90 protein-coding genes and 1 tRNA gene (1 of these 91 cut by a window edge) are annotated in these 95,433 nt (G+C 44.4%); 47 read left to right on the top strand and 44 right to left on the bottom strand.

Annotated features, from left to right (window positions below; genetic code table 11):
* Together R7Z10_RS13640 and R7Z10_RS13635 are read left to right on the top strand one after the other, a co-directional pair.
* Positions 1-570: flagellin (locus R7Z10_RS13640; RefSeq protein ID WP_206958538.1), on the top strand; the 570-nt coding region annotated here is incomplete at its 5' end.
* 116 nt (positions 571-686) lie between these two features.
* Positions 687-1,811 carry a flagellin gene (locus tag R7Z10_RS13635; RefSeq protein WP_005382040.1) on the top strand — a complete coding sequence of 375 codons (1,125 nt, stop codon included), beginning with the start codon at positions 687-689 and terminating at the stop codon, positions 1,809-1,811.
* Positions 1,812-1,905: 94 nt separating this feature from the next.
* On the opposite strand, the gene crr is transcribed toward R7Z10_RS13635, so the two are convergent.
* The 5 genes from crr to cysZ form a co-directional block, all read right to left on the bottom strand.
* Positions 1,906-2,415 carry a PTS glucose transporter subunit IIA gene (gene crr / locus R7Z10_RS13630; RefSeq protein ID WP_005382041.1) on the bottom strand — a complete coding sequence of 170 codons (510 nt, stop codon included), beginning with the start codon at positions 2,413-2,415 and terminating at the stop codon, positions 1,906-1,908.
* A gap of 121 nt (positions 2,416-2,536) precedes the next feature.
* Positions 2,537-4,261 carry a phosphoenolpyruvate-protein phosphotransferase PtsI gene (gene ptsI / locus R7Z10_RS13625; protein WP_005389298.1) on the bottom strand — a complete coding sequence of 575 codons (1,725 nt, stop codon included), beginning with the start codon at positions 4,259-4,261 and terminating at the stop codon, positions 2,537-2,539.
* A gap of 140 nt (positions 4,262-4,401) precedes the next feature.
* Positions 4,402-4,659: an HPr family phosphocarrier protein gene (locus tag R7Z10_RS13620; protein ID WP_005382043.1), complete on the bottom strand. Its 258-nt coding sequence runs from the start codon at positions 4,657-4,659 to the stop codon at positions 4,402-4,404.
* Positions 4,660-4,959: 300 nt separating this feature from the next.
* The gene (gene cysK, locus R7Z10_RS13615; protein ID WP_005382045.1) at positions 4,960-5,928 is read right to left on the bottom strand and encodes a cysteine synthase A; all 969 of its coding nucleotides are present in this window, start codon (positions 5,926-5,928) and stop codon (positions 4,960-4,962) included.
* 164 nt (positions 5,929-6,092) lie between these two features.
* A complete protein-coding gene (gene cysZ / locus R7Z10_RS13610) occupies positions 6,093-6,836 on the bottom strand; it encodes a sulfate transporter CysZ (protein ID WP_318105053.1) in 744 nt (247 codons plus the stop codon).
* Between the two features lie 251 nt (positions 6,837-7,087).
* Between cysZ and zipA the strand changes: the two genes are divergently transcribed.
* The 3 genes from zipA (at position 7,088) to R7Z10_RS13595 (ending at position 12,071) form a co-directional block, all read left to right on the top strand.
* The gene (gene zipA / locus R7Z10_RS13605; RefSeq protein WP_042523140.1) at positions 7,088-8,044 is read left to right on the top strand and encodes a cell division protein ZipA; all 957 of its coding nucleotides are present in this window, start codon (positions 7,088-7,090) and stop codon (positions 8,042-8,044) included.
* Between the two features lie 90 nt (positions 8,045-8,134).
* On the top strand, positions 8,135-10,147 hold the full coding sequence (gene ligA / locus R7Z10_RS13600; RefSeq protein ID WP_017819968.1) for an NAD-dependent DNA ligase LigA: 2,013 nt from the start codon (positions 8,135-8,137) through the stop codon (positions 10,145-10,147).
* 514 nt (positions 10,148-10,661) lie between these two features.
* Positions 10,662-12,071, top strand: a complete 1,410-nt coding sequence (locus R7Z10_RS13595; RefSeq protein WP_005382055.1) for a hypothetical protein — start codon at positions 10,662-10,664, stop codon at positions 12,069-12,071.
* A gap of 40 nt (positions 12,072-12,111) precedes the next feature.
* On the opposite strand, the gene R7Z10_RS13590 is transcribed toward R7Z10_RS13595, so the two are convergent.
* The 6 genes from R7Z10_RS13590 to R7Z10_RS13565 all read right to left on the bottom strand — a co-directional run bounded on the left by R7Z10_RS13590 (position 12,112) and on the right by R7Z10_RS13565 (position 17,567).
* Complete coding sequence (locus R7Z10_RS13590) at positions 12,112-12,294, bottom strand: hypothetical protein (RefSeq protein ID WP_021707681.1); 183 nt, start codon at positions 12,292-12,294, stop codon at positions 12,112-12,114.
* 617 nt (positions 12,295-12,911) lie between these two features.
* On the bottom strand, positions 12,912-13,373 hold the full coding sequence (locus R7Z10_RS13585) for an NfeD family protein (protein ID WP_238966644.1): 462 nt from the start codon (positions 13,371-13,373) through the stop codon (positions 12,912-12,914).
* A 3-nt stretch (positions 13,374-13,376) separates the two neighbouring features.
* On the bottom strand, positions 13,377-14,294 hold the full coding sequence (locus R7Z10_RS13580) for an SPFH domain-containing protein (RefSeq protein ID WP_005382060.1): 918 nt from the start codon (positions 14,292-14,294) through the stop codon (positions 13,377-13,379).
* Between the two features lie 159 nt (positions 14,295-14,453).
* Complete coding sequence (locus tag R7Z10_RS13575; protein ID WP_318105050.1) at positions 14,454-15,308, bottom strand: co-chaperone YbbN; 855 nt, start codon at positions 15,306-15,308, stop codon at positions 14,454-14,456.
* 472 nt (positions 15,309-15,780) lie between these two features.
* Complete coding sequence (locus tag R7Z10_RS13570; protein ID WP_171344859.1) at positions 15,781-16,608, bottom strand: SDR family oxidoreductase; 828 nt, start codon at positions 16,606-16,608, stop codon at positions 15,781-15,783.
* Positions 16,609-16,652: 44 nt separating this feature from the next.
* On the bottom strand, positions 16,653-17,567 hold the full coding sequence (locus tag R7Z10_RS13565) for a TIGR01777 family oxidoreductase (protein ID WP_318105048.1): 915 nt from the start codon (positions 17,565-17,567) through the stop codon (positions 16,653-16,655).
* A 255-nt stretch (positions 17,568-17,822) separates the two neighbouring features.
* Between R7Z10_RS13565 and R7Z10_RS13560 the strand changes: the two genes are divergently transcribed.
* From R7Z10_RS13560 to yfcE, 6 genes are all read left to right on the top strand, one after another.
* Positions 17,823-18,557, top strand: a complete 735-nt coding sequence (locus R7Z10_RS13560; RefSeq protein ID WP_047102893.1) for a DUF1538 domain-containing protein — start codon at positions 17,823-17,825, stop codon at positions 18,555-18,557.
* Positions 18,554-19,345 (top strand): DUF1538 domain-containing protein, encoded by a 792-nt coding sequence (locus R7Z10_RS13555; RefSeq protein WP_005382078.1) that lies wholly within the window; start codon positions 18,554-18,556, stop codon positions 19,343-19,345. Before R7Z10_RS13560 ends, R7Z10_RS13555 begins: the two co-directional genes overlap by 4 nt.
* The gene (locus R7Z10_RS13550) at positions 19,335-19,685 is read left to right on the top strand and encodes a P-II family nitrogen regulator (RefSeq protein WP_005382084.1); all 351 of its coding nucleotides are present in this window, start codon (positions 19,335-19,337) and stop codon (positions 19,683-19,685) included. The genes R7Z10_RS13555 and R7Z10_RS13550 overlap by 11 nt, the downstream gene beginning before the upstream one ends.
* Positions 19,682-20,089 carry a CBS domain-containing protein gene (locus R7Z10_RS13545; protein WP_031781352.1) on the top strand — a complete coding sequence of 136 codons (408 nt, stop codon included), beginning with the start codon at positions 19,682-19,684 and terminating at the stop codon, positions 20,087-20,089. The genes R7Z10_RS13550 and R7Z10_RS13545 overlap by 4 nt, the downstream gene beginning before the upstream one ends.
* Before the next feature lie 149 nt (positions 20,090-20,238).
* Positions 20,239-20,448 (top strand): hypothetical protein, encoded by a 210-nt coding sequence (locus R7Z10_RS13540; protein ID WP_005382086.1) that lies wholly within the window; start codon positions 20,239-20,241, stop codon positions 20,446-20,448.
* 75 nt (positions 20,449-20,523) lie between these two features.
* Positions 20,524-21,069, top strand: a complete 546-nt coding sequence (yfcE, locus tag R7Z10_RS13535) for a phosphodiesterase (RefSeq protein ID WP_005389637.1) — start codon at positions 20,524-20,526, stop codon at positions 21,067-21,069.
* Between the two features lie 39 nt (positions 21,070-21,108).
* On the opposite strand, the gene R7Z10_RS13530 is transcribed toward yfcE, so the two are convergent.
* Genes R7Z10_RS13530 through R7Z10_RS13515 form a run of 4 tightly spaced genes read right to left on the bottom strand, consistent with a single transcriptional unit; the run spans position 21,109 to position 23,616 of the window.
* Complete coding sequence (locus R7Z10_RS13530) at positions 21,109-21,387, bottom strand: SelT/SelW/SelH family protein (protein ID WP_318105045.1); 279 nt, start codon at positions 21,385-21,387, stop codon at positions 21,109-21,111.
* 21 nt (positions 21,388-21,408) lie between these two features.
* On the bottom strand, positions 21,409-22,164 hold the full coding sequence (locus tag R7Z10_RS13525) for a sulfite exporter TauE/SafE family protein (RefSeq protein ID WP_315956901.1): 756 nt from the start codon (positions 22,162-22,164) through the stop codon (positions 21,409-21,411).
* A 46-nt stretch (positions 22,165-22,210) separates the two neighbouring features.
* Entirely contained in the window at positions 22,211-22,726 is a 516-nt protein-coding gene (gene toxS, locus R7Z10_RS13520) for a transmembrane regulator ToxS (RefSeq protein WP_005382091.1), read from the bottom strand.
* Between the two features lie 11 nt (positions 22,727-22,737).
* Positions 22,738-23,616 carry a transcriptional regulator gene (locus R7Z10_RS13515; protein ID WP_017819958.1) on the bottom strand — a complete coding sequence of 293 codons (879 nt, stop codon included), beginning with the start codon at positions 23,614-23,616 and terminating at the stop codon, positions 22,738-22,740.
* Positions 23,617-23,887: 271 nt separating this feature from the next.
* On the opposite strand from R7Z10_RS13515, the gene htpG reads away from it, so the two are divergent.
* The 3 genes from htpG (at position 23,888) to hemH (ending at position 27,887) form a co-directional block, all read left to right on the top strand.
* A complete protein-coding gene (gene htpG, locus R7Z10_RS13510; protein ID WP_017819957.1) occupies positions 23,888-25,792 on the top strand; it encodes a molecular chaperone HtpG in 1,905 nt (634 codons plus the stop codon).
* A gap of 320 nt (positions 25,793-26,112) precedes the next feature.
* Entirely contained in the window at positions 26,113-26,757 is a 645-nt protein-coding gene (adk, locus tag R7Z10_RS13505) for an adenylate kinase (RefSeq protein WP_005382094.1), read from the top strand.
* A 167-nt stretch (positions 26,758-26,924) separates the two neighbouring features.
* Positions 26,925-27,887: a ferrochelatase gene (hemH, locus tag R7Z10_RS13500; RefSeq protein WP_213893637.1), complete on the top strand. Its 963-nt coding sequence runs from the start codon at positions 26,925-26,927 to the stop codon at positions 27,885-27,887.
* Between the two features lie 49 nt (positions 27,888-27,936).
* Here hemH and R7Z10_RS13495 read toward each other — a convergent pair whose 3' ends face one another.
* Positions 27,937-29,325 carry a peptide MFS transporter gene (locus tag R7Z10_RS13495; RefSeq protein WP_005382097.1) on the bottom strand — a complete coding sequence of 463 codons (1,389 nt, stop codon included), beginning with the start codon at positions 29,323-29,325 and terminating at the stop codon, positions 27,937-27,939.
* 333 nt (positions 29,326-29,658) lie between these two features.
* On the opposite strand from R7Z10_RS13495, the gene rfaH reads away from it, so the two are divergent.
* Entirely contained in the window at positions 29,659-30,159 is a 501-nt protein-coding gene (gene rfaH / locus R7Z10_RS13490; RefSeq protein ID WP_005382098.1) for a transcription/translation regulatory transformer protein RfaH, read from the top strand.
* A 129-nt stretch (positions 30,160-30,288) separates the two neighbouring features.
* Here rfaH and asnB read toward each other — a convergent pair whose 3' ends face one another.
* From asnB to nagA, 4 genes are all read right to left on the bottom strand, one after another.
* On the bottom strand, positions 30,289-31,953 hold the full coding sequence (gene asnB, locus R7Z10_RS13485) for an asparagine synthase B (protein WP_005382100.1): 1,665 nt from the start codon (positions 31,951-31,953) through the stop codon (positions 30,289-30,291).
* A 230-nt stretch (positions 31,954-32,183) separates the two neighbouring features.
* On the bottom strand, positions 32,184-33,773 hold the full coding sequence (locus R7Z10_RS13480) for a cation:proton antiporter family protein (RefSeq protein ID WP_005382102.1): 1,590 nt from the start codon (positions 33,771-33,773) through the stop codon (positions 32,184-32,186).
* An 81-nt stretch (positions 33,774-33,854) separates the two neighbouring features.
* Positions 33,855-35,069, bottom strand: coding sequence for an ROK family protein (locus R7Z10_RS13475; RefSeq protein WP_005382105.1), 1,215 nt, complete (start codon positions 35,067-35,069; stop codon positions 33,855-33,857).
* A 2-nt stretch (positions 35,070-35,071) separates the two neighbouring features.
* A complete protein-coding gene (gene nagA, locus R7Z10_RS13470; RefSeq protein ID WP_005384983.1) occupies positions 35,072-36,208 on the bottom strand; it encodes an N-acetylglucosamine-6-phosphate deacetylase in 1,137 nt (378 codons plus the stop codon).
* A 489-nt stretch (positions 36,209-36,697) separates the two neighbouring features.
* Here nagA and nagE point away from each other — a divergent pair, with 489 nt between their 5' ends.
* Complete coding sequence (nagE, locus tag R7Z10_RS13465; RefSeq protein WP_005384985.1) at positions 36,698-38,191, top strand: N-acetylglucosamine-specific PTS transporter subunit IIBC; 1,494 nt, start codon at positions 36,698-36,700, stop codon at positions 38,189-38,191.
* 276 nt (positions 38,192-38,467) lie between these two features.
* Complete coding sequence (glnS, locus tag R7Z10_RS13460; protein WP_005382124.1) at positions 38,468-40,138, top strand: glutamine--tRNA ligase; 1,671 nt, start codon at positions 38,468-38,470, stop codon at positions 40,136-40,138.
* Positions 40,139-40,360: 222 nt separating this feature from the next.
* Here glnS and fcrX read toward each other — a convergent pair whose 3' ends face one another.
* Positions 40,361-40,810: a ferric iron uptake transcriptional regulator FcrX gene (gene fcrX, locus R7Z10_RS13455; RefSeq protein WP_005382141.1), complete on the bottom strand. Its 450-nt coding sequence runs from the start codon at positions 40,808-40,810 to the stop codon at positions 40,361-40,363.
* A 200-nt stretch (positions 40,811-41,010) separates the two neighbouring features.
* On the opposite strand from fcrX, the gene R7Z10_RS13450 reads away from it, so the two are divergent.
* Complete coding sequence (locus tag R7Z10_RS13450) at positions 41,011-41,514, top strand: DUF4442 domain-containing protein (RefSeq protein ID WP_318105041.1); 504 nt, start codon at positions 41,011-41,013, stop codon at positions 41,512-41,514.
* Positions 41,515-41,566: 52 nt separating this feature from the next.
* On the opposite strand, the gene fldA is transcribed toward R7Z10_RS13450, so the two are convergent.
* The 3 genes from fldA to R7Z10_RS13435 all read right to left on the bottom strand — a co-directional run bounded on the left by fldA (position 41,567) and on the right by R7Z10_RS13435 (position 43,250).
* A complete protein-coding gene (gene fldA / locus R7Z10_RS13445; protein WP_005382146.1) occupies positions 41,567-42,100 on the bottom strand; it encodes a flavodoxin FldA in 534 nt (177 codons plus the stop codon).
* A 48-nt stretch (positions 42,101-42,148) separates the two neighbouring features.
* Positions 42,149-42,370: a DUF2788 domain-containing protein gene (locus R7Z10_RS13440; RefSeq protein ID WP_005393038.1), complete on the bottom strand. Its 222-nt coding sequence runs from the start codon at positions 42,368-42,370 to the stop codon at positions 42,149-42,151.
* A 112-nt stretch (positions 42,371-42,482) separates the two neighbouring features.
* Complete coding sequence (locus R7Z10_RS13435; protein ID WP_017819953.1) at positions 42,483-43,250, bottom strand: alpha/beta fold hydrolase; 768 nt, start codon at positions 43,248-43,250, stop codon at positions 42,483-42,485.
* Between the two features lie 92 nt (positions 43,251-43,342).
* Between R7Z10_RS13435 and seqA the strand changes: the two genes are divergently transcribed.
* Positions 43,343-43,885: a replication initiation negative regulator SeqA gene (gene seqA, locus R7Z10_RS13430; protein WP_005382149.1), complete on the top strand. Its 543-nt coding sequence runs from the start codon at positions 43,343-43,345 to the stop codon at positions 43,883-43,885.
* Between the two features lie 92 nt (positions 43,886-43,977).
* Complete coding sequence (gene pgm / locus R7Z10_RS13425; protein WP_318105039.1) at positions 43,978-45,624, top strand: phosphoglucomutase (alpha-D-glucose-1,6-bisphosphate-dependent); 1,647 nt, start codon at positions 43,978-43,980, stop codon at positions 45,622-45,624.
* A 61-nt stretch (positions 45,625-45,685) separates the two neighbouring features.
* Here the strand turns inward: pgm and R7Z10_RS13420 are convergent, their stop codons facing one another.
* Positions 45,686-46,459 (bottom strand): DUF1853 family protein, encoded by a 774-nt coding sequence (locus tag R7Z10_RS13420; protein WP_318105037.1) that lies wholly within the window; start codon positions 46,457-46,459, stop codon positions 45,686-45,688.
* A gap of 232 nt (positions 46,460-46,691) precedes the next feature.
* Here R7Z10_RS13420 and R7Z10_RS13415 point away from each other — a divergent pair, with 232 nt between their 5' ends.
* Complete coding sequence (locus R7Z10_RS13415; RefSeq protein ID WP_139060338.1) at positions 46,692-47,450, top strand: Nif3-like dinuclear metal center hexameric protein; 759 nt, start codon at positions 46,692-46,694, stop codon at positions 47,448-47,450.
* 92 nt (positions 47,451-47,542) lie between these two features.
* Here the strand turns inward: R7Z10_RS13415 and R7Z10_RS13410 are convergent, their stop codons facing one another.
* Positions 47,543-48,832, bottom strand: a complete 1,290-nt coding sequence (locus R7Z10_RS13410; protein WP_005382163.1) for a citrate synthase — start codon at positions 48,830-48,832, stop codon at positions 47,543-47,545.
* A 396-nt stretch (positions 48,833-49,228) separates the two neighbouring features.
* Between R7Z10_RS13410 and sdhC the strand changes: the two genes are divergently transcribed.
* The 8 genes from sdhC to sucD all read left to right on the top strand — a co-directional run bounded on the left by sdhC (position 49,229) and on the right by sucD (position 58,938).
* Positions 49,229-49,621: a succinate dehydrogenase cytochrome b556 subunit gene (sdhC, locus tag R7Z10_RS13405; protein WP_017634811.1), complete on the top strand. Its 393-nt coding sequence runs from the start codon at positions 49,229-49,231 to the stop codon at positions 49,619-49,621.
* Positions 49,615-49,959, top strand: a complete 345-nt coding sequence (gene sdhD, locus R7Z10_RS13400) for a succinate dehydrogenase, hydrophobic membrane anchor protein (RefSeq protein ID WP_005382169.1) — start codon at positions 49,615-49,617, stop codon at positions 49,957-49,959. Before sdhC ends, sdhD begins: the two co-directional genes overlap by 7 nt.
* Positions 49,960-51,726 carry a succinate dehydrogenase flavoprotein subunit gene (gene sdhA / locus R7Z10_RS13395; protein ID WP_005382172.1) on the top strand — a complete coding sequence of 589 codons (1,767 nt, stop codon included), beginning with the start codon at positions 49,960-49,962 and terminating at the stop codon, positions 51,724-51,726. It abuts the gene before it with no gap.
* A gap of 15 nt (positions 51,727-51,741) precedes the next feature.
* On the top strand, positions 51,742-52,452 hold the full coding sequence (locus R7Z10_RS13390; protein ID WP_005382174.1) for a succinate dehydrogenase iron-sulfur subunit: 711 nt from the start codon (positions 51,742-51,744) through the stop codon (positions 52,450-52,452).
* A 171-nt stretch (positions 52,453-52,623) separates the two neighbouring features.
* The gene (gene sucA, locus R7Z10_RS13385; protein WP_005382176.1) at positions 52,624-55,449 is read left to right on the top strand and encodes a 2-oxoglutarate dehydrogenase E1 component; all 2,826 of its coding nucleotides are present in this window, start codon (positions 52,624-52,626) and stop codon (positions 55,447-55,449) included.
* Between the two features lie 28 nt (positions 55,450-55,477).
* On the top strand, positions 55,478-56,686 hold the full coding sequence (gene odhB / locus R7Z10_RS13380) for a 2-oxoglutarate dehydrogenase complex dihydrolipoyllysine-residue succinyltransferase (RefSeq protein WP_005382177.1): 1,209 nt from the start codon (positions 55,478-55,480) through the stop codon (positions 56,684-56,686).
* Between the two features lie 213 nt (positions 56,687-56,899).
* Positions 56,900-58,066: an ADP-forming succinate--CoA ligase subunit beta gene (gene sucC, locus R7Z10_RS13375; RefSeq protein WP_005382179.1), complete on the top strand. Its 1,167-nt coding sequence runs from the start codon at positions 56,900-56,902 to the stop codon at positions 58,064-58,066.
* The gene (sucD, locus tag R7Z10_RS13370; RefSeq protein WP_005382181.1) at positions 58,066-58,938 is read left to right on the top strand and encodes a succinate--CoA ligase subunit alpha; all 873 of its coding nucleotides are present in this window, start codon (positions 58,066-58,068) and stop codon (positions 58,936-58,938) included. Before sucC ends, sucD begins: the two co-directional genes overlap by 1 nt.
* 119 nt (positions 58,939-59,057) lie before the next feature.
* Here sucD and znuB read toward each other — a convergent pair whose 3' ends face one another.
* Positions 59,058-59,843, bottom strand: coding sequence for a zinc ABC transporter permease subunit ZnuB (gene znuB, locus R7Z10_RS13365; protein WP_318105035.1), 786 nt, complete (start codon positions 59,841-59,843; stop codon positions 59,058-59,060).
* Positions 59,836-60,624: a zinc ABC transporter ATP-binding protein ZnuC gene (znuC, locus tag R7Z10_RS13360; RefSeq protein ID WP_017634809.1), complete on the bottom strand. Its 789-nt coding sequence runs from the start codon at positions 60,622-60,624 to the stop codon at positions 59,836-59,838. The genes znuB and znuC overlap by 8 nt, the downstream gene beginning before the upstream one ends.
* Before the next feature lie 78 nt (positions 60,625-60,702).
* Here znuC and znuA point away from each other — a divergent pair, with 78 nt between their 5' ends.
* The 5 genes from znuA to R7Z10_RS13335 all read left to right on the top strand — a co-directional run bounded on the left by znuA (position 60,703) and on the right by R7Z10_RS13335 (position 68,733).
* The gene (gene znuA / locus R7Z10_RS13355) at positions 60,703-61,590 is read left to right on the top strand and encodes a zinc ABC transporter substrate-binding protein ZnuA (RefSeq protein ID WP_176310841.1); all 888 of its coding nucleotides are present in this window, start codon (positions 60,703-60,705) and stop codon (positions 61,588-61,590) included.
* A 202-nt stretch (positions 61,591-61,792) separates the two neighbouring features.
* Complete coding sequence (locus R7Z10_RS13350; RefSeq protein ID WP_213893643.1) at positions 61,793-65,170, top strand: AraC family transcriptional regulator; 3,378 nt, start codon at positions 61,793-61,795, stop codon at positions 65,168-65,170.
* Between the two features lie 832 nt (positions 65,171-66,002).
* The gene (locus R7Z10_RS13345) at positions 66,003-66,230 is read left to right on the top strand and encodes a FeoA family protein (RefSeq protein WP_005382190.1); all 228 of its coding nucleotides are present in this window, start codon (positions 66,003-66,005) and stop codon (positions 66,228-66,230) included.
* Positions 66,230-68,506, top strand: a complete 2,277-nt coding sequence (gene feoB, locus R7Z10_RS13340; protein WP_318105029.1) for a Fe(2+) transporter permease subunit FeoB — start codon at positions 66,230-66,232, stop codon at positions 68,504-68,506. The genes R7Z10_RS13345 and feoB overlap by 1 nt, the downstream gene beginning before the upstream one ends.
* The gene (locus R7Z10_RS13335; RefSeq protein WP_005382192.1) at positions 68,503-68,733 is read left to right on the top strand and encodes a FeoC-like transcriptional regulator; all 231 of its coding nucleotides are present in this window, start codon (positions 68,503-68,505) and stop codon (positions 68,731-68,733) included. Before feoB ends, R7Z10_RS13335 begins: the two co-directional genes overlap by 4 nt.
* 108 nt (positions 68,734-68,841) lie before the next feature.
* Here the strand turns inward: R7Z10_RS13335 and R7Z10_RS13330 are convergent, their stop codons facing one another.
* The 3 genes from R7Z10_RS13330 to argS all read right to left on the bottom strand — a co-directional run bounded on the left by R7Z10_RS13330 (position 68,842) and on the right by argS (position 71,800).
* Entirely contained in the window at positions 68,842-69,363 is a 522-nt protein-coding gene (locus R7Z10_RS13330) for a YqhA family protein (protein ID WP_005382193.1), read from the bottom strand.
* Between the two features lie 150 nt (positions 69,364-69,513).
* On the bottom strand, positions 69,514-69,942 hold the full coding sequence (locus R7Z10_RS13325; RefSeq protein WP_318105026.1) for an HIT domain-containing protein: 429 nt from the start codon (positions 69,940-69,942) through the stop codon (positions 69,514-69,516).
* A gap of 124 nt (positions 69,943-70,066) precedes the next feature.
* Entirely contained in the window at positions 70,067-71,800 is a 1,734-nt protein-coding gene (argS, locus tag R7Z10_RS13320; protein WP_025517318.1) for an arginine--tRNA ligase, read from the bottom strand.
* A 220-nt stretch (positions 71,801-72,020) separates the two neighbouring features.
* Here argS and R7Z10_RS13315 point away from each other — a divergent pair, with 220 nt between their 5' ends.
* Positions 72,021-72,617 (top strand): VOC family protein, encoded by a 597-nt coding sequence (locus tag R7Z10_RS13315; protein ID WP_017819945.1) that lies wholly within the window; start codon positions 72,021-72,023, stop codon positions 72,615-72,617.
* A gap of 73 nt (positions 72,618-72,690) precedes the next feature.
* Here R7Z10_RS13315 and R7Z10_RS13310 read toward each other — a convergent pair whose 3' ends face one another.
* From R7Z10_RS13310 to purU, 3 genes are all read right to left on the bottom strand, one after another.
* Complete coding sequence (locus R7Z10_RS13310) at positions 72,691-73,059, bottom strand: hypothetical protein (RefSeq protein ID WP_171343123.1); 369 nt, start codon at positions 73,057-73,059, stop codon at positions 72,691-72,693.
* A gap of 4 nt (positions 73,060-73,063) precedes the next feature.
* Entirely contained in the window at positions 73,064-74,683 is a 1,620-nt protein-coding gene (locus R7Z10_RS13305; protein ID WP_262606971.1) for a serine protease, read from the bottom strand.
* 206 nt (positions 74,684-74,889) lie between these two features.
* Positions 74,890-75,723, bottom strand: coding sequence for a formyltetrahydrofolate deformylase (purU, locus tag R7Z10_RS13300; RefSeq protein WP_005382206.1), 834 nt, complete (start codon positions 75,721-75,723; stop codon positions 74,890-74,892).
* Between the two features lie 218 nt (positions 75,724-75,941).
* Between purU and R7Z10_RS13295 the strand changes: the two genes are divergently transcribed.
* The 7 genes from R7Z10_RS13295 (at position 75,942) to rnd (ending at position 83,434) form a co-directional block, all read left to right on the top strand.
* Positions 75,942-77,882, top strand: a complete 1,941-nt coding sequence (locus tag R7Z10_RS13295) for an ATP-dependent DNA helicase (protein ID WP_318105022.1) — start codon at positions 75,942-75,944, stop codon at positions 77,880-77,882.
* Between the two features lie 29 nt (positions 77,883-77,911).
* Entirely contained in the window at positions 77,912-78,613 is a 702-nt protein-coding gene (gene tsaB / locus R7Z10_RS13290) for a tRNA (adenosine(37)-N6)-threonylcarbamoyltransferase complex dimerization subunit type 1 TsaB (RefSeq protein WP_318105021.1), read from the top strand.
* Positions 78,614-78,673: 60 nt separating this feature from the next.
* Positions 78,674-78,979, top strand: a complete 306-nt coding sequence (locus R7Z10_RS13285) for a hypothetical protein (RefSeq protein ID WP_005382213.1) — start codon at positions 78,674-78,676, stop codon at positions 78,977-78,979.
* A 41-nt stretch (positions 78,980-79,020) separates the two neighbouring features.
* The gene (locus R7Z10_RS13280; protein WP_005382214.1) at positions 79,021-79,578 is read left to right on the top strand and encodes a Slp family lipoprotein; all 558 of its coding nucleotides are present in this window, start codon (positions 79,021-79,023) and stop codon (positions 79,576-79,578) included.
* Between the two features lie 6 nt (positions 79,579-79,584).
* Positions 79,585-80,439 (top strand): alpha/beta fold hydrolase, encoded by an 855-nt coding sequence (locus R7Z10_RS13275; RefSeq protein ID WP_005382215.1) that lies wholly within the window; start codon positions 79,585-79,587, stop codon positions 80,437-80,439.
* Between the two features lie 106 nt (positions 80,440-80,545).
* The gene (gene fadD, locus R7Z10_RS13270; RefSeq protein ID WP_005382216.1) at positions 80,546-82,237 is read left to right on the top strand and encodes a long-chain-fatty-acid--CoA ligase FadD; all 1,692 of its coding nucleotides are present in this window, start codon (positions 80,546-80,548) and stop codon (positions 82,235-82,237) included.
* 78 nt (positions 82,238-82,315) lie between these two features.
* On the top strand, positions 82,316-83,434 hold the full coding sequence (gene rnd / locus R7Z10_RS13265) for a ribonuclease D (protein WP_318105018.1): 1,119 nt from the start codon (positions 82,316-82,318) through the stop codon (positions 83,432-83,434).
* 77 nt (positions 83,435-83,511) lie between these two features.
* On the opposite strand, the gene minE is transcribed toward rnd, so the two are convergent.
* The 3 genes from minE to minC are packed head-to-tail and all read right to left on the bottom strand — an operon-like array spanning position 83,512 to position 85,270.
* A complete protein-coding gene (minE, locus tag R7Z10_RS13260) occupies positions 83,512-83,775 on the bottom strand; it encodes a cell division topological specificity factor MinE (protein ID WP_005388332.1) in 264 nt (87 codons plus the stop codon).
* 2 nt (positions 83,776-83,777) lie between these two features.
* Positions 83,778-84,590, bottom strand: a complete 813-nt coding sequence (minD, locus tag R7Z10_RS13255) for a septum site-determining protein MinD (RefSeq protein ID WP_005388331.1) — start codon at positions 84,588-84,590, stop codon at positions 83,778-83,780.
* A 17-nt stretch (positions 84,591-84,607) separates the two neighbouring features.
* A complete protein-coding gene (minC, locus tag R7Z10_RS13250; RefSeq protein ID WP_005382304.1) occupies positions 84,608-85,270 on the bottom strand; it encodes a septum site-determining protein MinC in 663 nt (220 codons plus the stop codon).
* Positions 85,271-85,467: 197 nt separating this feature from the next.
* Between minC and R7Z10_RS13245 the strand changes: the two genes are divergently transcribed.
* The 4 genes from R7Z10_RS13245 to R7Z10_RS13230 all read left to right on the top strand — a co-directional run bounded on the left by R7Z10_RS13245 (position 85,468) and on the right by R7Z10_RS13230 (position 89,259).
* Positions 85,468-85,749, top strand: coding sequence for a YcgL domain-containing protein (locus tag R7Z10_RS13245; protein ID WP_005382303.1), 282 nt, complete (start codon positions 85,468-85,470; stop codon positions 85,747-85,749).
* 48 nt (positions 85,750-85,797) lie between these two features.
* Entirely contained in the window at positions 85,798-86,769 is a 972-nt protein-coding gene (locus R7Z10_RS13240; RefSeq protein ID WP_017634802.1) for a lytic transglycosylase domain-containing protein, read from the top strand.
* An 88-nt stretch (positions 86,770-86,857) separates the two neighbouring features.
* A complete protein-coding gene (locus tag R7Z10_RS13235) occupies positions 86,858-87,802 on the top strand; it encodes a LysR family transcriptional regulator (RefSeq protein ID WP_017634801.1) in 945 nt (314 codons plus the stop codon).
* Between the two features lie 257 nt (positions 87,803-88,059).
* Positions 88,060-89,259 (top strand): NupC/NupG family nucleoside CNT transporter, encoded by a 1,200-nt coding sequence (locus R7Z10_RS13230; protein WP_005382298.1) that lies wholly within the window; start codon positions 88,060-88,062, stop codon positions 89,257-89,259.
* Between the two features lie 67 nt (positions 89,260-89,326).
* On the opposite strand, the gene folD is transcribed toward R7Z10_RS13230, so the two are convergent.
* Positions 89,327-90,187 (bottom strand): bifunctional methylenetetrahydrofolate dehydrogenase/methenyltetrahydrofolate cyclohydrolase FolD, encoded by an 861-nt coding sequence (gene folD / locus R7Z10_RS13225; RefSeq protein WP_005382297.1) that lies wholly within the window; start codon positions 90,185-90,187, stop codon positions 89,327-89,329.
* A 203-nt stretch (positions 90,188-90,390) separates the two neighbouring features.
* On the opposite strand from folD, the gene R7Z10_RS13220 reads away from it, so the two are divergent.
* Positions 90,391-90,467 (top strand) — tRNA-Arg (locus R7Z10_RS13220).
* A gap of 184 nt (positions 90,468-90,651) precedes the next feature.
* Here the strand turns inward: R7Z10_RS13220 and R7Z10_RS13215 are convergent.
* The 6 genes in view from R7Z10_RS13215 to R7Z10_RS13190 are tightly spaced (at most 20 nt apart) and all read right to left on the bottom strand, a layout consistent with a single transcriptional unit that may run on beyond the window.
* Positions 90,652-91,875 carry a beta-ketoacyl-ACP synthase gene (locus tag R7Z10_RS13215; RefSeq protein WP_025508283.1) on the bottom strand — a complete coding sequence of 408 codons (1,224 nt, stop codon included), beginning with the start codon at positions 91,873-91,875 and terminating at the stop codon, positions 90,652-90,654.
* Positions 91,872-92,597, bottom strand: coding sequence for a 3-oxoacyl-ACP reductase FabG (fabG, locus tag R7Z10_RS13210; RefSeq protein WP_005388326.1), 726 nt, complete (start codon positions 92,595-92,597; stop codon positions 91,872-91,874). Before fabG ends, R7Z10_RS13215 begins: the two co-directional genes overlap by 4 nt.
* On the bottom strand, positions 92,594-93,058 hold the full coding sequence (locus R7Z10_RS13205; RefSeq protein WP_005388322.1) for a hotdog family protein: 465 nt from the start codon (positions 93,056-93,058) through the stop codon (positions 92,594-92,596). The genes fabG and R7Z10_RS13205 overlap by 4 nt, the downstream gene beginning before the upstream one ends.
* Entirely contained in the window at positions 93,051-94,238 is a 1,188-nt protein-coding gene (locus R7Z10_RS13200; protein WP_318105016.1) for a beta-ketoacyl-[acyl-carrier-protein] synthase family protein, read from the bottom strand. The genes R7Z10_RS13205 and R7Z10_RS13200 overlap by 8 nt, the downstream gene beginning before the upstream one ends.
* A gap of 20 nt (positions 94,239-94,258) precedes the next feature.
* Positions 94,259-94,870 carry a DUF3261 domain-containing protein gene (locus R7Z10_RS13195; RefSeq protein ID WP_318105014.1) on the bottom strand — a complete coding sequence of 204 codons (612 nt, stop codon included), beginning with the start codon at positions 94,868-94,870 and terminating at the stop codon, positions 94,259-94,261.
* Positions 94,867-95,433: the final stretch of an MMPL family transporter gene (locus R7Z10_RS13190; RefSeq protein WP_318105012.1), read on the bottom strand. The gene runs 1,776 nt beyond the window's last position; 567 of the gene's 2,343 nt are visible here — the last part of the coding sequence; its start codon lies beyond the right edge, outside the window; its stop codon occupies positions 94,867-94,869. The genes R7Z10_RS13195 and R7Z10_RS13190 overlap by 4 nt, the downstream gene beginning before the upstream one ends.

Genomic DNA, 95,433 nt, shown 5'->3' with positions numbered 1-95,433 from the left:
GCTGAAGGTAAGAACGACCTAAAAATCAACCTAACGGACAGCTACGGCCAAGAGCAAGAAATCAACATCAGCGCAAAGGCGGGTGACGATATCGAAGAGCTTGCGACTTACATTAACGGCCAAACTGACCTAGTGAAAGCCTCAGTAGACCAAGACGGTAAACTGCAAATCTTCGCTGGCAACAACAAAGTTGAGGGCGAGGTCGAGTTTTCAGGCGGTCTATCTGGTGAACTAGGCTTAGGCGAAGGCAAAAAAGTAACAGTAGATACTATCGACGTAACCTCAGTTGGTGGCGCACAAGAATCTGTTGCTATCATCGATGCGGCACTGAAATACGTAGACAGCCACCGCGCAGAGCTAGGTGCATTCCAGAACCGTTTCAACCACGCAATCAGCAACTTGGACAACATTAACGAGAACGTGAATGCGTCGAAGAGCCGTATCAAAGATACAGATTTCGCGAAAGAAACGACGGCAATGACCAAATCACAAATTCTATCGCAAGCGTCAAGCTCAATCCTTGCGCAAGCGAAACAAGCGCCTAACTCAGCGCTAAGTCTGCTAGGTTAATCAATTTAACAAAGCAAGAAACCAAAGCCAGGCTCATCCCTGGCTTTTTGCTTATTGGCTATAACGATTCAGATGTGTCCTGACAGTATGTTCGATAAGGCATTCATATCGATTAGATGATCTCTTTAAATTCCAATGTTTCTGCGATGGTGGCGCAGAGACACCTGAGTCAAGCAGCTGCGCAAAATGTTGAGTCACAACGCAACCTAACTTCGGGGTTTCGAATCAACTCGGCGAGCGATGATGCGGCAGGTTTACAGATATCGAATACTCTCCATGTACAAACGAGAGGGCTTGATGTCGCCTTAAGAAATGCGCACGACGCTTTTTCTGTTGCTCAAACAGCGGAGGGAGCATTGCACGAAAGCAGTGACATATTGCAACGCTTACGCTCTCTGGGGCTTCAAGCAGCAAACGGCAGTTATGACTCAAGTGATCGGCAAAGTATTCAATATGAGGTCGTAGCGCTGCAAGATGAGCTTGATCGTGTCGCGATCACGACAACATTTGCGGATAAAAACCTGTTTGATGGATCTTACGGTTCACAAAGTTTCCATATTGGCGCGAACGCTAATTCAATCTCTTTGACGTTACGTAACATGCGTAGCCATATCCCAGAGATGGGAGGGCAGCATTATGTTGGTGATGCGGTCGATAAAGATTGGCGAGTCACTAAAGATAACCAAACCCTAAAAGTCGAATACCAAGACAGTAAAGGGCAAACCCAAACGGAATCCATTGGACTCAAATTGGGTGACCGCATAGAACAGGTCGCCACTTACATCAATGCTCAACAATCGATAGTGAATGCTTCAGTAACGGAAAACAACGAACTGCAATTCTTCGCTTCTACGATGAAGGCGCCAGAGGGTGTGGTTCTCGATGGGAGTTTAGCGGATGAGCTTGATGTGAGCGCTGGTCAATTAGTCACAATGGATGACATCGATATGTCGACGGCAGGTAAGGCGCAGCTTTCAATTGGGGTGATTGATGCAGCAATTAAGTATGTTGATTCGCACCGGAGTGAAATTGGCAGCTTTCAGAACCGTGTAAACGGCTCGATGGATAACTTAAATACTGTGAATCGGAGTGTTACAGAATCCAAGAGTCGAATAAGAGATACAGACTTCGCAAGAGAATCTACGGAAATGGTGCGTTCTCAAGTGCTCCAAGATGCGACAACTGCATTACTCGCTCAAGCGAAGCAAAGGCCGAGCTCAGCACTAGGCTTGCTCAGTTGAACGTGTTTCAGCGATGCACATCGCTCAGAAAAAAGTCAGATAATAAAAAACGCTGCCATTGGCAGCGTTTTTTTCGTGTTCGATTAAGTAAAAATTACTTAGTTACACGTAGAACTGGAGTTTCACCAACAGTTACAGAACCAGAAAGCTTGTTTAGCTCTTTGATTTCGTCCATGTTAGAGATAACAACTGGAGTTAGCGTTGACTTCGCTTTCTCTTCTAGAAGAGCTAGATCGAATTCAATTACAGTGTCGCCAGCTTTAACAGTTTGACCTTCTTCAGCGATACGCGTGAAGCCTTCGCCTTTTAGTTCAACTGTGTCGATACCGAAGTGAACGAAAAGCTCAACACCGTCGTCAGACTCGATAGAGAACGCATGGTTAGTTTCGAAGATCTTACCGATAGTACCGTTTACAGGAGCTACCATTTTGTTGCCTGCTGGCTTGATAGCAATACCGTCACCAACGATTTTCTCAGCGAAAACAACATCTGGCACGTCTTCGATGTTTACAATCTCACCAGAAAGTGGCGCGATGATTTCGATAGCACCAGCGTCAGCGCTGTCATCAGATACAAGCTTCTTAAGTTTGTCAAACAGACCCATTGTGTCATGCTCCTAAGGTTTGGTTTTATTCTGTCGAATTATAGTATACCAATATAGCTCATTAGACGACTTTTTTCGCCGTCTAATGGCCATTAAGTATTGAATTACTTGGTACTACCGATTACTGAGCTTTCTCAGCAATAAACTTTTCTACCACGGCTTCGATTTCTTCTGCTGTCGGTAGAGAAAGGGCTTCTTCAGCCATTGCTTTCACTTCTGCGAAGTTAGAGTTACGAACTACTTTCTTCACTTTAGGGATTGAAATACCGCTCATTGAGAACTCGTCCAGACCCATACCTAGAAGTAGAAGTGTTGCACGCTCGTCACCTGCAAGTTCACCACACATACCAGTCCATTTACCTTCTGCGTGAGATGCGTCGATAACTTGCTTGATCACTGTAAGTACAGCTGGTGATAGTGGGTTGTATAGGTGAGAAATCATCTCGTTACCACGGTCAACTGCTAGCGTGTACTGAGTTAGGTCGTTTGTACCGATAGAGAAGAAAGACACTTCCTTCGCTAAGTGGTGTGCGATCGCAGCAGCAGCAGGAGTTTCAACCATAACACCGATTTCGATGTTTTCGTCGAACGCGTGGCCTTCAGCGCGTAGCTCTTCTTTGTACTCTTCGATCGCTTTCTTAAGCTCACGGATTTCTTCGACAGAGATGATCATTGGGAACATGATACGCAGTTTGCCGTGTGCAGAAGCACGTAGAATGCCACGTAGCTGATCACGAAGGATTTCACGACGATCCAGACTGATACGTACAGCGCGCCAGCCTAGGAATGGGTTCATCTCTTTTGGAAGATCCATGTATGGGAGATCTTTATCGCCGCCGATATCCATAGTACGGATGATCACAGCTTGACCGTTCATTGCTTCCGCAACTTCTTTGTACGCTTGGTACTGTTCTTCTTCAGTTGGTAGCGCAGTACGGTCCATAAATAGGAATTCAGTACGGTACAGACCAACACCTTCACCGCCGTTACGAAGGATACCGTCACAGTCTTTCACTGTACCGATGTTACCGCAAACTTCTACACGGTGACCGTCAGTCGTTTCTGCGTGTAGGTCTTTCAGTTTCGCTAGCTCTTCTTTTTCAGCTAGGAATGCTGCTTTAACCGCTTTCGCTTCTTCTAGCTCAGCTTCTGATGGGTTAACAACAATCTTGTTGTTCATTGCGTCAAGAATCAGCATGTCGCCATTCTTAACTTTCTTCGTGATGTCGTTAGTACCAACGATAGCTGGAAGCTCAAGTGAGCGAGCCATGATTGAAGTGTGAGATGTACGACCGCCGATATCACAAGCAAAACCAAGCACGTAGTCTAGGTTGATTTGTGCAGTTTCAGATGGCGTTAGGTCGTAAGCAACAAGAATTACTTCTTCGTTGATATCGCTAAGCGAAACAATGTTGATGCCTAGTGCGTTCTTAACAAAACGAGAACCGATATCGCGGATGTCAGTTGCACGCTCTTTTAAGTATTCGTCGTCTAGAGACTCAAGAGCACATGCTTGCTCTTCGATCACTGAGTGGATAGCGTGATCAGCAGTCATCTTGTCGTTTTTGATAAGTGCTAGGATTTCCTCTTCTAGCTCTTCGTCTTCAAGAAGCATGATGTGACCTTCAAAGATCGCTTCTTTTTCTTCGCCAAACGTTTCAAGCGCTTTTTGCTTGATAGTTTCTAGCTGAGCTGCAGATTTGTTACGAGCGTCAAAGAAACGCTGAACTTCAGCTTCTACTTGATCGTCAGAAATAGTGTTTGTGTTTAGGACAATTTCATCTTCTTGAAGTAGTAGTGCTTTACCGATTGCAATACCAGGAGATGCTAGGATGCCTGAAATCATAGCCTTACCTTAAGTTTGGTCAACTTTATAAAACGGGAGAATAATGGGTGCGCTAACGAATAGTTTTAGCTTAGTTTTGAGCCTATTTCCAACGAAGCCATTTTGCTTTCACAAAATGGCTTCTGGAGTAGGAGACCGGATTAGTGTAGTTGGTCCATTAGAGCAACTAGGTGGTCAACTGCTTGCTGAGCTTGTGGGCCTTCAGCAGAAATAGTAACTTGAGTACCTTTTACTAGGCCTAGTGTTTGTAGTTTGAACAGGCTCTTAGCGCTAGCGCTTTTACCGTTAGAAGTCACAGTGATGTCTGCGTCGAATGCTTTTGCTTCTTTAACAAACTGTGCAGCTGGACGAGTGTGAAGGCCGTTTTCTGCTGTGATTTCTACTTGCTTCTCGTACATGTGATATACCCCAATAAATGTATTTTTTTGTTAGTTTGTGACCAGATTTTAGCTTAACTGCTTTACATCTTGTGCGCTAGCACGGGAAGAGTTCAAAGCGCGTCAGTTCTGATACTAGTCAAAAGTTTGGTAACTACGCAACTGTTTGCGTGCGTAATCACTTTGAAACCTTTTTGTGTTCTGCTTCTTTATTTTGAAGCTAGAAATAAAACACCCTGATATTACCAAAGGTAGGGCAGGGATCAACAAAAAAGCCCCTAAACGGGGCTTTTTTAAACTAAAAATTGATTTGAACACATATTATTGTTGGTTCTCTTTTTCGGTAAAGATACCTGCAAAGAGTGCTGTACTTAGGTAACGCTCACCGGAACTTGGCAAGACAGTTACAATTGTTTTTCCTTCAAATTCAGGTAGTTCCGCAAGTCGGTTCGCTGCAACAACCGCTGCGCCAGATGAGATACCAGCTAGGATACCTTCCTCTTCCATTAGGCGACGAGCCATCTCAATCGCTTCTTCTGAGGTAACTTGCTCAACACGGTCAATAATGTCTAAATCGAGGTTACCAGGGATGAAACCAGCACCGATACCTTGAATTTTGTGTGGGGCAGGCTGGATTTCTTCGCCAGCAAGTGCTTGTGCAATAACCGGAGACTCTGCTGGCTCAACTGCAACAGAAGTGATGGCTTTGCCTTTTTCACCTTTGATGTAACGGCTAGTACCTGTAATAGTACCGCCCGTACCAACACCAGCAACGAATACGTCGATTTCACCGTCTGTCGCTTCCCAAATCTCAGGGCCCGTAGTCTTTTCGTGGATTTCTGGGTTCGCTGGGTTGTCAAATTGTTGAAGAAGTAGGTACTTCTCAGGGTTGCTTGCTACGATTTCTTCTGCTTTAGCAATCGCCCCTTTCATGCCTTTCGCCGCTTCAGTCAGCTCAAGGTTCGCGCCTAGTGCTTTTAGTAGCTTACGGCGTTCTAGGCTCATTGATTCAGGCATGGTCAATGTTAGCTTGTAACCGCGAGCAGCCGCTACGAATGCTAGAGCAACACCAGTGTTACCACTGGTAGGTTCTACAAGCTCTACACCTGGCTTAAGAAGGCCCGCTTTCTCTGCTTCCCAAATCATGTTTGCACCGATACGGCACTTAACACTGAAGCTAGGGTTACGCGCTTCAATTTTTGCGAGAACTTTGCCTTTACTTACTTTGTTTAGACGAACGAGAGGTGTATTACCAATAGTAAGAGAGTTATCTTCGTAGATTTTGCTCATAGTGATGTTCCTTCATTACACGTTGTGTGAATATGGATAGAAGAATATGCGGTATGAAAAAAAGGGAAAAGGATTAAAAAGTTATATCTTATTAGGTTGGCCCAGAACTTGATAAAAGAAAAGGGAAAAGCTGGCGCTGATCCCTTTCCTTAATCTCTAGTCGACTATCGTTGGTGCTTAAACTCCGCGACCCACATAGCGGTTGCACCACATATTGCTACAGGCATGACAATGAGGTTCAAAATTGGGATCGTCGTAAACACAGACACCAATACCCCAAAGCCATAGGCCTTACCTTGCTTTTGTTTCAATTTGTAACGCATGTCGTTAAATGGGATTTTATGGTTATCAAACGGGTAGTCACAATATTGAATCGCGAGCATCCAGGCGGTAAAGATAAACCATAAAAATGGGCCTACTGTTTGTCCAAGGGCAGGGATGAGCAATAATAGGAATAGGCCTATTGCTTTAGGTAAAATGTAAAGGAGCTTTCTCCACTCACGAGCTAAAACGCGAGGAACATCTTTCAGGACGGCAGTGAAACCATCATCATTTACTTTTTGTCCCGTTAAGTACTCTTCCACTTTTTCAGCCAAGAGGCCATTGAATGGCGCGGCGATAAAGTTCGCGAGCGTGCTGAAAAAATAGGAGAAGGTAGCGAGTATCGTCAGAGCGAGTAAAGGCCAAAGAATGTAAGTTAACCAGGATAAAAACTCAGGCAGCTTCCCAATCCAGCCTTCTATCCATATATTAAGGTTTGAAAATAGATAGAAGATGGCACCACCTACAAGCAAGATATTTGCAAGTAGAGGTAAGATGACAAAGCGCCTGATTTTAGGGGCAAGTGCCAATTGTATCCCGTATAGAAAATAACCGAACCCGGTTCTCTGCTGATTGTTTTGCTTCATGTCTATTTTGGCTTCGTGTAAATGAAAACTCATTGTACCTGTGAGGACTTTTCTTTCAATGCCCTGACAAATGACGTCTTGTTAAGTGGAATCGTGGCAAGAATCACAACAAAAAACGGAACTTCTTGCATTAAGTTGTTCTAAATCTACATATAGTTTTGGTAAAGTAAACGTATCATTCAGATTTATTGCACTTGGGTTGCTGCTCAAGGAACTGCGAGTAGTAAAAACAAGTATATTGAGAGTAAATAATGCAGGAATTGCGATTCGTACTCATTGTTGTTGGCGCATTAGCCATCGCGGCATTACTGTTTCATGGTTTATGGAGCAGTAAAAAAGAAGGCAAAGCAAAGTTTGGTAACAAGCCACTTGGTAAGCTGGATGTTGACCAAGAAGACAAAAATGATCTTGTTGAGAAAGAACGAGACTTCGCTCCCGCTCCTGAAGATGACTTTGAGATCATTCGCAAAGATCGCAAAGAACCAGATTTTGGGATGGCGAGTTCTTTCGACAACAAGTTTGAATCTGACCCGTTATTCGGTGGTCCATCTGAAGTCAAACAGACGCAGCAGGAGCCGGATGACATCCCTTCATTTGTTGCAGAAAAAGATAAAGAAGAGGACGTTGAGCCTGTTGTTCAAGCAACAGTAGCTGAAGAGCCATTCCAGCCTGCTGTGGAAGAAGACGTTATTCCCGCCGCGTTTGATATTACGGAGAAAGAACAGCAAGTCGAAACGGTTAGTGAGCCTGTCGTTGCAGAGCCTAAGGAAGAGCCAAAGCCAGAACCTGAAATGCAAGTGATTGTATTGAATGTGCACTGTGCTGGTGAAGAGCCATTTGTTGGTACTGCTTTATTTGAAAGTATGCAACAAAACGGTCTAATTTATGGCGAGATGGATATTTTCCATCGTCATGTCGACTTGTCCGGTAACGGCAAAGTGCTGTTTAGCGTCGCTAATATGATGCACCCTGGTACGTTTGAGCATGCTGATCCTGCTGAGTTTACAACGAAGGGTATTTCATTCTTCATGACATTGCCTTGTTATGGCGAGGCTGAACAGAACTTCAACTTAATGCTCCGAACTGCGCAGCAAATTGCTGATGATTTAGGTGGTAACGTACTTGATGACCAACGCAACTTAATGACGCCAGATCGTTTAGCATCTTATCGACGTCAAATAGTTGAGTTTAATGCCGCTAACGCATAATCTTAACAGCAAATAATAATAGGGCTCCGGATGGAGCCCTTTTTCTTGGATTTCCCAACCTCACCGATTGAAAATACACGGGGCTTTACTATGTCTGAATCAGTACTTCAGCGACTAGAAGAACTAAAAGAGTCGTTGCATTACCACGCTGTGCGTTACTACGTGGAAGATAACCCAGAGATCCCTGATGCCGAGTACGACCGTTTAATGCGAGAGTTACTGGATATTGAAGCTGAGAACCCTGACTTAATAACCGTAGACTCGCCAAGCCAACGTGTCGGTGGACAGCCTCTCTCTGCGTTTAGCCAAGTGACACATGAAGTACCGATGCTTTCGCTTGATAACGCGTTTGATGATAGTGAACTCGATAGTTTCCACAAGCGCGCACAAGAGCGCGTGGGCAGCCAGAGTGTGAAAGAATACTGTTGTGAGCCTAAATTGGATGGACTCGCCGTAAGTTTGTTATATGAGAATGGCGTGTTAGTTCAGGCGGCCACTCGAGGCGATGGTACTACGGGTGAAAACATCACAGAGAATGTGCGTACGATTAAAGCTATTCCTTTAAAACTCAGGGGTAATGACTGGCCAAATCGTCTTGAAGTTCGTGGTGAAGTCTTTATGCCGAAAGCTGGGTTTGAAAAGCTCAATGAATTAGCAAGGAAGAAAGGCGAGAAAATCTTTGTGAATCCACGTAACGCTGCGGCAGGTAGCTTACGACAATTGGATTCACGTATTACGGCTTCTCGTCCGCTTAGCTTCTATGCATACAGTGTAGGCGTGGTGCAAGGCGCAGAATTGGCAGCAAGTCATTACGAACGCTTTTTGCAAATCAAATCTTGGGGACTGCCAATGTGCCCGGAAACTAAGCGAGTTGAAAGCTTGGCGGATGTAAAAGCTTACTACCAAGATATATTGCAGCGTCGTGATGCCCTCCCTTATGAGATCGATGGTGTCGTTATTAAAATTGACGATATTGCCGTGCAAGAGCGTCTGGGGTTTGTTGCTCGCGCTCCACGTTGGGCGATTGCCTACAAATTTCCAGCTCAGGAAGAAATGACGACACTGAATGAAGTGGAGTTCCAAGTCGGTCGCACTGGTGCGATTACACCTGTTGCTAAGCTAGAGCCTGTATTTGTTGGCGGGGTAACGGTAAGTAATGCGACGCTTCATAACGCAGATGAGATAGAACGTCTGCAGGTCAAGATTGGTGATCACGTTGTGATCCGCCGTGCTGGCGATGTTATTCCCCAAGTCGTATCTGTCATCAAAGAGCGTCGACCAGAAACAGCTCGAGATATTGTTTTCCCAACTCAGTGTCCTGTTTGTGGTTCGCATGTTGAGCGGATCGAAGGAGAAGCGGTAACACGTTGTATGGGGGGCTTAGTTTGCCAAGCCCAGCGCAAACAAGCGCTAAAACACTTTGTTTCTCGTAAAGCGTTAGACGTTGACGGTTTAGGCGATAAAGTGATCGAGCAGCTTGTTGATCGTGAGATGGTGAAAACTCCTGCTGACTTATTTAAGTTATCAGCGGGGATTTTAACCGTACTAGATCGCATGGGGCCAAAGTCTGCGCAGAATATTGTGAATGCGTTAGAAAAATCCAAAGAGACAACGTTACCTCGGTTTTTGTATTCACTGGGGATCCGTGAAGTTGGCGAGGCAACCGCAGCAAACTTAGCAATGCACTTTAAAACGTTGGGAGCGATCCAAAATGCTACCGAAGAGCAGTTGATTGAAGTGCAAGACATCGGTGCTGTGGTTGCTCAACATATTACGACTTTCTTTAGTGAAGAACAGAACCAAGCGGTGGTTAAAGATTTGCTTGAACAAGGAATTCATTGGCCAGAGATTAATACTACTGAGCAGGTGGGGGAATTACCATTAGAAGGTAAAACAGTAGTATTAACGGGAACACTTTCTCAACTGGGGCGTACAGAAGCCAAAGAAGCCCTCCAAGCACTGGGGGCTAAAGTGACGGGTAGTGTTTCTAAGAAAACCGATATTTTGTTTGCTGGTGAAAATGCAGGTTCGAAGCTCGCAAAGGCACAAGAACTGGGTATCGAAATTAAAACAGAACAAGACTTACTCGAACTGATGAATTAAGTCTTCTCAAAAAAGCTAAAAAATAACTAAAAGCCCCGTATGGTAAGCATGCGGGGCTTTTTCTTGTTCATAATTAAGTGTTTTTTTATTGAGTAATTGATGCCTTTGTTCTTTTCAGTGATCAAGATCGAACCTTGGGTTATTGGTTTTTTTGGCTTTTTTAGTCTGCGAGTGACTTCAAGTTGATACTTTTAAGTTCAATTTAAGTGTTTGATTTTAAATGATATTTTATTGTGTTGTGTTGTGTTGGTGTTGTTAAAAATAAGATCTGGATCAATAAGTTATATGGAACTTTGGAGTGGCTCATATTTTTTTAGAAAAAAATAAGTTCCATTTGGATGTTTTTAGCTGCGAAGTTAGTCTTAATCACGTGGATACACGGTGTGTATGCAGGAACTAAAAAAAGCCAAATTAGAAATAATGAGGTTTGATCAGGAATTTACTTCTCTCCTTCGGCGGCCAACTAAAGGTGAGATAGAAAAATACAGCTATATCCATTTTTAGGAGTTTTTCCATGGACAAATTTTTTAAGGTTTCAGCGTTAACCGCAGCAATGTTTGGTGTTGTTGCTGTCGCTCCAGCTACAGCGTCTACTGAAAGTGCAGCAGGTGGCGAGTACGTAGAGAAAGTGAACGAATTTATGCAAGACTCAAGTCTGAATGCATTATTCATAGTTGATACTCGTTCACGAACTCGTACAACAGGTAAGCCCGGCGGTGAAAATGGTGACCGTTGGAGTCGTCTAAACTACTCTTCTTACAACGCAATTTTAGACTTCACTTCTGGCTACCACGATGGTTGGGTGGGCGCAGATGTTGCGGCTTACTACTCTGGCGATCTTTACAACGATAGTCTTTACAATTCAAACGAAGGCTACCTATGTAACGAAATCTCAACTTGTAACAACCTAGACTGGGGTGCAGGTGATGGTCAGCAGCTTAAAGTTTACAAAGCAGCGCTGAAATTCAAAGCAAACGAAAACTTTAATGCTCGTTTCGGTATGTTACAGGCTGGTGGTAACGGTACAATCGGTAACGTTTGGAGCTTTGTACCTGGTACTTACCGTGGTTTCGAACTGAACGCTAAGCTTGGTGATTTCAACCTAAGCTACTTTGGTGCAGACCAATTTACAGCACCTTGGCTGCTTCACGAAGATGATTACGCACCAGCGCTTTGGTCTGACACGTCATGGAGCTACCTACACTCTCTAGGTCTAAATGGTAACCTAACTGACAGCCTGTTTATGCAACTTGGCCTAGGCCAAGCAACTGGCGTTCAATATGCAAATGGTGTTGACTGGGGTGCAGGTCAAGTGACTAGCTACCACAACGAGACTGATAACACATCTTACAAAGCGTATTTGAAGTACACAGTGAGCGATCGTACAACTCTAGCATTTGATTTCTACGGTGTTGATGACGATGTGAAATACGATGGTCTAGGTTTCCACACTGGTCTGTCTTTGAACCAATCTTTCGGCAAGCTAGCTTGGATGTCTGAGTTGCGCTACACAGACACAGATAACCGTGCGGACTTCGTTCCTCGTACTATTCATACATATGGTATGAACAATGGTACTTGGTCTCAGTGGTGGGATGCGCTATCTGACTGGAACAAAGCGGGTGAGCTAGCATGGTACAACCGTCTATCTTACAACCAAGGTAACGGCTGGAACTACTACCTAGGCTTTGGTTACGGTACTGGCGCTGACTCTGCAGCAAGCGGAGCATCAGGTGACTGGGATTACGAAAGCGAATACGCAGTTAACGCAACAGTATCTTACTCACTACAAAGTGGCGCGCTTAAAGGTTCTACCATTCGTTTACACGGTACAATCCTAGAACGTGATGAGTACGCAGGTGCAGGCGATGCGGATGAGACAGACTTACGTCTACAAGTTCTTATCCCTTACAGCTTCCACTAATACTTAGTGAAATAATAAAAGGAGCCGCTAGGCTCCTTTTCTATTTCACTTCTCGGCCGTCGTATATTTTGCAATATAACGGTGGCAACATATGTACATTACCGTTTGGCAACTCACACTTTATCTCTGGGCCTAACGTACGACCACCGGATGCACCATTAGCATGAGTGGTTAACGGAATTATGGCAAAAGATATTACTAATAGACCAGATAAAAATCTCATAATCATCACCTTAATATAAACTTTAAATATCTACGTACTTGTATAAACCGTGACTACGCAGAAAGGCAAGGTTGAATAGGGCTCTTATATCAAACTAAGCTCTTACTTCTTTACTATTCCCATTCCCCACCTCTAAATCGACACATTTCACTTGGAATATTCGTAACGTCGCCACTTGGCATCTTACATTCGACTATAGGTCCCAAATTAGTTGTACCGCCGTTTCCGTTGTTGTAGGCAAAGGAAGAAAAAGAAAAAATACCGCACAACATTAAAAAGAGAAGCTTATTCATAGTACATCCTCTTACTTACCAAATAAAAAGCACTCAACTTAAATGCTTATGCGTTAAGTATGTATCCGAGGATAAAAAGATCAAAAAATAATTCAATAAAGTTTTATTTTTTAAAATAAATTTAGAGCGATAATTTACCTAGATATATTTCTATCTTATTGATTGTCGTGTGTTGAATAATTAAATGATAGGAAATGGGAGGTAGGGTATTAATAATATTACTACTACTTATTTTTTTCTCGATTTTAATTAAGGTAATGAAAATAAAGCAGTTGTTTAGATTAAAGTAATGGAGCATGATTTGCCCCATTACTTTGGCATAAATTAATTAGAATCAGGCTCAATGATTAAAATAATACCTTCCACATCGGTGATTCTTACGCGGGTACCGGCTGGAAGTGCTTGATCCGATTGTGCGGACCATGTGGTATCGGCTACCTTGATGCGATTGAGCCCGACGGAAAAGTCTTCTTCAAGGATAAGAGTACGCCCAATTAACTGCTTGTACTTTTGGTTCAGATCTCTTTCTTGGTCTTCTTGCTTGTCTTTAGACCATTGTCGTCGCCACCAAAGCCAGGTGGTGATTAAGCTGAAGCTTGCAAAGCAAAGCCATTGCAATTGCCAGCTCATTGGCAAAACGGTCATGAATGCTCCAACGATAAGTGCAGACATCCCGAGCCAGAGAAAATACCCTGCGGTACCAAGTAGCTCAACTGCTAAAAGAGCAAAGCCAAACGCTAGCCAATGCCAGAAAGAGATACCTTCCAACAAACTAAAAAAGTCCATAAATTATTCTTTATCTTGCTGTTTAAACATTTCTGCTATCCCTGCAACCGAGCCCATTAGTCCGGTTGCTTCTAATGGAAGCATAATGATTTTACCATTTTCGGCTTGACCAATGCTCTTGATCGCTTCGGTATAACCCTGTGCAATGAAGTAATTGACGGCTTGCATGTCACCTTTTGCAATGGCTTCGGAAACCATGTAAGTCGCTTTTGCTTCTGCTTGCGCGGCACGCTCACGTGCTTCTGCATGGAGAATAGCAGACTGCTTTTCGCCTTCAGCTTTTAATATCTCTGATTGTTTATGACCTTCGGCCTTTAATATCTCAGCTTGGCGAACCCCTTCTGCTTCAAGAATTTCCGCACGCTTATTACGCTCGGCTTTCATTTGCGCATTCATTGCAGCGGTCAGATCGGCTGGTGGCTGGACATCTTTAATCTCAATTCGTGTGACTTTTACGCCCCAAGGGTTTGTTGCTTGGTCAACAATCGCCAACAGCTTAGAGTTGATCATGTCGCGTTGGCTCAGCATTTCGTCCAGTTCCATTGAACCTAAAACGGTACGAATATTGGTAAGGGTCAAGTTTCTAATAGCGTGTTCTAAATCGTTGACTTCATAAGCCGCTTTGGCAGCATCGATCACTTGAACAAATCCGACAGCGTCAATAACCACGTTAGCGTTATCTTTTGAAATGACCTCTTGCGCAGGAATATCGAGAACGCGCTCCATCATATTTACTTTTTGACCAACTTTATCAACGAATGGAATGATTAAGTTTAAACCCGGCTTTAATGTGTGGGTGTAGCGTCCGAAGCGTTCAACTGTCCAGTTGTTTCCTTGCGGAACCGTTTTAATGGCTGAAGATAAGATAACGACAGCAAGAACGACGAAAATACCGATGGTGATCAGTGAATCAATTGGCATGAGTTATTCCCTTAAGTGCATAATGTTCGATCCATTTTTACCTATTTATAGACAATAGACAATTGAAGTTCTGAGACCTTTGAGAGGTTATTGGTTTTTTATATGACAAAGGCCGGAAATCCCGGCCTTTGTTATCTTCTTCCTAGAAGAATGCGACGCTTAGTACAAAATTGAGTAAAGCTGGCGACGATATTTGCTTGCTAATGCGTTACCTTGACCTAGCGCACTGAGAATATCCATAAAAGTCTTCTTCACTTCACCGTCTTGGGCGCCCAAGTCTTTTTTAAGAATATTCCACAGCAGTTCCAACGCTTCTTCATCCCGACCAACTTGGTTGTATTGTACCGCCAATTCACAAGCGAGTTCGAAGTTTGCCATGTCTGCTGCGTATGCTTGTTCTAGTCGCTGTAACTCAGGGCTATCTGCAGCCTGCAAATGCAGCTCGAGCTTGGCTATTAGGCTCTTGTAGTAGTTATCTTGATACTCGAGAGGGATAGCGTTCAGTAGTTCTTGGGCAATATCAAATTGTTTGGTTTCTAGCAAACAATCAGCCATCGCGAGTTTCACATCACCACGCTCTTGCAGCTCTGGCGGCAAAGTGTGGATGATACTCAAAGCCTGAGCATGCTCACCTTGCTGAAGAAGTTCACTGACTTGTTTTAATAGTTGTTCATCTGGGCTTGGCAAATGCTTTTGTAGCATGGTAGCAATGGCATCAATTGGCTGGGGGCCTCCCAGACCATCGACGGCTTGACCATTTATAAACAGCGCGATAGTTGGCAATACTTGCACGCCAAATTGAGACGCTAAAGCTGGCTGATCTTCACAATTTAGTAGAGCAAGCGTAAATGCACAGTTGTACTGTTGAGCAAGAGATTGCAACTCAGGGAGTATCTGTGCGCTTTCTGGCTGAGCGTTGGCCCAAAAGTGGATCAAAACGGGCGTGTTCATTGATCCTTCAAGCGTTTCGCGAAAGTTCTGTTCTGTTATCTCAACGATAAATGGGGATTGCATCAGAGTATCCTTGCCTTGTGTCTTGTCGTTGATATTAGATATGGAGTTGATTTAGGTGAAATTCAAGCGACATTCACCATCAATAATGAATCATTCTATTTTGAGAAAACGTGAGGTAATAGAGTGAGGTTATTGCTGCTCAGGTGTTAGATAAAAAGAAAACGCTGCCGAAGCAGCGCAATTCTAATGCTATTTGTTAGTGCGGTATCAAAATAGGATGAACATGGTCAACACTACACCCACACTAAGCCAGTTAAGCTGATTTAATGTCATTGTTGCCTCGCAGTAGTATAAACATTGCTACAAAACGTAATGGGTGGCGATACCAAATCTAAGCAACTCAATCACTTTGGGCGAAAGAATCCCCGCTGAATTGCGTAGAAATTGATTCGTTTAGTTGAGGTTTTTTTTACCTACATGTTCATAATGACATCACATTGTTACGGTGAAATTACATTTCGACAAAACTTTTTTATGCAGCCTGTCGCAAAATTTTATCAAGTACACGGGTTGGTAATAGTCTTTTCAAGACTGCGAATAATTTAGTCGGTGTAGTAATTCGATAACGAATTTTCGGTGAAACGCTAGTTAATGCATGAAGAACTGGTGCGATGCAAGACTCTGCAGGCAAAACAAATCGATTATTAGACTTGTTGTTGTTGAGTCGCTCTCTTTGTCCTTCATAAGCATGACGATGGGGGCTAGATTCAATATCAACCCACTTCTCAAAGGCTCGTAATGCATTGTTTCTAAATTGAGTTTCGATCGGTCCTGGTTCTATCAATGCCACTTTGATATTCGTATCCGCAAGCTCTAGCCTGAGCGTATCTGTCCAGCCTTCTAAGGCAAATTTTGATGCATTATAGGCACCACGGTATTTCATTGCGGCAAAACCAAGAACAGAGCTGTTTTGTATGATGCGTCCTTCGCCTTGCTGGCGCATATGAGGAAGCACCTCTCTGACCAACTGGTGCCAACCAAAAAAGTTGGTCTGAAATTGATCTTGAAGAGCCTCGGTGGGTAAGTCTTCCAGTGCTCCGGGCTGACCATAGGCACCATTATTGAACACTGCGTAAAGCTTACCTTCTGCTAACTCTAGCGCTTGCTTCACGCCCGAAGAAATGCTTTCTGGGCTATTTAGGTCTAGATTGATGCAGGTTAGCCCTTCATTAATTAGGCGCTGGACATCTTGTTCTTTCCTACAAGATGCAATGACATTAAATCCCTTGTTTTGTAGGGCGTGAGCGCACACGTAACCGATGCCGGTTGAACAACCCGTAATAAGAATCGACTTTTTCATAATTTAATTTAAGACTCAGAAACATTGATTGGAGCCATCATTCATCAGCTCCGGTCATGAAGCAAGTGCTTGAGTGCTGGCTCTATTCTGGAGTAGCTAAATTTAAAGCCCAGTTCGGTGAGTTTTTTGGGTTTGGCTCTCATGCTATCAAACAACAAGCAGGAAGATTCTCCCATTAGGAGTTCCATCGCCCATTTAGGCGTGAACAAGATATGCGGACGTTTTAGCGTTTTAGCTAGTGTGCCGCTGAATATACGATTAGTCACAGGATGGGGGGCGCACATATTGAATGCACCGTGGGCATGTGGTGTTTCAAGCAAGTACATGATAGCGCGGATCATATCTAGGATGTGAATCCAAGGCATGTACTGATTACCGTTCCCAAGTGGGCCGCCTACGCCAAGCTTGTAAGGTAATAGCATCTTTGCCAACGCACCACCATTAAGGCCGAGTACCACGCCAGTTCTCAGTAGACAAACCCGTGTTTGTTCCGACTCTGCGCGCTTAGCTATTTTCTCCCACTTTGCACAAACCTCGTGAGGAAAGCCGTCGCTATTAACATGTAAGCACTCATCAAACGGATGATCTTGTTGGTCACCATAGTAGCCAACTGCCGAGCCACTAATAAAAACAGAGGGAGGTTCGGTACTTGCGTGGATCAGCTCAACAATTTGTTCGGTAATTTTCCAACGACTTTTGCAGACTTTTTCTTTTTGCTCGCTGGTCCACCTTTTATCCGCAATAGGCTCACCTGCAAGATTAATGACGGCATCAACGTGATTGAGATCGGCGAACGACTCGAGCGAGTCAAGGTATTCGATATTACCCAGATCAGCATGCTGTAGGCGTTGTTTTGCTCGCTCTGGAGAGCGTGTAAGTAGCATAACCTGGTGAGTTGATAGCAGCTTGAGCAACTCCGAGCCAATAAACCCAGTGCCACCTGTGAGTAATATCTTCATGTTATCTCTTTGAATGTACACGTATTAGAACATTATAGTCGTTTTGTTCTTAGCTTGATCATCTCAACACCATTATTTCTGGGATAGTGACAAGCTGGCAGAGATACTATTAACTTCACATATTAGAAAATATGTAACTAAATGTTATAGATGGCGCTAGTGCATTCACGGTAGAAGAGTGAAATCTATGCCAGACTAGAAGTTATCGCTCATTGGAACGAGCGTAATCAGTTTGCACAATCAAGGAGGATAGGCATGGAAGCATTTGTTGCGCTTTTTCGAGCGCTCCTCAATAGTGCTCGTGACTTATTACCCATCATCATTGTTATCACTTTTTTCCAATTAGTCGTTTTGCAAGAGCCGCTGCCCAACCTGGTCTCCATTCTTTTTGGCTTGTTGCTTGTCGTTTTAGGATTAACCTTTTTTATCTTTGGCCTAGAACTTGGTCTTTTTCCTATCGGAGAGAGTATGGCTCAAGCCTTTGCAAAAAAAGGCAGCGTGTTTTGGTTATTAGTCTTTGCGTTTTGTTTGGGGTTTGGCACCACGATAGCTGAACCTGCATTAACCGCGGTAGCGGAAGAAGCCTCAAAAGTTGCGGCAGAGGGCGGAATGATCGCTAACTCAGAGCAGTCCATGCAGGATTACGGAGAAGGACTTCGAGTAACAGTAGCTCTCTCAGTGGGGATAGCCATCGTTATCGGTGTTTTGCGTATCTTAAAAGGGTGGCCGATTCATTACATGATCATTGGTGGCTACGTCGGCGTTGTAATACTGACGTGGTTTGCACCTGAAGCCATTATTGGTGTCGCTTACGATTCCGGAGGTGTAACCACGTCCACCATAACAGTACCTCTGGTCACTGCACTGGGCGTCGGTTTAGCGTCTTCTATTAAAGGGCGTAACCCTATGGTGGATGGCTTTGGTTTAATCGCTTTTGCCTCGCTGTTACCGATGATGTTTGTGATGGTTTACGGAATGGTCGTAACATGATTTCAATTGATCATTTCCTAGACACTTTGTTATCGACCGTTCGAGACGTCGTTCCCATCGCCAGCATTATTTTTGGTTTTCAGTTAGCGGTGTTAAGGCGTCCTGTTAGCAACCTTAAGAAAGTTTTGCTTGGGTTCGTTTATGTGATTTTCGGGTTAGCTCTTTTTTTACTTGGATTAGAAATGGCGTTGTTTCCACTTGGGGAGACGATGGCTGTGCAATTAACGGCGCCGGAGTTTTTACAAGAGTTCAAAGTATCGGTAGGGAAAGCCTTAATGTGGGTCGACTATTATTGGGTTTACACCTTCGCCTTTTTTATAGGCTTTAGTACCACGATTGCAGAGCCTTCTTTAATCGCTGTAGCGATAAAAGCAAACCAAGTCTCTGGAGGCAGTATCAGTATTAACGGCTTGCGCGTAGCCGTTGCGTTTGGGGTGGCAATTGGTATTGCATTAGGGAGTTACCGGATTGTCGTGGGCGATCCCATTCATTATTACATCATCGCGGGTTACATCGTCGTTGTGATTCAAACGTTTTACGCTCCTAAGCTTATTGTTCCACTCGCCTACGATTCTGGAGGCGTAACAACTTCTACCGTCACTGTCCCACTTGTAACTGCATTAGGGTTAGGGCTTGCTTCGACCGTCCCTGGAAGAAACCCAATGATTGATGGCTTTGGCTTGATCGCGTTTGCCAGTCTATTTCCTATGATCTCTGTGATGGGCTATGCGCAAATAACCCAGTGGCTGAATAAAAACGTCTCGGAGGAAGAAGAAAATGCGCTTTAAATTGATACTTGCGTTTGTTGAAGACAGCAAAACAGACAAGGTGTTGGACGCTGCACGCGATGCTGGTGCGACCGGTGCAACAGTGATTAACAATGCTCGCGGGCAAGGTTTAAATCAAAAGCGAACGTTTTTTGGTTTAACGCTAGAAGTGCAAAAAGATGTGCTGCTGTTTGTGGTCGAGGAACATCTATCTCGACACATATTAGAGACCATTAATGAGGTTGGTGAATTTGACAGAGAGTCGGGACAGGGGATTGCTATTCAGATCGATATTGAAGATGCAGTCGGTGTCGCGCATCAAGTCGAGACATTGACCAAAGTAGTCGAGGATGAATTATGAGCAGTCAAACGATAATTAGAGTTCGAGATGTTATGGCGGCAACGTATGTAATGGTTGATGGACTGATGACCGTATACGAAGGCATAACGCTAGCGAAAAAATACCAAGTCAAAGCACTGGTGGTGAAAAAGCGAGATGATAATGATGAATATGGCATCGTGTTGATGAATGATATCGCCAAAAAGGTGCTGGCGAATAATCGTTCTCCTCAGCGCACAAATATTTATGAAATCATGACCAAGCCCGCTTTGTGTGTCGAACCAGATATGAACGTAAAATATTGTGCACGTTTGTTTGAGCGATTTGGCATAAGCAGAGCGCCGGTCATTGAAAGTGGCGAGGTCATTGGGATGGTGAGTTATAACAATATTGTCATCAATGGTATGGTGCGAGAAGAAGTGTAATAGGTTGATATAAATGAAAAATCAACGAATTTTTTCTCAAGTCAGCGACTGTTACAAAGAACTAAAATATTTAATATATGTTAGGTTGCATATGTGTTAATTCACCATTATTCTTTGCGCCCTAAGCCTAATGTCGAGGAATCTGTATCATGCCTTTAGTCTCTTGCCCCGTGTGTGAGAAACAAATCTCAAAACGCGCTCATGCATGTCCAGGATGCGGAGAGCCCGATCCGCTGCACCATCTAGCCAAATCAAAATTTATGTCGATGGTGTTTTGGATACTGGTGTTGGTTGGAACAGCGTATGCAGCATGGTTCTATGTTTTGCCTATGGTCATTGAATCATTGCGCTATCAGTAGTATTCAAACCGTCGTAGGTTGAGCTGCTAAAAAAATGCCGTAGAATGACCTCATACTTTTTGAGGAGACGATGTCGTGAAACTATTTTTTGCCTCAGACCTGCATGGCTCTTTGCCAGCAACTAAAGAAACCATTGATCTATTTTTGGCCTCTGGTGCGCACCACCTGATTTTGCTAGGAGATACGCTAAACCATGGGCCGCGAAACCCTATTCCAGAAGGCTACAACCCTCCACAGGTAGCAGACTTATTGAACCAATACAGTGATCAAATTATTTCTGTACGTGGCAACTGTGATAGTGAAGTGGACCAAATGCTATTGAAGTTTCCAATGATGATGGATTACTCATGGGTGCTACTTGAATCTGGCAAGAGAATCTTTTTGACTCATGGTCACTTGTACAACTCTGAAAAACGGCCGCCACTGCGTGAAGGTGATATCATCGCCCACGGTCATACACATGTTCCCGTCGCAGAGATGCAAGACGGAGCCATTATATTCAACCCAGGCTCGATGACATTCCCACGTAATGGCTTACCGAGAAGCTTTGGTACTCTAGAAGACAATAAGCTAACGGTAAAAACGCCAGAAGGCGAAGTATTAGCACAAACCATGATTTAACGGTTTTACTAAGTAAAAAAATAGGGAGCGAATTGCTCCCTATTTTGTGTCTGAATGTCCTAAATCGCGTTCTGGGTCGATAATGTCTCTAACGCGCTGTTTTAGCACCTTGGCTTCAGGAAAGCCGCTGTCTTTTTTCCGTTCCCAAATTTGTTGGCCATTACAGAAAATTTCGAAGCGACCACCTGTGTCTGGGTGTAACCTGATTGTTTCTAATTCTTCGCTAAAAGTATGCAGTAATTCTTGCGATAGCCAAGTTGAACGCAACATCCAGTTGCACTGGCGGCAGTAATAAATATCAATGATTGCTTTATCCATGAAACTTTCCTTTTAATCTTTTTAAACCAGCAACTTGATGCCCACGGCAAACGTGAGAATTTCGAATGCAACTTTAATCACTCTGTTACTGTATCGAGTCGCGGCCCATGCGCCTAAACTGCCGCCTAGAAATGAGCTTAACAATAAAACAGGCAGCCAAGCCCAGTGAATAGGGGCCCCTGCCTGTACGACGGCAATGCCTCCAATGCCATTCCAAAACAGGCCGACACAAATCATGGTGTAAGCAACGGCTTGTTTGTAGTTGTAACCAAACCAGCGCACCAAAAATAGTGTCACGAGCAAACCAGAACCTGCGGTAAGAGATCCGTTGATGATGCCGATAAACAGTAAGCCAATTCCACCAATAACCCAACCAATAGGATGACGGTTGCGTATTACTTCAGCTTGGCCTAGCGATGTCTTAAATCGCGAGTAGATACCTAGCGCTAGGATCATCGTACCGAGCATCTTTTCCGCGATACCATCAGGGATCTGTACAATTAAGTTAGCCCCTAAAATCACGCCAATACTACCGGACAAGATAAGGTAGAGCGCGATTTTCCATTTAATAGTGCCTGATCTTAAATGCGTGCTTGCTGCGCCTAAGCCTAAAGCGACCGAAGCCACTTTATGTGTGCCTAGCGCAACGGAGAACGGTAAGCCGAGAAAGATGAGTAAAGGGAATTGAAGCAAGCCTGCTCCGCCACCGGAAAGTGAAGCCAGCGTGTTGGCGATTAGTGAACCGAAAAAAAGGGTAAGGGTATCTAGCCAATCCATAAGCAAAACAAAGGGGGCGTCTTGCCCCCTTATCATCCAATCAAAATTAGTTTTTAAACAGTACCGAAGAACCGTGGTTCAAGCTAGTGAGCAATAGTGTTTTTTCGTTCACGACGTCAATACGACGACTTTGCTCCGCATCTAGCTTAAAAATTTGAGTAATCAAACGTAGCTGTGCTTCGGAAAAGTCTTTTGATTGAGAAGATGAAATATCTTTAAACTCCGAAGGCGAGACCAACAAATAGTTGTCACTTACTTCCCAGCGGCCTTTTTCCGAGATATTTATCGTTGATTCTGCGGTTGAACCTTGAGCGAATAGTTTGATATTTGCTACGCGAATATAGTCACCATTAGGGAGATATTTCACGTTTGATTCAACATTAACTCGGCGTAGTGGGCCGACAGTATCGTCAGGCAAGCTGTCTGTAATGACTGTCACCATGGTCGACTGCCATTCGTTTGCTGTGAGGAGCTGCTCCACTTTTAGGTCACTTCCCCAATACAACCAACTACTGAAAAGAACGGATACGGCCAAAACCGCAGATGCTAATTTAATCTTCATATTGGCCTCCTTTATTTGCAGATGTCTGTTGGATCGTTTTGACCTGCGAAAATACGCAGTGTTACGTTCTCGTAAGAGTGGTTACTGTCATGAATGTAGTTCAGAATCAGCTGGTTATTTTGTCCACCAGTGGCAATCACTTCAACTGGCAACGAGTCTTCTGCATGGTGCTTCACGTAGCGCTCAATGCATTGCTCTATTGAAGGCAACCAGTTGTTGATTTGAGGGTGATTTACAGGTGTCATTACTGGTACATTTTGATACTCACCAATCTGACGGAATTGGGATTCCGCAGGGTTCGTGAATAACAATACGCAAACAGGAAGCAGCAGAGACAAAAAGATAATGACACGCGGTAGCCAGTTAATCGTGTTAGATGCTGGCTTCGGCTGAGTTTTAGTCGGCTCTACTTGAGGCTCAAGATCAGCAGTAGTATCGGTCACTATCTCTGTTGGTGGTGTATCGCTCGCTTCTAACTCCACTGCTGGCGCTTCGTGTTCAGAAGCGGTTTCTTCAACGTCAGTGTTAGAGTCAGTAGAAAATGGGCTCAAGCGTTCCACTGAACAAATGAGTTGGTAGCCACGTTTAGGTACCGTTTTAACAAACTCTGGAGATTTTGTTGAATCCTTCAACATCTTACGCAGAGTAGAAATCGCTTGAGTCAGGCTTGAGTCATCCACCTCAAAACCTTGCTCACGCCAAACAAACTCGTGAAGCTCGTTACGGGTTAAAACTTCGTTTGGTCTCTCTGCCAACATCAGAAGTATACGGCTTTCGTTGCTTCCTAATCGTACAACGTCGTTGCCGTTTTGTTGGTCAGCGAGCGAATTACTATTTGGATCAAAGGTGAACCTTTGAGCAAGTAGAAATTTGGTGCCAATGTTAGTCATTTAGTTCTTCTTAGATGGATGATGTTGTAATTATGGTGATTTATGTCACAAAATTACCGGGGCGCTTGGAGTGCGCACGACATTTTAGATGCTTTTAGACGGGTAGGATAATTAAAATTTTCTAAAAAAACACCGTTTTTAGCAATATTGACCTTGAATTTACATTTGTCAGCCACATGTTAAATGACATCTCGGTAAGGTGATTTCAAGGGGAAAGTCACAAACTTGTCCCTATGAAAAAGCCAATTAGTTTAGATGTTATGGAGCACACATGAGCGAAACCGTATCTCAAAATAAAGAAACTCGTGGTTTTCAATCAGAAGTAAAACAACTACTGCATTTAATGATCCATTCTCTTTATTCAAATAAAGAGATCTTTTTGCGCGAGCTGATCTCTAACGCATCAGATGCATCAGACAAACTGCGCTTTCAGGCGTTATCTAACCCAGATCTATACGAAGGTAATGCAGACCTTTGCGTGAAACTGTCGTTTGATGAAAGCGCAAATACCTTAACCATTTCTGATAACGGTATCGGTATGAGCCGTGATGATGTGATTGAGCACTTAGGAACAATCGCAAAATCTGGAACAGCCGAGTTTTTCTCAAAGCTATCTGAAGAGCAGAGCAAAGACTCTCAGCTTATTGGTCAGTTTGGTGTTGGTTTCTACTCGGCATTTATCGTTGCTGACGCCGTTACCGTGCGCACTCGCGCTGCGGGTCTAGCCGCTGATGAAGCGGTACAATGGCACTCAGCGGGTGAAGGTGAGTACACCATCGAAAACATTACCAAAGAGTCACGTGGTACCGACATCATTCTTCATATGCGTGAAGAGGGTAAAGAGTTTTTGAATGAGTGGCGTCTACGTGACGTTATCAGTAAGTACTCTGATCACATCGGCATTCCTGTTTCAATCCAAACTGTTGTTCGTGATGACGAAGGCAAGGAAACGGATGAGAAGAAGTGGGAGCAAATCAACAAAGCCCAAGCACTGTGGACGCGTAACAAATCTGATATTTCAGAAGAAGAGTATCAAGAGTTCTACAAGCACGTATCACATGACTTTGCCGATCCCTTGGTCTGGAGTCATAACCGTGTAGAAGGTAAAAACGACTACACGAGCTTACTATACATCCCATCGAAAGCACCTTGGGATATGATGAACCGCGACCACAAATCAGGCTTGAAACTGTACGTACAGCGCGTATTCATTATGGACGATGCAGAGCAATTTATGCCGTCATACTTACGCTTCGTACGTGGTTTAATAGACTCAAACGATTTACCGCTAAACGTATCGCGTGAGATCTTACAGGACAATAAAGTGACTCAGTCTCTACGTAATGCTTGTACTAAGCGCGTGCTAACGATGCTCGAGCGTATGGCCAAGAATGACGAAGAGAAATACCAATCATTCTGGAAAGAGTTTGGTCTTGTGATGAAAGAGGGCCCTGCGGAGGACTTTGCAAACAAAGAGAAAGTTGCAGGTTTATTGCGCTTTGCCTCAACTGAAGTGGACTCTTCTGAGCAAACTGTGGGCTTGGCGTCTTACGTTGAGCGCATGAAAGAAGGTCAAGATAAGATCTACTACTTGACGGCAGACAGCTATGCAGCTGCGAAAAACAGCCCTCACTTAGAACAGTTCAAAGCGAAAGGCATTGAAGTTATTTTGATGTACGACCGCATTGATGAGTGGCTGATGAACTACTTAACTGAGTTTGATGGTAAACAGTTCCAGTCAATCACTAAAGCTGGGCTTGATCTAAGTCAGTTTGAAGATGAAGCAGAAAAAGAGAAGCAAAAAGAAACCGAAGAAGAGTTTAAGTCGGTTGTAGAGCGCACGAAGTCTTACCTAGGCGATCGTGTGAAAGAAGTTCGTACGACCTTCAAACTCGCATCTACGCCTGCTGTTGTGGTAACGGACGATTACGAAATGGGCACTCAAATGGCGAAGCTTCTTGCGGCAGCTGGTCAAGCTGTGCCGGAAGTGAAATACATCTTTGAGCTAAACCCTGAGCACGAATTGGTTAAGCGTATGGCTGACGAAGCCGATGAAGAAGCGTTTGGTCGCTGGGTTGAAGTTCTGCTTGGTCAGGCAATGCTAGCGGAGCGAGGCTCTATTGAGGATCCAACAGAGTTCTTAGGAGCCGTTAATCAACTTTTGACTAAGGTGTAATAACCTCTGCAAATCAAAAAGCTCGCATTTCGCGAGCTTTTTGTTTGTTGTCGCAAAATTTTGCATCTCAAGTGCTGAGTTAATAATCAATAGGGCGTGAAAGAGGGTACTGTTAACATTCTTTAGTCTTAATACACTCTTTGCTCAGAGAACCTGTGATAGAATCTGCGACTTGAATGTGAGTAATAAGGCGTGTATTTTTGCTCGCCTATATACGTTATACCGAAACTTATCGTTGCAGGTGCTTCTCAGGTTTGATGTCTAAGAGGTCAGATATTGTGAGCTTCGGTATAAATCTTAAATATTAAAGAGGATAAATCATGCGCATCATTCTTCTAGGTGCTCCAGGTGCAGGTAAAGGCACACAAGCAAACTTCATCATGGAAAAATACGGTATTCCACAAATCTCTACTGGTGATATGCTTCGTGCTGCTATCAAAGCAGGTACAGAGCTTGGTAAACAAGCTAAAGCTGTTATTGACGCTGGTCAGCTAGTTTCTGATGAAATCATCCTTGGTCTTATCAAAGAGCGTATCGCTCAAGAAGACTGTGCAAACGGTTTCCTACTAGATGGTTTCCCACGTACTATCCCTCAAGCTGACGGCCTAAAAGAAATGGGCGTAGACGTAGACTACGTTATCGAATTTGACGTTGCAGACGATGTAATTGTTGAGCGTATGGCTGGTCGTCGTGCTCACCTTCCTTCTGGTCGTACTTACCACGTGGTTTACAACCCGCCTAAAGTGGAAGGTAAAGATGATGTAACTGGTGAAGATCTTGTTGTTCGTGATGACGACAAAGAAGAAACAGTACGTGCTCGTCTAGGTGTTTACCACGAGCAAACTGCACCGCTAATCAACTACTACGGCAAAGAAGCTGAAGCAGGCAAGACTAAGTACCTTAAGTTTGATGGTACTAAGCAAGTAGCTGAAGTTAGTGCGGATATCGAGAAAGCACTATCTTAATTTGCTGAAGTCAAAAATTTAATATTTTGATATATTGAAAGCGGCCCAAGTGGTCGCTTTTTTTAGTTTACTCGTAAACATATATCTAATTAACTTCAGCTCGGCTATTCGTTACTTCGAGGTTACTTAAATATATGAACCAAGCCGTTTACCATGAATAGGATGTTATGAAAGAGAATAATAAACAGGGTGTACTCCTAGTTAACCTGGGAACTCCTGACGCACCAACCGCTCCTGCCGTAAAGCGCTTTTTAAGTCAGTTTCTTCATGATCACCGAGTGGTAGACATGACTCGATGGCTTTGGTGTCCACTATTGCACGGCGTTATCCTTCCTATCCGAGCTCCTAAAGTTGCCAAACTCTATCAATCAGTATGGATGGAAGAGGGCTCGCCGTTGATGGTGTACTCTCAACGCCAAACGGAAAAGTTAGCACAAAAGCTTGATATACCTGTAGAACTTGGTATGACGTATGGTAACCCAAGTTTGCAATCAGGCTTTGAAGCCCTATTGGCGCAAGGCGTTGATGAAGTCATTGTTTTACCTTTGTATCCGCAATACTCGGGCACAACAACGGCAGCGGTTTCTGACGGAATCACTAAAGCATTTAAAAACCTGCCGGTGATGCCAGGCTTTAGCTTTATTCGTGATTATTACAATCACCCGAAATATATTGAAGCGTTAGCGCATTCAGTTCGTGAACATTGGCAAAAGAATGGTCAGGGAGATTACCTGCTGTGTTCTTATCATGGTATTCCAAAACGCTATGCTGACAATGGTGATGTTTACCCACAGCATTGTGAAGAGACGACTCGCTTGCTTGGGGAAGCGTTAGGTTTAAGCGAACAACAAATTGGCATGACGTATCAGTCCCGATTTGGGAGAGAAGAGTGGCTTCAACCTTATACCGATAAGACCCTAGAGGCACTTCCTGCAAAGGGTGTGAAAAATATTAATGTTGTGACCCCTGCATTTTCGTCAGATTGTTTAGAGACGTTGGAAGAGATCTCGGAAGAGTGTAAAGAGATTTTCCTTGAAGCTGGTGGCGAAAACTTTACCTACATCCCTTGTTTGAACGATAGTGAACTTCATATCGAGATGATGGTTGAGTTAGTTCAATCTAAACTTTAGATACAAAAAAGGGTCGCAATAGCGACCCTTTCTACGTTTAGTTGAGCGATCAAGCAACTTGTACTTGCTGCTCTTCTACTTGCTCTGCCGTGCTGTGCGTATTTTCAGCGCCATGCATCCAGCGAACGAGTGTATTAGAGAATAGGAGCAAAATTACGCCACTTACGGTTGCGCTGACCGCAATACCACTAAAGATAGCCATAGCGCCTAACTCGCCTACGTGAGAGCCCACATAGCCCGCAACATAGTTAGCAATCGCATTACAGCCAAACCATGCACCCATCATAAGTGAAGCTAAGCGAAGCGGTGCTAATTTAGTCACCAATGAAAGACCAATTGGTGATAAACACAGCTCGCCTAATGTGTGGAAGAAGAAAGCGCCGACCAACCATAACATCGATGTTTTTACTGTTGTATCTCCACCTTGTTCTAGCACTGCGCCAACCATACAAAGGAAACCAATCGCCAAGAAAAATAGTGCCATCGCAAATTTCACTGGCGAAGTAGGTTCACGTTTACCCAATTTTACCCAAAGGACAGCCAGAACTGGCGCTAGAGTAATAATGAAAAATGGGTTTAGTGATTGGAACCACGCAGCAGGAACTTCGAAACCACCAATCATGCGATCAGTATATTGTTGAGTGTAGATGTTCATCAGGCCACCTGCTTGTTCAAAGCCTGCCCAGAAGACAATAGTGAATAAGCTCATGACCAGAATTACTTTTAGTCGATTCACTTCTTCTTTGGTGAGTGGCTGCTTCGTGGTGGCGTTTTTGTTATTTAGATCTCGTTTCGCCGCTGGTTCGCGACCAATATCACCAAGCCATGATTGAGCCAGTACCATTTGCATCACTAGGCTAACCAGCATACCCACACCAGCGGCAACAAAGCCTGCTTTCCAACCGTAAGAGGTTGTCACAGAGCCAGAAACGACGCCGGCAAGTAATGCACCTAAGTTGATACCCATATAAAAGATAGTGAATGCGCCGTCACGACGGTTGTCACCTTCTTGATAAAGGTCGCCAACCATGGTTGAGATATTTGGCTTAAAGAGACCGTTACCAGTGATAAGTAGGCCAAGACCTAAATAGAAACTGTGTAGCGAACCAATACCTAAAGCATCAGCAGGAAGTGCAAGAGTAAACTGGCCGATGGCCATTAACGCGCCACCAAGCAAAATTGAGCGACGTTGACCTAAATAGTTATCTGCTAGGTAACCACCGATAAGAGGCGTGATATACACAAGCCCTGTGTATATGCCGTATAGGTCTAATGCGTCTTTGGTTGACCAGCCAAGGCCGCCATTCATTGTTGTATCAGTAAGGTAAAGCACGAGAATGGCACGCATTGCGTAGTAAGAAAAGCGTTCCCACAGTTCAGTACCGAACAATAAGAACAGGCCACGTGGATGACCAAAATATTGATGTTGGTTTGACATAAGCTCTTCTAATAATAGTTATTACATTTTTTAACGACTTCTACGTATACAATGCAATTCAACGAGTGACAAATAATAAAATTTTGCCATTCAACTATTTTTGTTTGTTAAGTGGCTGTTTTTGGTTGGATTTGCAGATTATATGATGGTGTATTGGTTGTGTTACAAACTTAATTTCCATTTTTGCCTATGGACTTCTTTATCGTAAGTTGCTGAAAAATTTCGTTAATGCGAGCGATGTATAATCATACTTTTATAGATAAACTGAATATCAATGACTCAACTTTGGCTTAATGCTAGGATAAAAACAAAATAGAATTGGCTAGTAAAAAGATGAAACGTTGGTATCTACTTTATTGTAAACGTGGGGAGCAGGTTAGGGCGAAACAACACCTTGAAAACCAAGGTGTAGAGTGCTTTTATCCAACTGTAGAAGTTGAGAAGATTTTGCGCGGGAAAAGACAAAAAGTCGAGGAACCGCTGTTTCCTTGTTACGTATTCGCTTACTTTGATTATGAGCAAGGGCCAAACTTCACCTCAGTCCGCTCTACTCGAGGTGTTGTTGACTTTGTGCGTTTTGGTGCTCAACCGAAAGAAGTTCAAGGTGACTTGGTCTTCGAATTGATGCAGCTAGAAAAGTGTTGTAATGACAATACCGTTTCTGAATGCATGCCAAAACCAGGCGATCAAATTAGAGTTAAAAGCGGTCAATTTGCGGGCATAGATGCCATCTTCCAAGAACAAGATGGTGAGAAACGCTCAATTATGCTAGTTCAGATGATCACCAAGCGTGTTCCTGTCAGCATAGACAATAGTGATTTAGATTTAAAATAGCCTAATTCCATCAAACATAAAAAGAGGTGCAAAAGCACCTCTTTTTGATCGTATCTAATTGATCGTATCTAATTTTTTGTCTGTTTTAAAAGGGTTGGACGAACCAACCCTTATCTTTATCGTAGAGAATTAGTATGAATCGTTGTGAACGGTCTGTACTGCACGACCTGATGGGTCAACACAGTTTTGGAACGATTCATCCCATTCAATCGCCTTCGCTGAAGAACACGCTACTGAAGGGCCTCCTGGTACACACTCTGCTGCTGATGGAAGTGGGAATAACTCTTCAAAGATTTCACGGTACACGTAGCCTTCTTTTGTCGTTGGTGTGTTGTATGGGAATCGATATTGAGCTGTTTCCATCTGCTGGTCTGTCACTTTCTGTTCTGCTACTTCTTTCAGCGTATCGATCCAGCTGTAGCCAACGCCATCAGAGAATTGCTCTTTTTGACGCCATGCGATCGATTCTGGCAGGTAGTGCTCGAAGCACTCACGAAGGATGTGTTTCTCCATTTTACCGTTGCCACACATCTTGTCTGCTGGGTTCAAGCGCATTGCTACATCTATGAACTCTTTATCTAGGAAAGGTACGCGTCCTTCAACTCCCCATGCTGCCAGCGACTTGTTAGCACGAGCACAGTCGAACATGTTCAGAGCAAGCAGTTTACGCACTGTCTCCTCGTGGAACTCTTTCGCGTTTGGCGCCTTGTGGAAGTAAAGGTAGCCACCAAAGATTTCGTCAGCGCCCTCACCAGACAATACCATCTTGATACCCATCGCTTTGATCTTACGACCCATTAAGAACATAGGTGTTGATGCGCGGATAGTCGTCACGTCATACGTTTCAATGTGGTAAATCACGTCACGAATCGCGTCCAAACCTTCTTGAATCGTGTACGTCATTTCGTGGTGAACGGTACCAATTTGGTCGGCAACTTCGCGAGCTGCTTTCAGGTCAGGCGCGCCTTCTAGGCCAACAGCAAAAGAGTGCAGTTGAGGCCACCAAGCTTCAGACTTTTCATCATCTTCAATACGCATCGCTGCAAAGCGTTTTGCTACCGCAGATGTAATAGAAGAATCTAGACCACCTGAAAGAAGCACACCGTAAGGCACGTCAGTCATTAGTTGGCGTTTAACAGCCGCTTCTAGCGCTTCCGTCAATTCTTCTTTGCTAGTGCTGTTACCTTGTACTGCTGCGTACTCGTTCCAGTCACGAACATAGTAACGTGTTGGCTGAGTATCTTTAGAGCTGTAGTAGCTACCAGGAGGGAATTCACTTACTGTTTTACATACTGGAACAAGAGCCTTCATCTCTGATGCCACATAGTAGTTACCATGCTCATCGTGACCTTGATAAAGAGGGATAATACCAATATGGTCACGGCCGACTAAATACTCATCTTTTTCTTCGTCGTAGAGCACGAAAGCGAAAATACCGTTTAGTTCTTCAAGGAGATCTGCACCCATATCTTGGTAAAGTGCAAGAATGACTTCACAGTCTGAATCGGTTTGAAATTCGTACTTTCCTTCGTAACGAGCACGAATTTCTTTATGGTTGTAGATTTCACCATTGACGGCAAGGATGAGCTTCTTATCAGGGCTGTATAGCGGCTGTGCACCACTATTTAGACCAACAATCGCCAAGCGCTCGTGCGCTAAAATAGCACGCTCTGAAGAGTAAATCCCAGACCAGTCTGGGCCACGGTGACGAAGTTTTTTCGACATCTCTAATGCGATAGGGCGCAATGCGGCTGCATCGCTTTTAATGTCTAAAATGCCAAATACTGAACACATACTACATCCTTACTAAACTAAACAATTTCTAATCGGTATGGTTTAAATTTGCCATTACTAATAAAAAAAGCAACGTTTTGTGATTAAAAAAATGATAAAAGGCCTTGTTGTATGGAAAATATTTAACTCAACCGTTGTTTTGGTGAATGAGATCAAGGTTTGGTATAAAAACTATACAAAAAAGGCTTTCTATCAATAGAAAGCCTTCCGAAAAATATCAGTGCTGTTGCTTATTTAATTGGTGTGAATTTAGGTTGAAGTTGTTTACAGACGTGTCGAGCAAAACCGCTACCAGCTTCACTATAAATATTGAATGCTGCGTCAACGCCATTTTCAAGTAAGCCTTCCAATTGATCTGGGTATTCGGCGATAGCGGCAATTTGCCCCTTATATTTTCTGCGTTTAAGCTGCTCAAGTGCTGTTTGGTTACCTTGATGATGTGGCATTGCAAGCAGAACCAGTTTTACATGACCTGTATCTAAAATTCGCTCCCAGAAATCCGGGTCGGTGGCATCACCAGAAATCACATTTCTTCCTTCTGAACGATGATGATGTGCAGCGTCTTCACGAATTTCTATACCCAATGAAATTTTGCCATAGCGTGAACGTAGCTCATCATAAGCGCCCGTTCCAATACGCCCCATACCTAAGATCAATACTTGGGCATGACCTGGGTTGATGAGTTGGTCGCGTTGATTGAGCTTTTCTACCGCTGTCTCTTGCAGCCACTTACCTGAATGTTGATAAATTTTATGGCTAAGGCGGTTAAGTGGCGCGGAAATTACAAAGGATACCGACACCGCAACCGCAATCGCAGCAAGCATATCACTTGGCATCCAGCCCATTTTATAGGCCAACCCAGCAACAATAAGACCAAACTCACTGTAGTTAAATAGTGATAAAGAGGCGAGCAAAGAGGTACGTACTCGAAACTTAAAATGATTAATAGTGACGAAGTACAAGAGTCCTTTGATTGGTAGCAGTAAGATAAATAGCAGGGCGAGAACGACGCCATTCACGCTCAATGAGGCGGATAAACCAATGTTCAAAAAGAAGCAGACTAAAAAGAGCTCCTTCATATTGAATAATGACTTGGATAGTTCTGAGGCTTTTGGGTGACCTGTGAGTAGCATGCCTAAAATTAGCGCGCCCAAGTCTGGTTTCATCCCGACCAACTCGAATAGCCCAGCACCGACAACAAGCGCGAAGAAAATACCGAATAGCACCAGCATTTCGCCGTGGCCAACTTTATCGAGCAGCTTATAGAATAGGGAACGAAGGAAAGGCAGTGCGAACAAACCGATGGCATACCATTCTGGGACTTTTCCGGTTGAAGCAGTCAGGAATACTACGGCAAAAATATCTTGCATAACCAAGATACCGATCGCGAGTGTGCCGTAGGTCGCGTTCATTTCGCCCTTTTCTTGCAATGCTTTTACGGCAAAAACGGTACTAGAGAACGATAGTGCAAAAGCTAAAAGCAGGATTTGGCTGCCGTCCATACTGGCTAGCGAAGTCAAGCCCAGTAGTTTTAAGCCGGATAACGCTAGGGCAAAAAAAGCGGTAGAGAGTATGTTGTGGGCGGTTGCCCCTCCCCATATTTCTTTGGACAGCAGGGTTTTTACATCGAGTTTGAGTCCAATAGTAAACAGAAGAAGAGTAACACCAAGATCTGCGAGAGTGACAATAACGTCATTGCTTTGGTAACCAAATGCATGCAAGCCAAATCCAGCTAGTAGAAAACCAACGAGGGGAGGGAGGCTGCATTTAAGCGCAATAAAACCAGCTAAAAAAGCGGCTGTAATTAGAATAATTTCCATACTGTTGAGCTGTATTCCTGATATACAAAAACGGGCTGTGAAAACACAGCCCGAGATTGTAACTCAATTGGTTGTATAAACTTAGTCTTCCAGTAACTTTTGTAACAAAACTCCGTTTAGCATAGCGCGTTTAATCATCGCAAATGCGCCCATCGTTGGCTGCTTATCAATGTGAGAAGCCACGATAGGGAGGTCGTTATGGAAAGTTTTAAGAGATTGATTCTCTACGTTGCGTTGAATTGCAGGGAAAACAATATCTTGTGCTGCAGTAATATCGCCAGCAATTACAATTTTCTGTGGATTAAATAAGTTAACCGTAATCGCAATCGCTTTACCTAGCTGGTTGCCCACTCGCACTAAACTCTGTTTCGCAAGTTCATCACCATTCATTGCGTGCTGACATACCGCTTCAATTGTGATGTTTTCAAGGTCGGTTAAGCTTGATTCGTATCCTTGAGTAATCAGTTGCTTCACTCGTTGAATAATCGCTGGGTTTGCAGCTACGGTTTCTAAACAGCCAAAGTTTCCACATTGGCATTGCTCACCAAGCGGGTCAATTTGGATATGACCAATTTCACCGACGTTGCGGTTAAAACCAAGAAAAACCTGGCCGTTAACGATAATACCTGCGCCAGTACCGCGGTGGACGCTAACCAAAATAGAATCCTGGCAGTCTTGGCTTGCTCCAAAGTAGTGCTCAGCCAACGCCATGCCACGTACGTCGTTGCCAACAAAGCATGCTGTATTAAACTTCTCTCCAACAATTTCACCGAGAGCAAGATTATCGATATCGGTATTAGGCATGTATTCGACCACGCCAGTTGTTGGGTTAACAAGGCCCGGTAAAGTGATGCCGATAGCGATGAGTTGATCAATTTTGTCTTCGCAACGGCTTACGAAATCTTTTAATAAATCGATAAGTCCTGCGATTAAGTCTGCTTGGTTAGTGTAGTGCAGTTCATGCTGATCTTCTGCCAGCGCGGTACCACCTAAATCGTATAAACTGAACTGTACGTAATCTCGACCTAAGCGAACGGCAATCGAATGAAAAGGTTTGACTTCAGTAGTCAAAGAGATCGCACGACGACCACCAGTTGAAGCTTGTTGGGCGACCTCCTTAATAAGGCCGCGCTCTAAAAGTTGGCGGGTTATTTTGGTAACACTAGCAGGCGCGAGCTGACTCACGTCCGCGACTTGAATACGGGAGATAGGACCTTGCTGATCAATCAGCCTATATACCGCAGCGCTGTTAAGCTGTTTTACTAAATCTACATTACCAATCTGTCCGCCATTCATGCTTAATTTTGCTCGTATTGTCCGTTAACAACCGTCGCTTTTACTTTAAAGTCACGATCGAAAATAGTCAGGTTTGCAACCATCCCTTTTCGAACTCGGCCAAGGCGATCCTCAACACCAATTGCTGTTGCTGGGTATAACGTGGCCATTCGTAGAGCTTCGTCTAAAGCGATCCCCGCGTGCTCAACTGAATTCTGAACTGCTTCAATCATTGTCAAAGCTGAGCCGCCTAGCGTGCCATTTTCATCAACACACTTACCATCTCGGTAATATACTTTCTTACCGACAAAAATAAAGTGATCAATGTTAGCACCTGCTGGAGCTGTGGCATCCGTCACCAAAACAAGCTTTTCACCTTTGATTTTATGAGCAATTCGGATGTTTGCGTAGTCGACGTGAAAACCATCAGCAATAATGCCAGCATAAACGTCAGGAGTATCGTAAATTGCACCAACAACTCCTGGTTCACGACCAACCATTGGTGTCATTGCATTAAAGAGGTGTGTAGCAAAAGTAATGCCTGCTTCAAAGCTTTTACGTGCTTCGGCGTAGGTTGCATTTGTGTGGCCAATTGAAACCACGATGCCAGCAGCCTTTAATCGCGCAATATGCTCTGGGTCGTTATGCTCAGGTGCTAGTGTTACTTTCGCTACGATATCGGCGTTTGCGCAGATAAGGTCGATCATGCTTTCGTCTGATGGGCGAATAAAATCGACGTTATGGATGCCTTTTTTCGCGACGTTAAGGTAAGGACCTTCGAGGTGTAAACCAAGCGATTGATTTTGATATTTGTTGTGGTACTCACGAGCTGCGGCAATTGCAGTTCGCATATCTTCATCAGATGATGTAATGAGTGTTGGCAGGAAGCTAGTACAGCCAGATTTGAGGTTTGCCTGGTGCATGATTTGCATGGTTTCAGGGGTAATTGCATCGTTTAGCATTACACCGCCACAACCGTTCAACTGCAGATCGATAAAGCCTGGACTTAGATTAGCGCCTGCAAGGTCTTTTACTTCGATGCTTTGAGGTAGCTCAGAAACCGGCACAATAGATTGAATAAGATCGTTTTCGATGATGACCGCATGATCGGTAAGAACATCACTACCGGTATAAATTTTACAGTTACTTAGCGCGTACATAGTCAGCTAGTCCTTATAGATGAGAATTCAATTTCTATATCGTTATCTAAGTAGAGACTGCTTCAGTCATATGGGTACTTAGTTTGTATCACTGAATTAGATAACGAGTCACATACAGCAAGTCGCGTTTTATCGATGTTATTGTCATAGTAACTAACTGAAAAGTAATAATTGTATGGTTTTTTATGATTCTTTTTCAGAGCAAAGTTACAGTGATTTACCCGCCTAGATACCAAAATAACACTGATTCTGCCTTGCATAAAGTGCGAGAATATTATCTTTAAAACGCCATTTTTTCGTATAATAAAATAAGTTTTATGATCTCGCTAGCAAAAACCTTCCGAAAGGGCAAATTGTGGTGATTATGATCACAAACGGTGAGCTTTTAATTTGCGGAGCAAAATTAATATCATAAACTTAGGATGACTAAATTGGACGGCTGAAATAAGTCATTCAACATAACATCTAATCCTATAGGGGGAACTTAAGGTGAACATTCTCGGATACTTCCAGAAGGTGGGTAAGGCGCTTATGGTGCCGGTTGCCACACTTCCTGCAGCAGCAATACTCATGGGTATTGGCTACTGGATCGACCCAAATGGCTGGGGCGCAAACAGTGCACTTGCTGCATTTCTTATTAAAGCTGGTGCAGCGATCATTGACAATATGTCAGTATTGTTCGCTGTTGGTGTTGCTTACGGAATGTCTAAAGACAAAGATGGCGCCGCTGCACTTTCAGGTTTCGTGGGCTTCTTAGTTGTCACAACGCTTTTGGCCCCTGGTGCAGTATCACAAATTCAAGGCATTGACCCAAGTGAAGTACCTGCTGCATTTGGTAAAATCAATAACCAGTTCGTCGGTATCTTGGTTGGTATTGTTTCTGCTGAGTTGTACAACCGTTTTTCTCACGTAGAGCTGCACAAAGCACTGGCGTTTTTCTCTGGCAAGCGTCTTGTACCGATCCTAACGTCTTTTGCTGGTATCGTTATTGCGTTCATCCTGATGTACGTTTGGCCATCAGTTTACGGCGGTCTGGTAAGTTTTGGTGAAAGCATTCAAGGTATGGGTGAAGCAGGTGCAGGTGTTTACGCATTCTTCAACCGTCTTCTAATTCCTGTTGGTCTGCACCATGCACTAAACTCAGTGTTCTGGTTTGATGTTGCTGGTATTAATGACATTCCAAACTTCCTTGGCGGTGCGAAATCATTAGCTGAAGGCACGGCAACGGTAGGTGTTACGGGGATGTACCAAGCGGGCTTCTTCCCAATCATGATGTTTGGTTTACCAGGCGCTGCTCTAGCGATGTACCATACTGCGAAATCAAAGAATAAAGAGAAAGTGGCATCTATCATGATTGCAGCTGCGTTTGCTTCATTCTTTACAGGTGTAACAGAACCACTTGAATTTGCATTCATGTTCCTTGCTCCAGGACTGTACGTTCTTCACGCAGCGCTGACTGGTCTATCAGTTTATATCGCGGCATCAATGCAGTGGATTGCAGGTTTCGGTTTCTCTGCTGGTTTAGTCGACTTAGTATTGTCGACTCGTAACCCGCTAGCGGTAAACTGGTACATGCTCATTGTACAAGGTCTTGGTTTCTTTGCGGTTTACTACTTCGTGTTCCGTACCGTGATTGTTAAGTTTGGCCTTAAAACACCGGGACGTGAAGATGATGAAGAAGCTTCATCTAACGTGGCTGGATCAAGCAATTCTTCAGAGCTTGCTCGTCAGTACTTGAAAGCACTTGGCGGTCATGACAACCTAAGTTCTATCGATGCCTGTATTACTCGTTTGCGCCTTTCTGTGAAAGATATGAGCGTTATCAATGAGAAAACTCTGAAAGATCTTGGAGCTATGGGAGTTGTGAAGCTAGGTACAAACAACCTACAAGTTATCCTTGGTCCACTAGCAGAGATTGTTGCTGGTGAGATGAAGAATGTATCTAAAGATGAAGACTTAAGTGGTGTTCAGCTACCAGCTTAACTGTTTAATAGTGGTGTGATTGTTTGTTATTGGTATTGCAAACAATTGATACTACAACATCGCAAAAGGCCTCCGCAGGAGGCCTTTTTTCGTTTAGGCCCTTTGAATCTGCTTTGCTTTCACGCTAACTCGATAAATATTGTCGTTTTAGAGCGAGTTCTTGTTGTCTAATTGCTTAGAATTGTGGATCATTAGTAACAATGTACTCTGTGAAACCATACTTGGATACAGGGTTCCGTTTTCTCTGACAATACTAATATTTTTGAGGTGCTATAGATGAGTGAAGCTGATGCTCGTCCATCAAACTTTATTCGCCAGATCATTGATAAAGATCTAGCGGATGGTAAACACACTAGCGTGCATACTCGATTCCCGCCGGAGCCAAATGGCTACCTGCATATCGGTCATGCTAAGTCTATCTGTTTGAACTTCGGTATTGCTCAGGACTACCAGGGTCAATGTAATCTGCGTTTCGACGATACAAACCCTGAAAAAGAAGACATCGAATACGTTGAGTCTATCAAGAAAGATGTAAACTGGTTGGGCTTTGAGTGGAGTGGTGAAGTATGTTACTCATCAAACTACTTCGATAAGCTTTACGAATATGCAATTGAATTGATTAACAAAGGCTTAGCGTACGTAGATGAGCTAAGTCCAGAGCAAATTCGTGAATACCGCGGCACACTAAAGGCGCCAGGTAAACCAAGTCCATACCGTGACCGTTCTGTTGAAGAGAACTTGGCGTTGTTTGAAAAAATGCGCGCTGGTGAATTTGAAGAAGGTAAAGCGTGTCTTCGTGCTAAAATCGACATGGGTTCTTCATTCATGGTCATGCGCGATCCAGTTTTATACCGAGTGCGTTTTGCTACGCACCACCAAACTGGTGATAAGTGGTGCATTTACCCAATGTACGACTTTACGCACTGTATTTCTGATGCATTAGAAGGCATTACGCACTCTATTTGTACGCTTGAATTCATGGATAACCGTCGTCTGTACGATTGGGTTCTAGACAACATCACGATCGAAAGCCGTCCACATCAATACGAGTTCAGTCGTTTAAACCTTGAATACACAGTGATGTCTAAGCGTAAGCTTAACCAGCTAGTTACTGAAAAACTGGTTAATGGTTGGGATGATCCACGTATGCCGACTGTCTCAGGTCTGCGTCGTCGTGGCTTCACACCTGCATCTATTCGTGAGTTTTGTAAGCGTATTGGTGTAACGAAGCAAGAAAATATGATCGAGTTTAGTTCATTAGAATCTTGTATTCGTGATGACCTAAACGAGAACGCTCCGCGTGCAATGGCTGTACTGGATCCTGTTAAAGTTGTTATCGAAAACTTTGAAGCAGGCGCAGTAGAAAACTTGACAGTTGCCAACCACCCAAATAAACCTGAAATGGGCGTGCGTGAAGTGCCATTCACGCGTGAATTGTGGATTGAGCGTGAAGACTTCCGTGAAGAAGCGAACAAAAAGTACAAGCGTTTAGTGCTAGGTAAAGAAGTTCGTTTACGTGGTGCTTACGTGATCAAAGCTGAGCGCGTTGAAAAAGATGCCGAAGGCAACATCACAACGATCTTCTGTTCTTACGATGCAGATACGCTAGGTAAAAACCCAGCAGATGGTCGTAAAGTGAAAGGCGTTATTCATTGGGTGTCAGCTGATAAAGCTCTTCCAGCGGAAATTCGTCTGTACGATCGTTTATTTACGGTGCCAAACCCAGGCGCAGCGGAAGATTTTGCTTCTACTATCAACCCTGAATCATTAGTTGTGATCAATGGCTTCGTCGAGCCTAGCCTAGCTTCCGCAGAAGCAGAAAAAGGTTACCAGTTTGAACGTATGGGTTACTTCTGTGCAGACTCGAAAGACTCTTCAGCAGATAATCTAGTATTCAACCGCACGGTTGGTCTACGTGATACCTGGGCAAAAATTGAGAATCAATAATCTCAATTAATGCTGAGAACGATGAAAAAATGCCAGCAAACGCTGGCATTTTTTATACCTAATCCCACAGAGTGCTATACAGATGTGCAAAACTGTGGATAAAAAAGATGGGTGTTTAGTAGCTTTTGTTCTGTAACCAAAGTACTGACGTCTAAGGTACTGACTTCTAAAAACAAAAAACGCCAGCATGTGCTGACGTTTACTTTTTAAATTAACAAACCCTTATTTTTTCGGTTTGTGTGCATCTGGATTGTCTTTACAACCACCATCGCTACACTTGCCGTACAAGTATAAGCTGTGGTTTGTTAGTGTGACATTGTACTTAGCTGCAATCTCTTTTTGACGTTCTTCAATAAGATCGTCAGAAAATTCAATTACCTCACCACAGTCTAGGCACACTAGGTGGTCGTGGTGATGTTGAGTCGATAATTCGAAGACTGACTTTCCACCTTCAAAGTGGTGACGAGTTACAATACCAGCATCGTCGAACTGGTTTAGAACTCGGTAAACAGTTGCTAGGCCAATTTCTTCACCTAGATCAATCAACTTTTTGTACAAATCTTCAGCACTGATGTGCTGGCAGTCTGGCTGCTGAAGTACTTCTAGAATTTTTAGCCTCGGAAGGGTTACTTTTAAACCCGCATCCTTCAGCGCCTGATTATTATCTGACATATACTTTCCCGTTGGATCATCTGCAGCGATTTAACAGAATTCAATCTTCCTACCATTATAGGATAAGCGTTCGGAACATTAAACCACGAACTTCAAAGGGTTAATAGAATCTTTTTGTAAATTAGAAACAGGTCTATTATATTACAGCTCTGACCAGTTACAATTATGTAACATTAAGCTTGGAGAGGGCATGGATAGCGATGAATAGGCGACTAGCGAAGATATACAAACCAGGAATTGTAAAGTTCGCACTCAATATTTGGCCTCCTTTTTGGGGGGCGGGTATTAAAATCTTACATATTTCTCAAGACTTCCGTACTGTAAAGGTACGTTTAAAGCTTCGCTGGTGGAATAAAAATGCCAATCGCACCCAATATGGCGGCAGTATTTTCTCTTTAACTGATCCAATTTACTCGTTGATGCTGATGGGGATTCTACGAGAGGAATATTATGTGTGGGATAAAGAGGCAAGCATTAACTTTATTAAGCCGGGGCAAAGTGATTTGTTTGCAGAATTTGAGGTCACTGAAGGGATGCTGGAAAGCATTTATCAAATGACACGGAATGGAGAAAAGTGTTTTCCTGAGTTTATTACTCATGTAAAAGATAAACAGGGGAATGTGGTTTCAGAGGTTCAACGCAAGCTTTATGTAAGAAAGAAACCTCAGTATCGCGAAGAGGAAGTACTTACCGATGCTGTGTGACAATACATACAAAAAGACCTCCAAGTGGAGGTCTTTGCATCATTCAATTTGATTAGCCTTCTAGCTCAGCTAAACACATCTCTTCATAGATCTGTTTAACCCAGCTTTCAACACGCTCGTCAGTCAATTCTGGTTGGCGGTCTTCATCAATACATAGACCTACGAATTGGCTTTCGTCACCTTCAACAAGTGCTTTAGACGCTTCAAATTCGTAGCCTTCTGTCGAGGTATGGCCAAGAATTGTGCCGCCTTTAGACTCAACGATATCACGGACTGTGCCCATCGCGTCACAGAAGTATTCTGCGTAGTCTTCTTGGTCGCCACAGCCAAAGATAGCCACTAGCTTAGTAGAGAAGTCGATTTGCTCAAGCTCAGGGAAGAAGTCATCCCAATCACATTGTGCTTCGCCGTAGTACCAAGTTGGGATACCTAGAAGAAGAAGATCGAAGTTATCAATGTCTTCTTTGCTGCTTTTCGCGATGTCTTGAACGTGAACTAGATGTTTACCTAGTTGCTTTTGAATCATCTTTGCAACGGCTTCAGTATTACCTGTGTCGCTACCGAAGAAGATACCTACACTTGCCATAGAGTCTATACCTTTACATTGTTTGTTATTGGCGATGCTACTAAGGGTTTAACCTAACCCTGAGCCTTCCCAAGTTAGCTGAATTACACCTTTTGCAATAAAGCCAGCACAGCCTAGGAAAAGGACTAACCACACAATACGACGACCAAAAACAGGTACATTGCCTTGCTTTAGCACATCTTTTATCGCCATCCCGATGAAAAAAAAGATAGCAGCAAAAAGAAGATCGAGTCCAATAGACTCGAGCATATCCATATAGTCGTAAAGCATTTTAGCCCTTCATGCCGAAAAATCTTGGGCGCACTATACCACTGTTAAACGGTAAAGTTAATGCACTACAAGAAGGGTTATTTCAATAATCTAGTGTTGCTTTTCGAATTTGTTAACTCGAAATGTATTTTCGAATGACTCTCATTACTTCTGTCGGTTTCTCGGCGTGTAACCAGTGACCAGTGCCAGCGATAATGTGTGCTTTAGCATGGTTAAATTGTCGCTTCACTGCTGGCTGATGTTCTGGCATTAAGTAGTCAGAGTCGCCGCCTTTGATAAACAAAGTTGGGATATCTGTTGGTGTGATTTCTTGCCAGCCAATAATTTGGTCATAATTCTCAAAAAGGCTCGGTACGTTAAACCGCCAATCCATCTTATCGCCATTTTTGTACAGTGATTTAGAGAGAAATTGTCTTACACCATCGAGTTCAATATGTTGAGCTAGGATATCCATGGCTTGCTGTCGATTTGCTGGTTTTTCATTAATAACAGCATGTAAGCCGTTAAAAACATTATCGTGACGGTTCGTAGTGTAGGCAACAGGCGCCATGTCGAGAACGACTAACTGCTTGACTACATTTGGCGCAATGTCCACAAGAGCCATCGCGACTTTTCCGCCCATGGAGTGACCAATAACAATAGATGGCTCAACGTTTAAGTGCTGAAGGAGCTGAGCCACATCTTTTGCCATATCGGTATAGTTATGGACTTCGGAGTGGAAAGAGAGGCCGTGATTTCTCAGATCAATACTGATCACCGTGTGATCTTTAATAAGATCGCGGGCGAGTAGACCCAGATTACTTAAACTACCAAACAATCCGTGAATCAAAACAACTGTTTGGCCTTGGCCTTCCTGCTTATAGTTGAGTAATGCTGACATTTTATCTTATTCGTGATGGGTTTAACGTGGAGTATCCGCGTGGATCTCGTTATAATCCCCCAGAGTTTAAACATTGAGAATGTGAAAAGCGAATGAAAACAATTGAGGTTGATGAGGATCTATACCGTTATATAGCTAGTCAAACTAAGCATATCGGTGAAAGCGCCTCGGATATTTTGCGACGCCTTTTAAACCTTGATGGTCAGTTGCAGGAAGCTAAAGCCGCGCCTGTAGTAGAGAAGCCACAAGGGATTGTAGTAAGTAAAGATGCGGGTAAAACGGAATCTGTTGATGTAGTGAAAGAAATGCGTTCGCTGCTTATTTCTGATGAGTTTGCCGGTCTAAAAAAAGCGATTGATCGCTTTATGTTGGTATTATCGACCTTACATAAATTGAATCCAGAAGGTTTCGCCCAGGCTACGAATGTAAAAGGACGCAAACGCGTGTACTTTGCAGATAATGAAGAAACCTTGCTAGCAAACGGTAATACGACCAAGCCAAAAGCCATTCCTGGCACACCGTTTTGGGTTATCACGAATAACAATACAAGTCGTAAAAGACAGATGGTTGAACAAGTGATGGCACACATGGGGTTCCAACCTGACTTAATAGAAAAAGTAACAGGTTCAATCTAAGAAACCTGATAGAAGCCTCATAATGCGTCGCAGTGAGCGGATATTATGAGGCTTTTTTAATTTTATTTGTATTTAAAGAAAGGATGTCAAACATGGCTATGCACCCTCGTGCTGGGCAAAAAGCGCAGCAGGAAGATCTTCACAATATCCCAGCACTCGTTGCTAACTACTTCTTACTTCAACCAGACGCGGCAAACGCAGAACACAAAGTTCAATTTGGTACTTCTGGCCACCGCGGTACTTCAGACAAGCACACTTTTAACGAAAACCACATTTTAGCGATCGCTCAAGCGGTAGCAGAAGTTCGTGCTGAGCAAGGCACAATTGGCCCGTTGTTTGTGGGTAAAGACACGCATGCGCTATCTGAGCCTGCTTTTTCAAGTGTGATTGAAGTATTGATTGCAAATGGTGTGAAAGTGATTGTCCAGCAAGACAACGGTTACACGCCAACACCGGGTATTTCACACGCGATTCTGACTTACAACATCAAACACGAGGAAAAAGCAGACGGTATCGTTATTACCCCATCACATAACCCACCACAAGACGGCGGTATCAAATACAATCCGACACATGGCGGTCCTGCAGAAGCTGAGTTGACTCAAGCTATCGAAGATCGTGCGAACGAATTGATTGCTGAAGGTTTACAAGGTGTTAAACGTCTACCACTAGCAGAAGCAAAAGCATCGGATCTGTTTGTAGAGATGGACTTGGTGAAGCCATACATTGATGACCTGGTGAACGTTATCGATATGGAAGCAATCCAAAAAGCGAACCTGAAGATTGGTGTAGATCCATTGGGTGGCAGCGGTATCGATTACTGGCGTCAAATTGGTCAGGCATACAACCTAGACCTAACGCTAGTAAGTGAATCGATCGATCCTTCTTTCCAATTCATGTCGCTAGATAAAGACGGCGTTGTGCGTATGGACTGTTCTTCTCCATACGCAATGGCTGGTCTGCTAGCCCTGAAAGATGAATACGATCTTGCGTTTGGTAACGACCCAGACTATGACCGTCATGGTATCGTGACGCCGAAAGGTTTGATGAACCCGAACCATTTCTTAGCCGTTTGTATTGACTACTTGTACCGTCATCGTGACGAGTGGGGTAAAGATGTCGCTGTTGGTAAAACACTAGTTTCAAGTGCACTTATCGACCGAGTAGTAGCCGATTTGGGTCGTGAACTGTGTGAAGTGCCTGTCGGCTTCAAGTGGTTTGTCGATGGCCTTTACACTGGTAAGTTTGGTTTCGGCGGCGAAGAAAGTGCTGGTGCGTCATTCCTTCGTAAAGATGGCACGCCTTGGTCAACAGACAAAGATGGCATCTTGCTATGCCTTCTAGCAGCAGAGATCACTGCGGTAACGGGTAAGAACCCTCAAGATTACTATGAAGAGCTAGCGGCGAAGCACGGTGAGTCGAAGTACAACCGTATTCAAGCTGTAGCAAATGGCCCACAAAAAGACGTATTGAAGAAGTTGTCACCAGAAATGGTTGCGGCTGAAACTCTAGCAGGTGATGAGATCACTGCTCGTCTAACGCATGCACCAGGCAATGGTGCTGCGATTGGTGGCCTTAAAGTAACGACAGCTAACGGTTGGTTCGCTGCTCGTCCATCAGGCACAGAGGACATCTACAAGATTTACTGTGAAAGCTTCAAAGGTGAAGAGCACCTAAAACAAATCGAAGCAGAAGCACAAGAGATCGTTAATCAAGTGTTTGCAGCCGCTGGTTTGTAAAACATCCAATGGTCAATGTATCTAGCAAAGGGTTGATGTGAAAACATCAACCCTTTCATGTTTAAGTGCCCCGAACAGCTTTATCTCCGGGCCATGAATCTGGTACCACAAACCAGAATTGACCGTCTTCCGTTTGTGCGTGTATGAATCGATCTAAAGGCTTTTCAATAGGTTGAGAGAAATCGTCTGTACCGGTCGCCCAGCATGGTTTATGTAAATGATAAAGGGGTTTACTAATTAAATCCCATTGACTTTGATAGCACCAGTAACCACTAATCTGACTTGGATTTAATTCATAACCCAAGCACTCCTTAGGAGTTGGCTCTGGAGTAAACGGATTAATATAGAGTCGTCCTTGCATCATTAGGCGCTCTTCTGGAGAGTCGTTTAAAGGAATTATTTTTTGAAATTCCGGGCGATCGCTCATTTTCAGTTGATGCGTGAGCATTCTATCCAATTTCGCATGTAACTGGTCGTGAGCATTCGGGCCATACCAAATGCCGTTGTAAAGAAGATAAAACTTAATCGCCACTTCCCAATGTTCTATCTGATTTGATTCTGTATTCCTCAACACCAAATCGACAGCACCAATGGTCTTACCTTCAGCGTCGTTTAACTGAATTTCTTCGGCAATAATCTGATATCGTTCTGAATTAGAAAGAGCCGCAGTGCATAAGTGCTGATATAAAAAGCCCAATCTTGGATTACCATTGTATTGCTCAGTGTTCTTTAAAGGCGTTACCGTAAGATCCTCTAAGGTTGCAAACGGAGGGCGTAACTTGAAAAGAGGAGGTGAAGTGGCGATCCATTGGTAAAAGCGTTGCAGTTGGTTCATCCGTATCCCTAAATGTATGGTGAGGCGACAAGCTTTGTTATTGTAACTAAATTTGCTTTTGAGGGTAGGGTGGCTAGCATCGATATTAGGGTTCGAGATACACTTTAAATACCTAAATGATATCAAGGTGCCAGATGTCAAAACGTTGTTGTATCAACTAGGTTGCACACTCTCGGTCTGATTTCATCGAGAGGTTATTTAGGTTTACATGCGCTAGAAATTGGAAGTAATAATGAATAACTTAAAGCTAGAACAGATTCTTAATGACAAACTGTCACCGCAGTTAATTAAAGATTACGCACCAAATGGGTTACAGGTAGAAGGGAAATCAGCGGTAAAGCGTGTTATCACTGGCGTAACCGCCTCTCAAGCCTTAATCGATAAAGCGATTGAGCTTAATGCAGACGCATTACTTGTTCATCATGGCTATTTTTGGAAAGGTGAGCCTGAGCCAATTCGTGGCATGAAAGGTAAACGAATTCGTAGCCTGATCAAAAATGATATCAACTTATATGGTTATCACCTTCCTCTAGATATTCATCCAGAGCTAGGCAACAACGCTGAATTAGCTCGCTTACTTGAAATCGAAGTAGAAGGTGGACTTGAAGGACACCCTCAATCAGTAGCCATGTTTGGACGCTTGAAAAAACCGATGTCTGGTGCTGAGTTTGCGAGCAAGATCAATCAAGTTCTTGATAGAGAACCACTGCATATTGCTCCAGAGAATACCGATAAGATGATTGAGACAGTCGGTTGGTGCACTGGTGGAGGGCAAGATTTCATTGAACTTGCTGTACAGCACGGGCTGGATGCATTTATCTCTGGAGAAATTTCAGAGCGCACCACTTATACTGCTCGTGAAATGGACATTCATTACTTTGCTGCAGGTCATCATGCTACTGAGCGTTATGGTGTTCAGGCCTTAGGCAAATGGCTAGCGGATGAATATGGCCTACATGTGGAGTTTATCGATATTGATAATCCGGTTTAGCGTTCTCCATTAATAACGTTAAACGCAAAAAAGAAAAAAGGGTTGAGACGAAAATCTCAACCCTTTTGTTTGTCTATCTTCGTACTAAAAGATCATTCACGTTCGTGAAGTGGAGAAAACTCACGTTGTGTTTCGCCAGTGTATAGCTGACGAGGACGACCGATGCGGTTCAGTGGATCGCTGTGCATTTCGTTCCAGTGAGCAATCCAGCCGATGGTACGAGAAATCGCGAAGATAACCGTAAACATAGAAACTGGAATACCAATCGCTTTAAGAATGATACCTGAGTAGAAGTCTACGTTCGGGTACAGCTTCTTAGACACGAAGTACTCATCAGAAAGTGCAATGCGCTCAAGTTCCATTGCAACGTCTAGCAGAGGGTCTTGAATGTTTAGCTCTTTGAGAACTTCATGACACGTTTCGCGCATTACTGTCGCACGTGGGTCGTAGTTCTTGTAAACGCGGTGACCAAAGCCCATTAAGCGGAATGGGTCATCTTTGTCTTTCGCGCGGTCCACATATTCAGGGATGTTATCGACGCTGCCAATCTCTTCTAGCATTCTCAAGCAGGCTTCGTTTGCACCACCGTGAGCGGGTCCCCAAAGGGATGCAATACCAGCGGCAATACATGCAAATGGGTTCGCACCAGAAGAGCCAGCTAGACGAACAGTTGATGTCGACGCATTCTGTTCGTGATCCGCGTGTAGAGTGAAAATCTTATCCATCGCACGGGCAACCACAGGATTCACTTCATACTCTTCGCAAGGGTTTGCGAACATCATATGCAAGAAGTTCTCTGCGTAGCTAAGGTCGTTACGAGGGTAAATAAATGGCTGACCGATAGAGTATTTGTAACACATCGCCGCCAGTGTTGGCATTTTTGACAGCAGACGGTACGCTGCAATTTCGCGGTGTTCGTCGTTGTTAATGTCAAGAGAGTCGTGATAGAAGGCTGCAAGTGCTCCAACTACACCACACATTACCGCCATTGGGTGAGCATCGCGTCGGAAGCCATGGAAAAAGCTTGCGATTTGCTCGTGTACCATCGTGTGACGAGTAACGGTCGTTTTGAATTGCTCGTATTGTTCTCGGGTAGGGGCTTCACCATAAAGAAGGATGTAACATACTTCTAAGTAATCTGCGTTATTGGCTAATTGATCAATCGGGAAACCGCGGTGCAAAAGAATACCTTTGCCGCCATCGATGTACGTGATTGATGATTCACAAGATGCAGTGGCAAGAAAACCTGGGTCAAAAGTAAAGTAACCATTGGCTCCCAGCTTACGAACGTCAATTACAGGTGTACCTAGCGTACCGTCCATAATTGGCAGTTCGATTGGCGCTTGACCTTCAACATGAAGGGTCGCTTTCTTATCCGCCATAACAATCTCCTTTGTTTATTATTTAATCCGTCCAGGATGTTTATGTGCCATTTTTGTACTGTTGTTAAAGCTTAAAGTCAATTTTTCTCCATCTTTGTGTGCACTTGTTATGATTTTTCTCATGAAAATCGTTAAAAATCTGTTCTATGTAGCATAATTTGTTACACCAATTGTATTAGAATGTTGCTCGCCGTATATTGGCAAAGAAAATTTTAGTTAAATCCTTATAAATTCGGGGCTAGAAACAAAGAGTGAGGTTTGTTGCTGGATTCCGTTTGTTAACAAAGCGTTTACAATTATCTGGGTTGTTACTCGCGATATTTGTTAAATAGATGTTAACTTTTGTACGTTTGGAAGCTGAAATTGGTTATAACAATAAATGCTCAATGGAGCTGAGTGAGCAAGCCCGTGAAAGAAAGAAAGTCAAGACCTGTTAATTTAGATTTACAGACCATCCACTTTCCTATCACAGCAATCGCATCCATCCTACACCGTGTGTCTGGGGTAATTACGTTTGTTGCGGTGGGTATATTACTGTGGTTACTATCCATTTCTCTGTCATCCCCAATGGGTTTTATGGAAGCCGCTGACATCGTCGATAGTTTCTTCGTAAAATTCATCCTGTGGGGAATTCTTACTGCACTTGCCTACCACATCGCAGGTGGTATCCGTCACTTATTGATGGATCTAGGTCACTTTGAAGAACTAGATTCAGGCACGATGAGCGCTAAAGTCGCGTTTGGTGCAACAGCAGTATTATCATTATTGGCGGGGATCTTGGTATGGTAAAACACGTATCTTCATTTGGTCGTAATGGTGTACACGATTTCCTACTAATTCGTGCAACTGCAATCATTATGACGCTATACACGATTTATCTGATTAGCTTCTGTGCATTTTCAGATATCTCTTACGCATCTTGGACCCAATTCTTTGGTGGTACCTTCACTAAAGTATTCACCATGTTGGCACTTGTCTCGATCCTGATTCACGCATGGGTTGGTTTGTGGCAGGTATTAACTGATTACATTAAGTGCGCGAAACTACGTGGCGCACTACAACTTGGTGTTATTGCCGTGCTATTCGGCTATGTCTTCTCTGGTCTATTTATTCTGTGGGGTGCGTAAGTGTCTATTCCAGTTCGTGAGTTTGATGCCGTAGTAATCGGCGCTGGTGGTGCAGGTATGCGCGCTGCACTACAAATTTCAGAACAAGGCCTATCATGTGCTTTGTTGTCAAAAGTATTTCCAACACGTTCTCATACTGTGTCTGCACAGGGTGGCATTACTGTTGCTCTGGGTAACTCGCACAAAGACGATTGGCAATGGCACATGTACGATACCGTTAAAGGTTCCGACTACATCGGTGACCAGAACGCGATTGAATACATGTGTAAAAATGGTCCTGAGTCAGTTATCGAGCTTGAAAAAATGGGTCTGCCATTCTCTCGTTTTGATAATGGTACCATCTACCAACGTCCATTCGGTGGTCAATCTAAAGAGTTTGGTGGTGAGCAGGCTGCTCGTACAGCCGCTGCAGCAGACCGTACTGGTCACGCACTTCTTCACACGCTTTACCAGCAAAACGTAAAACACAAAACAACCATCTTCTCGGAGTGGTACGCTTTGGATCTTGTGAAAAACCAAGACGGCGCAATCATGGGTTGTACTGCGATTTGTATGGAAACGGGTGAAATCTGTTACTTCAAATCAAAAGCAACCATTCTAGCTACAGGTGGTGCAGGTCGTATTTACGCATCGACCACTAACGCGCACATCAACACGGGTGATGGCGTTGGTATGGCACTTCGCGCAGGCGTTCCAATGCAAGACATGGAAATGTGGCAGTTCCACCCAACAGGTATTGCTGGCGCGGGTGTTCTAGTGACGGAAGGTTGTCGTGGTGAAGGTGGTTACCTTCTAAATAAAGATGGTGAACGCTTCATGGAGCGCTACGCACCAAACGCGAAAGACCTTGCTGGTCGTGACGTGGTTGCTCGTTCAATGATGATTGAAATCCGTGAAGGCCGCGGCTGTGATGGTCCTTGGGGTCCACATATCAAGTTGAAACTTGATCACCTTGGTAAAGAAGTACTTGAATCACGTCTACCAGGTATCTGTGAACTGTCTCGTACATTTGCACACGTTGACCCTGTGAAAGAGCCAATTCCAGTAATTCCAACTTGTCACTACATGATGGGTGGTGTACCTACTCAAGTCTCTGGCCAAGCAATTAAGCAGAAGGCCGACGGTAGCGAGATGGAAGTACAAGGCCTTTACGCATGTGGTGAGATTGCTTCTGTATCGGTACACGGTGCTAACCGTCTGGGCGGCAACTCATTACTAGACTTGGTCGTATTTGGTCGTGCTACTGGCTTGCACCTTGGCGAAACGCTAGCAGCGCAAGCAGAAGCTCGTCCTGCAACAGAATCTGATATTGAAGCGTCTCTAGCGCGTACTATGCGTTGGGAAAACAGCACTGGTGGTGAAGATCCAGTTCAGATTCGTAAAGACCTACAAGCATGCATGCAAAACAGCTTCTCGGTATTCCGTGAAGGCGATGCGATGGCAACCGGTCTAGAAGAGTTGAAAGTGATTCGCGAACGTTTGAAAGATGCGCATCTAGCGGACAAGTCTTCAGAGTTCAACACGCAGCGTATCGAGTGTCTAGAACTTGATAACCTGATGGAAACCGCGTTTTCAACTGCCGTTGCAGCGAACTACCGTACAGAGAGTCGTGGCGCACATGCTCGTTTCGATTTCCCTGAGCGTGATGATGAGAACTGGCTATGCCACTCTATCTACAATCCGGAAACAGAAGCGATGACTAAGCGTGATGTGAACATGACGCCAACGCATCGTGAAGCTTTCCCGCCGAAAGTACGTACATACTAAAGGGAGGATACGACTATGAAATTAAACTTCTCTTTATACCGTTACAATCCGGATGTGGATACCAAGCCTTACATGAAAGAGTATACCCTTGAGGTAGACGAAGGCTCAGACATGATGGTGCTTGATGCATTGATTCTGCTAAAAGAGCAAGATCCAAGCATCGCGTTCCGTCGCTCATGCCGTGAAGGGGTATGTGGTTCTGATGGTTTGAATATGAATGGTAAAAACGGCCTAGCGTGTATCACACCGTTATCTGCTCTACAAGGCGATAAGATAGTTATTCGTCCACTACCAGGGTTACCTGTCGTGCGCGATCTTATCGTTGACATGACGCAGTTCTATGATAACTATGCGAAAGTTAAACCATTCTTGATTGATGATGGTGCATTACCACCATCACGTGAGAACCTACAATCGCCTGATGATCGTGCGCATTTAGATGGATTGTACGAATGTATCATGTGTGCATGTTGTACAACGTCTTGCCCATCATTCTGGTGGAACCCTGATAAATTCATCGGCCCAGCTGGTCTTCTCGCAGCGTACCGTTGGCTAATTGATAGCCGCGATACGGCAACAGATGAACGTTTGTCTGATCTTGATGATGCATTTAGCGTTTTTCGTTGCCATGGCATCATGAATTGTGTAAGTGTTTGTCCTAAGGGATTAAATCCGACGAAAGCCATCGGTCACATTAAGTCGATGTTGGTTAATCGTTCGGTTTAATTTACTCGCTCTTAGGAATGTCGCAGTGTTGCGGATCACCCGATATGACCGCTTCACTGCTTCAGTAATATTCGAGTAAAGAATACAAAAATTGCCGACCGTATTTTTAGTCGGCTCTTATAGCTCGGCAAAGACCGAAGCAAACGTGAAAACTACTGGTTAAGGGAAAATATGCACAACGGCGTGATGAAGGCATGGCTCGAGTCTTCACACTTGGCTGGCGCCAATGCAACGTATGTAGAGGACCTCTACGAACTGTATCTAAGTGATCCCGATCTGGTAAGTGAGGAGTGGAAACGTGTTTTTGAAGGCTTGCCTAAGCCATCAGAAGAAGTGGCAGAACAACCACATTCACGTGTCCGTGACTACTTCCGACGACTCGCTAGAGAAACAAAGCATTACAATGTCCAAGTTAGTGACCCAGATGTCGATGCAAAACAAGTAAAAGTTCTACAGCTAATCAACGCATACCGTTTCCGCGGGCATGAAGCTGCAGAATTAGACCCACTAGGTCTATGGCAACGCCCAACAGTGGCGGAGTTAGACCCTGCTTTTCATAATCTTACCGAAGATGACTTCGAAGAAACTTTCAACGTAGGTTCTTTTGCTGTTGGGCAAGAAACCATGAAGTTGAAAGATATCTATGAAGCCCTCAACAAAACTTATTGCGGTTCCATCGGTGCTGAATACATGCACATGACTGACACAGAGCAAAAGCGTTGGATTCAGCAACGCCTTGAGTCTGTCGTAGGCCAGCCATCATTCAACAAAGATGAGAAGCGCACATTCCTAGAAGAGCTAACAGCCGCTGAAGGTTTGGAGCGTTACCTCGGGGCGAAATTCCCAGGTGCAAAACGTTTCTCTTTAGAAGGTGGTGATGCGCTGATTCCGATGACGAAAGAGTTGATCCGTCATGCGGGTACAAGTGGAATGCGTGAAGTGGTTATCGGTATGGCTCACCGCGGTCGTTTGAACATGCTGGTGAACGTACTTGGTAAGAAACCTCAAGACCTGTTTGATGAGTTCGCAGGTAAACACGACGAAACTTGGGGTACGGGTGATGTGAAATATCACCAAGGTTTCTCTGCTGATTTTGCGACTCCAGGCGGTGATGTTCACTTAGCACTTGCATTTAACCCATCGCACCTAGAAATCGTAAACCCGGTAGTCATGGGCTCAGTTCGAGCACGTCAAGACCGCTTGGGTGATAATCAAGGTAGCAAAGTGCTTCCTATCACCATCCACGGTGATTCAGCAATCGCTGGTCAGGGTGTGGTTGCCGAAACTTTCAACATGTCTCTTGCTCGTGGGTTCCAAGTTGGTGGTACGGTACGTATCGTCATCAACAACCAAGTAGGCTTTACGACGTCTAATCCTCGTGACACGCGTTCTACGATGTACTGTACCGACATCGCGAAGATGGTGCAGGCGCCAATTTTCCATGTAAATGCAGATGACCCTGAAGCAGTTGCTTTTGTTACTCGCATTGCATTGGATTACCGTAACGAGTTCAAGCGCGATGTCGTGATCGATCTTGTATGTTACCGTCGCCACGGTCACAATGAGGCGGATGAGCCAAATGCGACTCAGCCTTTGATGTACCAGAAAATCAAAAAGCATCCTACACCACGCAAATTGTATGCAGATGTTCTGATCGACAAAAATGAGTCAGATATCGAGACAGCGACTCAGTTAGTCAATGAGTATCGCGATGCATTGGATCGCGGTGAAGTGGTTGTTAAAGAATGGCGTCCAATGGCGTTGCACTCTGTAGACTGGTCCCCTTACTTAGGGCACGAATGGGATATGGAGTGGGATTCAAAATACGACAAGACACGCCTTATTGAGCTAGGCAATCGTCTGTGTCAGTACCCAGAAAGCCATAAACTGCAAAGCCGTGTTAATAAGCTATACAACGATCGTCTAGCAATGATGACCGGTGAAAAAGCTATTGACTGGGGTATGGCTGAAACATTGGCGTATGCTACATTGGTTGACGATGGCAAGCGTATTCGTCTTTCTGGTCAGGACTCGGGTCGTGGTACTTTCTTCCACCGTCACTCGGTTCTTCATAACCAAACCGATGCAAGCACTTACATTCCATTAGCGAATATTCATGACAACCAAGGGCCATTCCAAGTCTTTGACTCAGTATTGTCAGAAGAAGCTGTGTTGGCGTTTGAATACGGTTACGCAACAGCCGAACCAGGTGGTTTAACTATCTGGGAAGCACAGTTTGGTGATTTTGCCAACGGTGCACAAGTTGTTATCGACCAGTTTATCTCGTCAGGCGAGCAAAAGTGGGCGCGTTTGTGCGGTCTTACTATGCTTCTACCTCATGGTTATGAAGGTCAAGGTCCTGAGCACTCATCTGCACGTTTAGAGCGTTACCTTCAGCTTTGTGCTGAGCAAAATATGCAGGTTGTGGTTCCTTCAACACCGGCTCAGGTGTACCACATGATTCGTCGTCAGGTTGTACGCCCAATGCGTCGACCTCTCATTGTTATGTCGCCGAAATCTTTGCTGCGCCACCCTCTATGTACTTCAACGATTGAAGACTTGGCGGATGGTACATTCCAATCTGCAATTCCAGAAGTAGATGATTTAGAACCAAGCAAAGTGAAACGTGTCGTGTTCTGTGCTGGTAAGGTTTACTTTGACCTACTAGAGCAGCGCCGTAACAACGAGCAAGACGATGTTGCTATCGTGCGTATTGAACAGCTTTACCCATTCCCAATGGAAGAAGTACAAGCAGCAATTGCTCAATACACTAACGTTGAAGACTTCGTGTGGTGTCAGGAAGAACCTCAGAACCAAGGTGCTTGGTACTGTAGCCAACATAACTTCCGTGCCGCTATTCCTGCAGGTGCAAATCTTAAATACGCAGGTCGCCCAGCTTCTGCTTCGCCAGCAGTTGGCTACATGTCGGTGCACTTGAAACAACAAAAAGCGTTGGTTGAAGACGCTCTGAACGTGAACTCAAAAACTTCGAATTAAGAATTAGAAGTTAAAGGAAGAAACAGATATGACAATTGAAATTCTGGTTCCAGATTTACCTGAATCAGTTGCTGATGCAACCGTAGCGACATGGCACAAACAACCAGGCGACGCAGTAGAGCGTGACGAGGTTTTGGTTGACATCGAAACAGACAAAGTTGTGCTAGAAGTTCCAGCTCCGGAAGCTGGCGTTTTAGAAGCTATTGTTGAAGCAGAAGGTGCGACAGTACTTTCTAAACAAATCATTGCTAAATTGAAGCCAGGCGCAGTTGCAGGTGAACCAACTGCAGACAAAACAGAAGGTACTGAAGCATCTCCTGATAAGCGTCACAAAGCTGCGCTTAGCGAAGAAAGTAATGACGCACTAAGCCCAGCAGTGCGCCGTTTATTGGCTGAACATGGCTTAGAAGCAAGCCAAGTGAAAGGCACTGGTGTTGGTGGTCGTATTACGCGCGAAGATATTGAAGCGCATCTTGCGAACGCTAAATCTGCGTCAAAAGAAGACTCGCCAGCAGTGGTTGACGTGCCGGCAGCGGCTCGCAGTCAGAAACGTGTTCCAATGACTCGCCTTCGTAAGACAGTTGCTAACCGTCTGCTAGAAGCGAAGAACAACACGGCAATGCTAACGACGTTTAACGAAGTGAACATGAAACCAATCATGGACCTTCGTAAGCAGTACAAAGATCAGTTCGAAGAGCGTCACGGTATTCGTTTAGGCTTCATGTCTTTCTACGTGAAAGCAGTAACAGAAGCGCTTAAGCGTTACCCAGAAGTAAATGCTTCGATTGATGGCGATGACATTGTTTACCACAACTACTTCGACATTAGCATGGCGGTATCAACGCCACGTGGTCTAGTTACACCTGTCCTAAAAGACTGTGACAAGCTTGGTTTCGCTGATGTTGAAAAAGGCATCAAAGAGCTGGCTATCAAAGGTCGTGATGGCAAGCTAACGGTAGACGAGCTAATGGGCGGTAACTTCACTATCACAAACGGTGGTGTGTTTGGTTCACTTATGTCTACACCAATCATCAACCCACCTCAATCAGCGATTCTTGGTATGCATAAGATCCAAGAGCGTCCGATGGCAGTGGATGGCAAAGTTGAAATCTTGCCGATGATGTACCTAGCGTTATCTTACGATCACCGCCTAATTGACGGTCGTGAATCAGTTGGTTTCCTAGTAACGATTAAAGAGTTACTAGAGGACCCAGCACGTCTCCTATTAGACGTTTAATATCGCTAAAACGTCTAGTTATCGTAGGTAGCTAGACGTTAAAAATTTCAATGGCTAGACTAGCTCAACGTTTGGCCTTCATTTGAATCCTTCAGTATGAGAACTCATGATGAAGGATTTATTTGAGAAGACCCTACAGACGTACAAGCAGCCAAGACTGCAGCGTTATGGAAATAATAAATCCCTTAAGGGAAAAACAAACGGAATATCGAAATGAATTTGCATGAATACCAAGCCAAACAGCTGTTTGCAGAATTCGGTTTGCCTGTGCCAGAAGGCTACGCGTGTGATACACCACAAGAAGCTTTTGAAGCCGCAGGCCGTATTAGTACAGCCAAGAAAGTAGTTAAATGTCAGGTTCACGCTGGTGGCCGTGGTAAAGCGGGTGGCGTAGAGCTACACGATACAAAAGAAGGCGTTAAAGAGTTTGCACAGAAGTGGTTAGGTAAAAACCTAGTGACTTACCAAACTGACGCTAACGGTCAGCCAGTAACAAAAATCCTTGTTGAAGAAGCTTCAAATATTGCGAACGAACTATACCTAGGTGCGGTAGTTGACCGTGCTAGCCGTAAGATTGTTTTCATGGCTTCTACCGAAGGTGGTGTGGAAATTGAAAAAGTTGCGGAAGAAACGCCGGAACTCATCCACAAAGCAGCAATTGACCCACTAGTAGGTCCACAAGCTTACCAAGGTCGTGAGCTAGCGTTCAAACTTGGTCTTGAAGGCGACCAAATCAAACAATTCGTTAAGATCTTTATGGGTCTTGGCACTATGTTCTCTCAGTACGATCTTGCTCTGCTAGAGATCAACCCACTTGTGATTACTGGCGAAGGCAACTTGCTATGTCTTGACGGTAAGATCAACATCGACTCAAACGCACTGTATCGTCAGCCTAAGCTTCGTGAAATGCACGATCCTTCACAAGAAGATGAGCGTGAAGCACACGCAGCTCAGTGGGAGCTGAACTACGTAGCACTAGACGGTAACGTTGGCTGTATGGTTAACGGTGCAGGCCTAGCAATGGGTACGATGGATATCGTAAACCTACACGGCGGCAAACCAGCTAACTTCTTAGATGTAGGTGGCGGCGCGACGAAAGAGCGTGTTGCTGAAGCATTCAAGATCATCCTATCTGATGACAATGTGAAAGCGGTACTTGTTAACATCTTCGGTGGTATTGTACGTTGTGACATGATCGCAGAAGGTATTATCGGTGCGGTTAAAGAGGTAGGTGTAAGCGTACCTGTTGTTGTTCGTCTTGAAGGTACTAACGCTGACCTAGGTCGCGAAGTTCTTGCTAATTCTGATGTTGATATCATTGCTGCTGAGTCGCTAACTGACGCTGCTCAGAAAGTTGTTGCTGCTGCGGAGGCTAAATAATGTCTGTATTAATTAACAAAGACACTAAAGTAATCTGTCAGGGTTTCACTGGTGGTCAAGGTACTTTCCACTCAGAGCAAGCTATCGCATACGGTACGCAAATGGTTGGTGGTGTGTCTCCAGGTAAAGGCGGCCAAACTCACCTAGGTCTACCTGTATTCAACACAGTACGCGAAGCAGTAGAAGCGACTGGCGCAACAGCGACAGTCATCTACGTACCAGCACCTTTCTGTAAAGATGCAATCCTAGAAGCGATTGACGCGGGTATCGAGCTAATCGTAACGATTACTGAAGGTATCCCTACTACAGATATGATCGACGTAAAAGTGAAGCTAGAAGAAACTGGCGTTCGCATGATCGGTCCTAACTGTCCGGGTGTTATCACTCCTGATGAGTGTAAGATCGGTATCATGCCTGGTCACATTCACAAGAAAGGTAAAGTAGGTATCGTATCTCGTAGCGGTACTCTAACTTACGAAGCAGTCAAACAAACCACTGACGAAGGTTTCGGCCAGTCTACTTGTGTTGGTATCGGTGGTGACCCAATCCCGGGTTCAAACTTCATTGATATCCTAAAACTGTTCCAAGAAGACCCTGAGACAGAAGCGATCGTTATGATCGGTGAGATCGGTGGTACTGCAGAAGAAGAAGCAGCAGCATACATTAAAGAAAATGTAACGAAGCCAGTGGTTTCTTACATTGCTGGTGTAACTGCACCTCCTGGTAAGCGTATGGGCCATGCTGGTGCGATTATCTCTGGTGGTAAAGGTACTGCTGAAGACAAATTTGCTGCACTAGAAGCGGCTGGCGTTAAAACTGTGAAATCTCTAGCAGAGATTGGCCAAGGTCTACGTGAAGTGACGGGTTGGTAATCGACCACACTACTTAATAAGTATTAAAAAGCCTGCGACTTCGCAGGCTTTTCTTTTTCCGTTTCCGTGGGTTTATGTTTGTTGTTAGCAAGGTCTTTCGCGTTTAATGCTCAATGCGATTATGCTTTGCTTTTAATCAGCTGGCTCAGCATAAATAAGGATGTTGCGCTGATCACTACAGAAGGGCCGGCCGGTGTATCGAAGTGCCATGATAGGCTAAGCCCCATCAGTACTGCCACTGAGCCAATAATAGATGCGAACAATGCCATTTGCTCTGGTGATGAAGAGACTTTACGTGCTGTTGCTGCTGGGATAATTAGGAGCGAAGTCATGATCAACGCGCCAACGAACTTCATACCTACTGCGATTACTACACCCACCATTAGCATTAACACCAATCGAACTAAGTCTGTATTCACGCCCTCAACAGCGGCAAGTTCTTCACTAACAGTGCTAGAAAGCAGTGGGCGCCAGAAGACGTACAAACACGTACTCACCGCAACAACACCTGCGTAAATAAACATCAGATCTTGTGGAGAGACGGCAAGTAAGTCCCCAAATAGGTAGCTCATTAAATCGACGCGCACGTTTTCCAAAAAGCTAACCGATACTAAACCGATAGAGAGTGCACTGTGTGCCAAGATACCTAACAACGTGTCTGTAGCCACAAGTTGTTGCTTTTGCAGAGTGACAAGCAAAACGGCCAGAGCTAAACAGCAGACGAGTAGCGCAAGGTAGAGATTTACGTTGAGCAAGAAGCCCAGCGCTAGGCCCATTAACGATGCATGAGCTAGGGTATCTCCGAAGTAAGCCATTTTACGCCAAACGACAAATGACCCAAGTGGACCGGCAATGATCGCGATACCAATACCAGCAAGAATAGAAGGTAGGAGAAACTCAATCATGATGGTGATGTCCGTGTTTATGGTGGGAGCATGATATCGCATCACCGCTTACTGGCGTTCCGGATAAATCGTGATGATGGTGCTCATGGTCGTGATGATAAAACGCGAGAGACTCTCTCGCTGCATTGCCAAATAGTGCGATGTAAGAAGGGTGCTGAGTAATAGTGGCAGGTGAACCTGAGCAGCAAACATGGTGATGCAGACAAATAACATCGTCCGTTTTCGCCATCACTAAATGTAAGTCATGCGATACCATAAATACGCCACAATCAAAGCGGTGACGAATGCTCTCAATTAAGTCATAGAGATCGATTTGACCTTGGATATCCACCCCCTGAGCTGGTTCGTCTAATACCAATAGCTGAGGACGTTGAAGCAGAGCGCGAGCCAGTAACACTCGTTGGTTTTCACCACCGGATAAGCGATGCATATTACTATTAAGTAAATGTTCAGCGCCAACAAGCCGTAATGCATCAATGCACTCCTGCTTACTGTATTTTCCTGCTAAATTTAGAAAGCGGGTTACATTCAATGGAAGGGAGTCATTGAGCTTCAACTTTTGAGGAACGTAACCAATTTTCAGTTTTCTTTGTCGGTTCAACTTGCCGCTAGTTGGCTTTTGAAGACCTAAGATAACTTTGACTAACGTTGATTTTCCCGCTCCATTGGGACCAATTAGGGTAGTTATTTTGCCCTTTTCTAATTCCATACTAATGTTATCGAGAACTCTGCGGCCATCGAACTCGACGCATAACTGCTCAAGATGGACTAAGGAAGACATGAATGAAACTCATTTGTAAATCAATAATGTTATAATGTAACATTATCTCACTTTCCACGCCATATCCCAAGTAAAACTATGAAAAGAGCATTAATTCTTGCTGCCTCAGCAATGTTAACACTGCCAGCACAGGCGGTAACGGTACTGACGAGTATCAAACCTATTCAGTTGTTAGTAACAGAGCTTACTCAAGGAGTAACTTCACCAGACGTGCTATTGCAGTCTAACACATCACCCCATGACTATGCTTTGCGTCCATCGGATGTTAAAAAGGTCGCTTCGGCTGATTTGGTTATCTGGTACGGACATGATCTTGAACCGTTTCTAGAGAAAGTTGTTTCGGATAGATCGAATACTTTGACTATTAGTCAAATTCCAAATCTAGAATTGCGTGAATTTGATAGTGAGCACAACCATGACCATGATGGGCACGATCATGGCTCACATGATCCGCACTTTTGGCTAGGTGTAAGCCAAGCACAACAAGTGGCCAAGGCTGTTGTGAATCAACTTGTATCACTTGATCCGGAAAATGCAGCTCAATATCAAGCGAACCTCAAAAAGTTTGAACTCGAGCTAAAAGACACTGACCAACAGATAAAGCAGAAGCTGGCACCAGTAAAAAGCAAAGGTTACTTTGTATTCCATGATGCTTACGGTTATTTCGAAGATCGTTATGAACTAAATCAAATGGGGCATTTTACTGTGAGCCCAGAACGCAAGCCAGGAGCGAAGACCTTAATTCAAATTCGTCAAAAGCTAAGTGGTGGAGATGTGGCTTGTGTATTTTCTGAACCTCAGTTTACCCCGGCTGTCGTTCAGAGCGTAATGAGAGGCAGTGATGTCGCTAAAGGCGAGCTTGACCCGTTAGGGAGTACAATTGAAGCAAAACCTGGCAGTTACTTTACTTTTCTCAACAATATGGCGAATAGTTTTGAGCAATGCTTGAACAAAAAGTCAGATTAAGTGCTGTCGTAATGTAGGAGTAGTCTTTTTAACGTGATCCAGTAGTAAGAATTACAACCTTTGGTAAGGCGAGCCTTTTCTCAGAAAGTAATTGAGATATCATTACCAATAATTATCAGCTCAAAATAACCGTATAAATCCATGTTTTACAAACGATGAACGGTCACTTTCAGAGCACAAATTGATACAAAAGGTTTTCGTCTTGCTACGCCAATTAGCCCTTGCTCTGTTGGGCTTTATCTTATCCTACCAAGCATTTGCGCTTCATAATGCAAATGCAATCTTTTACCCTTTGCCAACTCAGGCAAAGGGTACTTTTATCGCGGCTAAAAAGTTGTTCTTGGGTGAAAAGGGCGGTTTGTGGATTCATGACGTACACGGGAGAGTCCTGTTTTACGATGGTCAAACTATATTGCCTAAATCAGGTAGCTTCCTACAAACGTCGGCCAAGCAGTTGGCTTATCATAAAGGTGCTTTTTGGACCTTTATTGAAAATGAGGTCTATCGAACTTATCCAAATCAGGAGCGACGTTTAGTCTTTAGTTTAAATCCAGGCTCACAAATAAGAAAAATAGGGTCTTCAAAGAACTATATTTGGGTGAGTGATGGCGCGCATTTCTATACCTACAATATCGACACTAGCGAGTTAAACTCTTTCTCTCTATTGCAGCTCTATCAACATAGTAATAATAGCTACGTTTACATTAATGATGCGGTGCTAGTTGAAACGAAGTGGGCACTAGCAACGACTTCCGGCTTCTATCTTTCTGAAGGTGATAAGTTTGACCATGTCGCTGCCTCAGGTCAAAACTACATTGAGAAAGTCTATTATTCACACACGCGAAGAGAAATTTTGATAGGTACATTGCGTGGCGCTTTAATTTTCAACATTTACCAGCCTGATAAAGAAGTGATTAGAATTGGCGGCTCACATGTTTTGACATTCGCAGAGACAAATCAAGAGTATTGGGTGGGGACAGAGCATGGCCTTTATTTGTACTCATTTTTTTCAGGTGAGGTCACCGAAGTCGCGCCTGCAAGCTTTCTTGAGTTAGAGTTAGATAACACGAAGATTTATTCGTTGTTGAGCGACAATATGGGAGGGATGTGGATTGCGACTAACCAAGGTATTCGTTATTACTCGCTATTTAGTAAAAAATTTGAACGAGTGACCTTTAGTAGTTATGACTCACACACCCTATCAGGACGAATTCGGCAAACTATTGAAGGTCCTGATGGTGCGCTTTGGTTTGCTGATGACCGAAAGATTTATCGTTCAGGAAAGAGTGGGATTAACCAAGTCTTAGAGTTGGAGTCGCAGATCAATGAATTTGCGTTTCAAAACGGCATGCTTTGGCTTGCAACCTCAAAAGGGCTGGAAATATTTGAGCTAAATGGTCTCAACAAGATTACATTTCCTTATTTACAGGTTATGGCTGGACATGCCGTAGAGCATGTGACCGTTGATGGTGATGACCGTCTTTGGGTATCAAGCGGATACCATCTTTACAATGTTGATACTGCTGCACAAAGCGTACGAAACTTTGGAAGTGAGTGGCTAGTAAGTCAGTATTTGCCTGCTAAGGTTACGCGCCTATATGATACTGAAGACGCCCTATTAATAGGCACCGATCATGGCGTATACCAATACAGTAATGACAACATCCAGTTTATCCGTTTTTCAGAAAAGTTTGGTGAATCATTAGACATGACCACGGCGGTTGATGGCAGCCAGTGGTTTGCTTCATCTTATGGTGTGTTTAAAACTGATACACGAAGCGATGAAAAACGTGTTGTTGAAATGAGTGAGCCCAACGCCAGACCTGCTTGCTTGATCAGAGACAGGCAAGGTGTATGGTTAGCTTCCTCTGTCGGTTTAAGCTATTACCACCTTTCGGGTGAGTTAGTGAAACATTACTCATCGTCATCAGGCTTAATGAACAATGAGTTCCTCCCTGGTATTTGTAGCGTTATACAGCAGACAGAAATTGGTGAGCGAGAGCTTGTTCTGGGGTCGAAGTACGGACTCGTAAAAGCAGAAGCATCCAAGCTGCTTGTATCTAATCCCCCAGAGTCTAAGTTTATTGTTAGCCAAGTAGTGCTTGAAAATGAAGTTCTGCAAGTTGGTAGTGCCGATCTGAATGGGCTCACACTGCCATATGGATCTTCGCTGAGTTTTTTATTCGGTGTGATGCCAAAACCAGACAGTCAAAATTTGTACTATCGATTGAACAACGATGACCCATGGCAAACGTTAGAGGGGGGCCAACTGACACTCGAGCACCTTAGTTCCGGTGAATATCACTTGCAGGTCAGTAATGAGTCTCAAGTTGCCACTGGAGTCGTTGGTTTAGAATCTCACTTTATCGTCCTTCATCCTTGGTATCTATCGCGATTTGCTATTTTAGGCTTTGTCGTAGCTAGTATTGCGGTCGTCGCATTACTTGTTTTCTGGCGCTCTCGCTACGTTGTACAGGCTAACCGTGATCTAGCAGCTCAAGTGACTCTCAAAACGAATCAGTTAAGACATCAAAGTAGAGTGTTGCTTACGAGCAACCAGCAATTACGTAAACAGATTCAAGTTAGAAACCTACTCGTAGACCATGTAGCTCTATCCATAAAATCAAGCGTCGACTTTATTGTGGCGAAACTACCTATGCCTCTGGATACTGCGACAGAGGATCATTTGGCTAAAACGAATTGGCAGTTAAATGAACTCAAAAGTGTTCCAAGTGATGTAAGTGGTGGGAGTCAGAACTACAACTTGAGTCAGATAACTCAGTCAGTGGTTGATGTATGGCAAGATGACTTTGCAAAAGCGGGTATTTTGGTAGAGCTAGAAGATGAGAGCAAGCAGAGCCGGGTTGCTCTGGAAAGTTTTAATCTTGATGTTATTTTCAATAGCATTTTTGCCAATATCATCAAGCGCTCTTTCCGAGGTCAAACGGTTAGAATTATGCTAGAAGAGGGACATGATATTGTGTCATTGAGCTTTCTTGATTACGGGACGCAATTACCTAATAAAGTCGCGACTGGGCTTCCATCTAACTTAAATCACTCTGAGTTGAGTATTGACCACCTTGCCCAACTAGTGACAACGAGTGGTGGTTATTTGGCTGTCTTCTCTTCTGATGCTCAAAACAAAGTCGAGATTACATGGCCATCTGCGAAGGAAAGGAGTTATCTGGATGAACCGCAGCAAGAACTCAATCCTGTAACTATTGCAGAAGATCAAGTCACACCAGAGAAAGAGTGGTTGCAAAAAGTCTATCAATTAGTGGCAGAGCATTACCATGATCCTGAATTTGGCACTGCGTCAGCCGCTAAAATGCTGTATATGTCTGAACGCTCTTTACAGAGACGTTTTAAATCTGCCTCGTCAAGAACGTTAAAAGACTATGTCACAGAGGTTCGTTTGGAAACGGCGTGTGAAAAGTTATTGGCGGGTGAGAAAATCAGTGAAGTCGCCTTTAACTGTGGCTTTAATGATCCATCTTACTTTAGCCAAAAGTTTAAGCTGCATTTTGGTTTGCCCCCTTCCAAGTTTGCTTTGACTCAAGAAAGCCAAGAAATTAACTAGAAAACCTTCATTATACGCTCCCTAATTAATAGTTAAGATGCTGGGGAGCTGCATACAGTGCTCTATTATTGCTGCAGTTGCTAACGCAGTAAGTTTCATTGTTTCTTCATCACATCTAGCCTACAAATCCATTCTCAACACGTAAGCACGATCACGTTCTATCTGTTAGTCGCGATGTTCATAGCAATAAGCATAAATGGCTTCAAGAGAATGATTTACTGATAGTTGCAACAAATAAATGACAGTTGTATTGCTGTATCAAAAGAGCGTTGTTCATTTGGGGGAGTGATGGCATGCGACATTCGTGAAAACGAAAACTGTGTTGAAAAGATGGATAAGGTAAAGAAGTTTTGAAAGAGGTGAAAAAAATATCGTGGTATAGCCGGGGGGACTATACCACGGGTGTCAAGGACACCTTCGCTTGCTGCCGGAGTGACATGTTGCCATGCCACCTCTGGAATTTATTAGAGAGGTTGCCCTCTCGATGGAGTAACTATACGAGAGGTTACTTATTTTTCTTATAAAAATAACGCCATGTTTATATGAGAAAAGCGACAACGTTTTGTTTTTTAATTAACCCACTGTTTTAATTTGCATTTTTTGTTTTCTATCTTGGTTTGTGACATTTTTGTTTCGTTAGGTGTCATTTTTAATTGTTAATTTTGACGTAAATAACGAGAGGAAATTTACGAAGTTAACGTTTGAAAGCGTGAAAACATTTACGGAATCTTTGATTTCACACAAGGATTGAAGGGGTATAGGGGAGTAATATTGGCAACCTAAACTTATTAAATAATAATATTTCTCATTAGCAATACTCTTAAGGGCCACTATGAAGTTATCAGAGATTAATCCTGGCGATACGGTGACGATTCGGTTGTTAGATGGTCTTTCATCAGATATCAGAAAGAAACTCATGGTAATGGGGCTGCTTCCCAATACAGAAGTCAAAGTGATTCGACGTGCGCCAATGGGCGATCCTTTACAAGTCGAAGTCCGTGGTGTGTCTGTCGCATTGCGAGAAACAATTGCTCAGAAAATTGAAGTGGAGCGAGTGTAATGCAATATCAAGTGCTAACCGTAGGTAACCCTAATAGTGGTAAAACGACGCTATTTAATGGTTTAACTGGCGCAAAACAGCAAGTTGGTAACTGGGCAGGCGTCACGGTTGAAAAGAAAACGGGACAATTCAAGCATGCTGGGGATGAGTTTTTGCTCACTGACCTTCCGGGTATTTACTCATTAGACAGTGGTAATGATAGTAATAGTATTGATGAATCCATCGCATCGCGTGCGGTTCTAACTCATCCTGCTGATCTCATTATTAACGTGGTGGATGCTACAAGTTTAGAGCGCAGCTTATATATGACGCTGCAACTTCGCGAACTTGGTCGCCCTATGATTGTTGTCCTCAACAAGATGGATGCGCTAAAGCGTGAACGTCAGATGATTAACGTTGCAGAGCTTGAGAAAACGTTAGGTTGTCCGGTTGTCAGTTTATCTGCAACCAATAAAACTCAAGTGGCAGAGTTTAGAGAAAAGCTCCATAAATCCATCGTTCAAGGAGTGCCACTTAAAGAATTGTCTTTGCATTACGGTGAGAAGATGGAGTCGGCAATTCAAACGGTTTCCGCACTTTTTAACGACCAAAACGTCGCTCATCGTGCACTAGCGATTCGTGCGCTTGAAAAAGACACAATGGTGCTCAATAGTCTTTCTGATATTGATAGAAGCAAAGTCTTGGAAGTCATTACGACGTTAGATTTGGATATCGATTTGCATGTCGCGGATACTAAGTACACGCATCTGCATGAACAGTGTAAAAAAGTTCGCCGAAGCGAAGGCAAGTTAAGTCGTAGTGTGACTGAAAGACTCGACCAGTTTATTTTGAACAAGTGGATTGGAATTCCTTTCTTCTTTGTTGTTATGTACCTGATGTTTATGTTCTCGATTAACATCGGTAGTGCATTTATCGACTTTTTTGACATTGGTGTGGGCGCATTGTTGGTTGATGGTGGGCATCACTTGTTAGACGGTCATTTGCCTGTGTGGTTAGTGACGGTTCTTGCTGATGGTATCGGTGGTGGTATCCAGACGGTTGCAACCTTCATTCCGGTTATCGCGTGTTTGTACCTGTTCCTAGCGGTACTTGAGAGCTCAGGTTACATGGCTCGTGCAGCATTCGTACTAGATAAAGTGATGCAGAAGATCGGCCTACCGGGCAAAGTATTTGTACCGTTGGTTCTTGGTTTTGGCTGTAACGTACCGTCAATCATGGCAACTCGTACTCTAGACCAAGAACGTGAGCGTAAACTGGCTGCATCTATGACGCCATTTATGTCATGCGGTGCTCGTCTGCCTGTATACGCGCTATTTGCTGCGGCATTCTTCCCAGGTTCTGGCCAGAACATTGTATTCGCACTTTACCTACTTGGTATTGTGGCAGCGATCTTCACAGGTCTTTTCCTTAAGCACACGCTTTACCCAGGTAGCAGTGATAGCCTAGTAATGGAAATGCCAGACTATGAGCTTCCGACGCTACAAAACGTGGTGATCAAAACTTGGCAAAAGCTAAAGCGCTTTGTACTTGGTGCAGGTAAAACCATCGTTATCGTTGTTGCTATTCTGAGTTTCTTCAACTCATTGGGTACTGATGGCAGTTTTGGTAATGAAGACAGCGAAAACTCGGTGCTTTCTAAAGCTGCGCAAGTTGTAACTCCAGTATTCGCGCCAATCGGTGTTCAAGAAGATAACTGGCCAGCGACGGTTGGTATCATTACCGGTATCTTCGCAAAAGAGGCGGTAGTTGGTACGCTTAACAGTCTATACACCACGCCAAGTGACGGTGAAGACGCAGAATTTGATCTAATGGGCAGCCTAGAAGAGGCAGTAATGAGTATCCCTGAAAACTTAGCCGGTTTGAGCTACTCAGATCCACTAGGCATTGAAGTGGGTGACTTAACTGACTCAAATGCCGTTGCCGAAGAACAAGAAGTCGATGCTTCTATCTTCGGTAACATTAAATCGCAGTTTGCTTCTGGCAATGCCGCATTTGCTTACCTAATCTTTATCCTACTGTACACTCCTTGTGTGGCGGCGATGGGTGCTTACGTACGTGAGTTTGGTCATAAGTTCGCACGCTTTATCGCGGTTTGGACAATGGGCTTGGCTTACCTATGTGCGACGTTCTACAACCAATTGACGCATTTCGCAGATAGCCCAGTAACAAGTGGTATTTGGATGGCTGTGATCGTAGCTATCTTCTTTGGCACATACCGTGTGTTCAAACAAGTTGGTAAGAAACAAAACGGTGCATTAGAGGCGCAAGTAGCATGATTTTAAAAGAGCTTTATCAATACATTGCAGACAAAGGAACCGTCTCCCAGTCAGATCTGGCTAAACAGTTTGGGATGAGTGAAGATGGCGCCGACGCGATGTTAAACGTGTGGATTAAGAAGGGCAAAATTAGCCGCCTAGTCGACACTAATAAAGCTCATGACGTGACTCGTGTTCGCTACTCAGTGACTAAACAAGATGGTTTGTCTCTGACAGTCACCATGTAGCGACTATCAAAATTAGTCACCTAAAAATTATCACGTAAAAACGACAAAGCCGCATCAGCAATGATGCGGCTTTTATTTTGCTGGTTATTGTTTGTGAATACAGCGAAATTAATGTTCTTCAGAGTGTTTAGTCGCGCCTAACTCTAGGAACTTTAAACCAAGACTTAAAACTAAAATCGAAATAGGTAATGTTAAGATCGTCCAATCTAAGCTGTCGAAGTTAATCAGCACGAGCTCTAAGAACTTCACAAACAAGATCACGATGATGACTTCAGCCAAAATGTTTTTTAGATGGCCGATGTTTGGGGTTCTGATCCAATGCAAAACCGACTGCTCTTGTGTTTTCGCTTTAGCTTTGTTGGAAATAAATAGTGTGTAGATGCCGTGAGCAAAGATGAACAAAACTAGTGCGACAAGAAACGTATCCAGTGACTTGATCAAATAAGCGATCGCGATGTCTGCTTTATCTAAATGTGCGAGTGCTTCTGGAGGTGTTTGATTGAGAATGAAGACCGCAAATGCCGAATAGGTTTTTGCTGCACCCATAAGAAAAAGCAAGAATGAAGCAGCCATAGAACAGATAATGGCGATCCAGCTGACGTATCGGAATGTGTTGAAGACTTGTTTCATGATGACCCTCTCTAACTGAGCTGGTAGTCTAAACAAGTTTTATTTTAGTGATAATCCCAGAAAAATGAGAAAGATTGTTACAAATACGTATTAATCTTTCTCTGTCTATTTCAGCCGTATTCAAAGGCGAATTATTTTCGCTAGCAGTGCTTATGCTTTTTGGAAAATAGAACTCAGTGACAGCACATTTTTAATGCGACCAAGCAATTCGTTTTGCTCTTCTTCTGTACGGAATTCACCTTTGGTGTTACCCCAAACCGGTCCCGGCCATGCTACGTCATCTTTGAAGCGAGCAATATGGTGAATGTGCAGCTGTGGCACTATATTACCTAGCGCACCAAGGTTTAGCTTGTCTGGACGGAATGTTGCTTCCAGTGCTTGGCTTACCGCTTGAGACTCTAGCAAAAACTGTTGCTGTTCTTGCATTGGCAAGTGGTGAAGCTCTTTTAGGTTTGCACGTTTAGGGACCAAGATAACCCATGGCACGGCGTTATCTTTATGCAGAAGCGCCACACACAGTGGGAAGTGGCCGATAAAGGTGGTGTCTTTTGCCAGTTGAGGGTGCAGTTCAAAACTCATTATGTTGTCCGATTTGAATTGAATGACATCAGTATACGCCAGATAAAACAAAAGGTTGACGCTTTCACGTCAACCTTTGTCATCATTTAGCTTGTGCTACTTAAGCTACCTACGTAAAAGCGGATTACATACGCTCTAGAGTATCAATACCTAGTAGAGACAGACCTTGCTTGATGGTCTTCGCTGTTAGCGCAGCTAGTTTCAGACGGCTTTGTTTCACAGCTTCGTCTTCAGCAACTAGGATAGGGCACGCTTCGTAGAAACTAGAGAACTGACCTGCTAGTTCGAATAGGTAGCTACACATGATGTGCGGTTGGCCTTCGCGAGCGACAGATTGAACCGCTTCTTCGAACTGCATAAGTTTAGCAATAAGTGCTTTCTCTTTCTCATCAGTGATTTTGATGTCGCCTTGGAGAGCGTCCATAGCAACACCAGCTTTAGCGAAAATAGAAGCTACGCGAGTGTATGCATATTGCATGTATGGTGCTGTGTTACCTTCAAACGCTAACATGTTGTCCCAATCGAACACGTAGTCAGTCGTACGGTGTTTAGATAAGTCAGAGTATTTAACCGCTGCCATTGCAACTGTTTTAGAGATCTTCTCTTTTTCTTCCGCATCTAGCTCAGGGTTTTTAGATTCGATCAGTTGTGCTGCACGAACTTCTGCTTCATCTAGAAGGTCGGCAAGGCGAACGGTACCACCCGCACGAGTCTTGAATGGCTTACCATCTTTACCAAGCATCATGCCGAACGCGTGGTGCTCAAGAGATACTGACTCAGGTACGTAGCCTGCCTTACGAACAATTGTCCAAGCTTGCATTAGGTGCTGGTGTTGACGTGAGTCGATGAAGTAAAGCACACGGTCTGCGCTTAGCTCTTCATAACGATATTTTGCACATGCGATGTCTGTTGTTGTGTATAGGAAACCGCCATCGCGTTTTTGAACGATAACGCCCATTGGTTCGCCATCTTTGTTCTTGTATTCATCTAGGAATACAACTTGCGCGCCATCATCTTCAACGGCAAGACCTTGTTCTTTTAGGTCTGCAACGATCTTAGGAAGCATGTCGTTGTACATGCTCTCGCCCATCACGTCGTCACGAGTCAGTGACACGTTTAGACGGTCGTAGTTGCGCTGGTTTTGGATCATGGTTACATCAACGAGTTTTTTCCACATTTCTGCACAGTACTCGTCACCGCTTTGCAGTTTCACAACGTAGTTTCGCGCTTTCACTGCGAATTCTTCGTCTTCGTCGTACAGTTTCTTAGACTCACGGTAGAAGCCTTCAAGGTCAGCCAGTTCCATAGAAACTTCGCCAGACTCTTGTTGTACACGCTCAAGGTTTGCGATAAGCATACCGAACTGAGTACCCCAGTCGCCGATGTGGTTCGCACGGATCACTTTGTGACCTAGGAACTCAAGAGTACGTACTACCGCATCACCGATGATGGTTGAACGTAGGTGACCAACGTGCATTTCTTTAGCTACGTTTGGTGCAGAGTAGTCAGCAACGATAGTTTGAGCTTCGTCTGCTGCAACGCCAAGACGTGAGTCAGCCAGTGCTGCTTCCGCTTGTTTTGCTAGGAACTCTTCGCTTAGGAAAATGTTGATGAAACCAGGACCAGCGATTTCTGTCTTGCTTGCAATACCATCTAGGTCTAGAACATCCAGTACTTTCTGTGCAAATTCTCGTGGGTTAGTACCCAGTTTTTTAGCAACGCCCATTACGCCGTTTGCTTGGTAGTCACCAAATTGTGGCTTTGCTGATTGGCGTACTGCCGCAGGACTGCCTGCAGGTGCGCCAGCGGCTTCTAGAGCCTGAGATACTTTGTCATTAATAAGTGCTTGGATATTCACACGCGTTTCCTTCAATTCAAGGACGAAGAACTCGGCGAAGTAAGTGCCGAGTTCTGTTGGAGTTCACAAAAATGGGGCTAATGATAACAACTTTATTGCTTTTCATACAGAGAGGAATTGGGGAAATTTATACTTTTTCGATTGAATGGAAATGTGGTTTGGTTTGCGTTTACTATTGCGCTCAGAGTAATGAGATAAATCGCCCCAAAAGAGAACCACAATGACGACTCAACTAGTTGAAAAACGCCTAGCGCCTAAATTGATGATCCAAGATCTGGATGCATTTATGGCGAAGATTGAAGAGCTTGCATCCCTGTTAAAACTGGATCTGAGCTTTGCTCAAGCTGACCATATTGCGCTGCGAATTAATGATACTGAAACAGCAAAAGCCGCGCATGAAGCATGGAATCAATACGGTAAGGTGATTTCACAAGCGAAAATCAACGGTCGTCCAATCATCGTTATCGAATTCGACAAAGCGTTGGAAAGCCGTGGTTGGAAGATTGAGTGTCTGGAATTGCCATACCCTGCGGAAGGCAAAATCTACCCAAATGAAAGCTGGGAACATGTGGAGTTTGTGATTCCGTCTCATGCCGAAACTGCAGACGAGTTTCTTGCTGATTTGAAACACACTTACCCAGCGTTTGGCGCGCGTTTTAATGAGTTGGAAGAGCTAGGTGTGAAGATCAAACTGTCGAGCCCGAAAGGGGATGGCGAACGCTTGAACAACCCAACCGTGGCGTTTAAGTACCAAGGCATTTGTATCAAACTGCACCCGCATTCACTTAAGCGTATTGTGGAGTCTGAGCAGGCGTAAAACGCTAGAGTGAGAATTGCTGAGTTGCGAGAGGTAAAAAGGGAGCCGAGGCTCCCTTTTCGTAAGCGAATCACTATTTAGCCGGTGATTTGCTTTTTGGGTTGGTAATGGAAAGTTTTTTGCCTTTCAACTCTTTATTTAGAGTGAGTGTGAAAGTCTTTGGAAACGGCATTCGTTTACAATGATCAGCCTTGTCTCTAACGATAGTAATAAGAGCTTCTGTCTGTGAGCTTTGCTCTATTTTTAGGCTAAAGTCCTCGTTTTCACTGCAGCCGTTAGACTCTGTGATAAATGAAATTTGACTCTCACTTGTCCTATAAGTCTCTACCATCATTGCTTGGTGCTCAGACGTCTGGTTTGTTTGCAGTCCTGCGTTTGCTGAACATGCAGTTAAACTGATAGTGCCCAAACCAAGTAGGAATATCTTGAGTCTATGTTTCATCTCGTTACCTTTTTTTGCGTCGTACGAATGAACCTGCAGCCATTAACACCAGTAGGCCAATAGATAAACTGCCGCCTGAACTAGACTTTTTATTAACGTCGTTACCAGCATCGCCCGTATTATCTGTGCTGACTGACATATTTATGTTGCGAACAAATGCTTGCGCGCTGTAAATGCCACTTGAAAACGGGTGTTGGACGTATTCAAACGTTATCGTATTAGATGCTTTGTAAAGATCGATCTGGATCTCTTTATAATCGAGGAGTTGGTTGGTGCTATCGTAAATTTCACCATTAACTAAGATGAACAAGTAATCAAAACCATCGGACATTACTTTGAGATCCATGGTAAGTTTGCCCTTCGGAAGATCGGTCAAAACCAGCTCAGATACACCAGGATAAGCTCCCATATCCGCTGATTGCAGTTCACCATTTTCAGCCGTCCAAGCGTTTTGACCGGTATAAACATTTGCGTCTGCTAGCGGAATGGCATTACGCACTGATCTGCTTGCTTTATCTACACCTGAATACTCGAAAGTTGTTGTGAGTCTGGACAGTTTCGGATGATCGGTAAAGAGCTCTATCGTTGTTTCTGATCCCGAATAGCTAGGTTGGTAGCCGACGGTAATTTGACAGCTTTGCGAAGGCTTTAAGGTACCAGTACAAGTGCTTTTCTCGATGGTACTTCCGTATGATATTGTGCTTTGGTAGATGTTGAATGGGATAGTATCGTCATTACGAATAGTAAAGGTCTCTTGCTGCGCTTTTCGCTCAACGAAACGAAGATCTCGGTACTTAGTGAAGCTGATAGTATTGCGATGGCTATCTATCCATCCATTGTGTTGAAAATGAGCGACGTTGGCGTAAACACCATAAGCGTTTGGTTGAGCACATCCATCCCCCCAGCTGACCACGCCTAGCAATTTGTTGATACCGTTATCATCAACGATGAGTGGACCGCCGCTATCTCCTTGGCAGCTATCTTTACCTCCCCAATAGTATCCGGCGCAAATACCGTCATCTGATACATTAGAGTAGTTTCCTGGTAGGTTTTGGCAGGTAGCTCGATCTACGTATTCCAAATCTACTTGTTGTAAAACGGTTGGGTATATTCGGTCTGTCGTGGACGTATTTCCCCATCCAGCCACGTGCAACTTGTCTCCTACGCGTACGCTATCTAAAAGTTCTGGCGTTGCCAGGTCAATAGTTGCGCTATCGATATTGCGTTCTAATTCAATAAGAGCGATGTCATTGTTCGTTGTTATGTTGTTATATTCATCATGTGAATAGATATTTTTAATGGCGATGCGCTGTGCTTGAGACTCTCTGTTTTTGTCATAAAGACCAAGAACGATATCTATATCGTCCGCATTAAGACCTTCCACACAGTGCGCAGCAGTTAATACGTATTTTCCACCTAGGAAACTGCCACCACAAAAGTGACCAATAGATGTAGGTTGTCCTTTACGTACCAGTGAAGCAATAAATTTCCAGTCGGAAGTGTTGGCAGGTTCGCCGCCGATAATGCGAGTGGATACATCATTCTGAACAGGCTCAAGAGTATCTGCGATTGTGGTTGCTGGTAAAGTCAGCCCAATCAGAAAAGCCACTAACGTTTTTTTCATTTTAATTCCGTAATATTAACGTGGTTTATTATAAGGAGGGCAAATGATAAACGGAATCATTCTCTCAGTAAATAGTTGTGGAGAAATGAAAAATTATAACGTATCGGTTTAACTTTGATGGTTAGAATTGGAGGGGGGATCTTCTGAAAAGATGAAACCCGCCAAGTTGGACGGGTTTCACTATCGTTGTAACTAGTACGGAGGGATTACAGGATCACTGTCTTATTCCCATAAACAAAGACGTGGTCATTGATCACTTTATTCAAAGCCTTACTCAATACGTTCTTCTCTACATCGCGTCCCGCTTGCGCCATATCTTGGGCATTGAATGTATGGTCGACAGGAATTACGTCTTGCTTGATGATCGGCCCTTCATCTAAATCATTAGTCACGAAGTGTGCTGTTGCACCGATGATTTTCACACCGCGATCGTAAGCTTGTTGATATGGCTTCGCGCCAATAAAAGCAGGTAAGAAGCTGTGATGAATATTAATGATTTTGTGGTGATATTTCTCAACAAACGTCGGCGTTAATACGCGCATGTATTTAGCTAGCACCAAAAAGTCAGCATCGTATTGATCGATCACTTCTAGCATCTTCTGCTCGTGTTCTTCACGGCTAAGGTTTTCATGGGTCACATGGTGGTAAGGAATGTCGAAGCGTTCAGTGAGAGTTTGCAGTTTGTCGTAATTCCCCACCACAGCGGCGATCTCAACATCTAGGCTTCCATCGTAGGTTTTCATCAGAATATCGCCTAAACAATGCGCTTCTTTTGTGACGAGAATGACGATGCGCTTACGGCGAGAGCCAACCAATTTACGCTTAGCACCTTGCGGGAGAGCTTGGTCCAAGTCGGCAAGAAACGTTTGATCGTTGAAGTACCCCTCCAACTCCGTTCTCATGAAAAAGTGGCCACTGGTATTATCAACAAATTCGTTATTGTGAACGATGTTGAGTTGGTGCTTGTAACAGATATTAGTAATTTTCGAGATGAGACCCGGGGCGTCAGAACAGTGGGTCAACAGTGTTTTCTTTTCCATAAATCAGGTACTTCCATGCATTAATATTTTAGCGTACGAATTTGTTATTATTCCCTGGCGGGTGTAACTGTACTGCCATGTTTCACCATAAATAATCTATTCTTACGTTGGTTTCAACAAAATATCCGCGTGTCGCCGCAAGCTGGTCAGATTGTGGGCTGATGTCACTCCTATTCCTCTGATATACTCTCGATAATTTTTCAAACTCAATACCAAGCATGATCGCAAAAACTTTTTCCTCTGATGGCGCGTTAGGTAAGGCCATTCCTGGCTTTCAAGCTCGTCAGCCACAAATCGATATGGCGGAAGCCGTCAGCAGTGCGATCAAAGATCAAACCCAGTTGGTGGTGGAGGCAGGAACCGGAACCGGTAAGACCTTCGCCTACTTAGTCCCTGCGCTGTTAAGCGGTAAAAAAGTGATTATCAGTACAGGCTCGAAAAACTTGCAAGAGCAGTTGTACCATCGTGACTTACCGCTCATGGTCAATGCGCTTGGTTTTTATGGCCAAGTGGCGTTATTAAAAGGGCGTTCTAATTATCTGTGTTTGGATCGTTTGAGCCGCCAAATGGTCGAAAGCCACACTAATGAATCTGACCCGACGTTATTAACTCAACTGGTTAAAGTGCGTGCTTGGTCATCAGAAACCAAAACAGGTGACCTTGGGGATTGTGATGATCTGCCAGAAGACAGCATGATCATTCCGACCATCACCTCAACCAATGATAACTGTTTAGGTAAAGAATGTCCGAGCTACACTGATTGCTTTGTATTGAAAGCGCGTAAGCGAGCCATGGATTCCGACATTGTTGTAGTGAACCATCACTTGTTTCTTGCTGATTTAGCGATTAAAGAAACAGGGTTTGGTGAACTGATTCCAGAAGCCGATGTGTTTATTTTTGATGAAGCTCATCAGTTGCCAGATATTGCGAGCGAATATTTCGGCCAGTCAGTTTCAAGCCGCCAAATTCACGATCTTGCCAAAGACATTGAAATAGCCTATCGCACCGAAGCCAAAGATATGCGTCAATTGCAAAAAGTGGGCGACAAACTCATGCAAAGCGCAATGGACATGCGGATTGTATTGGGTGAGCCAGGCTTTCGTGGCAACTGGCGTGAGGCGTTGCAATCAGGTTCTATTAAGCGAGAATTATTGCGCTTAACTGACAGCCTCGAATTGGCGATTGATGTACTCAAAATAGCCTTAGGGCGCAGTCAATTACTGGATACCGCCTTTGAACGAGCAAATTCGATCAAAGGCCGTATCGACCGGGTATGTGATGTCGATATTACTGGTTACTCATACTGGTACGATACCTCGCCTCGTCATTTCGCTCTGCACATTACGCCTCTTTCTGTCGCGGACAAGTTCCATGAGCAAATAGAGATTAAACAAGGCGCGTGGATTTTCACGTCAGCAACCCTAGCCGTATCGGGCGATTTCAAGCACTTTACTGAGCGCCTTGGCCTCAAGCCTACAAAGCAATTTTCTCTGCCGTCCCCCTTTGATTATCAAAAGCAAGCGCGCCTTTGTGTGCCAAGGTATTTGCCAGAGCCAAACAGTAACGGCTTAGCGGATAAGTTAGTCCGAATGCTTGCTCCGGTGATTGAAGAAAATGATGGTCGCTGCTTCTTTTTATGTACCTCGCACAGCATGATGCGTGAACTAGGTGAGAAGTTCCGAGAAGTACTTGAGCTGCCTGTGTTAATGCAAGGGGAGATGAGTAAGCAGAAAACCTTGGCGGAGTTTATGGAACTGGGTAACGCTTTACTCGTGGCGACGGGCGCTTTCTGGGAAGGGATTGATGTTAGAGGTGATGCGCTGAGCTGTGTTATTATCGACAAATTACCGTTTACCGCCCCTGACGATCCGTTACTCAAAGCCCGTATCGAGGATTGTCGATTACGTGGCGGTGAACCATTTGCTGAAGTACAAATCCCGGATGCAGTGATTACGTTAAAGCAGGGAGTCGGGCGATTAATTCGAGATCAGAAGGATCACGGTGCGTTGATCATTTGTGATAATCGCCTCGTCACGCGAGACTATGGTGGTATTTTCCTCGGAAGTCTACCACCTATCCCAAGGACGCGAGACTTAGATGGAATCAAAGCATTCCTGAAAGCAGAACAATCTGTCACAGACGCAAGTGCTGAGGCATAACCCAATAAATGAGAGTTGTAGAGAGTTAAATGAGCGCAAAAATTCTTGCTATCGATACAGCGACTGAAAACTGTTCAGTTGCGTTGTTGGCTAATGATCAAGTGATTTCACGTAGCGCGGTTGCACCACGCGATCACACCAAAAAAGTACTGCCAATGGTTGATGAAGTACTCAAAGAAGCTGGCCTGACTCTACAAGAGCTGGATGCGTTAGCGTTTGGACGTGGTCCAGGTAGCTTTACTGGCGTTCGTATCGGTATTGGTATCGCACAAGGTTTGGCGTTCGGTGCTGACTTACCTATGATTGGCGTTTCAACGCTGGCTGCAATGGCTCAAGGTAGCTATCGCTTACATGGTGTGACCGATGTCGCTGTGGCCATTGATGCACGTATGGGTGAAGTTTACTGGGCACGTTACACTCGCCAAGCAAACGGTGAGTGGGCAGAGATGGATGCAGAGTGCGTAATTCCACCAGCACGTCTAGTTGAAGAAGCACAAGCAGGCGACAAAACGTGGACGACAGCAGGTACTGGTTGGGATGCTTACCAAGAAGTATTAGCAGACCTACCGTTTAATTTGACGCATGGTGACGTTCTGTACCCTGATTCACAAGACATTGTGATTCTTGCTGAACAAGAATTTAAAAAGGGTAATACCGTGCCGGTCGAAGATTCGAGCCCTGTTTATTTACGTGATAATGTGACATGGAAAAAACTTCCTGGTCGCGAATAGTCCGTTTTTCATTAACCTGACAAAAAGCAGGGCGTTTGCCCTGTATTTTTATGGAGTGCTATGGCGTCGATTAATGGCTTGCCTCCTTCTTTGATTCCCGGTGCAAATCGCACTAATAAAGCCAGTCAAAAGAAGCCGGTAAATAAATCACAAACAAAGCAGCCTGTAGGTCAGCCCTCAAAGGTTGCTAACGCCGTGGCGCACTCCATAAAACACGTGGATGAGTCCCAAATTCACCGAGCTCAAGTGCAATATGACCTTCCTGAAGGGGGCGCACGTAAAGCAATGGAGCAGTACATGGATGTCATGAATCGAGCTAAAAAAGAGGAACTGGCTCAATTACTTGGTGTCGATATTTACGTGTGAGATCTCCCCAGCTTGGGGTTACTAATATTGAAAGGTGGTTTATGAAGGTTTTTGGACGGTTTTTTCTCGCATTATTTGCTACGGTTGGTTTGTCTGCGTGTAGCTCGTTGCCTGAGGAGCTAAATGCAAGCACAGAATTGGTCGTTACAGACTATAAAGCTTTTGCTGAGTCTCAGGGGCAAGTGAGTGAAGATGTTCGCCTTGGTGGAATCATCGCTAAAGTGGATAACTTTAAAGATAAAACGCGTCTAGAGATTGTAAACCTTCCTATCAGTAAGTCTGGTAAACCTGATATCGATGAAGAGCCTACGGGACGTTTTGTCGCCTATTTTGATGGCTATTTAGAGCCTGTCGCCTTTAGTGAAGGCCGTTTGGTGACGGTTGTAGGCAAAGGAGCAGGGGAAGAAGAAGGAAAGATCGGTGAGCACGGTTACATCTTCCCGGTAATAAAGGGGGAAGGGTACCGTTTATGGAAAATTGAAGAACGTGTACGCATGTATGACTCGCCAACCTACTTTTACCCATGTTACTCGATTAACTGCCGCATGTGGCGTAATGATTTCCCACAAGACGGTAAAGTGATAAAACAGGTCAAATAATCTGCGATGCATGAGCGTCAATTCGAGCTTCCTGCCGGCAAAATGGCAGCCCTTGAGATAGGGAACGAGAAAACGGCTGACTTGTCAGTCGTTTTTCTTCATGGGTGGTTAGATAATGCGGGCAGCTTTAAAGCGCTCATGGAGCAGTTGAATCAACTTAATCCTCACTTACACCTCCTCGCCATCGATCATTTTGGTCACGGTTTATCGAGTCATAAATCTCACGATAATTATTACCCCTTTCACGACTATATTGCCGATTTGTATCAGTTTTTGGACGAATTATCACCAAACAGACTGATATTAGTAGGGCATTCACTTGGTGCTTTAATCGCAAGTTGCTATAGTGCAGCGTTTCCAGAGCAGGTCGAAGCTCTTGTGCAAATTGAGGGAGCAGGACCTCTTCATGAGGATCCTACTAACAGTTTGCCTCGTCTTCGCGATGGCGTTTTAAGTCGAATAAGACAGCAAAACAAGCCAGAGCGAGCCATTGCCTCCTTCGATCTGGCGTTAAAATTACGCATGCAAGCCAACCAATTAACCGCTGAGCAACTTCTACCGATAGTCGAGCGTGGAACAGAGCAGCGAGGAGATAAATGGTATTGGCGGCATGACGCCAAGTTAAAATGTGCGTCGCTTTACCGAATGGCGCAAGCGCATGCTAACTCGATTACCAGCCAAATACGTTGTCCTCATTTGATTGTATTAGGCGATCAAGGATTTCAGAATTTACCATCTAACCAAGCTGATTGGGGAGAGAACCCACCGCAAGTGGTTTCTGTCAAGGGTGGTCATCACTGTCATTTAGAGCAAATACTCGAGGTCGCAACGCGAATTCTTGGTGTAGTTAACAAAATTTAAACAAGTGTTTGAGAGTTGCGTGCTCAAGCACGTTCGCTGTGCTGTAATAGCTTTCAAAATAAAAAGGACGCTATTTTTTAGCCAGTTATAAACGAGGAGTAACATCGTGGATAAACCATGGCTTTCACGTTATCCAAGTGACGTACCTGAAACCATTAATCCAGAGCAATATGAGTCTTTGGTAGAAATGTTTGAACAGTCTGTACAAAAATATGCAGACCAACCAGCATTCATGAACATGGGCTCGGTTATGACCTTCCGTAAATTGGAAGAGCGTAGTCGCGCATTCGCAGCGTATCTGCAAAACGAGTTAAAACTGCAAAAGGGTGACCGCGTTGCTCTGATGATGCCAAACTTACTGCAATACCCAGTAGCATTATTTGGTATTTTGCGTGCAGGTTGTATCGCCGTAAACGTTAACCCACTTTACACTCCTCGTGAACTTGAACACCAATTGAATGACTCAGGTGCGACGACGATTGTGATTGTGTCTAACTTTGCGAATACGCTAGAACAAATCGTCGATAAAACACCAGTCAAACACGTAGTGTTAACCAGTCTTGGTCAAATGCTGCCACGAGCGAAAGGTACGATTGTCGATTTTGTCGTGAAGTACGTTAAGGGCATGGTGCCTAAGTACGATTTACCTGGTGCTATCTCAATGCGTCAGGCTCTACGTAAAGGTCGTCGTCTACAATACGTTAAACCGTTTATGTCTGGGGATGACATTGCATTCCTGCAATATACGGGGGGGACGACAGGTGTCGCGAAAGGTGCGATTCTGACTCACCGCAACATGATTGCGAACGTTCTACAGGCAAAAGGCGCGTACGGACCGGTTTTATCTCCGGGGCGTGAATTAGTCGTAACAGCGTTACCGCTGTATCACGTATTTGCTCTTACCGTAAACTGTCTGCTGTTTGTCGAAATGGGTGGTCGTAACTTACTTATTACCAACCCTAGAGATATTCCAGGGTTCGTGAAAGAGCTACAAAAGCATCCGTTTACTGCGATTACGGGCGTGAATACCTTATTTAATGCATTGGTCAATAATGAAGATTTCCACGAGTTGGATTTCAGTAATCTACGTTTAGCCGTTGGCGGCGGCATGGCAGTGCAGCGCTCAGTGGCAGAAAGATGGCAAAAGACCACGGGTTGCTATTTGCTCGAAGGTTACGGTCTAACAGAGTGTTCTCCGTTGGTGGCGGCATATCCGCATGATCTTGTTGAATACAATGGCTCTATTGGTCTGCCGGTACCATCAACAGAAGTTCGTATCGTGGACGAAGAAGGTAACGCTCTTGCGAATACTGAAACTGGCGAACTTCAAGTTCGTGGTCCTCAGGTTATGCAAGGTTACTGGCAACGACCTGAAGCAACGAAAGATACGATTAACGAAGACGGCTGGCTATCAACCGGCGACATCGTTAAGTTCGATGACGAAGGCTTCCTGCATATCGTTGACCGTAAGAAAGACATGATCTTAGTATCAGGCTTTAATGTTTACCCGAACGAAATCGAAGACGTTGTAGCACTTCACGGCAAAGTACTTGAAGTTGCTGCTATTGGTCAGCCGCATGAAGTGTCTGGTGAATTAGTGAAGATTTATGTCGTGAAACGCGATCCGAGCTTGACCAAAGACGAAGTGATCGCGCATTGTCGAGAACACTTAACTGGCTACAAAGTTCCGAAGTTGGTTGAGTTCCGCGAAGACTTACCTAAAACCAATGTCGGTAAGATCTTGCGTCGTGTTTTACGCGAAGAGAATGACGCTGAACTTGCGAAGAAAAGCGCATAAGCCGATTTCGTCGAGTCGAGAGATTTAAAAAATGATAGAATGCCAGCGTTTTGCTGGCATTTTTATAGCGAGAAGTATGTGAACTATCAAATTATTACTAAAAACAAAGACCTAGAAGAGGTTTGCACTCATGCCCGAGAGGCAGACGTAGTGATGCTGGATACCGAATTCGTTCGTATTCGCACTTTCTACCCGCAGTTAGGTCTGATTCAGCTTTTCGATGGTAATCGCCTCTCGCTGATTGATCCGACTGAATTAACGGATATGACGCCGTTTGTAGCGCTATTAAAAGATACTTCTGTGCTAAAAGTGCTGCACGCATGTGGTGAAGATTTAGAAGTTTTCCAAAACGCTTTTGGTTGTACACCATTCCCTATGGTGGATACGCAGCTGATGGCCGCTTTTCTCGGTCACGGCCTATCGACAGGCTTCGCATCGCTGGTGGAAGAATATTTAGGCGTAGAGCTCGACAAAAGTGAATCACGTACCGACTGGATGGCTCGTCCACTGACACAAAAGCAATTAGATTATGCTGCCGCAGATGTTCATTACTTGTTACCGTTATACGAAAAGCTGTTCGATAAGGTGACGCAAGCAGGTTGGTGGGAAGCTGTACAGCAAGAAAGTGATTTACTCGTTTCGAAACGTATTCGCGTAACCAATGAAGAGAATGCCTACCTTGATATTAAGGGCGCTTGGCAATTAAAACCTTCTGAGCTGGCGATTTTAAAGCCATTGGCGACGTGGCGTTATCGTGAAGCAATCAAACGAGATTTAGCGCTGAACTTTATCTTCAAAGAAGGTGATCTATTAACGGTCGCTCGTCTTGGTTTAGCGAACTTTAAGAAGATGGAAGCAGAAGATATTGATATCCGAGCGATTAACCGCCATGGCGCGAAGATTGCCGCGATTGTTAAACAAGCGAAGCAAACACCTTCTGAAGAGTATCCTGCGAAAATTGAGCGTTTAATGGACTATCCGGGTTACAAGCAGGTCTTCAAAAATATGAAAGACTTGGTGAAATCGGCTTCGCAGAAGTCAGGTTTAGCCACGGAGTTCCTTGCCTCTAAAAAGCAGATCAATCAGTTGATCAGTTGGGTTTGGAAAAAAGATCGTGACCCAGAAGTATTGCCTGATTTGATGCAAGGGTGGCGTTTGGATTTACTCGGCGACAAGATGAACAAAGCATTAAAGTAATGAAAGATGAAAAAGGTTGGCCTCGATGCCAACCTTTTTCGTTCTAATGAGAGCATTCGTCTGGCGAGAGAAACTGATTACTTTTCTTCGTCTGGTAGCTTCACATTCAGCTCAAGAACTGAGATATCGTCGTCTTTGTGCTCAAATGTTAAGTCAACCATATTTGGATCAATTGCCACGTACTTGCTGATTACTTTCAAGATGTCTTCTTTTAATTGAGGCAAGTAAGACGGCGCAGGATCATTTTGGCTGCGGCGCTCTGCGACAATGATTTGCAAACGCTCTTTAGCTAGATTCGCAGAAGTTTTCTTCTGTGGACGGAAAAATTCTAATAATGACATGTCTAGCCTCCAAAGAGTCGTTTAAAGAGTCCTTTCTTCTCCTCAGTAAGGAAACGAAATTCAACCTGATTGCCTAATAAGCGATCAACGGTGTCAGAATAAGCCATACCCGCATCGGTGTTATCGTCAAAAGTGACTGGCACACCTTTGTTTGACGCGTTAAGTACGGCTTGGCTTTCTGGAATCACGCCCAGTAGTGGAATATGTAAGATCTCCTCTACGTCTTCAACGCTTAGCATTTCGCCTTGAGTGACGCGAGATGGGTTGTAGCGAGTCAGTAGCAGGTGCTGTTTTACTGGCTCTAGCCCTTGTTCTGCACGCAGTGACTTAGAATCTAAAATACCGAGAATGCGGTCAGAGTCACGCACAGAAGAGACTTCTGGGTTCGTTGTGACAATGGCTTCATCGGCATAGTACAGGGCCATTAACGCGCCTTGCTCGATACCTGCTGGTGAATCACAAATAATGAAATCAAAGCCCATTTCATCAAGTTCGCCGAATACGCGCTGAACACCATCTTTTGTCAGTGCGTCTTTATCACGAGTTTGAGAAGCAGGAAGAATAAATAGGTTGTCCGTGCGCTTATCTTTGATCAGCGCTTGGTTTAATGTCGCTTCACCGTTAATGACGTTTACAAAGTCATACACGACGCGGCGCTCACAGCCCATGATTAGATCGAGGTTACGCAAACCGATGTCAAAATCGATCACCGCGGTCTTTTTTCCCTTAAGAGCTAGACCAGAGGCGATGGCTGCGCTTGAAGTGGTTTTACCAACGCCACCTTTACCAGACGTTACTACAATAATGCGTGCCATTTTTTTTCCTTTTTAGATTAAATCGCGAGAACTTCTAAATGTAATGATTCATCGGCTTTACTGATCATTACTTTCTTTTGCCAGTACTCGCTTTCAATTTGATCGCTTAACCAGTAGTCACCCGCAATGGATACCAGTTCTGCTTGTAAATCGTGGCAAATAATACGCGCTTCCTGCTGACCACTTGCTCCTGCAATCGCACGACCTCGAAGTGTGCCATGGATATGAATAGAGCCGTCAGCAATGACTTCAGCACCTGCACTTACGTGCGCTAGCACCACCAAATCACCATCTTTTGCGTAGATCTGTTGTCCTGAGCGGACAGGCGTACGAACTACTTTCGTTGGTGCCATTTTGGCAGGTGCTTGGCTTGGCGATTTGCTCGCCGACATAATGGCGAAGCCAGCTTCGGAAGCAAGGTTTTGTACACGCTTGTCTTTACAGCCCGTTACACCGACCGGAATAAAACCAGCATCTGAGATGCCTTGTTTAAGCTTAGGGAAATCAATGTCGCCTTGTACTTTTGCTATATTGATTACCAAAGGCGCGGATGCAAAAAAAGAAGGTGCTTGAGAAACTTTTTCTTGCAAAAATTCGACAGTCTTTGCGATCTCATTGTCAGAAAGGTGTAAAACTGACAATGTAAAACTGCTACCTTTAAGGTCTGGTGAATGGGTCATCGTGGACTTCTTGCCTTTATTGAAAGAGCGTTGCCTTAAACTAGGTATGTCATGTTATATTTCATCCTTTGACGCAGCAAGTTCTCTCGTGGGCAAATAGGTGAATTAATCTCAAATTTGCTATTAAGTTTGCGAGAATTTGACGTTTACAACCTAATCCGCACTCAACGCGGCTAAATCAGCATAAAAGGCGTGTCATGCTTTGTTCTATTTATAAAAGCTCGAAAAAAGAAGGTACTTATCTCTATATTCCGAAAAAGGATGATTTTTCACAGGTTCCTGACACCTTAATGCAGATGTTCGGTAAGCCTATCGCTGTCATGACGATTAAACTTGATGGCCGTAAATTGGCACAAGTTGATATCGAAAAAGTGAAGGCTTCATTACAAAATGATGGCTTCTTTCTTCAGGTTCCACCGCCGCCGGAGAACCTATTAGAAAAGTACAAAGAACAAAAAGCCCAGCAGAAAGGCGAATAACGTCATCGTTTTTCATCTGGGATTTCTGCCTTGCTCAAGGAGGGCAATATGAAAAAGATACTGGCTACCATGCTTAGCGTTGGTATGTGTACCTCGGCTTTTGCAAGTAGCGAGGGTTTTGATGAATACTTGAATAAGCTGCGTGCTGAAGCTCGTGATAAAGGTATCTCAGAGCAGGTCATTAGTGCTGCTTTTGCTAATGTTGAGTACAAGCCCCGAGCAGTAAAAGCGGACCGAAACCAACCAGAAAAGAAACTGACATTGGATGAGTACATTCCTCGCGCGGTGCCTGAATGGAAGGTGAAGCAAGCCAGACAACTCTACAAAGAGCATTACACCGAGCTAAAGCGTATAGGCGATGAGTACGGTGTCCACCCGCGCTTTGTTGTGGCACTTTGGGGAGTTGAAAGTAACTTTGGTAAGTTTACCGGCAACTTTAAAGTGATTGATGCACTATCCACAATGGCATTTGAAGGCCGTCGTGAAGAGTTTTTCCGTAAAGAGACTATGTCGGCACTTCAGATCCTCGATCAAGGCCATATTGAGCTAGAGAACTTTAAAGGCTCATGGGCTGGTGCGATGGGTCAATGCCAGTTTATGCCAAGCTCTTTCCTTCGTTTTGCTGCTGACGGCAACGGTGATGGTAAAAAAGACATATGGCAATCTGAAGCGGACGTGTTTGCATCAACCGCTAACTATTTGAGCAAGTCTGGTTGGGATGATAAATATACTTGGGGTCGCCAAGTTAAGGTTCCTAAAAATATTGATCGCAGCCTAGAAGGGCGCACGGCTGAAAAAGGCAAATACCTTCAAGAGTGGAGCCAATTAGGTATCACAAAATATGACGGTAGCCCGTTGCCAAAACTGGATGAAGACATCAAAGCATGGTTGATCATGCCGGACGACGAGAATGGTCGTACGTATCTGGTTTACAATAACTACAACGTATTGATGAAGTGGAACCGCTCTTACTACTTCGCACTTGCTGTGAGTCACTTGGCTGACCGCATTAAATACTGATCTGCCATCAAACAATTTGGCATTCAGTCTTCAATACAAGGGCTCTTCGGAGCCCTTTGTTTTTTCTATAACCAAATCGAGGTAAAGCGTGTTATCTGAACGTGCCGCACAAATGGTGATTTTCTCCGCTCTTCTTAAACACAAAAGCTTCACAGCTGCTGCAAAGAGCTTAGGCGTGTCGGTGTCTCATGTGAGTAAACAGTTGAGTCAGTTAGAAGCGTCTCTTGGTATCAAGCTTGTTCAACGCACTACGCGAAGCTTTACGCCGACTGAGGCAGGGAAAACCTTTTTTCATCACTGTGAGCAAGTGGTACAAGCGGTGAGCAGCGCCACATTAGAGATGGAAACCCAGCGGGATGAAGTGGCAGGTTTGGTACGTCTTGGGTTGTCGCAATCATTTGGTACCTTACACATTATTCCAGCGATTCAAGAGTTACGCGAACTGTATCCTCAACTTCAAGTGGAAGTACATCTGTTTGACTATAAGGTCGATATGTTAGCCGAAGGGCTCGATTTATGGGTAACCAACAACGAGCATTTGCCTGAAGGTTACATTGCGCAGCGTTTGACGGATTGCCAGTTTGTTGTTGCGGCATCGCCAGATTACTTATTGAAACATGACACGCCAACAGAACCGGATGACCTATCTGCTCACAACTGCCTCATATACAGAAGCTGGGAGCGTGACTATACGGGGTGGGCGTTTACCAAAGATCAGCAAGAATTGAACGTAAAAGTCTCGGGTAACTATTCAGTAGATCTGGCAGAAGCCGTTCGGGATGCGGCTATTGCAGGTTGGGGTATTGCCTACCTTGCCACTTACTTGCTGGGTGATGAGTTCAGAACGGGTAAGTTAATACAGCTGTTACCTGATTGGAAAGCCAGCCAGTCGATGCCGTTTTATGCGGTATACCCAAGCCGCCAGCATATGCCAAAAAAAATATCCGCAGTGATTAACTTTATCAAACAGAAGATCGGCAACCCTTGTCATTGGGACCAACGTTTGGCGCCTTACATCTCTATTCCTAAATAACAGGATCAATGACGTTGTAGAACGACACATAAGGTGATTCACTTCACGAAAATTTTTCCTGAATCAGAAACATATTTTCCATATGGAAACAATTAAAATAAGCAAACGTTTATCTTCAATAAATTCAATTGGTTATTTTGTTGGTCAGTTATTGGTCGCTTAAACTTTTCACACTGTTAACATCCTCAACTTGCAGCATTTTGAGTCCGCTATACAATCCGGTGCCTTCTATATCCCCCTTCTGTCGGATTCATTTTATGAACTCAATTATTGGTATCGTAGCCATACTATTCCTAGCATGGCTACTTTCTACAAATAGAAAAAATATAAAGCTGAGAACGGTGTCGTTTGCGTTTGCTTTGCAGGTACTGTTTGCGTTGTTGGTTTTATATGTACCAGCAGGACGAGATGCGCTGAATTCAGTGAGCAGTGTTGTGTCGAATTTGATCAACTATGGTCAAGAGGGCATTGCGTTTTTATTCGGTAATTTGGCGACAGGGGGCTTCACCTTTGCGATCAATGTTCTGGGTATCATCGTTTTCTTCTCCTCTCTTATCTCAGGTCTTTATCACATTGGTGTGATGCCAAAAATCATTAACTTTATCGGTGGTGGTATTCAAAAGCTGCTGGGTATCGGTCGTGCTGAGTCTTTGTCTGCTACGGCGAATATCTTTGTTGGCACCATTGAAGCACCATTAATGGTAAAGCCTTACCTAAAACACATGACTGACTCGCAGTTCTTTGCAGTTATGACAGGTGGTTTAGCGTCAGTTGCTGGCGGAACGTTGGTTGGTTACGCATCACTGGGTGTCGACCTCAACTATCTTATTGCTGCTGCATTTATGTCGGCACCTGCCGGCTTGTTGATGGCAAAAATTTTAATGCCAGAAGATACGGATAAAGCAGCAGATATCGACATTAGCCAAGTTGAAATTCCACGTGCAACCAACGTAGTAGAAGCATTAGCCGATGGTGCCATGGCGGGTGTACGCATTGCTGTATCGGTCGGTGGTACGTTACTGGCGTTTATTAGTGTCATTGCAATGCTAAACGGCATGTTAGGCTGGATAGGTGATCTGATTGGGACACCATTAAGTTTTGAGCTCATCCTAGGTTTTGTGTTTGCGCCAGTCGCTTGGTTGTTGGGTATACCATGGCAAGAAGCAACCACAGCAGGCTCGCTGATTGGTAACAAGATTGTGGTGAATGAGTTCGTCGCTTTCATCCAGCTTGCAGAAGTGAAGTCTCAACTTAGTGAACACTCACAAGCAATCGTGACGTTTGCTTTGTGTGGCTTTGCAAATATCTCAAGCATGGCGATGCTGATTGGTGGGTTGGGCTCTTTGGTACCAGAAAAGCGTGCATTTGTTTCTAAGCATGGTTTCCGTGCGATTATCGCTGGTGTCATGGCGAACTTAATGAGCGCTTCGATTGCGGGCGTGATTTTAAGTCTGTAATTGAAATAGATATCAACAATTAGCAAAAAGGCTCCTTGCGGAGCCTTTTTCGTATCTGAAATTTACGTTATTTGTCTGTGTGGAACTGTTCGCAAGCGAGCATCGTGTTCTCAATTAAACTTGCGACGGTCATTGGGCCAACGCCACCAGGAACAGGAGTAATAAAGCTCGCACTTTCACGTGCTTTGTCGTATTCCACGTCGCCAACTAGTTTGCCTGAATCAAGACGGTTAATACCGACATCGACCACCACTGCGCCTTTTTTAATCCACTCACCAGGGATGAAGTTAGGCTTACCAACCGCAACCACGACAACGTCAGCTTGACGCACATGACTCTCTAGGTCTTTGGTAAAACGGTGACATGTTGTTGTTGTGCAGCCCGCAAGCAGCAGCTCAAGTGTCATTGGACGACCAACAATGTTTGATGCGCCAACCACAACCGCATGTTTACCACGTAGCTCAATGTTGTAACGGTCGAGTAGGGTAATGATGCCCTTTGGCGTGCAAGAGCGAAGCTTTGGAATACGTTGCGCAAGACGGCCAACGTTATAAGGGTGGAAGCCATCCACGTCCTTCTCTGGGTGAATGCGCTCTAAAACATGTGTTGTGTCTATGCCCGCAGGAAGGGGTAATTGCACTAGAATGCCGTCAATTTCATCATCGTTGTTTAATTCATCAATCAGAGCTAGTAACTCTTCTTCTGAGCTAGACGCAGGAAGGTCAAAAGACTTAGAAACAAACCCAACTTCTTCACATGCACGGCGTTTGCTACCGACATAAACCTGAGAAGCAGGATCTTCACCAACTAGAACCACTGCTAAACCAGGAGCACGTAGCCCAGCTTCAACACGTGCTTTAACACGTGCAGCCACTTCGGATCGAACAGTTTGGGAAATGAGAGTTCCGTCTATATTTTGAGCAGTCATGACTTTCCTTATAAATTAAGAAGGCAGATTATCTGCGGCGCATTGTCGCAGAATTTCTTATCAACATCCATACGCAAACGTTTGCTTTGTGGTGTTTTTGAACATTAAGCGTTTTAATGGACTTTTTTTAGGCATTCAGATCAGAATGTTATGAAAACCCGTTGATTTACCCGTTTGAACTCGTATAATCCTGTCCCTGTAGCGCGCCCTTAGCTCAGCTGGATAGAGCACGTCCCTTCTAAGGATGTGGTCATTGGTTCGAATCCAATAGGGCGTGCCATTTATTCAAAAGCCCCGATAACTCTTTGAGTTATCGGGGCTTTGTCGTTTTTAGGTTTTTGGCTGTAATTGCCACTCTATCTACAACTTTTGAATGGCATTCTAGCCATTGCAATTTCTAGCAATCTGGATATCCACCAACAAAAAAGCGCTGGTTAACCAGCGCTTTGCATTTACTAAGGGAATTACATCTTTTTAAAGATGATGGAGGTGTTGATGCCGCCAAAGGCGAAGTTGTTACTCATCAAATATTTCACGTCCAGCTCTCGGCCTTGTCCGGCGATGTAGTCTAAATCGCCACATTGCTCGTCGAGGTTTTCTAGGTTGAGCGTTGGGTTGAACCAACCTGTGTGCATCATTTCTAAACCTAGCCACGCTTCAATCGCGCCACAGGCGCCTAGTGTGTGGCCAAAGTAGCTCTTGAGTGAACTGATTGGCACTTTGCCCAGAGCATTCGCTGTTGCGTTGCTTTCCGCAATATCGCCGCGGTCGGTGGCTGTGCCGTGAGCAGATACATAATCGATCTTCTCAGCAGGAATGCCCGCGTTTTGCAAAGCCATTTCCATACAGATTTGCATGGTTTCCATCTGTGGTTGAGTGACGTGTGCGGCATCACAGTTGCTGGCAAAACCGATGATTTCTGCATAGATTTTCGCGCCACGAGCGACGGCGTGTTCGTACTCTTCCAGAACCAGCGTTCCCGCACCTTCACCAATCACCAAACCATCGCGATCGGAGTCATAAGGTCTTGGTGTACTTTTCGGGTCTTCATTCTTCAGACTGGTGGCAAAAAGGGTATCGAAGACAGCGGATTCCGTTGGGCACAGTTCTTCAGCGCCACCAGCAACCATTACCGTTTGGTAGCCATGTTTGATCGCTTCGTAGGCGTAGCCGATTGCTTGGCTGCCCGAGGTACATGCACTGCTGGTTGGGATCACTCGGCCTTTCAAACCGAAAAATAGACCAACGTTCACTGCCGTCGTATGCGGCATCATCTGCACGTAAGTCGTTGCGGTGATCGCTTTCGTGGTTTTCTCATTCAGCATGACACCAAATGCACCGATTGCGTCAGTACTGCCTGTTGATGAGCCGTATGCGATACCCGTTTGACCATTGGTGAGTACGTCGTTACCAATCAAACCTGCTTGGCTCAGTGCGTTTTCTGTTGCGACGGTCGCCAATTTGGAAACACGCCCCATGCCGCGTACTTGCTTGCGCTTGTAGTGCTTTGGCAGTTCAAAATCTAAAATTGGTGCCGCGAGCTTGGTGTTCAAACCATCATACTGTTCGTAAGAAGGCATGTATTGCGTCGCGTTCTGGCAGTCACGCAGTTTTGGTTCGACAGATTGCCAATCGTTACCAAACGCAGTCACGCCTGACATTCCGGTTACAACAACTCGACGGCTCATACTAGGCCTCCGTTTACCGAAATGACTTGGCGAGTTACATAGCCTGCGATGTCAGACATAAGGTAACTGACTAAACCAGCAACTTCTTCTGGCTCTCCCATGCGGCGCAAAGGAATTTGCGGCATCGCATGTTCTTTCACGTGTTCGTCTACCATGCCTGTGTCGATAAGCCCTGGTGCAACGCAGTTGACGGTGATTTTGCGTTTTGCCAGTTCAAGTGCGAGTGATTTTGTCGCACCAATTACGCCCGCTTTTGCTGCGCTGTAGTTGGTTTGGCCACGGTTACCCATCAGGCCAGAGACTGATGCAAGGGTAACAATTCGGCCTCCTTTGCGCTTTTGCACCATTGGCATAACACAAGGGTGAAGAACGTTGTAGAAGCTATCTAAGTTGGTATGAATCACACCATCCCATTCTTCTTCGGTCATCGCAGGGAAAGCGGTATCTTTTGTGATGCCAGCGTTGTTTACTACGCCATAGTAAGCGCCGTGTTCGGCGATATCGGCTTCGAGCTTCTCACGACAATCTGCACGGTCACTGATGTCGAATTGGATAAGACGACCGCTACCACCATGCTGTTCGATGGTGTTTAGGGTGTCTTGCGCGCCTTGTTGATCGCCCATGTAATGGACAATGACTTGGAAACCATCTTTGGCTAATTGAACGGCAATGGCTTTACCGATGCCTTTGCTGGCACCTGTAACGAGGACTTGTCGGGTCATTGTTGACTCCTGATTTTCATTTCTTGTAATTTTTCTTCTGATGGAACGTAAACGTTCAATTGGCAAGTCGCTACAACAGTTCCTTGTAGCTCAATACGGGCTGAAAAAACCGCCATACCGTTATCTTCCATAACTTTTTCAGCATACACATCGAGCACCTGTCCGCGAGAAAACGTATCGCATTCAGACGTGTATCGACGGCTACCAAGCAAAAAGCCAATCGGTGGCGCTTGTTCCTTCATTAATGCGTGGTAACCAGACCACGCCGCGACAGATTGCGCCATAAACTCAATGCCAACGTAAGCTGGCACGGTTTGAGAGGTCGAGTCGAAGAACGGGTTGTGTTCTGCGATATCAACCTGGCAGTGAATCGTATCTTGTTGAACATCCAAAGCACGATCAACCAAGATCATTGGTTTGTCGTGTGGCAAAAGTTGTTCGATGGGAGGAAGTTTAGTCATGAGCGTAACCAAAAATAAGACTAATATTATTGCCACCAAAAGCAAAAGAGTTGCTGAGAATCGCTTTGTTACCCAGTTTGGTTGGCGTCTCAACTAACGATATATGGATATCGTCTGCTTTGGTTTCGCAGTGTTGTATTGGCAAATCAAGGTTGTACTTGAGAATATGCCAAGCGATCGCGGCTTCCGTTGCACTTGCTGCACCTAATGTGTGTCCGGTAAGTGGCTTTGTCGAGCTTACGGGAACGGAGTCTCCAAAGCAGCGATGAATAGCTTTGCTTTCCATCGCATCGTTTAACGGCGTTGCTGTGCCATGCGCGTTGATGTAACCAATGTCTTGCGCTGTAAGTCCTGCATTGGCCAACGCTTTTTTCATCGCTTCTTCTGCGCCTAACCCTTCTGGATGTGGTGCGGAAATATGGTGTGCGTCTGAGCTGTCGCCAGCTCCGAGAAGAGCAACGGGCGCAGGTGTTTTGCTTAGCAACATTAATGCTGCGGCTTCGCCGATATTGATGCCGTTGCGATGTTGATCAAACGGCTTACAAAGGCTATCGGATAGAGCTTCTAAACCGTTAAAGCCGTTTAGTGTGAGGCGACAAATGGTATCCACACCACCCACAATAACCGCATCAACAATGCCAGAGCGAATCAGGCGTTGCGCGGTTAAAAAGACACGGCCACTAGAAGAACAGGCGGTTGAAACTGAGTAATGTGGGCCGCTCAAATCAAAGTAGGCGGCAATAAAATCGCTGCAGTTGCCAAGCTCTTGTTTGGTGTAATGGTAGTCGGCAGGAAAATGACCCTTTGCCAGCTTTTCACCAAATGCGATTTCGCCATCTGAAATGCCAGATGTGCTGGTGCCGATCACGACTGCGATACGGTCACGACCATATTTAGCCATGGCGTCACGCACGTCGCCTTCGATTTGCTGCAAAGCCGAAAGTGCGAGGCGGTTGTTTCTCGTATCAAACTGGCTGAGTGCGGTCGGTAATTGCGGTAACGTCTGTGCAATTCGACCGATTACTGTTTGGCGGCCTGAATTTAAAATATCTCGGTCAACCACCATGTTGGATGGCTTCGCTCCTGATAAACACTGGTGGATGAGCGCATCATCTTGTCCCATGGCAGAGTGAAAGCCACAGGCCTGAATATACAAAGGTTGAGAAGAGCGAATAGGCATATTGTTATTCTAAATTGTTCTTAATTAATCTGATGTTGCAGTGTTTGAATAGAAATTGAAAACTGATGCTTGAGGTGGTGAAAATCAACCTTACCCTCTAACTTGTTAGAAGAGCTGTAGTGAATCTCAATGATCTTTTCACCGTCGCTATCAAAGATGGCGCGAGAATTATTTTTATCAATAATTCGCCACCTTACCTCATTTAACGATCCTTCCCAAGCGGAACTCGGCCAGAGCGTGATCATCAGGTTAAATAATACCTGTTCTGGCTGCGGTAGCGAACCTTGTAAACCGTTGAGCACTTCGGTTTGAATTTGTTCTCCATCGTAAGACAGTGAGAGTACTCTCGTCCCCCAGGATGAGAAGCCTGCCAGCACCACTTCGTTGTTGATCACTTGCAGTTGTACCGGAAGTTGCTCAGATTTGGTTTTACCATCTATTGCCCAAGAAGCCGTAATTAACTGACTGGCAGACAACTGATAGCCCAAGCTTGCGGGAGTGGGCAAGCTAACTTGGGTGTGCTCGGCAATGTCGACCTGAGGCGTCGATTGGTGAGGGACCAAGCTGCATGCACTTAAAAACAGGCTCAGTGCGAATAACGTCGCGCAGCGAAAGGCGTGATTGAAAATCATGACGTCGTTTCCTCTGTTTTAATTGCAATCGGAGAGAGCAGCCAAGCGACAAAAATACCACTTAACACCGTAATGCCAAAACTGTGAATCGCGTGAGTTTGGCTGAGTGACAGCAATCCAAATGACAACACAGTGGTCATTGCCGAAAGGGTGATCGCCAATAGTGTGCTCACACTGCGGGCTTTCTCGGCAAAGAACAGAGTGTAATCGATCCCTATACCAAGAATGAGCACCAAGCCAAGCAAGTTGAACAGGTTTAATGTTGTTCCCATCGCGACAGCAGTTGCCAGACCGCAGGCGCAAGCAATCAATGATGGCAGTAAAACTCGGCAACTGTGTTGCAGACCGTACCGCTTGATTAATACCAGAAAGATCACAGCACTGGCGGCTACCAATAGCTCCATGATTTTGATTCGGTATTCACCAAATAGGGCGGAGATTTCTTCTGCTTTGTTTAGGTAGACAACATCAGACTGTGATTTAGCAAATGCCTTAACAACAGCGGAGTCTTGCAATTGGTTTAACACCACAACCGTTGCCGATTTTCCTTTGATCTTACCCAA

Source organism: Vibrio sp. Vb1018 (assembly GCF_033338775.1).
Taxonomy (GTDB): Bacteria; Pseudomonadota; Gammaproteobacteria; order Enterobacterales; family Vibrionaceae; genus Vibrio; species Vibrio alginolyticus.
This window is presented reverse-complemented; position numbering and strand designations above follow the sequence as displayed.

Bases quoted from the DNA above. Each gene is read 5' to 3' on its own strand.
- hemH (WP_213893637.1), top strand. From the start codon at position 26,925: ATGAAAGAGAATAATAAACAGGGTGTACTCCTAGTTAACCTGGGAACT.
- fldA (WP_005382146.1), bottom strand. From the start codon at position 42,100: ATGGCAAGTGTAGGTATCTTCTTCGGTAGCGACACAGGTAATACTGAA.
- htpG (WP_017819957.1), top strand. From the start codon at position 23,888: ATGAGCGAAACCGTATCTCAAAATAAAGAAACTCGTGGTTTTCAATCA.
- R7Z10_RS13285 (WP_005382213.1), top strand. From the start codon at position 78,674: ATGGCGTCGATTAATGGCTTGCCTCCTTCTTTGATTCCCGGTGCAAAT.
- R7Z10_RS13230 (WP_005382298.1), top strand. From the start codon at position 88,060: ATGAACTCAATTATTGGTATCGTAGCCATACTATTCCTAGCATGGCTA.
- znuC (WP_017634809.1), bottom strand. From the start codon at position 60,624: ATGTCTTCCTTAGTCCATCTTGAGCAGTTATGCGTCGAGTTCGATGGC.
- R7Z10_RS13555 (WP_005382078.1), top strand. From the start codon at position 18,554: ATGATTTCAATTGATCATTTCCTAGACACTTTGTTATCGACCGTTCGA.
- R7Z10_RS13275 (WP_005382215.1), top strand. From the start codon at position 79,585: ATGCATGAGCGTCAATTCGAGCTTCCTGCCGGCAAAATGGCAGCCCTT.
- ptsI (WP_005389298.1), bottom strand. From the start codon at position 4,261: ATGATTTCAGGCATCCTAGCATCTCCTGGTATTGCAATCGGTAAAGCA.
- seqA (WP_005382149.1), top strand. From the start codon at position 43,343: ATGAAAACAATTGAGGTTGATGAGGATCTATACCGTTATATAGCTAGT.
- R7Z10_RS13415 (WP_139060338.1), top strand. From the start codon at position 46,692: ATGAATAACTTAAAGCTAGAACAGATTCTTAATGACAAACTGTCACCG.
- zipA (WP_042523140.1), top strand. From the start codon at position 7,088: ATGCAGGAATTGCGATTCGTACTCATTGTTGTTGGCGCATTAGCCATC.
- crr (WP_005382041.1), bottom strand. From the start codon at position 2,415: ATGGGTCTGTTTGACAAACTTAAGAAGCTTGTATCTGATGACAGCGCT.
- fcrX (WP_005382141.1), bottom strand. From the start codon at position 40,810: ATGTCAGATAATAATCAGGCGCTGAAGGATGCGGGTTTAAAAGTAACC.
- znuB (WP_318105035.1), bottom strand. From the start codon at position 59,843: ATGATTGAGTTTCTCCTACCTTCTATTCTTGCTGGTATTGGTATCGCG.
- R7Z10_RS13195 (WP_318105014.1), bottom strand. From the start codon at position 94,870: ATGATTTTCAATCACGCCTTTCGCTGCGCGACGTTATTCGCACTGAGC.
- R7Z10_RS13530 (WP_318105045.1), bottom strand. From the start codon at position 21,387: ATGGATAAAGCAATCATTGATATTTATTACTGCCGCCAGTGCAACTGG.
- R7Z10_RS13540 (WP_005382086.1), top strand. From the start codon at position 20,239: ATGCCTTTAGTCTCTTGCCCCGTGTGTGAGAAACAAATCTCAAAACGC.
- feoB (WP_318105029.1), top strand. From the start codon at position 66,230: ATGCAATATCAAGTGCTAACCGTAGGTAACCCTAATAGTGGTAAAACG.
- pgm (WP_318105039.1), top strand. From the start codon at position 43,978: ATGGCTATGCACCCTCGTGCTGGGCAAAAAGCGCAGCAGGAAGATCTT.
- ligA (WP_017819968.1), top strand. From the start codon at position 8,135: ATGTCTGAATCAGTACTTCAGCGACTAGAAGAACTAAAAGAGTCGTTG.
- folD (WP_005382297.1), bottom strand. From the start codon at position 90,187: ATGACTGCTCAAAATATAGACGGAACTCTCATTTCCCAAACTGTTCGA.
- odhB (WP_005382177.1), top strand. From the start codon at position 55,478: ATGACAATTGAAATTCTGGTTCCAGATTTACCTGAATCAGTTGCTGAT.
- rfaH (WP_005382098.1), top strand. From the start codon at position 29,659: ATGAAACGTTGGTATCTACTTTATTGTAAACGTGGGGAGCAGGTTAGG.
- R7Z10_RS13420 (WP_318105037.1), bottom strand. From the start codon at position 46,459: ATGAACCAACTGCAACGCTTTTACCAATGGATCGCCACTTCACCTCCT.
- asnB (WP_005382100.1), bottom strand. From the start codon at position 31,953: ATGTGTTCAGTATTTGGCATTTTAGACATTAAAAGCGATGCAGCCGCA.
- cysZ (WP_318105053.1), bottom strand. From the start codon at position 6,836: ATGAAGCAAAACAATCAGCAGAGAACCGGGTTCGGTTATTTTCTATAC.
- R7Z10_RS13450 (WP_318105041.1), top strand. From the start codon at position 41,011: ATGAATAGGCGACTAGCGAAGATATACAAACCAGGAATTGTAAAGTTC.
- minE (WP_005388332.1), bottom strand. From the start codon at position 83,775: ATGTCATTATTAGAATTTTTCCGTCCACAGAAGAAAACTTCTGCGAAT.
- minD (WP_005388331.1), bottom strand. From the start codon at position 84,590: ATGGCACGCATTATTGTAGTAACGTCTGGTAAAGGTGGCGTTGGTAAA.
- R7Z10_RS13595 (WP_005382055.1), top strand. From the start codon at position 10,662: ATGGACAAATTTTTTAAGGTTTCAGCGTTAACCGCAGCAATGTTTGGT.
- R7Z10_RS13585 (WP_238966644.1), bottom strand. From the start codon at position 13,373: ATGGACTTTTTTAGTTTGTTGGAAGGTATCTCTTTCTGGCATTGGCTA.
- sucA (WP_005382176.1), top strand. From the start codon at position 52,624: ATGCACAACGGCGTGATGAAGGCATGGCTCGAGTCTTCACACTTGGCT.
- sdhD (WP_005382169.1), top strand. From the start codon at position 49,615: ATGGTAAAACACGTATCTTCATTTGGTCGTAATGGTGTACACGATTTC.
- R7Z10_RS13575 (WP_318105050.1), bottom strand. From the start codon at position 15,308: ATGCAATCCCCATTTATCGTTGAGATAACAGAACAGAACTTTCGCGAA.
- nagA (WP_005384983.1), bottom strand. From the start codon at position 36,208: ATGTACGCGCTAAGTAACTGTAAAATTTATACCGGTAGTGATGTTCTT.
- fabG (WP_005388326.1), bottom strand. From the start codon at position 92,597: ATGACCCGACAAGTCCTCGTTACAGGTGCCAGCAAAGGCATCGGTAAA.
- R7Z10_RS13345 (WP_005382190.1), top strand. From the start codon at position 66,003: ATGAAGTTATCAGAGATTAATCCTGGCGATACGGTGACGATTCGGTTG.
- R7Z10_RS13590 (WP_021707681.1), bottom strand. From the start codon at position 12,294: ATGAGATTTTTATCTGGTCTATTAGTAATATCTTTTGCCATAATTCCG.
- R7Z10_RS13545 (WP_031781352.1), top strand. From the start codon at position 19,682: ATGAGCAGTCAAACGATAATTAGAGTTCGAGATGTTATGGCGGCAACG.
- R7Z10_RS13525 (WP_315956901.1), bottom strand. From the start codon at position 22,164: ATGGATTGGCTAGATACCCTTACCCTTTTTTTCGGTTCACTAATCGCC.
- R7Z10_RS13480 (WP_005382102.1), bottom strand. From the start codon at position 33,773: ATGGAAATTATTCTAATTACAGCCGCTTTTTTAGCTGGTTTTATTGCG.
- purU (WP_005382206.1), bottom strand. From the start codon at position 75,723: ATGGAAAAGAAAACACTGTTGACCCACTGTTCTGACGCCCCGGGTCTC.
- tsaB (WP_318105021.1), top strand. From the start codon at position 77,912: ATGAGCGCAAAAATTCTTGCTATCGATACAGCGACTGAAAACTGTTCA.
- sucC (WP_005382179.1), top strand. From the start codon at position 56,900: ATGAATTTGCATGAATACCAAGCCAAACAGCTGTTTGCAGAATTCGGT.
- R7Z10_RS13435 (WP_017819953.1), bottom strand. From the start codon at position 43,250: ATGTCAGCATTACTCAACTATAAGCAGGAAGGCCAAGGCCAAACAGTT.
- R7Z10_RS13245 (WP_005382303.1), top strand. From the start codon at position 85,468: ATGCTTTGTTCTATTTATAAAAGCTCGAAAAAAGAAGGTACTTATCTC.
- znuA (WP_176310841.1), top strand. From the start codon at position 60,703: ATGAAAAGAGCATTAATTCTTGCTGCCTCAGCAATGTTAACACTGCCA.
- R7Z10_RS13620 (WP_005382043.1), bottom strand. From the start codon at position 4,659: ATGTACGAGAAGCAAGTAGAAATCACAGCAGAAAACGGCCTTCACACT.
- R7Z10_RS13565 (WP_318105048.1), bottom strand. From the start codon at position 17,567: ATGAAGATATTACTCACAGGTGGCACTGGGTTTATTGGCTCGGAGTTG.
- R7Z10_RS13330 (WP_005382193.1), bottom strand. From the start codon at position 69,363: ATGAAACAAGTCTTCAACACATTCCGATACGTCAGCTGGATCGCCATT.
- R7Z10_RS13635 (WP_005382040.1), top strand. From the start codon at position 687: ATGATCTCTTTAAATTCCAATGTTTCTGCGATGGTGGCGCAGAGACAC.
- R7Z10_RS13495 (WP_005382097.1), bottom strand. From the start codon at position 29,325: ATGTCAAACCAACATCAATATTTTGGTCATCCACGTGGCCTGTTCTTA.
- cysK (WP_005382045.1), bottom strand. From the start codon at position 5,928: ATGAGCAAAATCTACGAAGATAACTCTCTTACTATTGGTAATACACCT.
- R7Z10_RS13295 (WP_318105022.1), top strand. From the start codon at position 75,942: ATGATCGCAAAAACTTTTTCCTCTGATGGCGCGTTAGGTAAGGCCATT.
- R7Z10_RS13440 (WP_005393038.1), bottom strand. From the start codon at position 42,370: ATGCTTTACGACTATATGGATATGCTCGAGTCTATTGGACTCGATCTT.
- toxS (WP_005382091.1), bottom strand. From the start codon at position 22,726: ATGAAGATTAAATTAGCATCTGCGGTTTTGGCCGTATCCGTTCTTTTC.
- R7Z10_RS13215 (WP_025508283.1), bottom strand. From the start codon at position 91,875: ATGAGCCGTCGAGTTGTTGTAACCGGAATGTCAGGCGTGACTGCGTTT.
- R7Z10_RS13560 (WP_047102893.1), top strand. From the start codon at position 17,823: ATGGAAGCATTTGTTGCGCTTTTTCGAGCGCTCCTCAATAGTGCTCGT.
- R7Z10_RS13240 (WP_017634802.1), top strand. From the start codon at position 85,798: ATGAAAAAGATACTGGCTACCATGCTTAGCGTTGGTATGTGTACCTCG.
- R7Z10_RS13325 (WP_318105026.1), bottom strand. From the start codon at position 69,942: ATGAGTTTTGAACTGCACCCTCAACTGGCAAAAGACACCACCTTTATC.
- R7Z10_RS13550 (WP_005382084.1), top strand. From the start codon at position 19,335: ATGCGCTTTAAATTGATACTTGCGTTTGTTGAAGACAGCAAAACAGAC.
- R7Z10_RS13410 (WP_005382163.1), bottom strand. From the start codon at position 48,832: ATGGCGGATAAGAAAGCGACCCTTCATGTTGAAGGTCAAGCGCCAATC.
- R7Z10_RS13475 (WP_005382105.1), bottom strand. From the start codon at position 35,069: ATGAATGGCGGACAGATTGGTAATGTAGATTTAGTAAAACAGCTTAAC.
- R7Z10_RS13280 (WP_005382214.1), top strand. From the start codon at position 79,021: ATGAAGGTTTTTGGACGGTTTTTTCTCGCATTATTTGCTACGGTTGGT.
- R7Z10_RS13570 (WP_171344859.1), bottom strand. From the start codon at position 16,608: ATGAAAAAGTCGATTCTTATTACGGGTTGTTCAACCGGCATCGGTTAC.
- minC (WP_005382304.1), bottom strand. From the start codon at position 85,270: ATGACCCATTCACCAGACCTTAAAGGTAGCAGTTTTACATTGTCAGTT.
- R7Z10_RS13200 (WP_318105016.1), bottom strand. From the start codon at position 94,238: ATGCCTATTCGCTCTTCTCAACCTTTGTATATTCAGGCCTGTGGCTTT.
- R7Z10_RS13515 (WP_017819958.1), bottom strand. From the start codon at position 23,616: ATGACTAACATTGGCACCAAATTTCTACTTGCTCAAAGGTTCACCTTT.
- R7Z10_RS13335 (WP_005382192.1), top strand. From the start codon at position 68,503: ATGATTTTAAAAGAGCTTTATCAATACATTGCAGACAAAGGAACCGTC.
- adk (WP_005382094.1), top strand. From the start codon at position 26,113: ATGCGCATCATTCTTCTAGGTGCTCCAGGTGCAGGTAAAGGCACACAA.
- R7Z10_RS13315 (WP_017819945.1), top strand. From the start codon at position 72,021: ATGACGACTCAACTAGTTGAAAAACGCCTAGCGCCTAAATTGATGATC.
- R7Z10_RS13310 (WP_171343123.1), bottom strand. From the start codon at position 73,059: ATGAAACATAGACTCAAGATATTCCTACTTGGTTTGGGCACTATCAGT.
- sucD (WP_005382181.1), top strand. From the start codon at position 58,066: ATGTCTGTATTAATTAACAAAGACACTAAAGTAATCTGTCAGGGTTTC.
- R7Z10_RS13390 (WP_005382174.1), top strand. From the start codon at position 51,742: ATGAAATTAAACTTCTCTTTATACCGTTACAATCCGGATGTGGATACC.
- R7Z10_RS13305 (WP_262606971.1), bottom strand. From the start codon at position 74,683: ATGAAAAAAACGTTAGTGGCTTTTCTGATTGGGCTGACTTTACCAGCA.
- R7Z10_RS13580 (WP_005382060.1), bottom strand. From the start codon at position 14,294: ATGCCAATTGATTCACTGATCACCATCGGTATTTTCGTCGTTCTTGCT.
- R7Z10_RS13205 (WP_005388322.1), bottom strand. From the start codon at position 93,058: ATGACTAAACTTCCTCCCATCGAACAACTTTTGCCACACGACAAACCA.
- glnS (WP_005382124.1), top strand. From the start codon at position 38,468: ATGAGTGAAGCTGATGCTCGTCCATCAAACTTTATTCGCCAGATCATT.